This window comes from Halodesulfovibrio marinisediminis DSM 17456 (assembly GCF_900129975.1).
Lineage (GTDB): Bacteria > Desulfobacterota > Desulfovibrionia > Desulfovibrionales > Desulfovibrionaceae > Halodesulfovibrio > Halodesulfovibrio marinisediminis.
This window is the reverse complement of record NZ_FSRG01000007.1, coordinates 57,672-173,014: the sequence shown is the minus strand read 5'-3', so window position 1 is coordinate 173,014 and position 115,343 is coordinate 57,672. Positions and strand designations below refer to the sequence as shown.

Genomic DNA, 115,343 nt, shown 5'->3' with positions numbered 1-115,343 from the left:
TCGGAGACTCCGATTCCCTTGTCCGTGTCATGGAACAAATCGATGTTGTGTCACCTACAGACGCAAGCGTGCTTTTACTTGGAGAGTCCGGCACCGGTAAAGAACTGTTGGCAGAAGCCATTCACAGCCGTTCGACCCGTAGTCAAAGTGCTTTTGTACGCGTAAACTGTTCTGCTATCCCACACGAACTTTTTGAAAGCGAATTTTTCGGACATGTTAAAGGCTCTTTTACCGGAGCAATCCGTGACAGGGTAGGACGTTTCCAAATGGCAGACGGTGGCACACTCTTTCTGGACGAAGTTGGGGAAATCCCGCTGGAACTTCAAGGCAAACTTCTTCGAGTCCTGCAAGAAGGTACCTTTGAACAAGTCGGTGACGACCGGTCCCGAAAAGTAAACGTGCGCATCGTTGCCGCGACAAACAAAGACCTCACGAAAGAGGTAGCTGCTGGTCGTTTCAGACAAGACCTATATTTCCGTCTTTCTGTATTTCCGATCAATGTACCACCACTCAGGGAACGCCGTAACGACATTCCACTTTTAACACGTCACTTTATCAGCCTTGCTGCAAAGCGGATGAACGTCACCCCACCGCGCTTAAAGCCACACCATGTAGAAAAACTACAAGCATACGACTGGCCGGGTAACGTCAGGGAACTACAAAACGTTGTCGAGCGTGCCGTCATTATGTCGCACAGCGGAGGCATGGAGTTTTACATTCAAGATAACAGCCACGCCACACCGCCGAAAGAGATGAATGTGCACGCCTACTCATCTACGCAACCGACGGCAACGCCACCAGCTTCCGCACCTCGTCCTCAGGATATTATTACAGAAGCTGAATGGACCGCTATGCAACGGGAAAACATTCTTCAGGCGCTAGATGCCACCAACTGGCGAGTACAAGGCAATGGTGGCGCTGCGGAAATTTTGGGGATTAAGCCAACCACATTACGATCTCGGATGCAAAAACTTGGGATAAAAAAACTATCACCTTAAGACGTCCCAGCCTTACCCAAGGAAAAGAAAAAGCGACTCATCGCCTATACGATGGGTCGCTCTTACATACAAATTATGAGTAACTCTTCTTCAAGCACTACGAAGCAAAATACCTTTGCAGCGCTTCGTCGACAGTTCCGTCATATCCGATCCCCGAAAAAACACCGCCTTCACTCAGATAAAAACGGGTCTTAGCGCCCACATCACCACACAGCACAGCAGTCACGCCTTCTTTTATAAGCCACTGAGCAACCTTGCGTCCTGCAGCTTCAGGGTCGTCCCTATACGGATTAACCTGGATAACGCGTTGATCACCTTCCTGCTCAACCAGCACAAACATATCTGCACGTCCAAACACAGGCTCGACTATGTAGTCGTCATTTCTTTTCCTCGCTGCCACAGCAATCTTCATACACCCCTCACAAAAACACTAGATAGTTCCAACAACTACCACGCCTTCTACACAAAGGCTGCTTTGCGCAGTTCTTGAGCTGCATCTTTAGGAGACAAGGCACCACAAATCGCAGACACAACAGCAATCCCGTCTGCTCCTGCCGCAATAACATCTGCAGCATTTGCAGTAGTAATACCTTCAAATCCAACTATTGGGAGAGTAGTCATACTGCGTGCTTTTCTCACTCCAGAAATCTGCCACGGTTTTACATTACGTGGGATTGATGGTGTGGAAAACACAGGTGAAATACCAATGTAGTCAACATCAAGAACATTCGCCTCTTCAATCTGCTCTGGTGTTTCAACTGTTATACCGACAATGGCCTCGCCACCAATTAGTGCACGGACATCCTGTACACGCATATCAGTCTGCCCTACGTGCACACCATCTGCACGTACGGCAAGAGCAATATCAACACGGTCATTAATAATTAGCGGAATCTCCAAGGGAGCAAGCAAAGCACGCAACTGACGAGCTCTCTCAACAAACTCTCTTGTTTCCAACGTCTTTTCACGTAACTGAACCATAGTCACACCACCACGTACAGCAGCGGCCACGGTTTCTTCAAGCGGCATCATAGTACAACGGCTGCTATCTGTTACCAGATAAAGTGAAAAGTCTGCACTTTCTCTCATTACACAACCCTCACTTCGACAAGTCTGCTTATGTCGTTTTCAGTCACGTTATGAAGCGCATCAACAAACTGTACAGAGAATGTCCCAGGACCGTTTGATGCTACTTCCGCAAGTCCACCAGCTGCCGCCATACATCCCATTCCTGATACCGCAGCCGCAAAACTATCTTCGCTGATTGCCAGATGTGCACCGCAGATTGCAGTAGCAATACATCCCATTCCGGTAACAAGAGGCATGTAGTCACTTCCACCAGTTATGTTATAAACCGTCTCGCCATCCGTCACTACATCAACGCAACCGGAGACAGCGACTATACAACGATATTTTTTTGCTAGCGCTTTCGCACTAATCTCTGCTTCACTTGAGTCTTTACAGGAATCAACACCTCGTGTGGCAACATCTGCGCCTGCAAGTGCCATAATTTCTGAAGCATTACCCCGCACCAGCGACACGGCACCCTCTTCAAGAAGAGTTAGTGAGGTTTCCGTACGCAAAGTGGATGCACCGGCACCTACAGGATCAAGCACAACCGGTTTATAGTTTGCTGCTGCGATAGATGCTGCAAGCCGCATACTTTCAATCCAATCGGCACTCAACGTCCCAATATTTATAACAAGAGAGCCGGATATTTTTATCAATTCTTCCAGTTCTTCTTTTGCATGAGCCATTATTGGCGAGGCACCCGCACTGAGAAGAGCATTCGCGGTAGAATTCATGACAACATAGTTCGTAATGCTATGGACGATTGGGCCACTGCCACGTACTTTATCTATATTGTCCCAAATAGTATTAACTGAATACATAGTGCACCTTCCTATAATGACGTTATGAGTCTCAACTATTAGAATATGGTATAGTTTACTCGTAAGCTACTATATTGCAAATAAAAAACGGAACAACCAATACACTTCACAAACATGATACAGTATATTGGCTATTCCGTCATGGAACCGGAAGAGTATACTTTGTTTAAATCAAACTCTTCTTAAATTCATCATCAACACCTACGATGGCAATATTATGGTCATTAGCAAGTGCTAGCGCGGCTTCTTTGTCGAAAAAAAGTGTCTTATTAGCATAATAGGCGAGACAACTGTAGCCGCCATCAACTAAATTCTGAATAGTGTTTAAACCAAGCGCAGGAAGATCGATACGTTCATCTTGATTCGGCTTCAGCAACTTAATGGCAACACAGCCCTTGCCGCCAAGCTCTGCACCACGCTTAATCGTTGCATCAGTACCTTCAAGACATTCTACAGCAATAACCATGTGTTCACGAACAACAATGCACTGCCCAATATCCATGCTACCGATTTGTTCACCAATCGGAATACCGTACGCCAGCGTCTCACGCTGTTTATCAGTGAGTTTTTTCTTTGTAAGAACACCGGAAGGGCCGCGTAGATTCGGTACAAGTTCAGCAGCCTGAACAATTTTCAGCCCTTCAGACTCTAATTCATCAAGAACACCGCGCAGAAGCACATCATCGCCCTTAGAACGAACCTTAAAAAGCACTTTTGCCGCACGTAAATCCGGACGCACATCCAGTGCCTTAGGTTTATTAATGGCACCGGCAAAACATACGCGGGTTACGCCGTTCTTCTTAAAAAACTGTATAAGCTTAGAAAGAGCACCAAGATGCAACATCTCAAAGACATCTGCATGATTCTCAATTTCCGGATCTGTATGGCCAACAAAACCACACATTACTACGCAAAGCCCCTCTTCACGGGCACCTTGCGCTACAAGCTCAGGAAACTGCCCAGCACCTGCAATAATTCCTATTCGCTCCTGTAATGCTGCCATTTTTTTCTGCTCCATAAACTAAAAAGGAAGGAAGGCACTACACCTTCCTTCCTTGCATTTCGATTCACCAGTGCAGTTTAATCGGTATGTGCGGGCAAAATACCACGCTCACTCTTGCGCACAAACTCAACAAACTCGAGAACCTCTGGGAAGTTTCCAAATTCATATTCCAGCTGTTCAAGAGCCTCTTTACGAGGTGTTGAAGAATGCCAGATAAGTTTAAATGCATTTTTAAGAGCACGAATAACTTCACGGGAAGCTTTCAAGCGGCGCAGTCCCACTAAGTTAGGACCATTTACGCCTGCGCGGTTACCAGTAGCAAGCATGTATGGAGGTAAGTCCTGACCAATACCTGACATACCGCCAACAAATGCATGCTTACCGATACGTACAAACTGGTGCACAGCAGACAGTCCCGCAATAATCGCATTATCGCCAACCTCTACATGGCCAGCAAGGGTTGCATTGTTTGACATGATAATGCTGTCACCGAGGAAGCAATCATGCGCAACGTGTGTGTACGCCATCATGAGGTTATTGCTGCCAATAACAGTTTCAAAACCGCCATCTTCAGTACCGCGGTGCAGAGTCGCAAATTCACGGATGCTGTTGTTATCGCCGATTTTTAACCAGCTCACTTCACCGTGGAACTTGAGATCCTGCGGAACACCACCAACCGCCGCATAGGAATGGACGTGGTTGTTCTTACCCATATGGGTATGCTGCTTAACAGATGCAAAAGCGTCGATCTTTGTTCCGTCACCGATGATGACATCATCTTCAATAACGGCACAAGGTCCAACGACAACCCCTTCTCCCAGTTCCGCTTTTGGCGAAACAAAGGCAGAAGGATGAATTTCAGTAGCCACGCTACATATCCTCCTTATTCATGATAGCGGCTGTCATTTCTGCTTCTGCAGCAAGCACACCATCAACATATGCTTTGCCTTCCATTTTCCACAATTTCAACTTGTGACGAATAAGACGACACTTAAGCTCAAGCTTATCACCAGGGTACACAGGCTTACGGAAACGAACTTTTTCCATACCTGTAAAGAGGAATAACTTGTCTTCGAGCGGCATATCTGTGCTTTTCAACACGAGAAGTCCGCCTGCCTGAGCAAGAGCTTCCATAATAAGCACACCTGGCATTACAGGAATACCAGGGAAGTGTCCCTGAAAGAACGGCTCGTTCATTGTAACGTTTTTGTACGCTTCAATAGACTCGAGCGGAGTGTAGTCTACAACACGGTCTACAAGTAAAAATGGGTATCTATGTGGAAGCAGATCAAGAATCTGACGAATATCCAGAATGTTTTGTTCGGTGGCAGTCATCGTTGTGTACCTCTATTTTTTCAACGCTTCGATTTCTTTTTCGAGCTGTTTTACTCGTTTAAACAGGTCAGGAATTTTAGGAGAAAGAGTTGTATGACGCATGAATATCCCCTTTTCCATCGCCGGCATACCAGCCATTGTTACTCCAGCCGGTATATCTTTTCCTACTCCGGTTTTTGGTCCGACAGTTGCGCCGTCGCCAATGTTCAGGTGGCCTGCAATGCCTGCCTGCCCTGCCATTACAACACCGTTACCAATTTTTGTGGAACCGGAAATACCTACCTGTGACACAATCAGGCAGTTACTGCCCATTTCTACATTATGCCCGAGCATAACAAGATTATCAATTTTTGTTGCGTCACCCACACTTGTGGAACCAAGTACAGCGCGGTCAATGGTAGTGTTTGCACCAATTTCGACATCGTTACCGATAGTTACGGTACCGATCTGTGGAATTTTCTGTACTCCATGTTCAGTAGGAGCAAATCCAAATCCATCACCACCAAGCACGACACCTGCATGAATAATGCAGTCATCGCCCACAGTTGTTTCTGCCATAAGCACAGCATTTGGATACAAAATGCAGTCAGCCCCGATAGTGGAATCTTCTCCGATATAACATCCCGGGAAAATAACAGTACCGGAACCGATTGTAGCACGTGGACCGATAAAAGCATGTGGGTACACGGTTACATCATCAGCAATTGTAGCAGTAGGATCAATAAAGGCCAGTTCTGAAATGCCCTTCATTTCACCTTGCGGCTTGGCAAAGATTGCAACGCAACGAGCAAAGTCAAAATACGGGTTTTCACTAATAAGCGCGCGCTGAACATTCTCTGCCTGATCGGCAGTACAAACAACTGCACCAGCTTTAGTTTCTGCAAGTTTTGAAGCATACTTAGGATTAGCCAGAAAACTAAGTTCTGTTTCCAGAGCAGCTTCAAGGGTGTTTACACCTGTTATTTCAAGATCTTCACCAGCAAACTCAAGACCAAGATGTTGTGCGATTGTAGAAAGCAGCATGCTTAACCGTATTCCTTATTTTTTATCTTTTTTCTGTGAAGCTTTAATTTTTTCAAGCTTAGCACGGTACAAACGGTTAACTACAACCATTACCTGCTTTGTTACGTCAACAGGGTTCTTAATGTACAAAACAGCACCCTGTGCTTTAGCGATAATCATTTCGTAACCGTTTTTCTTACCAAATTCGCGGGTAGCTTCAAGCATGAGGGCAGACATGTCACGGAGAGCAGCCTGTTCTGCAGCACGAGCACGCTGTACGAACTGCTGCTGACGCTGAGCAAGCCCCATCTCTTCTTTACGGAGTTCTTCGATTTTTGCTTTTTTAGCATCGTCTGAAAGAGCCTGGCTCTGAACACGGAACTCTTTTACTTTTGCCTCAAAAGCAACTTTATCTTCTTTAAGTTTCTTGTCTTCAGCACCAAAAGTCTGCTTCATTGCCTTAGCAATTGCCAGTGCTGGTTCAGAATCTTTAGCGATGACTCCAAAATCAACTTCACCGTATTTTGCAGCTACCGCAGATGAAGCGAAAAGAAAAGTACAAGCCACTACCGCTAAAAGAATATTACGCATCGAATGCTCCTAAAAAAAATTTCGTTACTTAATAACAAGTTAATCGTTTAACCATCGATAGAAACTATCAAGTAGATTGAGTGGATAGCGTTATCAAATTCCACAGTCAAGGAGTTGAGACTTCTGCCCCCCCAATCTGCAACTACAGGCCTAGTACGAGGTTTCCACTACATTCTCAAGTGACTGATTGTATGAAATAATATAATTTTATAACATAGCAGTATGTTAACGAAAATCAGTAGTACACATAAAACCTATATGCTGTCAGTGAGAAATCGACCATCCCCCGCATTATTTAACGGCAGCTACATCGCTGCATAGTTCTTCAAGTTAGTTCTGTACGTACTTAATGCGTCAGCAATACCATCTGCCAGCAAATTCAAATAAGAATTATTACGAAGACGTTTTGCTTCTGTCGGGTTTGAACAATACCCGAGTTCTACCAGAATGGACGGCATTTTTGCCCCCATCAAAACGTAGAATGGTGCACTTCGTACTCCATTACTCTTAGACTTCCAGCCTTTGGCACGTACTTTTTTTACCATACTTTTCTGTACCAGTTCTGCGAGAGCCTTAGATTCCTGCATCTTGGAATTGAGCATCAAGTCTGTCAAAATAAATTGCAAATCACTGATGCGCTTTTCTGAGATAGCGTTCTCACGCGCTGCGATACGGCGTGCACTTTTTGAACGTGCTAAGTTCAAGTAATATGTCTCAATGCCATTTACTCTCGACTTCCTGCTTGCGTTAATATGCAATGAAACAAACAAATCAACCTTTTGCACGTTCGCTTTTGCAGTACGTTCTTCCAGAGGGATAAAGACATCTGACGAACGTGTATACAACACGTTGAACCCTTTTGCCTTAAGTTTTTTACCCAGCATTTTCGCAACATTAAGAACATAATCTTTTTCGCGAATTCTGTTTTTAGCTGCACCTGGATCTTTACCACCATGACCAGCATCAATCATAACTGTTTTTACAGTCAACCCGAGCTGTTCAATAAGATCAGGAATCTTACGTGAAGGTGGAACTGTACGGGATGGCTTCTTAGGCTTCTGCACAGATGGCTTTCTGGACAAATCAACAGGCGGATGGCTCATGTTCCCATCCTTCGGCGCAGAGACGTCCACAACTACCCTATACGGATTTTCCAACGCAAAAACGGTATATTTTTGTACTGATTCAAAATCAAGCACAACCCTGCTGGTTCCCGGAACCGGCTTACCAACACGGATCATCTGTAAGATGCCGTCATAAATTTTCAGTTCATCCTTTACCGCCTGAGAAGGCACAGTCCCATCCAAATCAATATAAAGTCTGAACGGCAACTTTCGAACAGGATCAGCATTTAAAAACTTATACTGATGCTTTGCTTCTCCACTTAAATCAATAACGACCCGAGTATAGTCATTACTGCTTGTAAAGCGAATCCCTTTGAGAGCAACTTTATTAGAAGCCTTACGTGGCTTACTTACTGTGGTGGTAGTATGTGATGTTGGCTGATGCTTTTGAGGCGATTTTGAAGCCGTAGTGCCCCCTCTAACTTCCGAAAGAATCTTACGATGGAGAGCCAATGCCTCCTTATACTTATCCCCCGCCTGGTACTTGCTGAGAATAGTATTTAACGTCTTTCTGGCCTCAGCTGACTGATTCAAGTTGTAATACTGTACCCGTGCCATCCTGTAGAGAGCATCGTCCGTCCATGAGTGTCTGGTAAAACGCTTGGAACATCGGTTGTAATAATCAACCGCAGCCTGATAGTCAGAACGGAGGTAGGAACGCCTTGCCAGCTCCTCATTCACACGTCCCATGTAATACAACACCTTAGGGGCATAGGAACCGTCAGGATTAGCTTGATAGATAGCGATAAATTTATCTTCCAACCGTTTCCAGTTGGAACGATAGCGTGCTTGTTTTGAGTTTTTAACAAGCGATCTAAATTGATTCAACGCGGTTTGATAATCCCGACTAATGTTGGCGTAGGAATCCGTAACTGAGAGAAGAAGAAAAAGAAGAAGCAAAGGCAAGCAACGCATACCTTTTTTTCTGGTAATTAGCATAGTTTTCCTAGTTATTCCGCGCAATGAGTTGGAGTTTAGAACAATGCCGCCAATAGATAATCATTATAAGGATACTTAAACCCGTCAAAGGGTGCAACCCTGACAAATGTTTTACCATAAAAAAGCGCGGCCATAAGGCCGCGCTTTTACTTTACTGCTTTTTAGAATGCCTGACCCATTGCAAACTCGAAGCGAGGAGACTGTTTTTCCCCATTCACATCTGCAAGTGGAATACCGTATGCGAATCGCAAATCACCCATCGGTGAACGCCAACGCAATTCAAGTCCGGTACTATAAAGCCACTCTTTATTGGACTTAAGTCCATTATCTTTTTCATCGTAGTTGATACCAACATCGAAGAAAGGAACTAATGTCATACCAAGATCATTCTCAAAGTACCACTGGTATTCAAAGTTAGCGAATGCCATACGGGTACCACCAATCTTGTCACCATCATTCTGACGGACAGCAAAGTCATTTAGGTCATAGCCACGCACGCTATTGATACCACCAAGCCAGAAACGTTCTACAATAGGAATTTTGTCGTAAGAGCTACCGTTTGGAAGCAAAGCTCCGGCTTTTGCTCGAGCCATCAGCACATGATCATTATTCAAGGCATAGAACTGGCGGGCTTCGCCAATAACTTTGATAAAGTCATCAGTACCCTGAAGGATACCGCCACCATAGTTAACAGTGAAAGTTACAACGTTCCCAGCAGTTGGACGCTGGAAATTGTCTATGGTGTTACGGGTGAATGAAGCATGAACAACACTTGCATAACGAGTACCGTCTTCAGACTGCTCTTTAATTAGATTACTTGCATTCTTTTTAACGTCAGTAATCTGGTACTGGTCAAAACGGTAACCGGCATAAACACGAGACCATTTACCCACAGGATAACCAAAGCTGACTTTACCACCAGTTTTATTGTAGTCGTAATCATCATATTCAGTATTTGTAATGTAGGTACGGGCACTGAAAGACAGATCACTATCGTACACACTAGGGTTCAAGAAGCTTAAGTCATAGGAAGTCTTTTTAGAGGAGAAGCTACTGGTAAAAGCAAGCTTGTAACCTTTACCCCACAGGTTATCTTCCTTGATGGAACCGGAAAAACCAACGCCATCATAAGATGACCAACCTACACCAGCCATTACAGAACCGGTGTTCTTCTCTTTAACTTTAACCTTAAGATCAACTTCTTCAGGAGACTGGGTAGGAACAATGTTCACACTTGCTTCTGAGAAGTAGCCAAGATTGTTCAATTTACGGTTACTGTCGCGAAGCTTTTCACCGTTAAAAAGTTCTCCGTCAGTCAAGTCAACAGCGCGGCGCACTACGTTATCACGAGTACGGGTGTTACCTTCCATAACTACACGGCGAACATATACTTTATTCTTTTTATCAACTTTGTAGTTGACGTTTGCAATGTTGCCTTCTTCACGTTTAATACCGAAATCAACATCCGCGTACGCGTACCCATAATTGGCATACCAATCTGAGATCTTAGTACTATCATCACGAAGAACAGTATAGTTAAGATACTCTTCCTCTTCCTTCCACTCGTCCAGTCCAATAATGGACAGGAGCTTTTCGTCAGGTTCGATAAGGTCACCGGAGAAGGTGATAGTACCAAGTTTGTAACGTTCTCCCTCTGAAACAGGGAAGGTAATTACAATACCGTCTTCTTCATAATCAACACGAGCACTACCTACGCGGACATCAAGGAAGCCACGGTTCAGGTAGTACGCTGCAATCGCAGCTACGTCACGCTCAAGGTAGTCTTCACGCAGCACGCCGGAACCGGTCAACCATGAGAGCAAACCACGCTCAGACAGCGCAAGCTCACCCTTAATGTCATCTGCATCAAGCTGTTCGATACCTTCAAGCTTAATATCTTTGATGTAAAGTTTTTCACCTTCATTTACAGTAAATGTAAGTGTTGCACCTGTAGTACCGCGTTCAATTTTGTAATCAACTTCGGCAAGGTAGTAGCCTTCCTTTCTGTACAAATCACGAACACGCGCAATATCGTCAGCCAGGAATTTTTCGTTAAGAACAGCGCCCTGCTTTGAGTTGATTGCAGCAAGAATATCGTCACTATCTACAGCATCGGAACCGGAGATAACGATATTATTGATCTTCGGCTTTTCCACAACAGTGAATACAAGCTCGTTTCCGTCACGCTTTTTCTCAACAGAAACCTGTACATCACTGAAGTAACCAAGCTTATAAATACGCTTAATTTCTTCGTTAATTTTTTTGCTGTCGATAGGATCACCCTTCTGAATTCGCATACGCAGAAGAACTACGTCTGGATCCAGAACCTTAGTACCCTTAACAACAATATTTGAAATGGACTGTTTACGCAGCATTTCGTTTGTAGCCTGAGCTACAAGTTCATCTACAGCGGGAAGCACATTAATAAGTCCGGACTTATTAATATAGATAGGCTTAGCAGGCTGAAGTCCATAAGCTTCAACCAAACGAGCATCAATAGAAAGCTGCTCTCCGACCTGTGTAAAGCTACCGTATACAGCATAGTCTGCGTTAGACAGCAAAGACAGATCTCGAACAGTTGAAATATTTAATTCGGTAACAGCATTTTCTGCTAAAAGTTTTTCCACTTCTTCATTGGGAACAATAAAAAAGTTTTTTGCAGCCAAACGCTCCCCGATTAATTCAGGTAACCCATCTTCCAAGTAACTCAGGTCTTCTCCAGAGTTAACAGCAAATGGCAACACAAGTACCCGAATTCCATTCCGTGGCGCAGCAAATGCGCTTACAGCCATTAACAGCGTAAGCAACATGAAGACCATGGCAACACATGGTCTAGCCTGTTTGGACATAAAGTTCTCCAGCTCGCAGTTCAAGACGCCGACGCATAATATCTGACAACTCAGGATTATGCGTAACTACAACCAATGTCATACCCAGCTCATCATTTAGTCGAAGAAGTAGTTCCCCAACTGACTCGCCAGTGCGTTCATCAAGATTACCAGTGGGTTCATCTGCAAGCAGGACAGAAGGACGCATAAGAATAGCACGGGCTATAGCTGCCCGCTGCCTTTCTCCCCCCGACAGTGTTGTAACTTTATGATCAAGACGTCTTCCAAGCCCAACAAGTTGCAACATCTCGTCGGCACGTTCAAACGCCTCTTTTTTAGCCACACCACCAATAATCGCTTGCATCGCTACGTTTTCAATCGTCGAGAACTCAGGCAACAGATGATGAAACTGAAAAACAAAACCGATCTCCCGATTTCGTACTGCAGCCTTCGCGTCATCGGACAATTCCGCCAGATTTCGACCATTGAAAAGCAGCTCACCCCTCGAAGGAATATCAAGGGTTCCCAATAGATGCAAGAGAGTACTTTTACCTGACCCCGATGCACCGGTGATGGCAAGAGCCTCACCCTGCTCAATAACAAGGTCCAAATTATTTATAACCGTAAGCAGCTCAGCAGGACCTTCGTAGTCCTTCCCTACTCCCTTCAGTTCATATAACGGTCCAGCACACATTTATTCGTACCTCAATGCATCTGCCGGTTCCAGTTTTGCGGCCTGCTTTGCAGGGTAAAGGGTTGCAATAAAGCACAACACCATTGCGGCCCCACCGATAACCACCAAATCTGTCCAATCATACAGAACCGGTATCTTATCTAATGAATACACACCCTTTGGAAGTTGTACGAATTGATATCGTTTTAACAATTCACCAACAACCAATCCCAGAACAAAGCCTAGGGAAGTCCCCACAACACCGATTATGGTTCCTTGCAGCATAAAGATTCTACGAATCTGTTGCTTGGTTGCCCCCATGGACATAAGCACCGCAATATCGCGAGTTTTTTCCATAACGAGCATGACCAAAGTGGTAATAATGGAAAAAGATCCAACAAGCACAATCAGCGTAAGAATAACGCCCATTGCAGTCTTTTCCAATTTCAATGCGGCAAACAAATTGGCATTCATATCCATCCAGCTACGAGCATAGAAAGGATATCCACCAAGTTTTTCTGTTACTTTATTGGCTACGACATCCGCGTTGTTTACATTGCTGACTGAAAGTTCCAACCCTGTAACGGCATTATTACTCCACCCGAGCAACTCTCGTGCTGAGTCGAGTGTTACAAAAGCAAGGGAAGAATCATACTCCCACATGCCTGTTTTATAGATGCCCACAACCCTGAAGTTGCGCACTCGCGGTACAAAGCCCTGTGATGTTTTTTTACCGGATGGTGAAAGAAGATTGATGCGCCGCCCGACACCTACGCCAAGGCGCTTGGCAAGCTCCTTACCGATGATGATACCCGGAAGTCCTTTCCGGTTAAGCTCGGGGAAGCCGCCGTCTTGCATGTACTTGCGAATGGTGAGCACCTTATCAGCAGACTCCGGCTGCACACCACGCAGAATAATACCTTTCACACCCTGAGATGAGGAAGCCATAAGTTCTGAGTAAATAAAAGGGGTGACCCCGGTTACACCGGAGACACCCTCAATTTCATTCATCAACTCAGTATAGCCGGTCATATTACCAGCTGCACTCATGGTAATTACGTGAGCATTCACGCCCAGAATTTTATCCCTCAAGTCCTTTGTGAAACCATTCATCACACCCAGAACTACGATGAGCGAAGCAACACCGAGAGCAACTCCGAGAACAGAAATAATCGAAATAACAGATATAAACGACTGTTTCCGGCGCGCAAAAAGGTATCGCAACGCAATGAAGGACTCAAATTTCATAAGCTATGGCTAACTCTCCGGTTTAAGGAGTGGGAAGAGAATTACCTCACGAATTGATGGGGAATCAGTAAGAAGCATTACGAGACGGTCAATACCGATACCCTGACCAGCAGCCGGAGGCATGCCGTATTCAAGAGCACGAAGGTAATCTTCGTCCATGTAGTGTGCTTCATCATCACCCGCTTCTTTTTCTGCAACCTGATCAAGGAAGCGCAGACGCTGATCAACAGGATCGTTAAGTTCAGAGAATGCGTTACCAAGCTCACGGCCGGTCATGAACAGTTCATAACGGTCAGTAAAACGAGGATCATCTTCGTTTTTACGAGAAAGCGGAGAGATTTCTGTCGGGTAATTGTAAATAAAGGTTGGCTGAATCAGTTCTGGCTCAACATCGAGGTCAAACAGTTTAGCCTGAAGCTTAGCAAGCTTTTCGCCTTCAATAACTTTTTCCCCACGGCTCTTCAGGTGAGCAGCAAGCTTGTCGTAATCTTCGTACAGTTCTTTGGTATGACCACCAATAACTTCGAGAGACTCGAGGAAGCCGATGCGACGCCAAGTGCCAGGAGTCAGGTCAATTTCCTGTCCCTGGTATGTGACAACGGTAGTACCGCACACTTTCTTAGCAATATGTCCGAAAAGCTCTTCTGTCAGATCCATAAGATCTTCAAAAGTTGCGTACGCCCAGTAGAACTCACACATGGTAAATTCAGGGTTATGCTGAGTAGAAACACCTTCGTTACGGAAGTTACGGTTAATTTCAAAAACTTTTTCGAAACCACCAACGAGCAGACGTTTCAAGTAAAGTTCCGGCGCAATACGCATGTACATGTCATGTTCCTGCGCATTGTGGTAGGTGACAAATGGACGAGCAGTCGCGCCACCAGGAATTGGGTGCATCATAGGAGTTTCAACTTCCATAAAGCCCTTATCTTCCATAAATCTACGGAACTCACGTACAATTGCAGTACGCTTGCGGAAAATTTCGCGAGTCTTAGGCGTTACGATAAGGTCAACGTAGCGCTGACGGTATCGAATCTCAACGTCTTTAAGACCGTGGTACTTTTCTGGGAGCGGACGGATGGATTTAGTAATAAGCTGAACGCTCTTACAATCCAAAGTCAGTTCACCTGTTTTTGTGCGGAACAATGTACCCACAACACCAACGATATCGCCGATGTCAAATTTCTTAAACTTCTGGTATGATTCAGTACCAAGAGAATCGCGGGCAGCGTAACACTGCATCTTGCCGCTGTTATCAAGAACGTGGAAGAAGGTAACCTTACCGAAAGAACGAAGACCGACAATACGGCCTGCGCAGAAGAATTCCTTATCAAGGGATTCTAACTCTTCGGCACTCAACCCTTCATATTCTGCACGAATTTGAGAAAAATTGTCTTCCTTTCTAAACCCATTTGGGTACAAGGAAACGCCTGCGTCCATTAAGTCGCAGGACTTTGCCACTCTATTCTTCACCACCTCGTTAAGCTCATCGCGCTCAACGAAGCTTTCCAGCATAGGCATGAAGTACTCTACATGACTGGATTTGGTGGGAAGTTTTATTTTTTTACGTTTTGACTGTTCCTGTTCGCTCACGGGATCACTCCGTATAATGAATTCGATCACTGCTGAATTGGGAAGGGTTATGCCAATTACCAGCAATCGTCAAGGAACCCTCTCATCTCTGAGCAGAAAAATATCATTAAAAAATTTTTTTTAAAGAAATATAAAAAAGGCTTGACGGTCCCACAGGTTTTCTCTAAACACTTTTTCGCGCTAAGGGAAACCGAAGCACACATATTCCTCGATGGCTCAATAGGCAGAGCGGGTGACTGTTAATCACTAGGTTGTAGGTTCAAGTCCTACTCGAGGAGCCAGATTTCAAAAGCCTCTTTCGAAAGAAAGAGGCTTTTTTTTGCTTACACCTTAGCAGTCTATTCAAGCCACATCTTATCGCCACTTCCCCCACATAACAGTTGAATGATTTTGAAAACACCTCAAACAAGTTCATCCTCCTCTACTTTCTCCCTCATTAAAAACAACATATTACGCTTCCCACTAAGTAAAGTTTTAACTCCCTCCTTGTTTGAGAATTAGATAAAAACAGCAACGACACTAGTACAGAAAAAATAAGGCACGCCACGCACTCAACCGATTCAGCAAAATCCCCCCTCCTACCAGCTATTTTTTTGACCGAGGCAATACACTCTATCTAACACCACCCCAGCCTCTTAGCCATCCCCCGTCCTTACAACTTGAACCATAGCTACATGCTCCTCCATCACACCCCTTACTCTTTATCAGCATCCACCTTGAATCAATACACATACATGTCAAATCACACTCCTCATAGACATTTAACCTCATAAGCAGCTCTTGATGATAAAAAGTTTTTTTCATTTTTTCTTATTTTTTTATTGACGAGCACGAAGCAAATCCGTAAACACTTTTCCGCACTGAGGGAAACACCTCAAGCAACATATTCCTCGATGGCTCAATAGGCAGAGCGGGTGACTGTTAATCACTAGGTTGTAGGTTCAAGTCCTACTCGAGGAGCCAGAACTCAAAAGCCTCTTTCGAAAGAAAGAGGCTTTTTTTTGCTTACACCTTAGCAGTCTATTCAAGCCACATCTTATCGCCACTTCCCCCACATAACAGTTGAATGATTTTGAAAACACCTCAAACAAGTTCATCCTCCTCTACTTTCTCCCTCATTAAAAACAACATATTACGCTTCCCACTAAGTAAAGTTTTAACTCCCTCCTTGTTTGAGAATTAGATAAAAACAGCAACGACACTAGTACAGAAAAAATAAGGCACGCCACGCACTCAACCGATTCAGCAAAATCCCCCCTCCTACCAGCTATTTTTTTGACCGAGGCAATACACTCTATCTAACACCACCCCAGCCTCTTAGCCATCCCCCGTCCTTACAACTTGAACCATAGCTACATGCTCCTCCATCACACCCCTTACTCTTTATCAGCATCCACCTTGAATCAATACACATACATGTCAAATCACACTCCTCATAGACATTTAACCTCATAAGCAGCTCTTGATGATAAAAAGTTTTTTTCATTTTTTCTTATTTTTTTATTGACGAGCACGAAGCAAATCCGTAAACACTTTTCCGCACTGAGGGAAACACCTCAAGCAACATATTCCTCGATGGCTCAATAGGCAGAGCGGGTGACTGTTAATCACTAGGTTGTAGGTTCAAGTCCTACTCGAGGAGCCAGATTTCAAAAGCCTCTTTCGAAAGAAAGAGGCTTTTTTTTATTCTCCCTCCACAAATAACTGTTCCTTGCAGCATCAATTTTTACTAAAAAAAGACCGGCTAACATTGCATCTGTATAGTTTTTATACACAGTAGACGCAGACCTCATTACTGAGTATTCTACGCACGTTTAATTTGCAGGAATTCAATTTTTATTTTTTTCTGCAGACAGTTAAACCATAACACAGGTGTACTACCTACGCTTTCGTACTACACCCTGTGCCCGTGCATAAACCTGCACAGTGCTGCCAGCAGCCTGCTGCACAAGGAGATATTATGAAAAAAATTCTATTCGCCCTTGCTCTCGTCTGTATTTTTGCAACCGCTGCATCTGCCGACTCTAAGTTCGGAAAAATGGACACTAACGGTGACGAAAGCGTTAGCTGGGAAGAATTTTCCAAGACCTATCCTTCCATGAAAGAACTCGCATTCCAAACTATCGACAAAGATAGCTCTGGCGGCATTTCTCACGATGAATGGCATGCCTTTATGTCCGGCCACGATGCTGGCGGTAAAAAAGGTGGCGGTATGATGGGAGGCATGATGGGTGGCAAACAAGGAAAAATGGGATCTGGCGCTCCAGAGCTCATTGCTCCACCAACCAAATAGCCATTCATCAGATATTACATAAAAAAAAGTCGACCTTTGAGTCGACTTTTTTTATGTCTTCCATTCGCTGCTAACCCAATACGCAGCTTCCATATTTTTTGTTTTGCGGTACAATGTCGAATATTTCTCTGTTTTGTTCCCGAATTATAGTTTTATAGGACTATCTCCAACAATGAGCCTTGCTATCTTATACTTCTTCCTCAAGGGTCTTTTAATTGGACTCACCATTGCTGCCCCTGTCGGGCCTGTTGGTGTACTGTGCATTCACAGAACACTCAAATACGGCAAACCGGTAGGCTTCATCTCTGGCCTCGGAGCTGCTTCTGCTGACCTTTTCTATGGCGCGGTAGCGGCATTCGGGCTTGTTGCCATTACTAACCTCATTACAGATTCGAGCACAGTCATTAAGCTCGTCGGCGGACTTCTCTTTATCGCCATCGGCATCCATATGATGCGTCAACGTCCTGCATTTGTATCCGATGCTGAAAGTGTGCAGGTAGAACAAAATAAACCGAGCCTTCTTACCGCATGGCTGAGCACCTTTGTTCTTACCGCCATGAACCCAGGGACAATCATCGCCTTTACGGTTATTTTTGCAACCTTTGGAATTGATGGCGATGCAGGTGCCCCTGGTGCAGCATCACTGGTCTTCGGTGTATTTCTAGGCTCCGCTGTCTGGTGGTGCGGTCTATCCTTCTTTGCCAGTGCGATGCGTAACTACGTAAAACAGCACAGCAGACTCATCAGCAAAATTTCCGGAACCATCATCATCGTATTCGGTCTTGCCTCGTTGGTAAGCCTGCTTTTCGAACTCTAGCACTTCAGCTTCATAATTTTGGACAAAGGATTAATTAGTCTGCACAGGCATTGTCTATTGCCAGACCACCATGCAATCCTTATATTCCGCCCATGACAAATACATGGAATCAAAAATCTGAACGTCTGATTCTCGGACGTACCCCGCTTGAACAGCCTGCCTTTCTTCCTATGTCCAAAAAGGAAATGGATGAATTAGGTTGGGACGAGCTTGATATACTCTTCGTTACTGGCGACTCCTACGTTGATCACCCAAGCTTTGCAACCGCTCTGTTGGGGCGCTGGCTTGTTGCCCACGGGTATCGTGTAGGTATTGTTGCTCAACCACGCTGGGACAAGCCAGATGACATTCTTGCAATGGGGCGTCCGCGTCTATTCGCTTCCGTAAGCGCAGGTGCTATTGATTCCATGCTGGCGCACTACACTGCCTTCAGAAAAAAACGTCATGACGACGCATACACTCCTGGCGGCAAAGCAGGCGCGCGCCCTAACCGCGCCACGATTGTCTATTCCAACCTCGTCCGCAGTGCGTTCCCGAACATCCCTGTTGTCATCGGTGGTATTGAAGCATCATTGCGCCGCATCACGCACTACGACTTCTGGACAGACAAACTGCGCCGCTCCATCTTACTCGACAGTAAAGCAGACTGCGTTGTTTATGGCATGGGTGAATATGCCATGTTGCATATAGCCCATGTTCTCGACCAATACGGCGAAACTTCTGGAACACCATTTTCCTATATTGCACAGGATGTCCGTGGAATAGCCTACATGGGTGTTGCCGAGGATATCCCGACACAGGCAAAAGTTACTGCGCTTCCATCACATGAAGAAATTGAAGCTGACGCCAAAAAATTAATGACAGCAACACTTGCTCTTGAACGGCATGTTCAGGAAGCTGACGGCTGGGCAATTCAACCTGTCGGCAAACGCGCTGTGATTCTTGCACCGCCAGCTTTTCCTTTGTCTGAAGAAGAAATGGATGAGCTATACGGCTTACCATACGCAAAAACACAACATCCTTCCTACACAGAGAAAATTCCTTGCGTAGAAATGATGACAACCAGCATCACAACTCACCGCGGCTGTGGCGGTGGTTGCTCTTTCTGTTCTCTGGCATTGCATCAAGGCAGAAGAATTGCCTCACGCAGTAAAGAGTCTATTATGCAGGAAGTAGAAGTTCTTACCCGCAACAAACGCTTTAGAGGCTCTATCAGCGATGTTGGTGGCCCGTCGGCAAACATGTGGCAGGCATACTGTAAAGCCTGCCCAGAGAAATGTAAGCGTCAAAGCTGCATGCACCCGAAAGTTTGCCCGCAATTTACAGTAAATCAGGCTGAAGGCATTGCTCTGCTGCGTGACATCCAAAAAATTAAGGGCATTAAAAACGTCCGCGTTGCGAGTGGAGTCCGCTATGATCTAGCGCAGAAAGAGGAAACAGCCCTTCGCGCATATACCATGGAATTCACCGGCGGCCAGCTTAAGGTTGCACCGGAGCATATTTGCGATGGTGTTCTAAACAGTATGCGTAAACCGGGACTCGCCTCTTTTGAAAGCTTCCTCAATGCGTTCAAAAAATACTCCGAGCAAGCAGGGAAAGAACAATACGTTATTCCATATCTCATGAGTGCATTCCCCGGTTGTACCGACAACCACATGCACGAACTCGGCAACTGGCTACGTGCCAGAGGCTGGCAACCGCAGCAGGTACAGTGCTTTATCCCGACACCAGGCACAGTAGCGACAGCATCCTACTATGCCGGTATTGATGAGAAAGGAAACGAGATTTATGTTGCTCGTACCGATGCGGAACGTCTTCGCCAGCATCACATCCTGATGCCAACAGTCGGGCGTAAAAACAACAAAACTCCACGAGGAAACCGTGGTGCATATAGTGCAAAAAAATCGAACCAGAAAGCGGAATCCAGACGCGATTCAGGCAAACACGGCGCTAGCAAACAGTCCAGACGCAACAACAAGCCTAAGCACGAAAAGCAGTCCGGTCAGGGAAAAACATCTCCTTTCGCAATAAACAAGCGCTAACCAGCTTTTGCAGCATGCACATCAAATAAAGTACTCTGCACTACATATAACAACAAAGGCCGACAGGCAGTAATTCTGCCCGTCGGCCTTAATTTTTATCTAGATGCACACAAATGAATACTGCTACATCAAGCAATGAAGAGGATTACTCTTCGCTCTCTCCAGCGGAATACTTCTCCAGCAACCACTCTACTGCTCCGGAAACTGCCCACTGCTCCTGATCCGGCATACTGAGCGTTTCCTTTTCGCTTCGATTTGAAAGCTGTGCGATAAGGTAATTTTCAAGAAGAGTAACAAATTCTGATTCTATGCGCTTGCCATGAATAAGCTGTTTCACAATCTGCTGTTGCTCTTCGTGCGTAAAAGCAGCAAGTAAACGTGCAGCATATTCCCTGTCTGTTTCCAGAACCAGTAAAACCACGGCAGTATGAATAGATACCGGCTCAGTACGAAGCACCGTTACAACATCTTCCACAGGCACCGACAAAATCAAAGCAAACGGCATGTGCACCCTGTCGTTGCGACATAGAGCGACAACTTTCGCCATATCCTTTGCTGCAACCGCACGAATCATCAAGCGCCTAACTAAAGCACTGTCTACGACTAATGCTCCAGTACTTACAATGGAACTATTACGGCTTTTCAAAAGCGCATTAACCTGTTCAGGATACAACGATGGGAGCTTACCAGCCTCTCGCAAAAAACCGGCTGCAGCTTCAGGAGAAAAACTGCTGAGCACCTGTGCAGCATGACTTTCACCTAAGGCCAAAACCGATGCAACAAATTGCTGCGGTTCTGACAAAACCTGTTCTATGCCAGCCCGATGCCCTACCCGACGCTCAATCCCTTCCCGCTTATCTTTGCTCATCTTTTCGATAAGCGTCATTCTTCTATCTTCAGAAAGCTGCGAGAGAATAACGGCTGCGGATAATGGATGCTGACTCTCCAGCTCTGCCCGCAACACATCATTATCTAAGTGCAAAAGACGCTCTAATGCTGAAGTACCAAACTCTGTTAATTCTGGAACAAGAACAGACTGTTCTCCAGTCAGGATCGGGAGAATCTCTTCCAGCATCTTTTCAGGGAACATTATCATCATTGTTCCACTGCTACTTTCAGCCCCACTCCCTTCAACAGAATTCATATCAATACTGATACTCAACTCGCAGGCAATGCACGGTTCATCAAGCCAGAAGTGTTTGCTATACAGGGCAGGCTCATCAGCCTTCCCGTGTATGGATTCCACTTCATAAAACGGCGCAAGTGCCCATTCCAGATCAAGCAAAAGCAGATGCAGCACATGACGCACAACACTGCCTGCCATAGGAAACATTGGTAAATTTTTTTTATTCTTTTTCAGAACCGCCAGCCTGCGAAGTAACTGCGATAACGACTCCTGCTCTCCCGCTGAAAAAATAGCGTTTGCAAGCCCAACAGCAACTTCGCGCTCCATCCCGAAAACGCCTACACCTTCAAGCGGAAACATTGAAAATGAAGTAGCCAACGGATGATCCATCCGCAGCCAGACATCAAACGGAGCACGAGCTGAACGTATCGCCTTTATCTGACAAGACTGCCCGCTAATTTTATGAAGTCGTTTAGAGGCAACAGCAGCAAATTTATTCAGCACCTTATCAAGCACTGGGAACTGTATTGACTTGCGATAACGATACTCTAACAAATGGGTCAGGGTGCCTGTTTTTTGTGCATCTGCAAGCTGTTTAGGTGGAAGCCCAAACATAAACGGAGAATCTTTGTCAGTAGACTCACAGTCTGAAACATCATCGGGACTTTTCAAAAGCCACTGCATTTCTTCAATGGTAACTTCATTATTGGGTGTTGTCCTCTTATCATCACCAAACAGTTCGGCAACCAGATCACTTTCAACTCCGGTTAGCGAAGCCTGCCATGCTTCATCAGACCATGGGTCCAAATCAACCGTAACCTCAAGTTCAACCCTGTTGGTTTCACTTGCTTGTTCCGGTCTGGTGTTACATTCAACAGAAGCTTCCTGTGCATCAACCGAAAACTCTTTGCCCTTAATATCCAAAGAGTTATCCATTGCGGCAGGTTCCTCCTGCTGTGTATGAAATGGGAGAACTTTCCCCTTCACCCGTTTTTTACTCATTCTTTATATCCTGAATATACTGTTCGAGGAACAACTAGCAGTCTTCGATATATACGAATACAACTACTACGCCCAAGTATATCTATACTATAGTTAGGATTTTTTGCACTACCCTAACGATTATATATACTCGTATCTGCAGGAGATTCACTTCAAAAATGCATACTAGCTCTTGCCCCTTTTCCAACATGCAGATACCTTGCTACTTATTATACTTAATATAATCATGCTCGTTTATTTCTTTATCTTAAACGACCACATATACGTCAAGTTATAATAGTGCCACTCTCCATACGGCAAAGTTGAATATTGACGTATAAAGATAATACCTAAGATTTTTATTCCGATGTGACGTTGGAGCTAACGTCATAGACTGTTGTGAGGAGAATACACGGTGACCACGATTGATACATCCGACTGGAGAAGGAGCATTTATAACATCCTTGATGGGTTAAGCGATGGACTTTCCCACTTCGCAGGACCCAGTCGTGTAGCATTAATTGTATGCCTCGAAGCAGACGGTCCGTTCTATATTATTGACCCCCAAAACCTCCTTGATGGTCACCAACCACGCCTCAAAGATCTTTTCGGAACCTTTCAGGATGAAGTATCCTCTAACCTGATACAGGAATTTATTCCATGTAACGACCCGCAGCTCACAGGTCTTTTAGCGTACGGCGGATCCTGCAAAGCGCTTCCATTCCAAATGTGGTTCACGGAGCAACATCCGGACCTTTGCTCCAAAGGACCGACACTGAGATGGTTAGAATATGCAGCAACACAACTTTGCGCAGACTTTAGCCAAGAATCTCTAAGAAACGATACCTCCAGCTACGTTCTTCAAGGATATGCTCAGCATGCCATCCGTGACTACATTATAGATAAACGAAGTGAAGCATTAGGAATGGATACATATTTACGTATCTATCCAACTCTTAATGCTATTTTAGGAATTTCCAATACTCGAGAAGAGGGTGCATGGCCGCGGGGAAAAATTGCATTTGTAGAGCCACGTCTCTTGCAGCATGTCCATTTTCAGGCATCGTTCCCACGTATGGAGCAACCCCTGCTTGTAAACCTTCGTCACTGTCGCAAAACGCTTCAGGCTGTTGAAAATACAAATCGTTTCCTCGTCTCAGACGGCGCCACCCTTGCCGGAATTGCATCGGGCGAACTTCCGCCTGGGTCTATACTGGCAACCTTCGAAGGTAACCACGGAATGGTTAAGTTAGATGATGAACTTATTTGCAGCTTTGCATCAGGCAACTTCCTCGCCACCAACCGCAAGCCCAACCTTGTACAACTTGAAGAAGCACTGCTCGAATCTACATTAACGCCGAAGCAGCAACACAGCATTTTTCAACACACAACAAAAATCGTTATACAAGCACGAGAACGCAAGCATGGTTGCACCATTGTGCTGGACCTGAACACCATTCCACGAAATATCGCGGGACAGACACTACAAACCCCGCTGGATTTAAGCATGCCTGAAAATATCGATATTGCATGCTCACTCGCAAAGGTTGATGGAGCCTTGCATATTAGTAAATCTTCAACTCTTCTCGGCTTTGCCTGCCTTCTGGATGGACGAACAGTACCGGGAGAAAACAGAGCACGTGGTGCGCGCTTTAACTCTGCAGTACGCTTTACAGCCATGCATAAAAACATCATCACAATTGTCGTCTCTGCAGACAGACCAGTCTCCGTAATACAACACGGCATTGAACTTACCGCTCAATGCCGTTGGAAACCTATTAGTTACGTATCTTCTCCGCCGCTACTTACAGACTGGATTGAAGAATAGTTATTCGATAGGGACAGCCTGCGTCAGGAAAGCAAACCCATATGACGAGCCCGTACCAACCATAATACTTTCAACAATTGGTACATCTACAGCCTTGTCTGCTTCCCATTTAAGAATAAAGTTTGCACCGGAACCGCCGGAAGCATCATCAAGCTTTACAATATACCGTATGGATTGAAGAGGCTTCATCACAATTGGCTCATCCAGATAACTACGTAACAATTCCCCGTCAGTGTTGTGATAATCAACACTCAAGATACGAATACTATCTTTTCGACTTGTATTACGCACACTCAATGTTGTTGTGAGATTCAGCTTTGCTTCTTTATTTCCGTGATAAATGTAAGCATACGCAGGTACATACAAAACCTGTCTGTTCTGCTTTGTTCTAGCTAAGCCCAGCGATGGAGAACAAGTTATTACAACAAGAAGCATTACTCCTAACAGTAATGTCACACGACGAGTTACCATATATCCCTCCGATGACGATTTTTGTTGTTATTATTGCAAGTTACCCTAGCAAACTTCATTCATTCATGAAAGCCAATTCACATCTGCCATGAAATGTAACATTAAAATATCCTCCGCCATCCTCACTGCCTCACCATGCTCTAAGATCCCTCATCGAATATAACAGCACTTCTAAACGGCATGCAGGAACCTTTAACCTTAGTTCTCCGCAAAAGAATTTTGTTACTGCATTGTCCAAACTGTGCTACCCTCTCCTCACTATCAGAACTTCTTTCAGAACACGCTTCAGCTTGTATTCAAAAAAATACTGCGATAATCTAATGAAATAGAAACAGATTGGTCTCTCTGCTGTTATCAGCCTTCATAATAGAAACGGAGCTTACTATGGCTAACTACTGGCTCGTAAAATCAGAGCCTGGCTGCTACTCCATTGATACTCTGGAAAATGAACCAAATCAGACAACCTCATGGGATGGTGTACGAAACTATCAGGCACGCAACTTCATGCGTGATGACATGAAGCGCGGTGACAAAGTACTGTTTTACCACAGCGTTACCAAGCCATCTGTTGTTGGCGTGTGTGAAGTAGTGCGGGAAAGCTACCCAGACCATACTGCGTGGAATCCGGAAGATGATCACTTCGATCCAAAATCAACCGAAGCCAACCCGCGTTGGTTTATGGTAGATGTAAAGCTAGTCAAAAAATTTCCAAGAGCCCTTTCGCTGAAAGAGTTACGCCAGACTCCAGGTCTGGAAAACATGGAACTGTTACGCAAAGGCTCACGTCTTTCTGTAATGCCAGTGAATAAAAAAGAATTCGATATCATCTGCAACCTTGCAAAGGAGCAGGCATGAAAGAAACTAAAGAACGTATCGCTCAGTTAGAAGAACAAGTATACTTTCAAGACAAAATCATTTCTGAACTCAACGAAGCGCTGACAAACCAACAATTCCAACTTGATGAAATGGAAAAGAAAATGGAAGCGCTTATCGTACGTGTCCGCCAACTAAGCCCTGTCCTCGATGATGGCGGTGTCGATGACGGACCACCACCTCACTACGGTAACAACCTCTAGTACCCTGTGATGTTAGGTTTACCATCGGGACTCTTCCTGCATAATAAACTTTATTGCGTAAAAAATACCCGTTGCCTATGTCGCTTACGCGACTCAGACATAAGCACATAAAGAAACAAAAAAAGGCTGCCCCGGTTATTACCAGGACAGCCTTTTTTATTTCTACGAAAGACGGTGATACGTATACCGCAAGGCTACGCTAACACCTACGAATCTCGCTAATACAAGCTGTTAGAGAATCCTGAAAGGACAATGCCCTACATCCCTTTACCACCAAGGTAGGCGGACTGAATCTCAGGATTGGAAAGCAAAGCATCAGCTTTGTCTGCAAGAACAATATTGCCTACTTCCATAACGTAGCCACGATCTGCAAGTTTAAGCGCTGCTCGTGCGTTCTGTTCTACCAGAATCACGGTGAGGCCATGCTTGTTAATCTTGCGGATAGTTTCGAAAATAGATTTTACCAGAATCGGGGCAAGGCCGAGAGATGGTTCATCCAAAAGCAGTAAACGCGGGTTGGACATAAGCGCACGACCGATCGCAAGCATCTGCTGTTCGCCGCCAGAAAGTGTACCAGCCAGCTGAGTACGACGCTCAAGGAGACGAGGAAACAAATCGTAAATCCACTCTCGGTTACGCTCGATTGCACTCTTGTCCTTCAATGTAAAAGCACCCAAGTCCATGTTTTCTTCAACTGTTAGTGTAGAAAATACACGACGTCCTTCCGGAGACTGGGAGATACCCATCTTAACAATATTATGCGCAGGAACAGAATGAATAGGTTCACCGTCGAGGAGAATCTCACCTTTTGTCGCTTTTACAAGCCCACAGATAGAATTCAGCGTGGTAGATTTACCTGCCCCGTTTGCACCAAGAATGGTAACAATCTCACCTTCTTTTACTGTGAGGTTGATGCCGTGCAGTGCTTCTACGTTGCCGTATTTTACGTGCAGATCACGAAGTTCTAGTAGCATATGGCAGGTCTCCCTTACAGCAGATCATCGTCAGCACCGAGGTACGCTTCGATAACCCGGGGATCATTTTTAATAGTTTCCGGATCGCCTTCGGCAATAACAGCACCGTATTCAAGCACAACAAGGTGCTCACAAATTTTCATCACAAGGCTCATGTCATGCTCAATAAGCAGCACAGTAATGCCACGGTCACGAATTGCCCTGATGATGTCGATAAGTTCCTGTGTCTCCTGATCGTTCATACCACCAGCTGGTTCATCGAGGATAATGAACTTAGGCTCAGTTGCAAGCGCACGGGCAATTTCAAGCAAGCGCTGCTTACCGTATGAGAGGCTGTCTGCCTGAACATCCCACTGATCCTTAAGACCAACAAACTCAAGCTCAGCCATTGCCTTCTCAAGCACATGCTTTTCTTCAGCACGCTGCGAACGAGTCCGGAACATGGATGCAAAAATGCCGGACTTCATGCGGCAGTGACAACCTGAAAGTACATTTTCCAACGCATTCAGGCTCTTAAAAAGACGAATAGTCTGGAATGTACGTGCAATACCAAGATTCACAATACGATGGGTCGGCATGCCGACCACGTTTTTACCGTTGAAAACCGCCTCACCGGTATCTGGAATGTAGTTACCAGTAATAAGGTTAAACACAGTAGTTTTGCCAGCACCGTTAGGGCCAATAAGACCTACGATAGAACCTTCTTCAACATTGAAGGAAACGTCATTAACTGCAAGCAACCCACCAAAGGTTTTGGTAAGGTTTTTAAGCTCTACTAAACTCATGACTGCTCTCCTTCAGCTTTGCTGAAAAAGCGGGAAACATCATATCTTCGCGGTAACGGAGGCAACAGCCCCTGAGTACGGAAGATCATCATCGCGATCATAGCGGCACCAAAAATAAGCATTCGGGCGGATGCGAAATCACGGAACAGTTCCGGCAAACCAATAATCAGGAATGAACCGAGAAGAACCCCGCGAATTGATCCCATACCACCGAGAATAACAATGGTGAACAACAGTACAGACTCCCAGAATGAGAAGGATTCCGGAGAAATAATCTTCATTTTTCCAGCAAAGATGGTTCCAACCATGCCAGCCCAGAATGCACCGATAACAAATGCAATCAACTTATAACGGGAGATATCAATACCAGAGCCATCTGCTGCCACATCATCATCTTTAATATAGTTAAGCGCCCTGCCGAAGCGTGAATTTTCCAGTCTGTGGAAGAGGAAAATAGTCACAGCACAGAAGCCCCAGATCAAATAGAAGAACTGGTGAGGGCGTTTAATTTTAAAACCGAACAGAATTGGACGATCAATACCGAAGATGCCGTTAGCACCACCAGTTAATCCTCCAACATCGTTGATAAGTGCAATGCGGACAATTTCAACAATACCGATTGTAACGATCAACAGATAGTCGCCACGAAGGTGAATAATAGGACGTGCTACAATCAGGCCAAAGATACCGGCAAGAATGCCGGCAAGCGGCATTGTCCAAAGCAGCGGAATATCGAGCATCGTATTCAAAATTGCAGAGGTGTAAGCACCAATTGCAAAAAATGCTGCGTGTCCCATGTGGAACAAACCACACTGACCAAGAATAACATTCAAGCTAAGCGCAAGAATCGCGTACAGGCCGATGTTGTTCAGTACGTCAGTCCAGTATGCATCCAATACCAACGGAGAGCAGGCAAAGACTGCAGCTCCGGCGAGGCACAGTATGTCTTGTTTCTTAATGATCATACCTTGTCAGCCACCCTTTCGCCCAATAATCCGGTAGGACGGACGATCAAAATGAGAATGAGAACAAGGAAGGAGATTGCATCTTTCCATGCGATGGAAATATATGCAGCTCCAAGAGATTCTACAACACCAAGCAGCAAACCGCCGAGCATAGCACCCGGAATGTTACCGATGCCGCCAAGAATCGCAGCAGTAAATGCTTTAAGACCGTAGAGCCAGCCCATGGTGAAGTTGATCTGACCATAGTAGAGACCAACCATAACACCGGCTGCACCGCCAAGTGCAGGACCTATCATAAACACGAGGCTGATAACACGGTTAACATCAATACCCATAAGCTTTGCTGCACCCTGATCGATTGCAGCTGCGCGGATAGCAGTACCAATGCGTGTTTTATGTGTCAGGTAGTACAGACCACACATGAGCAAGACAGAAATAGCAAACATGATGATGCGGATAAGCGGAAGCTCAACGCCCAAAACATTCACGGTCATGCTTGGCAATAATCCGTGTGGGAATACGAGCGGACGAGCACCCCAGATCAGCATAACAGCGTTCTGGAAAAAGATGGATGCACCAAGTGCGCTAACCACTGCAGAAAGACGCGGTGATGTTCTAAGCGGACGGTAGGCGATTCGTTCGAGCAGGACCCCTACTACGCCAACAAGAATAACAACCATCACTGCCAGAACTAGCAACCCTGCAACAGGCCCGATAGAATCTGTAAGACCTAATGAAGTGAGCAGCGTAAGTCCTAAAAAGGCACCAATGGTGAAGAGGTCACCGTGTGCAAAGTTAATCAATTTTAACACACCATAAACCATGGTGTAACCAAGCGCGATGAGGGCATAAATGCCACCGACCGCCAAACCATTTGTTAGCTGCTGAAAAAATTCTTCCATGTGGAAATCCCGTTGAGAAAAAAACGGTAAAATCCAGAGCACAGCACCCTTGCCGTGCTGCGCTCTGGAAAAGAGAAGCCGAATTTACGGTAACATTACGAATTCGCCGTTAGCATTAACTTCGCTAACGCGGTAGAACTTGCCAGCACGGTCACCTTTTTCATCAAAAGCGATTGTACCGGTAAGGCCTGGGTACTCTTCCATTTTGTTACGTAAGAAATCGGAAAGAACTTCAGGATCAGTAGAGTCTGTCTGACGGATAGCTTCCACGATTGCGAGGAAAGCATCACCCGCAAACACAGACCAAATAGAAGCTGGCAGTGCGGAGTACTCAGCTTTGTATTTATCCAGAACTTCTTTTGCAAACGGAGAAGTAAGATCGTTAACGCCCGGAGGGCTCACGAAAAAGAAACCTTTAGCAGCGTCGTTACCTGCAATCTTAACTAGGTCAAGGTTGTTGGTAGCATCGCCACCCATCATTGGAACATCCCACTTCATTTCTTTTTTCTGGCGGAGCAGTAAGCCTGCTTCGTTAAAGTAACCAGTGAAGAAAATTACGTCAGGATTGAAACCCTTAATTTTGGTAAGGATAGTATTGTAGTCCTGTTCACCCGGATTGAGTGCATCAAAGAACACAACATTTTTTGCGTCGAGCAGCTTACGAGTTTCATCAGCCAGACCTTTTGCATAGGAAGAGTTATCATGCAGAATAGCAATACGCTTGAATCCGCGATCTTTCAAAACCTGTGCAGCGGCTGCGCCCTGAGAATCGTCACGAGGACAGGTACGGAAGAAGTTTGCAAGACCTTTTTCAGTCAAACGCACCATGGTTGAACCAGTTGCGATCTGAATAACATCTTCTTCATCGTAAATGTCCTGTGCTGCTTCAGTAATAGAAGAGCCATAGGTACCAACAACTGCTACTACGCCGGAAGTAACAAGACGCTGTGCGGCAAGAGCTGCTGTCTTAGGATCAAATGCATCGTCTTCAGCGATAATTTCAATCTGCTTACCGTTCACACCACCATCGGCATTCACTTTAGCAGCAAGAATCTCAACAAGATTCTTCATATCTAGGCCTTCAGATGCATATTTGCCTGTAAGCGGTGCCTGCAATCCGATTTTAATGGTATCTGCAAATGCAGCAGATGACATTAACATTGAGGCAACCAACCCGAAGGCCAAAACGCGCATAAATTTTTTCATTCGAAATCCTCCTATGGATGACTTTCTATAAAATCCTACAAATAATTCCCTCTCCTTTATCGAAAACCGACCTCAAAACCCAAGATCACAGGGCTTTGGGTATATTGTTATCACATAACAACCCACAATAAATTTGTCAAAAAATATGCATAGTAAGGTGAAAGAATTACTTTTTTCACCTTGCAGATTTTTCTCCAACAACAGGAAGTCCACGCAGCGTCTACGCTGCATAGCATTGTGAAATATATAACTAATAAAACTTCATACAATATTGAATGAATCTTCAACCAATATTATATTCAGAAAAAAGTTTCCGACAAAAAAAGAAAAAGTATCTGTACGTATTTGAAAAAATATTTACTGCATCAAGCAGGAAAAAAGAACTATCGACACTGCTCCATCGCAGTACAACAAAATAAGAAATGTTTATTTGGCACCGAACATAAACACGAGGCCGACACAACAAAAAAGAAGTGTACACCTGCATTTTAATACAGCCACACACCCAACAGAAAAACATTTCTCATGAAAAAACAGCGCCGCTACAGCCTATTGCTGTGTCATACACATTCTTCAGCAAAAGCTACTGTAAAAATAGCACTACCTATCCTCAATGCAGGAACCCTCTCTTATACACATTTCAAAATAAATATAAAGGGGTAAATAGAAAATTCTATTCGAGGCACTCATATTGCATACAAAACAATTTTCTTCCATGCCTCATGTTGCATACAGGCGGGCATAAACTTGCAAACCCTAAACTGCAACGATCTAGAATAATGACACTTTACTCAATTAAAAATTGCATACCACATAAAAAAATCGGCTAATCTGTTTTAAAAACAAAACAGATTAGCCGATATTCCCTTGTTTACCAAGCTGTTCGAAAGACAACTAAGCTCCACGCCCTCCATGAATGCAAAAATGATAAAAAGACATTATTACAACCCGTTACATTTCAAACTACAACTTACTAGCACCATCCACAGAACTCTGATTTTTTCTGTCATCGGTAATTATTCCATAAATAGTTTCTAAACGTTTTTTTAAAACTGGTGACAGCTCTTCCAAACTCTTTTCAGCTTGATCAGGTTCGGGCGAATCGTATAGTCCCACATGTTTTGCAAGCATTTCCAACGCCTTTAATTTTGAATGCTGCTTCACACGTACCGTACCACCCCGTGAGGTTACAGTCTCTGTAATCTCTGCAATAGAAGCCGCCTGCTCATGAGTTAACCCACTGGAATTTATCAATGTCATGCGTCCATCATCCCATGTACACACATCTGTTAAGTTAGCAAAACCAACGGCAGCTAATTCACGAACAACCGCCTCCTGCGTAACTTGCCTATGCTCTGCCCTTTCGTGTTTACGCGCTTGAATACCTTCAATAATCTCTGGAGTGGCAAGAAGACGCGCAGCTGTTGCTGAGGCTGATCGTTTTGCATACCCAGCCCTGCACGCAGCAAGACGCCCATTTGAGTCGATCAAATACTCATTAACAAACTGCTGCTGTCGAGCCGAAAGCTTTCGCCCCTTTTGAGGCTCTATTTCTTCTTTCGGAACAACTTCTTTCTTTTCATCAAAAGGTTCATCATTGCTCATCTCACTCAGTTTTTCTGTCGTCACTTCCGCACTCCCCGCAAGTCCGCCTTGATCTCCGACAACACTTCCTGCATAGCTGCAACCCGTTCATCAATACGTGCTACTTTTACAACGACTTGTTGTTGCGCTGCGTATTCTTTCGATAACAAACCGGTAACTTGCTCAACATGATCAAGGCGGGCACTGAAGCTACTAAAAATTCCGGCAATAGACGCCACGGCAGTTATCATGGCAAAAGCAACATTTAACGTAACCCTACGATCCATACGCCAGCGTGCCTCGTTATTAACGCCCACTACTTTCTCCATTCACTACTTTATCTTTCCGGTATGACCCTAATGAAGACCCAAGATAGTAGTTTACTACAGCGCCAAAGGCAGTACCGAGAGAACCTAGAAGAAGTAATGCAGGCTCACTGACATCAGGAGTAGAAACCACAATATTCAACATCCAGAAAAAGCCGCAGATAACAACAAGAGCAATACCTCCTGTCACCCATGCTCCGCCATAACCAGCCTTTGCCAGAGCTACTTCACGAGCTCGTGCATCCTGAACATTTAGAAGTTCAGCATCCAGCTGAGCTCGTTGCCATGCCAATAATTGAGACTGTTGTTCTACTTCAAGCTGCTTAAGCTTTAACAGTATGTTAGGGTCTTGCAATGCTTTGGCTACGACCTGTGGTTCAGGCTCTACCCCAAGAAAACTACTAATAAGAGTGCCTGCGGCCCCTGCAATGGCACCAACCGGCCCACCTAATGCTGCCCCAAGTACAGGGGCCACCTTCGCTACGCTTACCCCCAGCTCGTTCCAATCCATATAATCTCCTTGCTTTTCCATCATCATACCCTGAGGAAAAAATAAAAACGGCGGTAGACTATTGAAACAAGGATGATACGACACTCCGATGCAGACGCCACGCTGATGGACGTCATTCTCTAAGCAACATATTTATAAAAAAAGCGCCCTCATACCGAGGGCGCTCAAAGCGACTATTGAAAATTCATTCAACAACTCTGATTTTTGTTGAAGACACCAATACGCTACCAGCTAAACTTAATTTAATTAATGCACACACCACTTGATAAGGCATCATCATAAGGTGCACTGAACCCGAGATCTGCACCTTCAGCCAAAGCCTCACAACCTTCATCAACTTTAAGCTGCGCAATAAGAAGCTCACCTAAGAAGTTCCAGGCAGTTCCGTTGGCTGAATCCATCTCCAGTGCAGTATCATAGTTCTTTTTAGCGCCCAGATAGTTGCCAAGTCCAAACTCAGCATATCCTCTATAAGCGTATGAAATACTTTTCGGATAATACCGAACTGCCTTATCAAGATCCTGCACAGCTGCCTCATATTCAGCAAATTGAATTAGCAAACGTCCGCGGCGTAACCATGCCTCACCGTACTCAGGTTCAAGCCGTAGAGCTTCACGTAATAATCCTGCAGCCTTGGCTGGATTCTCACAAACACCATTGCGCCACAGCACATGTGCCTTCGCGAACGCGAGCTCTGCTTCCGGATTTAATTTTCCAGAAACCCCCGTTGGGTTGGATGATACTTTAGGCTTAACAACCGTTCCGGAACATCCAGAAAGGAAAAATGCTGCTGTCAGTAACAATAAGAAAAATCGCTTCGTCATATAGTATGCCCAGCGGCAACCGCCGCAACTAGTAGGAAAGTTAGGAAAAGAATTGACTCATTTTACAGCACGTTTTATCGGAACACCTATAACAATTCACCTATACAGGAGTCACCATGTTTTCGTCTGCAGCGACACGCACAAAAATACACTCTCTCTTGCAGCAACTTCGTTCCTATCCCTTTTTGCGTCAAAAAGAAAATACTGAAAAATGTGCCATCTTATTAGAAACAATAGATGAACAGCATTTGATATATTCCCAGCTCTGCCACTCAGAGCAATATTTCATTCAACATTTTCAAGAAATTTTGAATAAACAAACAATAGAAGAAGACGATATTTTTCCCTTATTGGAAGACCTACTTATTCTGGTTAGAGAAAAAACCCTGCGTACAGGAGCAACGCAAGCTAATGAAGCAGAAATTGCTGCTCTACGACATGTTCATACCGGTAAAAACTGGAAAAAAGACGATGGAACACTGTTTGCTGAAACTTTTTTCTACAAAATACCACTGTCACTTATTCGCGCAATTTCTGATGATCTGCATGGAAAGACAGCGGGGCTACCCTATCCAACCCAATAGTTTTTCTACTAAATTATATATAATCAGGCTAACCCCTATTCCCCGCACAAAAATAATCTGCTACTCTCCCGATATAGATAGGAAAAAAATCCAACATAATCGGTGGGGGAATACACGATTATGGGCAAGCTCTCGCCGTCTGCTTTTATAGGGAAAAGTAGACCGGCTCTCTTTTTCATTATCGCAACCTGTTTTGCGATTGGGTATCATTTTGCCGTTAACCAGTGGTTTACGGAAAGTTCTGTTGCGCATTTTTTCCTACCATTAATTGCTGGATGCATTATTTTCGCATTCAGCCACTGCCTTATTTATCAAAAAAATAAAGTTGAAGATATTGCCACAACTCAGGCTGAACAACTTACTGCTTCACAGACTGAAATCTCGCAACTTCGTATGCGCCTGGTAGATGTAGAACGCAACTCATTAGCTACACAACGAGAACTGCATCAACTGCGGCTGGAGCGTCGGCAAAACCATCCCGAAGAAAATAGTAAATTCGAAACAACATTTCATGCCACACCTGACCCTATGCTTCTGGCTGATCTGGAATCGGGACTTGTCACAGACGTTAATGAGAGTTTTCTCCAGCTCTTAGATTTTGCATGGCAGGATGTTTACAACAATGCGGTCAGTGCCATTTTTACATGGGCAAATTCAGACGACGCAAAACGGTTCGCCAATGCCCTTATTACAGGAAAAACAGAAAACAACCTGCAAGCTGTTTCTGAACAAAAAAGCGGGGGAATATTCTTCGCACTTGTTTCGATGCGCACAGTTTCCATTTCAGGAAAACGTACAATCATCATAGCAGTACGCGACTATTCCGACCTGCATGCTGCCCAGCATGAAATTCGCCTGTTTTCCAAAGCGCTTGAACAAAGCCCAGCCGGTACAGCTATCCTTTCCATTAACGGATGCGTTGAATATGTAAACACACGATTCACACAGATCACCGGCTACACAGCAAACGAACTACACAGAAATAAGGTTCCGTTTCTAGAAAATCTTCCCGAAAATACAAATTTCTCATGGTCAATGCTTGCAACCACTCCGGAATGGCGTGATGACATTTTCACCATTCGCAAGGACAATACAAAGTGCTGGCTCTCACTTTCCATATCTCCTGTTGTAGAACACGATGAGCTTTCCCGTTACGTCCTTATCTTAGAGGACATCACAGATAAAAAAGAACAAGAGCGCCGCATTCAGCATATGGCGATGCATGACGGACTTACAGGAGTAGCGAACCGCCGCCAGTTTAAAATGCAACTTGCACGTTCCATTGAATTACAACACCGCAGTCAGGTACCGTTCTCTCTGGCCTTCATTGACCTGAATAATTTCAAAGAAATCAATGACTCACGCGGGCATGATTTTGGTGATGAAGTCCTAAAAAGAGTCGCCAAGCGGCTAAAGAACATTTTACGGGAGGTGGACCTTATTGCACGTCCGGGGGGAGATGAGTTTTTACTTCTACTCAGCGGAATTCAAAAATTAGAAGACTTGGAAGCTACGTTACTTCGCATTACGTATCATATTGCCCGACAAATGGAGTTCCACGACGCAACAACAATCATGAATGCAGCAATCGGGGTAGCTATGTGTCCGGAGCATGGCACCAACGCAGACGAACTTCTTTCAAAAGCAGACCATGCTATGTATGCATGCAAGCGCACTCCTAACACTCCATTTATTATATGGAATCCGACTATCGACATGGAAAATAAACAGGCTTCATAGTTGGGAGACATATTCTCTTTCCTACAAAGCCTGCTACTTTTGCCATTAATAATCGATCGTCACATCATTTCGCTGCCACTGGATTTTCCCGCGGCTCTTTTTATACTTCCGCAACAACACATACAGTGCCCCTGCGCCGCCATCCTTGTTCTGTGCAGTACAGAAAGCAAGTACAACGCGTTTAAACGGGTCACGGGTGAGCCATTCCTGTATGCGTTCACGCAGTACAGCGTAGCCTTCAGGCGAGTTTCTCCCACGTCCCGGAATAAGCAGAACAGTACGTTTGCCCTTGTTGTAAGAAGCACGGAGAAACTGCACCAATGCTTCATGAGCTTCCTGTGCAACCATACCGTGCATATCAAGATGCCCTTCCGGACTATAATGTCCTGCGCGGAGCTTTCCTAAAATCATAGGGTCGAGACCTTGCACATGGCCTTGAATATACTCATTCGTATATTCGAGCATGAACTCTACTTCACCTTCAAGCAAATCCTGTAACGCTTTTACCGGATCATCCACAGCAGTGCCTTTTTTGGCATCCACTTTCACATCCGGAGCGACTTCTCTGCCTTTAGTATTCAGTTGACTCACGCCCATCATTGCCGCGGCAAATGCATCTTCCTCAGGAATCTCAACCTTTGGTTTTACGGATGCAACAGCTTTTCGAGAACGCTCTTTTGCAGTCTGTTTCTTATCTTTTTTTTTCGACACCGTATCAAAACCTTTCACTTCATCCATACGCATGACGGAATCACTTGAATGGGTACGTTTTTTTACTTTCCCCTGTCCGCCATCAAGAGATGACACGTTTGACATAGCTTGAGAGAACAAGTCGTCATCATCAGAAGGAACAGAAAATAATTCTTCATCCTGAACAGATTTCTTCTTCTGTGCATCTTGCTTCTTCTTAGGAGCACTTGCGTCAGGAAAATTCTTTTTATTCAAATTCTTAAAAGGATTATTATCCATCGTAATCCCCCTTTACTGCGCGTTATCAAAACAAGTCACGTTTACAGAACACCCTTTACAACCCCGCATCTGTCCTCTTATAACCATCAGGCAAAAATAAGGAGCTACCCATGTATTCTTTTGTTCCAACCGGTGTCTGCGCGAAACAGATCCTGTTCGATGTGACTGATGGTATCATCCATGATGTAAAGTTTGTCAAAGGCTGCCCAGGTTCTCTTGCTGCAATCAGCAAGCTGCTTGAAGGTAAACCTGTTGAAGACATTATTCCTGTTCTCAAAGGAACCACTTGCGGCACCAAAAATACTTCCTGCCCGGACAGACTTGCTGAAGCTCTTGAAGAGATTCAGAATGGAAACGCCGCTCAGTACGAAGTAAAACCTGCAACAAGCGGTTTTAACCCATTCGCATAACTCACACGCCTACGTGTAACGTACGGATGAAGTGATACAGAATGCGCATCAGACAACATTGTTTGTGCGAAAAAATACCCTGACACAGCTTGTGCCAGGGTATTTTTACATCTACGGCAAAAATTCCCAATCTTTTATCTTCAAGTCTACACTGGCACTGCCGTTATAACGATCAATTCGCGGAGAGTAAGCAAGCTTGAGCTTTCTGCCTTCCATAGAAGGTGGTATGTCATCAACCATCCTCCACGCCTTAGCATGTAAAGTAATACCTGAATCAAGATCAAGCAACTCAAGCTTAAGATGCTTTCTAGCGAACACACGGCGAGATTTTAATAACAAGACTGGAGACTTGAAAACAGGTTCACTGTTGCCCATACCGAACGGCTGCAGCATTTCCAGTTCTTTCAACAAGGTAAAATCCGCTGCGAGATTAAAGCCCATTGGGGAATCAAACTTCAATGTAGCTGTCAGCGGCTTATCGCCCACTGCGTCAATAACAATGTCATTAAATCGGGTAGCCAACTCTTGCAGTTTCTCTTTTTCCAACGACATACCTGCCGCTAATTTGTGACCGCCAAACCCAAGCAACAAATCCTTACAACGGCACAAACCTTCGTGCAGATGAAATTCGCTGATGGAACGGCCGGAGCCTTTAATCTTCTCACCGTCGCTGCACAAGATCAACGTCGGCTTATAAAATTTTTCAACTACACGTGAAGCCACAATACCAATTACACCGGAGTGCCAGTCTTCACCGTACAGAACAAGTCCCATCTTATCAGACTGAGCTTCTGCCTGTTTCATGGCCTCATCAAGAATACGCTCTTCTTCATTCTTGCGCTCTTCGTTCATCACATCCAGTTCACGGGCGAGCTGGCGGGAACGTTCATAATCTTTCGTAAGCAACATTTCGAGCGCAATATCTGCCTTGCCCATACGCCCCGCAGCGTTAATACGCGGTGCAAGACCAAAAGCCACCTGACCAGCCTCTACAGTACCACCTGCGGCATAGCCGGAAACTTCTTTAAGTGCAGCAAGACCAGGGCGTCGAGCTTCTTTAATCTTAAGCAACCCGTTTTTAACAAGAACCCTGTTCTGACCGGAAAGGCTAACCACATCAGCAATGGTCCCCAGCGCAACCAAATCAAGCAACTCTTTTACGTCTGCTTTTTTACCAGTAGCTTCAGCCAACTTTACATTCAGCGCACACATAAGGAAAAACGCCACCCCCACACCTGCAAGGTGCGGACACGGGCATTCTCCAACCTTTGGGTTACAAACAGCATGTGCATCCGGCAAAGTATCAGCAGGCAAGTGATGGTCAGACACAACAACAGTCATGCCAAATTCACGCGCTTTGGCAATAGGAGCAAAATCTGTAATGCCACAGTCTACAGTAAGCAACAGCTCAACACCTTGCTCTGCTAGACGTTCAATCCAAGCCTCATTGAGGCCATAGCCTTCTTCCATACGGTTTGGAATATGCTGGATAATATCGTAACCGTGTTCTTCCACAAGCTGTGTCACAACAGCGGAAGAGGTTACGCCATCAACGTCATAGTCTCCCCACACAGCCATTTTCTTGCCCGCAAGCAAGGCTTCGGCAAGTACAGCTGCACTTTCTTCCAACCCCGGCCATTTATGGAACGGCTCAAGATACTTAAGCCCCGGAGAAAGATATTGCTGCATAGCTTCTGGTGAATTCAAACCACGCAGCCAGAGGATATCGATAAGTGTTTGTGAAATTTCAAGCTTCTCAGCCCATTCAGCTAACTCGGAAGGTGCACTTTCGCCTTCTCGCTGTACCCAGTTTTTAGCCAAAACAACTCCAGTACGATAACAAAAAATATCTGTTTAAAAACAGTAAAAGCAGGGAATTACACACATGTAATCCCCTGCCAGATATTACTAACAACTACTTGTAAAACTAATGAAGGCTATGACTGTAAGAACAAGTCATCATCATCGTCATCATCAAAAACACTTTCAACAGCAGGGATGCTTTCTTCTGTGCTGCTCGGCTCAAGCTGAATACCATCTCCCATCGCGGTAGAAACTTCCTGCTTTCTGCTAGCTGCAATTTCTGCAGTTCGAACAACAGTGCGCACTTCACTAATACGATCCTGAGGCACAAGTTCCTTCTCGAGCAGCCAATTAAAGAACTTCAGCACAACATCAAAATCAGGATTACTGTTGATAGCTTTCAGAAGATAATCTACACAACGAGCATAGTCTTTCTTTTCAAAATGAGCACGGGCAATATTGTAAAAAAGGTGATCATCACCACCAGACAATTCAAGTGCTCGATCATAATACTCAAGCGCCTGTTTTGTCATTTTGTTCTTTCGAAGGCTTATGCCGAACTCGTTGAACAAGTGTTTGTGTTTTCTTTCAAACGCGGCATCCAGTTTAACAAGACGTTCGAAGATATTATTAGCTTTGCCGGTTTCACCACGATCAAGGTAGGTAAGCCCAAGACCAAAGTTTGCACGAACATTCTCTTCATCAACCTGCAAGGCATTGCCGTATTCAAATTCCGCAGTAAAATTCTCGCCATTATTTCTGTGCGAATCTGCACGATCAACAGTATCGGCAAGCTCCTGCATTTTCGGAAACACTGTGGTTACATAGAACTCAGGCTCCGGCTGAAAGCGAGCAATAATATCTTCAAGGCTGATAAAGCGTTTTTTTCCGGAAGGAATATAATTCGCGTTAAGAGGTTGAACTTCTATTTTTCCATCCAGTTCTTCTACAAACCAGAAGGTCTTCTGCACAGATTTACGGACACCGGTACCGGTCTCTACCTGTTTCATTTCCTGTGTGGAAAAGATACCTTTAATAGGCTCTCTACCTTCCTGTGAAGTCACTTCCTGCACTCCCACTTCAACCTCCTCAAATCCAGCAGCAACTAGCAGTTATATCTTCATGGCCTCCAAAATCTCCTGTGCAGCATGCAGTGGAGAATCGGCGCCAGTTACGGGACGTCCTACAACCAGATAATCAGATCCGGCTTTTACAGCTTCCGCCGGAGTCATCGTCCGTCTCTGGTCATCACCAAGGGAAACCGGACGGATCCCCGGGGTCAAACAAAGGAAATCGTTCCCGCATGACTTTTTGATTGTTTCAACCTCAAAGCCGGAACAAACAACACCGTGAATACCCCATTCTTTGCCGGAAATGGCAAAAGAACGTACAGTCTCTTCGAGTGATGTTGTCATTCCTTTAGGTAAATCTTCCTGAGACATAGAAGTAAGCACGGTAACACCAAGAAGTATCGGGGAGACACCGGAATCTACGGAACCTTCAGCAAGTCCTGCAACAGCAGCACGAGCCATGCGCTCACCGCCCATCAGATGAATATTCACCATGTCCACACCGTGACGCACGCTGGAGCGTACTGCACCTTGGACTGTATTTGGAATATCAAAGAACTTCATATCAAGAAAGACTTTGAATCCCATTTGTTTCAATTCATCAATAATCTCGGGACCAGCAGCTGTAAATAGTTCCAGACCTACTTTCACCCAGACATCAGCACCCTTAAGCATTTTGGCCATTGCCAATGCTCCAGCCTTATCCGGATAATCGAGTGCAATAACAAGGTTCGCCATGTTATCTCCAATCTTCCATAATAGAATCTACAAGATCCGGTGAACTCTGCGGAGACAGAGTTGCAGCGATGTACGCACTACGCAGCTGATCGTAAGCTTTATCCAGATCATCATTAACAATCCACGCATTGAACCAGTGAGCCTGTTCCAACTCTTTCTGAGCATTGGCGATACGGCGCAGAATAGTCTGCTCGTCGTCAGTTCCGCGACCACGCAGACGTCTTTCCAGCTCCGCACGGGAAGGTGGCAGAATAAACACATAGCAGCCTTGCTTTAAATTGCCGTAAAGCTGGCTTGCACCCTGAACATCAATATCAAAAATAATATCGTATCCCTGCTGAAGCTTATCCAAGGTTGCCTGCTTAGGCGTACCGTAGAACTTACCATGAACTTCAGCCCACTCCGCAAAGAATCCGACGTCGCGCTTTTCGCAAAACTCTTCTTCAGTAACGAAGTAATAGTCTTTGCCATGTACTTCGCCTTCTCGCGGCTGGCGGGTTGTGTATGAAATAGAAAACGCAAATCGAGGAAATTCTTTCAGTAAGCGCTTGGTCAAAGTAGTTTTGCCGGTGCCGGAAGGTGCGCATAACACCAAAACAATTCCTCGTCGGCCAGTAACGTCAGAATCAGTAGTGACCTTACCGGAAGTATCAACAGTCATTAGTCGTTATCCTCCTGTAGGAAACGTTGACTAATAGTTTCAGCCTGAATGGCAGATAAAATTACATGATTAGAATCTGTGATAATTATGGATCGAGTCTTTCGCCCCTGTGTTGCATCCACTAGGCGTCCTTCGTTGCGAGCATCTTCCCGCACACGTCGCATAGGTGAAGACGTGGGCGTCACGATACTTACAACACGGTGATGCACAACATAATTACCAAAGCCGATGTTAAGCAGCTTGCTGCTTTTCATACGCTACTCCAGATTCTGTACCTGTTCCCGGCATTTTTCGAGTTCGTTTTTGAAATCAACAATAATACGTGAAATATGCTGATCCTGAATTTTGTTGCCACAGGTATTCACTTCGCGGAAGCACTCCTGCAGTGTAAAATCAAGACGTTTGCCTGCTTCGCCGCCACCTTTAATAAGCTCATCAAGGCGCTCAATATGTGCATTAAGGCGGGTGATTTCTTCACTCACATCAAGCTTATCGGAAAGCACGGTGATTTCCTGTAAGAAACGCTGTTCTTCCAGTTCAGATTCAACACGGGCAAGCACTTCAGTAAGACGGTCACGCAGAGTTTCAAAGCGTTCTTCTTTAATCTGCGGTGCACGTTCCGTAATAGTTGTAATCCAGCCACGCATACGCTCAGTACGCTCAAGCATATCTGCTGAGAGTGCAGTTGCTTCTTTTGCGCGTGCTTCATTCCAATCTGCAAGAGCAAGCTCAAGGCCTTCCACCAACGCATTAGCAAATTCTTTTTCAGGCTCTTTATTACTGTCTTCCCACAGGAAAGACATGCCAAGCATACGGGTGTAGTCCGGTGCAAAGCTATCACCGCGTTCACTTGCAAATTTTGCAAGTTCATCAAGCATTGCGGAAGCCTGTGCAGTGTTAAACGCAACAGCCTGCAGCTCTGCACGCTGAATCTGCAAATTAAGTGTAAGTTCTACACGGCCGCGCTGACCAAATTTACGTACAGTCTTTTCAAAACGGTTTTCCAACGAACGGGCCAGCATTGGAAGACGCCATTTAAGATCAAGATGACGGCTATTAACGCTACGGATTTCCCATGTCATGGTGAAGCCGTCACCCTCATGGGTAGAACGACCATATCCTGTCATGCTTTTAAGCATACGTTCCTCTCTATATGTCAAAGCCCTGCGTTAACATTGCAGGGCATCAGGTATTTTTTTACATGCAGAAGCGCTCTCCTGCATATGGGAATGGCCGCAACAAGTTGCTTGCTACGGCGCTGCACGCTACCTACTCTACATCCACTCTTTATTCAAGCCATGTTATAACATAGAGTTGTCACTTTTCAGCAAATAACCGCATGAGTGCGTGGAAAAATAATAATATAGAAAAAAGCAGTCGGGGATAATCCCGACTGCTTTTTTATTTTTCGCCTGCGACAACCCGCAATCCGCCCTTTTCAAACTCAGTGGCAGTACCGGTGCAAATATCTCGCAAGCCGACGCCGAACGGAAGGGTATCGAAATAACATTCTGTATAAAATTGAGAAACGCCCTTTTTCTCTTCTGCAGATTGCAGCACAACATGCTGAGGCAATTTCTCATCAACAAGCTTTTGTAAAAATGCCTGTTTCTTTTCAGCAATCAAATCACGCACAGCTTTAGCACGTTCTTTTTTCACCTGTTTCTCTAATTGGCCAGACATAGTCGCAGCAACAGTTCCCGGACGAATCGAATACGGGAATACATGAGCGTATGTAAGCGGCATAGCTTTAATGTATGCCATCGTTTCGTGAAACTCTTCTTCAGTCTCACCCGGGAAGCCCATCAAAATATCTGCGCCAAGTCCGTAGACAGGCCACACACTATGCAGCTTATCCAGAAAATCCAGAAGCGGTGCAGTCTTGTAGTGTCCACGTCCCATGCGTTTCAACACTGAATCGCTACCGGACTGCAAAGAAATATGTAACTGGGGGGCAACCATGGTGCTACGACCGAGCACTTCAAGCGCTTTCTCGCCGAGCTGACCCGGTTCAAGAGAAGAAATCCTGAAACGTGCTTTGCCGCCCCACTTCTTACCAAGCGCACGTTCCAGTTCGTCAACCAGATCCCAGAAGTCAGGAGTACCATCAAGGTCACGTCCAAACTGACGCAAATTCACACCGGAAAGAATGAGTTCTTTAAAGCCGGATTCCAGAAGCGTACGTGCTTCGGTAACAATATCCGCCACACTACGAGAACGGGAACGACCACGAGTCAACGGTACGATACAGTACGTGCAACGATGTGAACAACCGTCCTGTACTTTTACAACAGCACGTGCACGATTGTAGTTAGTTACTGCAAAATCAGGAAACGCATTTTCAGGTTCAGCCATGCCCTCTTTTAATTCAGGCCATGTCTTCAGCGAAGTTTTTGCATCCTGCGGAACAATACGGGTTACCCCCGGAAGTTCCTTTAACTCGTCACCCATAACCTGCGCAGCACAGCCTGTAACAACAATCTGCGCAGCCTCGTTCGCCCTATGCAACTGACGCACTGTAGAACGCACATCGCTCACAGCTTTGGCTGTAACAGCGCATGAGTTCACGAGAACGAAGTCAGCTTCAGCCGCCGAGTCAAGTTCCTTGAACCCGCGGGCAACCCAAACTTCGCGTAATGCTTGTGTTTCGTACTGATTAATTTTGCAGCCCAAAGTTGCTGCATAAAACGTATATGATTCACTCATTCAAATTCTGCTCCGGCGTAATGTCGCCTTCTGCAGACTAGCCGGAAAATCCGCTGTGTCAACTGCTAAGACGCATGACTTTCGCCTTCGGCGGGGGCCCCCCTACAATGAGGCACTCCTCACAACTGCGAAGATGAGAATTTTCGTTACAACTAATGCTTATTATGCATCGTTTATAACGTATAATTTTTATACGTCACATGTAGAAATTACCCTCTTTCAATGTAAATATCTTCACACTCATTGGTTGCATCTTTTATCCCCCAAAAAGGTAGAAAAAAATCCCCCAAGATAACATCCTGTTGTTTTTAAGTATTCCTTAAGAAGCGACCATTCTCTCTGGATTTATATTCAAATGGTGTTCCTTTTGCTGTTACTATAGCAGGCATTATGCAGTCCACACGGCTGTTACTTACAATATTACGGTTACTTCGAAACCCCCTCTCGAGGTGGGCAGATGAACTCACAGGCGATAACTGAAACAGCTTGTTACTACAGCAAAGGATACCAAATGCATTCACCCCATTGGAGCGTTTTACGAGAATTCATACGTGACCCGCTTTCAACTGGTACTATTTGTTCCAGCAGCCCGAGTCTTTGTAAAACGATAGCCAGCAGCGATAAGTTAGCTAACGCTGATGTGGTAGTAGAACTTGGTGCGGGTACCGGATGCATAACAAAACAGATTTTGCGATCATTGAAGAACGAAGCCACTTTTATTTCCATCGAAAAAAACCCGCATTTCTATAAAATGCTTGTAACTGAATACCCACAATCGCATTTTGAGTTGGATTGTGCGGAAAACCTTCCTAATATCTTACATAAAAATTCAGTGGAAAAAGCAGACATAATTATCTCTTCATTACCTTGGGCATACTTTTCTTCTGAACAGCAGAACCAGCTTACACAAGCCATTCGTACAAGCCTGAAGCCCAATGGCATTTTTATTACATACGCTTATCTTTGGGGCGTGATCCTCCCAACATTTGGAGCATTCCGAAAACTACTAACTCAATCTTTTTGCAATGTGGATACCTCTAGGATTGTTTGGAACAACTTCCCTCCCGCCTTTCTCTACCAATGTAGGCAACCTGTTCCAGTTTTAACCGAAACAGCAGAAAGACAATCATCGCACCGATCAAAGTATAACTGCTAACAAAAAAGCCCCTGAGTTCAATCTCTCAGGGGCTTTTGCAGTTATTTAATTTCCCACGTTCCAGGTTTTACCTGAAGCTTCAGAATCCTGCTATAGAAGTAGTCCTTCTTCACATCCTTCCGCTCCTCACCCGGTCGCAACGTAGTAATAGCTATGCGCCCAATAATCGCTCTGCTTTCCCTGTCCGCGTTGTAAGTGCGTACGCCCCAAAGGTCATGCAACATAAGCGGCATCTTCGTCACAGGTTCATATCCCAAATATAACCCGATATGCCCACGCATACCGATGAGTGAAAAAAACGGAATACCCTGTTTAACAATCACATCCTGTTTTTCACTGGCAGTCAGCCCCTTCAACTCAATGATCTCTTTCCCCTTAGCAGCCTGCTGACTTGAATTACGCGGCAACCAGACACCAAATGCCATAAAAAGATCACGCACTGTTGAAGAGCAATCTCTATCCAGATACAACCCGCCCCAGCCGTACCGCTGACCAATAACATGCTTTGCTACTTCAGCCATGGCCCCCGGGGTAAGTGTTGCTGGAATCTCAACCACCTGCTCAGACCAAACAGGAACATTATAGAACTCTGCCTGCCCAAGAGAATTACGGGCAGGAACCGTAATGTACACAGGGGGCTTAAGCTTTTTAATACGAGGAGGAGCAGCAGCTGTCGCCTTGTATCCCACGCCATCATTTTTGCTTCCCGTCATTGCTTTTAGCAGATTCTTTTTTGCAGCGGCCTGTCGTGCACCGGCATCCGCTACTGCCATAGCCTGTAAAGGTGGGGGGGCAGGAACTTCCACACTAGGCGCTTTCGGAAAAATCGCTCCCACATATCCCGTGGAAATGTATTCTCCTTCTAAGGTCTTAAGCGGCACATCATCACGTATTATCGCTTGCAATGCCCCAGACATGAATTCTTCCTCCTGTTCCGGAGTTACATACGCAACATCAGAAGCGAGAACCCAGCCACTTGCAAAGGCAGTCTCTGCGAAGAGCCATTTTCCAGACTTTGAAACATGAGAAATGAAAAGCGGTGTTCCGGCATGAACACTGGAATTTTGAAAATAATCAAAAGGAAACCCTTCCCCCGGCAAGGCTGGGTTTAAGAAATACGGCTTCACTGTCGGCATCACACGTAACGAAGCACTACGCACAGTAATCGCATGTTTTGCCATGCTGGGATAGGTTTCCATAGACTGTTCAGCTACCAGTCTGGACATAGCAGTATGAGTCCATGGAAGAAGGTTTTCAGCATATCCTCTCGTGTACGGGTATGCAGTTACTCCCCAAAAAGCATCCTTTTTTGATAAAGACGCCTTTGTCTGTCGCCATGGCCCAAAATGATACACTTTGAGCGCAGCAAACTGCACTGTCTGCTCTTCAGGAGTCATAACAGCCGTGTGAGCCCTATGTGTTAAGTAATCCGTGGGGTCTTGTGACAGTGTATTTACATCAGCAACAACATGCTGCTGATTATATTCCCACACCGGATATCTTCCGGCAGTACTGCACGCGGCAACACTCATGCACACAGTCATGAGTACAACCAGAGAGCCCGCCGTTTTTACAGCCCCATACCATCGTTGCGAATTCCGCACTAATTCGACCACGAATCACACCTTTTTTAAAATCATTATTAATTTGTCAGATTACAACGGCTCAGTATTGCTTGAATATCGGTAACGGTAAGCCCCATTTCCACATCATAATCTTCATTTCGCGCGAGAGCTGTAAACCTTCGAATAAGAAGCAGCTTCGCAATGGCTATCTGCACACCGAAGAAGAATATCCAAACCAAACTGTGAGTCCATAGTGCCGCCAGAAAAGCAATTGTGACAAATATAAACATAATAAGCATAGTATTACGCTCGTCTGTAGAACGTACAACAGTCCAGATCCTAAAACCATCCATAGCCCGAGTTATCCAATTTTCATGTTTTGATGCAGGAGGCGCAAAAAATATTACAGCGGCTTCCACAAAAAACAGAAAAATAATCCACCACACGGAGTGTGACCAGAACGCAATAAGAATAAGTAAGGTTAGAATAATGCGCGGCCAAAATGTAAGCGGGTTACGCATCTTTTGCCAAAATAAATCTGACATACTGTCTGCCTTGCGGTAATTCATAGTCCCCTCCTGATGCTATCCATCCAATCGGCAAGCCAATACTACACAATTCCCTCACTAGACTGATAATTCAATTCTGATACTACCACATGAAAAGAAAAAAGAAAGATTCTATAATTTTTATATCCCTGTAACCCCCTGAAACGTTTATCCACCAATCAACATATTTACGTACATAACTACCTAACCGCTTATATTAATATACCGCTCAAGACTGATAAAAAAGACAAAAAAAGCGTCTTCAGGAAGTCCCGAAAACGCTTCAAGCTACTAAGTGAACTAATATGAACAAAGAAACAACGCACTGTGCACATTATGTGCACAAAGAGTCATTTTATAAATCCTTTCCTGCCCAGATAACACGCCCGATCACTTCCCAGCTTCGAGATTCATCACGCGGGTCAATTTCTATATCCTGATACGCAAGCTCACGGTTATCACCACGGAACAGATACTTCCCCGGAATACGTGAGAAACGCTTCACATAAATCTCATCGTCAAGACGCACAACGTACACCCTGTCTTCAACGAGATTCTTATCTGACTGATTTACAAGGCAAAGGTCACCGTTATGCAACGTGCTTTCCATAGAACGCCCCATAACTTCCATTATTCTCAGACTGTTGGCGTCCTGCGTTTTGTGCAAAACCCAATCTAGGCGGAATGCATACCGACCGGCAGAAGAATCGCTTGTAGCAAGAGAACCACCACCAGCGCTAGGACGTGCCTCTGCTTTATCGACAAAGATAAATTCTTCTTGATGCCCGTCAGGCTCCCGTGAAGGGGCAAGAAAAGTTGCAGCAGAGTCATCCACCTGTGCAACAGAGCTTCGGCTAGCATGTTCAGCCACACCACGTTTTTCTGCCCCGACAGTCAAAGGAAAATATAATTCAGTAGACGACTCAGTCTGTTCAGCAATTTTTTCAAGATAGCGCGTAAGCCTCTTCAAATTATGCCTATTTGGATGTCGTTCCCCTTTCTTCCATGCATACACAGTACGCGGACTTACCCCTGCAATTTCTGCAAGCTTAGGTACCCCGCCCACAAGGTTGATGGATTCAGCTATGAATTCCTGAAGTTGCCATTCTTCTTCGGTATAGTCTTTGTTCATGCGTATGAAATAGCACAATGTTCGAAAAAATAAAATAGTTTTTTGCACAAAATGTACAAACAGACTTGACGTCTTTGTTCATTTTGTGAACAATATGATCACTTCGCCACTTCATGGTCATTTTTTGCAATTAGAAAGTATCGATAGATGCTTTCTGACGCATACTCGGAGGAAAACGTATATGTCCGGTTACTCTTTTCACGTCCCAGAACGCACCCGCTGCACAGTGTGTGGTCGAAACTTTTCCCGACCGTGGAGAATGGCGTGCGTTGGAATATCTATCTGCCCGGAATGCAACCTGCCACGTACAGGGAGCGGATATCAACCCATGGTGCAGATTGAAGTAGGAGAGCACCAGCGTTTGCTACAGCTGTACTACGCTGAGTTCAACCATCATGCATCACCAACTAATGACTCTGACCACGCAGTCTTGCGGGCAATCGAACGATGCAACACGTTCTATAATGGAGGACGGTCATGCCAGTAGTACCTTGCAATCAGTGCGGAACAGAATTCTATGTCCGTCCGGCACGTTACAATGCCGGCAAAGGAAAATATTGCTCACGCAAATGCGCGGCTGAAGCTAAACGCATTAAACAAACCGTGAGTTGCCCGTGGTGCGGCAGGCACTTTGTAAAACGTGCAGGGCAAATCTATTGCTCACGCTCTTGCGCTGCCTCTGCAAACCATGCAGCACATGATAGACACGGGACAGATGAAAAGCACTGCATCGTATGTGAGAAAAAATTCACCAATGGTGTCAGCAGTAAAATCTGCAGCAACGCCTGCCTTGCAAAGCATAGAAACGGTACCAATGCCGGTGGATACTCTCTTTTTGATGACCCGTGGGCTACCGGAGAAATCCCACCGGATAGATATGCACGAGACCTGTTCCGCATGCCGGATATTGGACTTGGCTTTTAACTGTTACCCAAGACCTCACTTGAAGGATGTGCATGAACATGTATGGATACACAGATGAGTGCGACCACTACAGAACAGAATCGACGGCGGAATATTCTCCCACCCTGCCGCACGCTGCTGCACTACACGGCAGAGCGCGCACGTATGCGTCAAACGGCCAAATTGTTCTGGTAGGACTCACCGCCATATGCAGAGCAGTAGGTGCAGGGCCTAACACCATTAAAAAATGGATTAAAGAAGAAAAATTTCCGGTTCGGAAATGTTCCGATGGAATCTACAGAGCCTCTCCGGAATCCATTAGAGAATGGTTCTCACACACCTCATCCAAGGGCTAACAGACTCCGGCACCATTCTCTCACAACAGGCGATAATTCTATAAAGAAATCCTTCTACTCAAGACGATAGATACAAAAAAACGGGGATGACTAAAAAAGTCATCCCCGTTTTTTTACTAAAAATAACCTTACACACGACAGCGCAGTACTTTCACACCGTCTTCGAAGAGTACTTCCATTTTGTTAGGCTTAGTAACAGCCTGTACTTCACCCATACCAAAAGTAGGATGCTGTACTACATCACCTTTGGTGAAAGTTTCGTTCATGTTGTAAGTGCGCGCTCCATCGGAGCCTTTTGCTACCATTGCAGTTTTCCACGCGATCATAACAGCTTCTGCTTCCTGCTTAGCACGCTGAGCAGCGCGTGTCTGAGCAGCTTTTTTTGCAGCAGCTGAACGGGCAGCGGAAATTGCTTCTTTACGAGAATCGCCATTGCGAACTTTCTTTACAGTGGAAACCTGTGCTTTGCTTTTGGGAGCACGAGTCTCGCGGTATTTGTGCACACTACCGCAAGCCTGACATTCCACTTTGATAATTTCGCTACCAACCATTGCCACAATTACATGCCCTGTAATGTCACTACAGCGCGTGCATTTAGTATCAATACGATCACCTGCAGAGAGGCCGCCTGTTTTGCTCATATCCAATCTCTATTTATTGCAACGTTATATCTAATCTTATAATTCAGGAAGAAAAACGCCACAGGGCTAGCCTGCGGCGTATTTTCTGCCAATAGGAAGGTGCGCACCATACAGTTTTGACCCTCTGATGGCAAGGACTCAAACTGAACTTAAACAAGTTTTATCCTTCCAGCGACCGTGCCCTCCTGCTTCTCCCGTTGCCAGTCACACACAACAAAACGCACACACTTTTATTGAACATATTCTATAATAACAAGATGTTATTCAAATAACTTTCACAAAAACATCATAACCACCTAACCGGATGATCAGGCAAAATTATTAATAATAAGAAAGAGCCTGCAATTCATACTTGCAGGGAAGCGTTTGTCAGGGTAGGCAAGAGCCCACAAACTACTTTGTTATAACGGAGCATCCATGAAAATCACTGTTGAGATTGGAAACAGCAAACAACGTAAGGAAATCACTGATGAACTTGGAATCATCGGTGAAGCGGCACGTCATGCCACTATGGCTTTTCGTATTCAGGAAATCATTGTTCCTGAAAACTTTGATGCAAAAGTAAACGAGCTTCAGGGCACTAAAGACTTTAAGTCTATCCCAGGAGCAGAGCCTGTTGCACGAAGCATCTTCCACGAAAAAGGCTACTATTTACTGTTCCATCCCAACCTGTTCACCAAGCACTACGACAACCAGGTACGCTTCGCCATTTACTGGCACGAGTTTACTCTTATCGTAAACAAAGGGCGATTCCCTGTACTTACACGTCATAAATTAGATCGTTTTGCGAACTACTTTATGAACCTGTACCAGTTGTTCGACCAATACGATGCAGCACGTAAATCTTTTGAATTCCGCGATGCACTCGTTAAAAATGCCCTCGACACAGAGCTTTCTGAAACTGCACGTGCTGACCTTGAACACTCACTCATGGGTAACCTTGCCCTTATCAACAACAAACCTGAATATTACGACTGGATCAAATTCCAACAGCAGGAATTCCAGAAACACAAAAACGTTTCGCAGTTCCTCTCCCAGATTCAGGGTAAAATTTCGCAGCTCTCATTCTCCATCATTTTTGCGTACGCAACTATGGATCACTATGAATACCTACGTGAGAAAGAGCAGCTTATCAGCGAAGCTCCAATGCTGGATAACAATACCCGAGTATTCCTTGAGTACTTCCGTCTGAAATATCAAGAAGGCAGTTCGGACCTTTCCGACGGCATCGACATCATGGAAGCTTTCTGGGCAAACTTCGGCATTCGCTTTGTAGACGGCGAAAAATCCCTGCAATGCGAACTTGTGCCACTAAAGTAGTCCACGTACTGTTTACCTGAAAAATAAAAAAATCCCTCTGCTCCTAACCAGAACAGAGGGATTTTTTTCGCATAATATTTTAACTCCGGGCTAATATCTGGTCACTGATCTCTTTGTAGATATCATTGATCATAATGACACCGATAACTTGTCCGCCTTCCATCACTACCGCATAGCTGCGACCTTTTTTTACAAAGTCTTCCAACACGAGCAAAAGCGGTTCATCTGGACGAATTATCGTCATATCCTTATCCATAACGTCCTTAACGCTGATGGACCCAGACACCTTACAGGCATTGCTAAACATCTGCTCATAACGGTTTTCATCAAGACATTTCATCCCCTCACCATGCAGCAGAGTCTCTTCCATAAAACGCATTGTATCCCAAATTGACACCGCCCCTTTAATGCGACCATTCCGGTCTTCCACTAAAGCACACAGGCATCCTTCAGAAGAGCATGCGTTAAGTTTCCGAATAGCCTCAGCAAGAGGATCATCTATTTTCACAACTGGATAATCATCACGTAAAATATCCCACGCACGTCTTCGTAATAGCATAATCGAAACTCCTAAAAAATCTCAGAGTACGGTTAGTCTGTCACACTGCCGGCACATATACGCCAGTGAGGTAAAGTTCATATTTCGTTCAACGATCTACAATCAATATTGTATGACTGTTTTGCATTATAGTAACGGTAAACATTTGTGAGAGAGACGTAAAGATGATTCGAAAAGTTTTTGTGAAAAAAATAACAAATGAATAGTTTTACTTTAAAAGACAGACAACTGAACAACCATATACGCAATGAAAAAGCCCGCAATGCGGGCTTTACAATTAACAACAGAATCATGCGCTCAACGAAGCAGCAGTCTGCACCGACTGTTCAACGATAATAACGAGCTTACGAGGATGGTGATGATGACGATGGTGCCTGCATCCAAGTGATGTGAACAAAACACCAGCCATTAAGGCGAGTAGTAAAATATATTTCATAGCTGAGCATTACAATAAGTTGATGACTAAAGCAGGTGTCTCAATGATGGCTTTGAATTTTATCGTATGGCTCTCATCGTATTCCGGCACATATTTTTCAACATACGTTTCAACATGCTTTTCAACGTATTTAACTTTATGTTTTTCTTTATGCTTAACCTTGTGCTTTACTTTGTGCACACACTTTTCTTTGTATTTACCTCTATGCTCTACAACACATGGAGAATATTTTTTTGCTTTTCTGAGATTCCGTGAAAATATGTAACCATACTGCCCACGGCTTGGAATCCGCACTTTGTATATAACGGCATCACATCCTTGAAGCAGCACAGACCCCACCCTGACAACACGGGTTCCTTTACTAATCTCAACAACGTGGTTTTTACGCATAAATTTGTTAATCTTATGAGGACGATGCGCCGCCACATCAACATATCGCTCAAGCGTCCTTAAATCTGGATATACTTTGCTCACTCGCTTCGTAACAAACGCTTTATGATAAGGTGATGCATAAGCATCAAAATGCATCACAAAGGTTACAAACGCGCAGGCCATTACCAGCACAAGAAATACTTTTTTCAGCGTGTTCATTTCTCATCCTTTTTTTGCTGTGCATGTGGAACATGCGTATAGAATCCATTCCTTATTAGCTAGCAGCGCCAGCTCCCCCAAAGAGCGTCACTTTTGCAGCGACCGCAGCAACTTTATACGTTGGATCCGTTTTCGGATGCGTTCCGTAATCTTGGCAAAACGCTCCTGCTGTTCAGGCGTAAGAAGTGTATTAATTTCCTGCTCGGTAGTAGTAAAAATCTGAAGAATCTGATCTGACGCCTCATTGCGAACTTGTCTAATCTCTTTGCGATTCTTTGCAACGATACGACGAATTTCTTTCATCGTTACAGCATCCGGTTGAACCTGCGATTCTATCTTACGCAAAAAACGTTTTCCGCCACCAAATCCGGAGCCTTTCAATTCTTTGAATTTGACAATGCGCTGTTTAACAAAAACACCGCTCCCTAATACACCGCACGTAACTCCAAAACAAAATACCAGGACAAAGGCTGTCCAAACCTTCCAGTTATTCATTGCCAGCTCCTAAAGTAATAAAAACAACTCGGCAGAGTCGCGTCCGGCGTCAAGCAGTTGTGCGTCAAGCAATGATAACGCATTACTTACGGTAAAAAAGCATGGAATACTCACGGCCAACAGCATAACTGCTGCCGCCATAGCAACTTGCGGGGCAAAAAGTTCAAATGGAGAAGCCTTCGGGATACGTGCTGCAGCATATACGTCCTGCATCACCCCTTGCCCCCAAGCTGCAGGTAAATATACTTCTGTCTGCATAGCATGTGTCTTTTTCCACACTTGCACCAAATTGCTCAGTTTACCCTTTTCCATATCATGCCCCTTCTATCCCGAACTTTTTCAAAAGCTTTTTAAGAGTACACTTTACCCTGAACGTGCGGACTTTCACATTAGCAGAGCTAATGCCCAACAGCTCTGCTGTTTCCTTACTGGAGTATTCTTCAAGCTGGGTCATTATCAAAATCATTCTGTCCAACGGTGCCAGAGAATCAAGTACACGATGCAACACATCTCTAGCCTCATGAGCCTGACTCAATCGTTCAAATTCACTTTTTGATTCAGCTAAGCAAACTGCTTCAAACCACTTCGCAGAATCATCCGAAAAATCACAAACCGGTGATTCCTTTTTTCGATAATGGGAACGCCAAAAGTCCGTGCAGGCCCTTAGAGCTATAGTTGTCAGCCAATGTTTGAACGGTTTTTTGGGTACATACAAAGCAAGTGAGCCATAGGCACGGACAAAGGTATCATGAGCTACTTCTGGCACACACTGCTGCGGTACGTGAGCCCCCACAATAGTCGAGACATGACTCTGGTATCGATCAATGATCAATGCATACGCTGCAGTTTCACCCTTCAGCACGGTGCAGACTGTTTTCCAGTCCTCATTGATCGCGTCCATCTGTACTCCGGCCACAATTTATTACTTCGGATACGAAAAAAACTTTTCGTAAAACTCAATCATTATCTAAATCAAATTGGGCGTTACCATCTGCTCATTTTGAAAAAGAAAATATCTAACACAAGACCAGTTCATCCGCTTCTTAACTCGCAACATGAATTTCTAACTGAACCAATCAAAGAAGAAGATGAACATCTTGACGCCCTCCTATCACTATGTAGCAGGCATCAGTAGTTAAAGGTTGTATCCATGGAGGAAGCATAAACCAGCACCTCTCTATAACCTACATCGTTTCAAACTGGTTCACGGTTACACATTTTTTATATTTTTCTTTAACCATCTAAAATAAAAAACCTCCCCTTATTATAAGGGGAGGTTTACAAGCAAAAATTCTTGCTAATCAAAATCCGACATTAAAGCACCAACGTGAATATTCCCTATAGATTTTTTACGATATTTATCCCGCAGGCGCCACATAGCCAAGTTCAACTCATTAATTGAAATGCCATTCCGTACCGCAGTGTATGCTTCAATATATGCGGCGAGTTCATCGCACACCTTCAACATTTCGCCATCTTTGGGATTATAGCTGTTATCATTATATATGGACTGAATCTCTTCAAATGTAACCAGCTCTACTTTCCCATTACGCTCGATGCAATCATGGAATTCGGAGCCTGTTGAAGTGCCTAGGAAATAGCCGAGTCTGTCTACAATGTACGTATATCCGGCATCGCGCAGCGGCTGGAACACCCGCCGTTCAAGTTCTTCGTCCTCATAAGCTTTAATGAGTACATCCAACTCCTTCACAGACTTTTTAACCGGTGAAATAATATCACGCGTCAACATCTCCGGCAGGTCATGAAACAGTCCGCAGAAAAAATTGTTCTGTCGGCGGGCTGGACAAGCATCCTGCACAACCGAGAAAAAATAACTATAACAGGCAACCAGAAACATATGTCCCATAACGGATGTTTCCGGAATACGCGGCATCTGTGACCAGCGTTTCTGAAAACGTAATTGACCGCACAAATTGGCAAATTTACCCAGTGCATGATGCTTATGGTCCATCAGCACCCGAAACCCTTTCAAACTCTGAAACGATTCCCGCTGGGCATCAAATGATGCGCGAATTTCGTCCAATTCGTCATCAAACGAATTCAGTCCTTCAATCAATTTAAATTCCCAGCTACTTGCATAAAAATGCGCAGCGGCAAGAATTTCATCCGCAAGCTCATGCTTTCTCTCCGGATCAAAGTATGCGATAAACCGCATCCAGAAATCAGCACCGAGAGTATCCAACACCGGCTCAAGCTCACCTTGCACCCATTTCACCAACTGATGGTAGTGCTCAGGGTTTTCTTTAATCCGGTAGTACACAGGCGGTTTGATATCTGTAATGACAAGTCGGAAGAGGTAATCGAAGATACCCCACTCCACAATTCTATCACCGAGCACACGACGTTCTTCCAACTCCATACCACGGGTATTTTCCTGTAGCAGCAGCCATGCGATTATCATCTTATGTGCTTGTTTATCGACCTCATACAGCTCAGCAGGACGCAATTTATCATTCCAGCGTTTCATGTATGCGCCAGAAAAAACGGTCTGCAGCAATCCCTTACGAATACTTGACATGATAAAAAATCCTCATATTTTCACAAAAATCACTTGGCAACGAATCGGTCATGGTATAAGAACGATGTTTCCGCACGAAGCCGGAGGTCTTTTTCCAGGATTTGTAACAGAATCTGGATCCCCCCGTTTACAACCGCCGGCTTTGGGCTGACCGATCTTATTGTTTTATTGACATGGAAACAAGAACTCCATAAGAGCCAACGTGTTTCGACACTAGGAGTAATATAGATGAAAACTTTCAGCCCTAAGCCTGAAGATATCACTCGCGAGTGGTTCGTAGTTGACGCAGAGGACCAGATCCTCGGTCGTCTCGCTACCCAGATCGCACACCGCCTTCGTGGCAAACATAAGCCAGAATTCGCACCTCACGTTGACAACGGTGATTTTATCGTAGTCGTGAATTGTGAAAAAATCAAAGTTACCGGTAAAAAGATGGAAGACAAAATGTACTACCGTCACACCGGTTTCCCAGGTGGCCTCAAAGAAGCTAACCTTGAGACCATGCTTGAGAAAAAACCTGAAGATGTTATCCGTAAAGCTGTTCAGGGTATGCTTCCAAAGAACCGTCTTGGTCGCGCTCTCATGAAAAAGCTTAAAGTTTACGTTGGTACCGAGCACCCACATGCTGCTCAGAACCCTCAGGCTCTTGAGCTTAAGTACTAGATTAGAGGTAGGAGATTACTATGTCCAACGAATTTGATTACGGCACAGGCAGAAGAAAGAACGCTACTGCTCGTACCCGCCTCTACGCTGGTAGCGGTCAGATCACTGTTAACGGTCGTCCTTACGATGAGTACTTCCCACGCAAGACTCTTCAGATGATCATCCGTCAGCCTCTCGAGCTCGTTAAGATGCTCGAAAAGTTTGACATCAAAGTTAACGTAGCTGGTGGCGGTATGTCCGGCCAGGCTCTTGCAGTACGTCACGGTATTTCCCGTGCACTGCTCGAAGTTGACGCTGACATGCGTCCAGCACTCAAAAAAGCAGGCTTCCTGACCCGTGACGCTCGTAAGAAAGAGCGTAAAAAATACGGTCAGCGTGGCGCTCGTGCTCGCTTCCAGTACTCCAAGCGTTAATTCGCTGCGAGTTTACTGCTCGACCTTCAAGGCAGGTTCTTACGAACCTGCCTTTTTTTGTATCCATGCACCTGAGACAACGCCCAGCAGCATTGACACAGCCAGCCTCTACAGGCAGAACAAAAGGCGATAACCAGATTAGCAAGGAAACATTCATGGCAGATTACCCAAACGAAACAGATTGTATTACCCTTATAGGCATGGCAAGTGCAGGAAAATCAACCTTAGGGAAGATTCTTGCTCACGAGCTGGGCTGGGTATTTATTGACACCGACCATCTTATTGAAGGCCAGTATGGAACCAACTTGCAGGCTGTTACCGACTCTATGACGAAAGAAGAATTTCTTGATGTCGAATGTACCGTAGTAAGCGCGCTTCGTGCAAAACGCTGCGTAATCGCCACCGGTGGTAGTGTTGTGTACAGAGAAAAAGCAATGGAGCACCTGAGATCTCTTGGGCCGGTATGCCATCTGGATGTCAGCCTCCCGAAAATTCTTGAGCGCATCAGCAAAAAACCTGACCGCGGCCTTGCTATTGCTCCGGGACAGACCATCGAAGATCTCTACAACGAACGTGCGGAGTTGTATAAGAAGTACGCAACCGTAACTATCCAGTGCGATGACAAGACACCAGGCGAGTGCGTAACAACTCTTCTGAAAAAGTTGGGAGTACAGTCATGAAAAAGAAAAATAAACGCACAGCAACAGTAGGTACCTTCGGTAAGCTGGCCAAACTCTACAAGAACATGGCAGATGCCTATGCTAAAACTGCTGCTGAAGCAGGTCTATCCTGTGCAGGCTGCCAAGATAACTGCTGCTATAGCTACTTCCAGCATCACACATACATCGAGTGGGCGTACTTATGGAAGGGCTTGAATTCGCTTTCAGAAGAAAAGCGAAACTACTTTATCCAGCGTGCAAAAGATGTAGTAGCACAGTATGATGAAGCTCTCACCAAAAACGAACGCCCCCACGTTATGTGTCCACTAAACGAAGATGGACTGTGCGGGCTGTATGACTACCGCCTTATGATCTGCCGCATGCACGGCACAAAAAACTTAATGATACTGCCGAACGGAGAGCAGCGCTACTTCCAAGGCTGCTACCGCTTCCGTGAACAAGTAGAAGGCATGGAGGAATTTTTAATTCCTATGCTGAACCGCACCCCGTTCTACCAAGAACTGGCTCAACTGGAAATGAAGTACGCAGGGCCCGCTCTTAAAACAGCCCCGAGAGTCAACCTCACTCTGGCTGAGATGATCGTTCAGGGCCCTCCGAAGCTTTCATAAACAAAACAAAAAAAACGCCTCAAATGAGGCGTTTTTTCGTGTATTAAATCCCCTAATGTTTACAGATAAGATCTGTATCATATCTGCACAATCTGTATTATGCGATTGAAAAAGCAAGCATCGCAAAAGTACTACTTCTGTATCCTCGAAATACAAAGCAGATTGTTACTCTTCGTTCTTGCGTCTTCTTTCCCACAATTTCATATTGTTCATTTTCTTACGTCGTTCGCGCTGTAATGCCTTACAAACCAACGGCGTATTCTTTTTCAGCCCCCATTTTTCACGATAAGAAATTGCATCAAGATCGTGTAACGCAAGATGACGCTTTGTTAAGATCTTAAAAGTCTTTCCACACTCAAGACATGTAACAGTCTTTTCTTTGATAGACTTTTTTGGATCTACTGCAGCTTCTTGTGTTTCTTCAGCAAGAGCATCATCTTCACTGATAACCTTAATGCCAGACGCAAGTGTTTTCACCATAGAGGTAATTTCTTCCTCTGTCATAGTCCGCACACTAGCTTGCGCCTTAACAATCTCCAACGCTTCTTTTAAGTAGTCTTCCATTTAATGCACCTCATGAAATACTATTGCTCAACGACTAGGCACAACTCTTTTACATTACACAAATGTTATTCATGCCTAAATACATTTTCTTCTACCCCTCGTCAAACAAAGCACTTTTTATTCATGATACTTTTTTTATGACAGTATTTTACTATGCCAGTAAAGAGACAAAAGAACATTCTTGTTCAATTAATATTCACTTTATATAAAAATGAATAACATCATGTTTCTTTCGTATATTTTTTTTTATTTTTTACTCACAATGTTGTTTGTTAATACTAACTAAATTTTTAGGTACAATATAGAACCGTTCAACTTACCTGATCCTTGTCTAGCCAACATCTTCAAGCAAACAAAAAAAAGGACGCCTGTTATGGCGTCCTTTTTTTTACTTTTATGTATCTTACTGCAATTTCTTCTGTAGTAATTGGTTAACAAGAGCAGGATTTGCTTTTCCTCGCGTCTTACGCATAACCTGACCAACAAAAAAGCTTTGTAATTTATGTTTACCACCTCGGTAAGCTTCTGCTTCGGATGGATTTTCTGCTATTACTTCGTCCACAACGGCTTCAAGCTCAGAGGAATCTGAAATCTGAACCATACCTTTAGCTTTTACAAAGGCCTCTGCAGAACCATCCTGTTCCATAAGTTCAGGCAAAACATCATTACCAATCTTAGTAGATATCATGCCCTCTTCAACGATTCGAACAAGTTCTGCAAAGTTTTCAGGCTGAAGTGCAACGTCTGCAACTGTAATATTACGCTCATTCAATTCACGCATGAATTGACCCATCATAAAGTTACTTAACTTTTTAGGATTATTAAACGCTTTTACGGCAGCTTCAAAGTACTCAGCGATACCTCTATCTTGTGTAAGCAAGTTAGCATCATACTCCGGCAAGCCAAACTCTTCCTCAAAACGAGCACGCTTTTCAAGCGGGAGTTCCGGCAACTCGCCCTTCCATGAAGCAACCTGTTCTTCTGTCAACTTAACTGGAATCAGGTCAGGATCCGGGAAGTAACGGTAGTCATGTGCTTCTTCCTTACCACGCATGGAAGCAGTGATATTCTTCTCTGCGTTGTAGAGACGAGTTTCCTGAATAACTTCTTCACCATCAAGAATAAGATCTTCCTGACGAGTAATTTCGTATTCAATACCACGCTGCACGTTACGGAAGGAGTTCATGTTTTTCAATTCAACACGAGTACCGAATTCTTTCTGGCCACGCGGACGCAAAGACACGTTTGCGTCACAACGGAAGCTGCCTTCCTCCATGTTACCATCACAGATGTCAAGATAGAGCAAAATAGAATGCAATGTCTTGAGGTAGGATACTGCTTCTTCAGCGCTACGCATATCCGGCTCAGAAACAATCTCGATGAGCGGAACACCTGTACGGTTAAAGTCGACGTATGAAAGATTTTCTGCCTGAGAGTGAATAGACTTACCAGCATCGTTCTCAAGCTGGATACGTGTAATGCCCACACGCTTCAAGGAATCACCAACCGGAATTTCGATATGACCATGTTGGCAGATTGCATTATCAAGCTGAGAAATCTGATAGCCGTTAGGAGAATCAGGATAGAAGTAGTTTTTACGCTCAAAAATAGAGTCAAGGCTTACAGTACAGTTCATTGCAAGACCCATTTTAGCAGCAAATTCAACAGCTCTGGCATTCAAGACAGGCAATGCTCCTGGCATACCGGAGCATACTTCACACACATTTTCATTCGGATCAGACCCGAAACGGGTCGAACAGGAACAGAATAATTTTGATTCCGTCTTGAGCTGAGCATGAACCTCAAGCCCGATGACTACTTCAAAATCAGCCATAACACTCTCCTTACATCTATCTTCCGGAACATACCGAAGAACAGCTACCCCGTGCGATAAGCACAGGGTAGCCAGTTAATTTATTGTTAGTACTCTACGTTACATAGAGGTAATACCGGCATCGTAGTATTTACCGACGCCATATTCTGCTCTACGGAAAAATTTCTCTGAACTTGGCCCGATGATCTGTAATTCCGGATTCTTCTTCTGTACATCCAATGCAATACGCATTTCCTTTGTACAACCGGTAGAAAACGTAGAATCCTTACCCGACCAAACGGACGGAACCTTACGATCAAGCAAAGCAAAGCTCGTTTCTATATCTTCAACTGTCTGAAAACGCCAGACGTCCAACAACCCGCTTCGCTGAACCTGTTCCCACATGAACATCAAGTCATCACCATCCATACCTTCTTCGAAGTGTTCGGCAGGGTTAATGATGAATGTTCTATCAAGTCGGGTACGCAAATGGGAAACAAACGTATTTACAAGTTTGATAGCAGTGTCGGTTTCACCAGGAATAGAACCGATAACAGCGCTATAAAACATAACAGTTCGCCCTTTCTGCTTTTCCTTGCGCATCTGTTCGATAATTCGGCTTGCCATCTCATTAATGGCTTCTTCACTAAATTTTCGCACACAGCTGGCCCGTGTTTTTGCTTCAAGGACGAAAGTGCCGTCATCTTTTCTGTAAAATCCGAGCACGTCGCGGGTAAAGCTGTGCCCGCAATTCAACAGGTTGTCAAAGTTGTCTGCTCCTTTAGCAAAAACAATGTCACATTCTTTCCAAGCACGAGAAAAAGTCACATTAGTTTTGTAAAGGTTCAACTTCTCACGCATTCCATCAGAAACAATCAGGAACCGATGCGAACGCAGCAATGCCAGCAAGAGGTTCTTAGAAATGGTGTCGTTTGGCACCATCTTAGCAGTCTTGCACAATTCGACCAGTACGGGGTCCTGCATAGCATCCCAGAACGTCGGAGAATCAAAAATAAAACCTTCTTTCAATGCCAGAATAACTTTATGCCCAAGCCTGAGTAACGCCCGAATAAAGTAGAGGTCAAACACAATTCCTCCACTGCTATCCGGCAAAAATAGGATTGTTTTCCGATCATCTTTTTCCGTACCAAGAAGTACTTCCAACGCATGGGATGTCGGACACGGCTTGTTTATCTCTTTTTCAATATCAAGATATGAAGGCGTACCGTTACTCCACAACTCAGGCATCGTGGAAAAATACATCAGGCGTACCAGTTCTATTATGTCCAATTCCGATCTGAGATTACGCAAGTCAGGGTTATACATGCACTCAGACGGCGTTGAATAGAGCATTCTGTCAGTGGCAGAATTCGTAAAAAACTCAAACGCACTGCGGTTGGCAGCCAGTTTCTTTGTACTATATGGATCAACCAAAGAACACTGCGTAAGCACAATACTATTCATGCGTTTCAGCAGGCGGGATGGAATCATAATCCGCGATAATAAATGCGTCTTAAACCGCAGGCGACAAAATCCTATCACCTTGCGCTCATGATATTTGTTGAACGCATGCTTACGAATAAGCCGGACGGTATGCAACCATATCCGTCCATACTCACGCATAAGTTCATCAGACGGTTCTTCTTCCATCAAACACATAAGTGTTTCATCTGAACAAGGAATAAAAACTTGTTGTTCATCAAGGGCAACCATGAACTTCAATTGCTCATCAGAAGCAACGCGTTCAGGATTCATGAGGTGTTCAATGTTGTTTTCTGTCTTAAAGTGGTGCAACCAGGCGTCCATGGCTGCATCCTGTCCCCAGCGCACATCTCTGGCAGACTCAATAGCAGGCAGTACTTTCCCCATCTCTCTTCTCCCTCATGTCTAATAGCTGTCCAAGACTAGCAGTTTTCGCGAATAAATCCTCTTGTGATGAGCTTTTTGTAATACGAATTATCGTCAAATTCAGCGTACAGCAGACCGCCTTTGGCTTTCGAAATGGAAACAATATCATCAGGGTGCAGCAAAACCCCTTCCTGTCCGTCCTGTGTCAGGAACAAATCTGCATCATGCGTACGCACGGTGGCAGTGAACACATGTTCCCCAGGTAACACCATAGGATAAAAGCTACGTAAAAATGCACAGACAGGTGTGACTGAATACGCATCCATATCTGGATGTACAAGCGGACCACCTGCGGAAATAGCATACCCTGTAGAACCGGATGGGGAGGCAACAATGATACCGTCTGCACGGATTTCACCCATTGAGGTACCGTTTATTGCAAGATCAAGTGTAGTAATACGGGCAAGCGCCCCTCTGTTAATAACAAAGTCGTTTGCCGCAACACCGCTAAAAACAGTCTCATCACCACGGGTCACAGTGCAAGAAAGAGCAAGCCTTCTGCGAAACTCCACTTCGCCGTCAAGAATTGCCTGCAAACGCTCTTCCCATGCATCACTCGGTATATCAGCAAGAAAGCCGACCTTCCCCATGTTGATTCCCACAAGCGGAATCTCTCGCCCTACAAGCTGCCGTGCAACGCTAAGTAGCGTTCCATCTCCACCCAGCACAATCACGAGATCACACTTTACATCGTCGCGGGTGTGTACCCATTCCGGTGTACCATTTTCGCAAATAATTACCTCTACATCGCGTGCAGCAAACCACCCGAGCAACTTTTGCCCGAGTGCCGCGGCATCTGCATGTGAGGCTTTTGTAACAATACAAATAGTAGAAATATTATGGTGCATCGCAGTTCTCTAGTAAAAACCAGCTATGACTTCAAGAAATGTATGATAAAATGAATCGCATAAATCCAATTGTACCACCAGCTTTTTTAAGGCAACAGTAAATCAAGTCGGTTAATTGTATTTTCTTACAACCAAGTCAGCAAGATCAAGATAAATTTCTTATAGCCTACCGAAATTTATGACTGTTTCATATCCAGTTTCCGTCATTGTCACACCCGCCTATATAGTGTACTTCCTTTCCGTCAGGTGATACTGACCTGTAGACAATATCGTATCCACCTTAGTGCGTTTGGAGAATTGATGACTCAACAAGCAATAGACACTATTTTAGAACATGCACGCGAAGGCGCACGCCTGCGTGAAGAATATTTTTCTAAGCACGCAGAAGAAATTGATGCTGTTGCGCGCAAGTTTGCTGTTTGCCTTGCAAAAGGCGGTAAAATTTTATTCTGCGGTAACGGCGGCAGTGCAGCAGATGCACAACACCTTGCAGCAGAATTCGTAAACCGCTTTTTGATCGAACGCCCTCCACTTCCGTCCATTGCCCTGACCACAGACACTTCTATTCTCACAGCCATCGGTAATGACTACGGCTATGACTTTGTCTTTTCAAAACAGGTTCAGGCTCTGGGAAATAAAAACGACATCCTCGTTGGTATTTCCACTTCCGGCAACTCTACCAACATCATCAACGCATTTAATGCAGCCCGAGAACGTGGTCTTCTTACTGTAGGGTTTACCGGAAACGGTGGCGGCAAAATGGCCGAACTCTGCGACATCCTGTTGGATGTTCCACACTCCCACACACCGCTTATTCAGGAAGTACAGCTCACTATCGGGCACCTCCTCTGCCAGCTTACGGACTACTATCTGTTTGAAGACGCAGCTGCGCTTCAGCCGGACTTAGAAGCCGCCGAATAAAAATTTTCTGTTGTATATATTGACCTTTTTCAATTTCGCACTATCTATTCGCCAAAATAGATAGTTAAGGAGCAACGGCTATGCCTTTGTACGAATACAAATGCGAAGACTGCGGTAAAGAGTTTGAAGAACTTGTTTTTGGTGATGAAACTCCAGAATGCCCAGAATGCAAATCTTCCAATACTTACAAATTACTCTCTGCTACCAAGTTTAAAATGTCCGGAGGCAGCATCTCCGCCCCTACCGGTTCTTCCGGCGGCTCCAGCTGTTCCGGCTGCTCCGGCGGCAATTGTTCTACCTGCGGCTAACACGTAGATACCACTCGAACTACCAAGCACTTTCGGACATGACATGAAGAAAATCGTTATTGCTACCCGAGGTTCCAAGCTTGCACTCTGGCAGGCGAACCACATTAAAGACTGTATCGAAAAAGAACACGAAGGCACCACTGTCGAGCTTTTAATCCTTAAAACAAAAGGCGACATCATCCTTGATGTGCCACTCGCCAAAGTTGGCGGCAAAGGTCTTTTTGTTAAGGAAATTGAAGAAGCACTGCTCGATGGACGCGCTGACATTGCTGTACATTCCATGAAAGACGTTCCTATGGAACTTCCTGAAGGTCTGATTCTCGGCTGTATCCCTGAGCGTGAAAACCCGTCTGACACCTTCCTTTCTGTACAGTACGATTCTCTTGATGACCTTCCTGAAGGCGCAACAGTGGGCACAAGCTCTCTGCGTCGTCAGTCCCAGTTACTGGCTCTTCGCCCTGACCTCAACATCGTTTCCCTGCGCGGCAACGTAGACACACGTCTACGTAAGCTCATGGACGGTGAGTTTGATGCTATCGTCATGGCAACTTCCGGTCTTAAACGCCTTGGTCTTTCTGCACCAAAGAATGAAATTCTCGGCGCACCACGCTTCCTGCCAGCAGTCGGTCAGGGTGCACTTGGCATCGAATTCCATAAAGATCGTGAAGACCTGCACGAAATGCTTGCATTCCTCGAACACCGTCCTACCCGTATCTGCGTAGAAGCTGAGCGCGGTTTCCTCTACGGTTTGCAGGGTGGTTGTCAGGTACCTATCGCTGGCTTCGCTACCATGACAGATGAAGACAACTTCGAAATGGTAGGCTTTGTTGCAGACCTCAAAGGTGTTCGCAAAATCCATGAGACTGCGACAGGTAATGAAGAAAATGCACGTCAGATTGGTCTTGACCTTGCTGAAGTAGTAAAAGAGCAAGGCGCAGACGCCATCCTTGAAGAAGTGTACGCTTCTGAAAACGCAGTTAAAAACTAACGCGTTGCTACACGAATAATAACATCAGAAAATAGCGGATGAACTATAGTTCATCCGCTATTTTTTATGCAGCAAGCAGCGGGCATTTGGGACTTGACGCACGCTCTGCTATACTGCACACACAACATCAACAAAATTACGCATCGGTTTCTTTTATGTGACCGGAGGAGACAACACTCTTGCAGACGGACGATATGCAGAAAGACTCGATTCTCAGCACACTTGGCTGGTCTGAACACTTCAGCCAACAGCTTTCCGAAGACGAGACCACGGAACACGTTGGTCGCGTTTCCAGCATACATGCAGTGCTTATGAATGTATGGGGCAAATTCGGAAAAGTGCAGATGCCACTTCCGGGTAACTGGCTTGGCGGTAAAGCAGAAGCTAAACCGACAGTCGGTGACTGGCTTGTACTCGACAAAAACAAGCAATATCCTGTGCGCATGCTGGAACGAAAAACCGTCTTTGTGCGTCGTTCTCCACAAAACGAAAAAACTGTCCAGCTGGTTGCAGCAAACTTGGACACAGTTTTTATTGTCTCCTCACTGAACCACGACTTCAGCTTATCCCGCCTCGAACGTTATCTGGCACTGGCAATCCAAAGCGGAGCCCAGCCGGTTATCATTCTCACCAAGGCAGATGAAGCAAACCAGTCCTTTGTAGGCAGCTGCGTTGCCGACGCAAAAACACTCTACCAAAATGTTCCTGTCCTTGCTGTAGACGGACGCGAAGAGCGCACAGCAACTCTCCTTAAAGACTGGTGCGGCCATGGCCACTCCATCGCCCTTGTAGGTTCTTCCGGTGTAGGTAAATCTACCCTCATCAACACAATGATGAAAGAAGAAGTCACCCTGACAGGTGCTATTCGCGATGCAGACAGTAAAGGTCGGCATACTACTTCCAGCCGCACCCTATACCTGATGCCATGTGGCGGTACCATCATGGATGTTCCAGGCTTCCGCGAACTACAACTCCCACCATGCGAAGAAGTAGTAAAAGAAGTTTTCCACGATATTCAGGAACTCATTGAAAGCTGTGCATTTGTCGACTGCCAACACGATCAGGAGCCAGACTGCGCTGTACAACAGGCTATAGCAGCAGGAAAGCTTACTCAACGCAGACTCGACAACTATCACAAACTGTTAGAAGAACAGGCTCGTACAGGCACAGAGCGAACCTACACCAAACGACAAGAACGCCAGATGGCTCCACGTCCGAAAACCGGCGGCCGACCACGACGCCGCTCCGGTGGTGGCAAAAAAGGCGGAAAAAAGAAGAAGAAAAAATAGTCTGAATCAGAGCGTTACCTCCAACTCAGACTAGTATCGCAGACTTTGCCTCCCCCTCAACCTGCTTCACCCCCATGCTTTAACCAGCAAATATTTTTTCAAACAACTTACTACTCATTGAAATCTAAAAGGCTGTCCTACCGATATAGGACAGCCCTTTTTTATTTCATGAACGCAGTGAGATAACACCCGAAAAAATTAAACAAGACACAGGGCTTCCTCCAACCACCTGAAGCAAAAAAAGCTCTTTTTTCCCGTTGCAGACAAAAAGTGTTTCTGTCACTGTCTGTGCTCACTTACCACTTGTAACCATGCACGAACGACACGCTCATGATTACAAATTTTGCGCTTAAAAAAACAAATCTGAAGCACGTGCCAGAATCGGCGCTGTAACAACTATTCCCTTTGTTGGATTGGGTGTAGAATTGGCTGCTTCTGACTAGCTAATACGATAGATTTTTTTGATTCGATATGTAGGAGTGTCACATGCTACCGGATAATTTTGGCGAATTCTTAATCGCAATCACCATTCTTGCAATGATCCCGGGTGCAGATACCATGATGGTTATCCGCAACAGCATTCGAGGTGGACTTACAGATGGCGCAATAACCAGCGCAGGAATCTGTACGGGGCTCTTTTTCCACGCCACCATTTCCGGCTGCGGGCTTGCACTTATTCTCTACAACTCTGCTCAACTGTACCACTTTATTAAAATCATCGGTGCATTCTACATCGTCTGGCTTGGTTGCCAAAACTTATGGGATGCAAAAAAGCGGTACGCAAGCGCCAAGGGGGCTGAAGAACTTGCTGCCCGTGCAGAAAAAGTCTGTGTTTCAAGATCATTCAGAGAAGGAATTCTCTCTAACGTTTTGAACCCGAAAACTGCAGTATTTTACATTACCTTCATGCCGCAATTTATGAATTCAAGCGGACATCCTGTAGCCCAAATTTTCTTTTTAACGAGCATCCACTTCGGAATCTCGTTTATCTGGCAATGCCTGCTCGCCAGCATTGTGGGAAAAGCAAAACAGGTTATTTCTGCTCCTAAAAGCCGATCATACATTGAAGCAACAGCAGGCTCTATCCTTGTTGGACTTGGACTAAGACTAGCTGCGTCCGACTAGCATACGAATATTTCAGCTGCCAACGTATGAACCGCACTCAAGCCTTTCGGATGACGTAATTTAACAGCACAAAAAAGTCCCTGCCACCTTCAGAGCGGCAGGGACTTTTTTTATTCCCTATCAAGAGTTCGACAGTTTATCGCTTCAGCTATGTGCGCTACAGCGATATCCTTTGCACCTTCCAAGTCTGCTATTGTTCTGGCAATACGTAGTACACGAGTATAAGCTCGTGCGGAAAGCCCAAGAGCATCAACCGCGTTACGCAAAAACGTATTTTCCGCATCTGTAATCGGAGTGAACTTCTCAAGCCATCGACCTGAAAGATCAGCATTCGTCTTCAACGGTGTTCCTTTATACCGCTCCTCCTGAATCTTTCTAGCTGCTTCAATACGCAAACGCATCTCGACAGAACTAATACCAGTAGTCGACTGCAAGTCATCGTACTTAACCGCAGGCACCTCAACATGCAGATCAATTCTGTCCAGCAGCGGTCCCGACAATTTAGAACGATAATTTGCTACTTGCCTGCTATTACAAATACACGGATGCCGGTCATCTGTAAGATACCCGCAAGGACACGGGTTCATTGCGGCAACTAGCATAAAGTCTGATGGAAATGACAAAGAAATGCTGGAACGGCAGATAGTAACATTACCATCTTCTAGAGGCTGACGCATTACTTCCAGCACAGATTTTTTGAACTCCGGCAACTCATCAAGGAAAAGTACGCCGCGATGTGCAAGGGAAACTTCCCCCGGTTTCGGGTATGTTCCGCCACCAACCAAACCGACATCAGAAATAGTGTGATGCGGAGAACGATATGGACGGTCTGTTATGAGAGAGCGTTTTTTACTAAGGAGGCCGGAGACAGAATAAATCTTTGTTACTTCGAGGGTCTCTTCAAAGGTAAGACGAGGCAAAACGGTAGGAATTCGTTTTGCAAGCATGGTCTTCCCGCTTCCTGGAGGGCCGACAAATAATAAATTATGATTACCGGCTGCAGCAATTTCAATTGCACGTTTAGCATGCTCCTGCCCTTTCACCTCTGCAAAATCGAGCATCCACTCTAATGCAGCACTCTTTTCCGACACAGGTGGAGTTGCTGCTTCAAACACTGTTGTTCCAGTTACATGTTCTATGACCTCTCCAAGAGTTGTCATGGAATACACAGGCAGCCCTTCCACAACAGCTGCTTCTTCTGCGTTATCCGGTGCAACAATAAGTCCTTTTGCTCCCATCTCACGGGCATGAATAGCTATTGGTAACACACCTGACACCGGCTTCAACTCACCCGTCAAAGAAAGCTCACCGACAAAAAAATACCCTTGCAACGCTTTAGATGAAATAATTCCAGCCGCCCCCAGCAAGCCAAGGGCTAAGGCTAAATCATACCCGCTTCCCGCCTTGCGTTTATCTGCCGGAGCTAAGTTCACGGTAATACGTGACGGCGGCAACTTATGCCCCGTGTTCTTCAAGGCAGCCATCACACGCTCTTTCGCTTCACGAACAGCACCTTCCGCAAGGCCGACCATAGTAAATGCAGGCAGACCGGCACGGGTTAAATCTACTTCCATTTCAACTGTAAAGGCATCAATTCCAGCTAGAGCAGCACAGGAGACAACAGTAATCACAACTTCCTCGCAATAATCATAAGAAATCAGAACACCTGAAACGTAGCAAAAGAAAAACGTTATAGATTTTTAAAGATTAGCGCAATCACGCCGATATTGAATTTTAGGATTGTCACAGCAATGCGACCACTTTTTCACATCAATCCAGTATAATTATCTTTTCAGGGGGGAGAGAGTCTTTTTATTTTCACCACCGCGATCTCTAAAATATTTAGGTGAATTTGACTTACTCTCGCAAAGGAAGTTCACATGACTCTACAAAACAGACTTACAGCATCTGTTGCTTTTCTTTTCGGCACTGTCGTCTTGATGTTTCTCACCGACTTCTCACTTTCCGGTGCAGAAAATGAATTCATGCGGCATACAATTCAGTGTACCCTCATGCTTACGGCTTTTCTTGTAATGGTTCTCACCATCATCAATGTACGCACCCAGCTCATTTCTCCGCTCAACAATATTCATAAGTTCGCCCAAAAAATCCATAAGGGTAATTTTGATGCCCAGCTTGAAGGATCTTTTAACTTTGAGTTCAAAGAGGTTAAAGACTCACTGCTTGGAATAATTGCCAACTTTAAAGAACAGATATCCCAAGCTCAAAAAAGCAACGAACTCATTAAAATTACCGAAGAACAATCCCAACGCGCACTTAATGCGGCAAAAGAACAAGATGAGAAGGTGCAAAACATGCTTGCTTCAATGCAAGATGTAGCAAGTCGCGCCCATACCCTTTCCACTAAAGCATTCGGCGCAGTACACGAACTTTCTTCCCAAATCGAACAGGTTAACGCAGGAGTTGATGTTCAGCACATGCGAATGACTGAAACTGCCACTGCAATGGAAGAAATGAACTGCACCGTTATTGAAGTTGCGCAGAACGCTTCCAGTGCAGCAACTTCAGCTTCCGATTCTAAAGAAAATGCTGAAACCGGTGCTGACGGAGTTCGCCGTGCTGTTGAATCCATCATGCAGATGGAGAAACGTATTTTTAATTTGAAAGAGACGATGGGACAGCTCGGTATGCAGGCCGATGCAATCAGCCAGATTATGGTAACCATCTCTGACATTGCAGATCAAACTAACTTACTGGCACTAAACGCGGCTATTGAAGCAGCCCGTGCAGGTGAAGCAGGCCGTGGCTTTGCTGTTGTTGCAGACGAAGTTCGTAAACTTGCAGAGAAAACAATGCAGGCAACACAGGAAGTAGGCGGCGCTATTGAACTAATCCAGTCTCATGCCCAACAGAACGTACAGGCAGTTGAGCTTGCAGCAAATGACATTGCCCTTTCCACCGAAGCAGCGACTGAATCCGGAAAATTCATGGAAGAGATTGTGACCATCGTTGATGAGACAGCTATTCAGGTCTCCTCTATCGCAACTGCATCTGAAGAACAGTCCGCAGCATCTGAAGAAATTAACCGTGCCATTTCTGACGTAACCCGTGTTGCTTCTGAAACTGCAACAGGCATGAACAGTGCTGCCAATGCAGTTGTAGAGCTTTCCGGCCTTGTAGAAGAACTGGACTCCATGATTTCCAGTCTTGCAAAAGGTAATATTGAAAATGCTGCAGCCATCGATGGACCTCTCCTTATTTGGAATAACGACCTTTCAGTTGGAATCAATTCCATTGATGACCAGCACAAGGTTCTTGTTTCCTTGATAAACGAACTGCATGCCGCTATGAAAGCACGCCGCAGCCATAATGAGCTGTTAGATGTCATCGACAACCTGAAAAACTACACGGTCACTCACTTCGGCTATGAAGAAGACCTGTTTGCAAAACACGGTTACCCAGACACCAAAGAACACGTCGAACAACACCGCAAGTTTGTTTCAGAGGTTGTCGACTTTGAAAACGGTGTACGTTCCGGCAAGTTGACAGTCACCATGGATGTTATGAAGTTCCTAAAAAATTGGCTTACTCACCACATCAAAGGAACTGATAAACAGTACAGCGGATTCCTTTCATCAAAAGGTGTTAACTAATTAAACATAACTCGCCTTATTATTTTACGAAGCAGTAAAAGTAAGGCGAGTTTTTATTTCTTTTTTTTAACAATCTAACCCCACTCGCCCATACCAAGCCTTTACGGGCACTTACAGGAATATCCATTATGTCACTTTCAATCAGACAAAAGCTCATTCTGCTCATTGCATCCGGTCTCGTTGCTATTACCATTATTGGCGGAATTGGTGGAAAAACAGCATTTCAAATTTTTTCATCAGTTGAGTCTGTAAACACTCACCAGGACATCACAAAAGGTCTTTCTGACCTTAAGTCAATTACGAACGAAGCTACGCGACTCGCTTTAGATTGTATTGTTGATAAAAATGAGGGTGACATCTCTCAGGAACGGCTAGAAAGGATCAAACAACTTACAGCAGAAAACAAGGCAGCCTGTAATTTTCTAGCTCCTTTTGTTAAAAATGAAAAATGGCTTCCAGAAGTAAGGCAGTCCATTTCAAATCTTTTACAAGCCACTGAAATAGATTTGCGTAATCTCATTATAGACCTGACCAGCACAAAGGCTGATCTGACTACAAAGATTAAAAATACTGAAAAAAGTATAAGCAAACAAAGCGATCTTCTACTCTCTATGACCGACAATCTAGCACGGTACTATGCATCCCGTAATGCTCTTCGAAGCGTACGTTCGGAAATTGCAGATCTCAAATTTGCTTCAAACAGTTTCTCTCTTATCACTTTAAAAATACTGATGGATAAAGATAGTGGTATCTCGAGTAAAAATGCATCCATGCTAAAATCACAGCTCGATACTATATCATCTAACATTGACTCCCTGAGCATGCTTGCGCAAACATCAGAGGAACTGGAACTTTGTTCTCAAATGGAAGCCGCAGCAAAAAAACTGGAAGAAGAAGGTTGCCGCATACTGCCTTCCCTAATTTCTGAATGGACAACCACGCTCCATAACCTTGAAGTCAAATTTTCAAAAATAGATGATGTACTTGATGCCAACAGCAGCACCGTTCTACAGATAATCCAGAACAGAATTAATGATACTACACAACAAGCCACCGAGCTTACCAATGAGTCCAACAACATATTTGAAAAAGGGATATGGACTTCAGTTATTATCTATTTGTTAACGGCTCTCGTATTATCGGGACTAGGATTCACCATTATAAAAGGAATCACAACTCCGCTTGAACGCACCGTTAACTATGCAAATTCTATTGCAAACGGCAACCTCGATGCATTCATCGATTATCAGCATAAGGATGAAATTGGCGAATTGATTTCCTCTCTGCAGCATATGGTTTCCATGCTTAAGGAACTCATCACAGAAGCCGATGAAATGAAGCAACAAGCGGTAGAAAAGACATCGCTTGCAGAGAAAGCACTTGAACAGGCCAGACTGGCAAACGAACAGGCAGAAAAGGCCAAGCAGGAAGGTATTACAGAAGCAGCGTCACGCCTTGCCGCGGTTGTGAACCATGTGACTTCATCTGCTAATGAATTACAGCAAATTGTTGATGACACCTCTGAACAGCTTAGTACACAAAACTCACGTCTTACTGAAACCGCTGTTTCAATGGAGCAAATGCATGCCACGGTATTCGATGTTTCACAAAATGCCTCCAGCACCTCACAGCACACCCAAGCTGCAAAGGAAATGGCTACGCATGGTGCAGCTGCTGTACATAAAGTGACGGATGGAGTTTCCACAGTACAAATCAACTTTAACATGATGCAACAAGGCTTAGACGAGCTAAATACTCATGCAAATGGTATTGGTGAAATCATGGGCGTAATCACTGATATTGCAGACCAGACTAACTTGCTTGCTCTCAACGCCGCCATCGAAGCTGCACGTGCTGGAGAAGCTGGACGAGGGTTTGCTGTCGTAGCAGATGAAGTACGTAAACTTGCAGAAAAAACTATGCAAGCAACGCACGAGGTCGGCAATGCAGTCACAGCAATCCAATCCGGAACCCACAACACTGTTGAGGGGATGCATAGTACAACAACAGCCGTTTCAGAAGTTACAAGCCTTGCAAAGGAGGCTGGAGATAACTTAGCTGAAATTGTCTCAGTTGTTCAAACTTCAAGTGAACAAGTTGCCTCCATAGCCGCGGCTGCTGAAGAACAATCAACAGCTAGTGAAGAAATCAACAAAGCTGTTTCTGATGTTTCCAGAGTTTCACAAGACGTTTTTGAAGCTATGAAATTTGCACGAAACACACTCGGAACATTGGCACTTCAAGCCAATGAGTTACAAGCCATCATTACAGACCTGCAAAATGGATAATGTTGCTCTGACCGACAAGCCAACTACCCATTCCATTCAAGTCTAATAAATCCTCAGCCGAACGAACTTATGACATAAAAAAAGCCCCTGACAGATATCTGTCAGGGGCTTACTTTTTTATGTCATCTTACTGTTGAACTATCATGCCTAATCTATCCCAGCGGATAGAACGCATCCCGTCCATAGACCAGTAAATGATCAATGCATTACCGACAATCGCGTCACGGTCTACAAAGCCCCAGAAACGGGAATCATAAGACTCGTCGCGGTTATCACCAAGCATAAGATATTTGCCTTCCGGCACGATTACCGGACCGTAGTTGTCTCCAGGGCCAGGCATTACTTTCGTATGCTGAACGTATGGCTCATCAACCTTACGGCCGTTTCGGTACAATACCTTATTTCGAATTTCAATTGTGTCACCAGGGATACCGATAACACGCTTGATGTAATGAACAGAAGGGTTTCTCGGGTATTCAAATACCACGATATCTTCACGTTCCGGATCGCCTACGGAGATCATTTCGCTACCCTGTACTACAGAGTAACGTGCCCACATAGACGGTGCGTCCGGATTTGTTTCTTTAATTGAAAACGGGAACCGAACACCATAGGCAAACTTGTTAACCAGCAGATAGTCACCGATCTGCAAAGTCTGAAGCATGGAGCCTGACGGAATGGTAAAGGCCTGAACTACAAAGGAGCGGATAATTAACGCTAGAATCAGTGCCACCCCAAGGGCTTCCAAATATTCTCTCAATCCACTTTTACCTGCTGTATTACCCATTCTTCCTATTCCTGATTAGTTAGCCCGCAAAACGGGCAGTCAAACCTACTCGTCGCCGATTTTAAGAGCAGCAAGGAACGCTTCCTGTGGCAACTCAATGTTACCCATGCGTTTCATGCGTTTTTTACCCTCTTTCTGCTTCTCAAGGAGCTTACGCTTACGGGAAATATCACCACCGTAACACTTCGCAGTAACGTTCTTACGCAGCGGCGCGTTACGTTCACGTGCAATAATTTTTTGACCAATGGCAGCCTGTATAACTACTTCGTACAACTGACGCGGAATACTGCGTTTCAGTTTAAGAGCTACAGCACGGCCGTGGTAGTAGGCTTTATCTTTATGAACAATAGTTGCTAAAGCATCTACCGGATCGCCGTTAATCAACATATCAAGCTTAACAAGGTTGGCTTCACGGTAATCGATGATCTCGTAATCCATAGAAGCATAACCTTTGGTGTATGATTTCAACTTATCAAAGAAATCATACACAATTTCAGCAAACGGCAGTTCGTAGGTGATGATAACACGGTTAGTAGTCAGATATTTCATATCCTTCTGAATACCGCGTTTTTCTTCACACAGCTTCAGCACGTTACCAACATACTCGTCTGGAACGTGAATTTCGCAACGAACAAATGGCTCATACAATGCTTCTGTTCTACTTGGATCAGGCAGCTTTGCAGGGTTGTCCACTTCGTGAACAACGCCGTCTGCTGTTTCTACCTTATAAATTACAGAAGGCGCAGTTGCGATAAGATCAATATTAAACTCACGTTCAATACGTTCCTGAATAATTTCCATGTGCAAAAGGCCAAGGAAACCACAGCGGAAACCAAAACCAAGAGCCTGAGAGGTTTCTGCTTCATACTGGAACGCAGCATCGTTTAACTGCAATTTTTCAAGCGCGTACTTGAGACTTTCATAATCCTGGGAATCTGAAGGATAGAGACCACAGTACACCATAGGCTGAACTTCTTTAAATCCAGGGATGGCTTTGTCTGCAGGATTATTGGCCAGAGTGATAGTATCACCAACCTTAGCATCGCCCAGTTCTTTAATAGTCGCACAAAGGAACCCTACCTCACCGGCAGACAGTTCCTTCATCTCGACCATTTCAGGACTAAACACACCAAGACGAGTAATGTCATATTCCTTCTCGGTAGCCATAAGACGTATTTTATCGCCTTTTTTCACGGTACCATCAATTATACGGAACATAACAATTACACCCTGATATGAGTCATACCAAGAGTCGAAAATAAGCGCTTTAAGAGGCGCATCCTTATCTCCTTTAGGAGCAGGAAGACGCTCTACAATAGCTTCAAGTACCTGATCTACGTTCAAACCTGTTTTAGCGCTTACGCCAACAGCTTCTGTCGCATCAAGACCGATGCTTTCTTCAATTTCAGCAGAAACACGGTCTACATCAGCACTTGGAAGATCAATTTTGTTCAGCACAGGCACGATTTCATGATCGTGATCCAATGCGAGGTATACGTTAGCCAGAGTCTGCGCTTCAACACCCTGTGTGGAGTCCACAACAAGCAAAGCGCCTTCACAGGCTGCAAGGGAGCGGGATACTTCGTAACCAAAGTCAACGTGGCCCGGTGTATCAATCAGGTTCAAAACGTATTCTTCGCCGTTTTTAGCCTTGTACGGAATACGTACCGCCTGTGCCTTAATGGTAATACCGCGTTCGCGTTCAAGCTCCATGCGGTCGAGATACTGCTCACGCTGGTCTCTCTCACTTACCAGACCGGTAATTTCAAGAATACGGTCCGCAAGAGTAGATTTACCATGGTCAATGTGCGCAATAATGCTGAAATTTCGAATGTTATCCAGTTTCGCCATATAGTCTCGGACGGCCGTTTCCGGCACTCCTCCTGTAAAAATCTAGTGCATGTAAGAAGCTGTACCAATACAAATGGTTACAGCCCCATTATTTTTGTAACTTGTTGAACGTGCTTACATACGCCATTCTGTCTGTAAAGTCTAACTCTGACAAGCATGAAATACCGGCGCGACTTCTGCTTTCAGTTACTTTTTTGAGTTCCGGTATTTAATAGCGCAACAGTAGCGGGATGAGTCGATAATACTGTTAATACAAGCCGCAAATACGCTTTACTTTCTCTAGGGTCTAAGATTTGAAACACACAACCATGAGGAGTTTCTACCATGAAAATGGTAAAGATTTGCTTGCTAATATTCTGCGCGACAGTGCTTTTTGCACCACAAGCAGCCCAGTCAGAAGAAATGCAGCAGACCGCGAATGCTGCACCTAAAACGTACACATCTCCTAGTGGCATCACCAAACACTACACTCCTGAAGTGCAAATGATGGAGCGTCAAAGAAAGATGATGAAACAAGGCTCCCCATATGGTCAGCACATGCAAAAATTACCTAACCGCTGTCCTATGTGCACCAAAATTCGAGCAGCCAATCTGACACCTGAGCAACGTGCAAGCCTCATGAAGACACTTACAGAATTTTCAATCCAGAACAAACCACTATATGACGAACTGCTCACACTCAAACATCAGCACATGATGCTACAACGCTCCGCTATGAAATCTCCAGCTCAAGAAGCTACCATCGAAATGAAACGGGAAAGAGCACGTAAGGCTCTTATGAACAGCCTAAAAAAACAACAAAAAGTTCTCAAAGCCAACTTCGATCTTGATATCACAGGACGTGAAATGCTGCTTCATAGACTCCATGAAATGGAGACAGAACAACCGACTATGGTAAATGGCCAACCTGTATACCCAATTTCACCACAAATGCAGCATCGCATGCAGCACACAAACGTACCGAAAGGTTATCGTCCACCGCAACAACGAAACCCGAATTACAATCAAGACTACCTGCGGAACGCTCCAATGCGTGAAGGCTACAAAGGTCAGACCTACGAATAGCCAACCGACTTGAAACATATCCCCCCTCAATAGCGCTTTGCTTTCGCGGGGGGATATGTTTTGCTGCATTTTTAGTTAAATCCATATTTGGCTGAAATAGCTTACTAATAAAATCCTATCAATCTGCTTTTAGCACTACAACTGTGATATCATCCAATTGCGGCTCACCATTTTGGAACCCCCTCACAGCCTCAGCAACGGCATGTAAAATCTCTGCCGACGTCTTATCATAATTCTTCCGAATAACCTCTTTCAGCCGATCCTTTCCGTACATTTGACCATTCGCATCCATTGCTTCCCAAATACCATCTGTGCCGATTAGCATCACTTCACCGGAACATAACGCATCACAACACACCTCTTCATACTCGGTCTCCGGCATTACGCCCAACGGCAGCCCGCGTGCTTTAAGATCCCTGAACTCAGACGTTTCCCCATTAAAAATAATAGCGGGATCATGCCCTGCACTTGCCCATTTTATCAAATTATCACCACCTGAAATATGTAAACAGAACAGTGTTACAAAGCGTCCTGTACCGTAACTATCATAAGCAAGCAGTCTGTTTGTATTCGAAAGAAGAACTCCCGGAGAGTATTGATACTCTGCCTGCATCCGCAAATATGCCCGAGTTGATGCCATTAACAACGCAGCGCCAATGCCATGACCAGTCACATCACCGAGCACAACGACCATTTCATTTTTCTCAGGACCAAGATTTTCTAAAAAATCAAAAAAGTCTCCGCCTGTTTCATCGCTGAATAAAGAAGTTGCTGCGATATCCACTCCAGCAAAGTCTGTACGCTTTTTAGGAAAGAGCGCCTGTTGCATTTCGCTTGCAACTTTAAGCCCTTCCATCATGCGAATTCGATCACGCAAGCCTGTAATCATCGAATTAGTATGCCCTGCAATTATGCCGAATTCATCAGAACTCATCACCGGTACAAAGTCATCCATATCCCCTTTGCTCACACGCTCCAGTATTCCTGTCTGACTTTCAAAAAGCATTCGTAGATTAAGTGAATACGAATAAAGCAAGTTAAGAGTAAACCCGATGAGCACCATCATAATGAAAATTATGTCTATAAGAATCGACTTACGCGCCAACACAATGTGTGCCCTACTGACGTGCCCCTCCATCTCACTCAGCAAATATAAATCACGGGTGACAACAGCGACAACCAGTGAGGCAAACAGCAAAACAGTTATCGTGCCGAACAAGAAAAATTTTGTGGTTATGGGGTAGTAATACTGGGGAAGTGCATACGTCCATTCCATACGCCGAGCCATCTGCATAACCTTCCGGCTATGTTCAAGCGCAAGGTCTATAGAAACAAAAAAGCCAATAGCTAATGTCCCCATCAAAACTTTACTTCCGCTTTCAATCAATGGGAAACCATGCACAATGCTATAAAAGCCAACCATACTTAAACCGGCAGCAAAGAATAGTGCAAAATCCATCCAGCCGACCATCTTGGCCTGCACATCAAGCCTCTGTTTAAAAACTACTGTTATATAACATAGAGTCCTGACTAAATAAGCCCCCCCAAGAACAACAAGTACCAGAAGCCCAATCTGCCACGATGGAAGGTTTGAAACAAAAGGACATATCCTTCCATTATAGATATAGATAAGGATAAGGGCGGTAAGATAAAGTAAAAATGCACGCATACACTCTCCACTAATGGAACATAACTGCTTCCGTTACCTCTACTTCAAATGAATATCTTACTGTAGAAAAGTTATGGTATCAGGTACATTACAGAAGAAGAATACTAACAGTACTACTTACACAGCTATCGTTATCGCCCAATATAACAGCTATAACCCACCCAGTATTATGAGTATTACCCAAATAACAACGCTCACAGAACTTCAACACCACTCTCTCGCAATAAATATGCTTGACCGCACTTCAAAAGTAGTTCAAGCATATGAATAGCCCTCTAAAATTCATACTGATGACTTTTCATTCTTTTTAGAATTTAGAAGGCACATTTTAGATTCACGGTACCCGCCCTGCGGGAAGATGCTACGGAGCTTTCAAAGGACGTTGAAACACTTACAACTCTCCTCTCCAATACGCATCGTTGTGCAACTATAACTAAGGAAAAATGCATGGACCCCCAATCGGAGATATCTGGTAGTCCCACCGCATGGAACGGCATTACGCTGACCATGCCTGACAACTGGATTCCTGCTGCTATTGAGCAGCGTTATCTTCTTTTTTCTCGCAATTCACATCCTGCACTGGAAATCAAATGGCATAGAGTTTCCGACTCTAATTCGCTGCCTAAGAAAGAAGGCGATATTATTCGTCAACTGAAGCGGATGAAAGGGTTCAGTACTGAAAAAAGTGCTGTTACCGACCAGTGGCGTTCTATTACAGACGTCCTGCAACCCCTTTTAGAAGTTCAGCCTTTCTCTCATGCAAAAGGCAGTGGTGCTATCTGCATCCATTCTCCTTCGAAAACGATTCTGGTACTTCAGGTTCACGCACCGATTGACCAGTATACAGACGTTATCCGGCAAGTTCTTGCGTCATTAACTGTGACCAACACAGACGAACCAGTAACATTCAGCATGTTCGGTTTGCGTTGCGCTCTTCCTGCCGGTTCCACCCTTGTGCGCCATTCCTTCAAGCCGGGTGAATTTGTTCTCGAACTGCAATCAGGAGCATCAACTATCTGCATCACGCGGCTAGGCCCTGCCAACGTAGTTCTGGAAGGCAAACCATTCCGTAGATGGCTGCACTCTACGTACGACTTACCATTAGAAAACTTCCATAAAGACAAATCCATACTCCCCACCGGAGCAAAAAAACGTTATCATTGGGAGCATGTAGAGGAACCTTCCTTTATGAAACGCCTCTTCCGATCTTCTATGCTGGGCAAACAGCAGCATATTCGGGGAGCAGCGTGGATTGTGGAAAGTCAAAACAAGCTCATCACCGTACAAATACGGTCGAATGCCCCAATATCCAGTCCGTTTTTGGAATCGATTTGCAATCATGTGGAAGTTGACTAGCAAAAAGAAACAACAGGAAACACAGCCATTGTCTTTGCAAAAGGCAATGGCTTGTGTCCCTGTCCGAAATCTTTTGGTTGAAGAAACCAACCGCACCGCAAAAACAGTCACACTATCCTTCCCACTCCGTATGCGCCCGTGGTTTAGCAAATTCACCACAGCCTTCGGCCATGAGCCGCCTGCACAAAAAAAACACCTCGAACTCGACGAGCTCGGTACATTCTGCTGGTCGCTTATCAACGACAAGCGCTCAGTACAGGCCATAGCAATAGAGCTTTCCAAAACTTATAAACTGCATCCGGAAGAATCCCGTGTTGCAGTCAGTCAATTCATCCGGCAACTGGGTAAACGAGGCGTAATAGGTTTGAAAGAAGGAGCAAGCTAATGCAAGCTGCAGCCAGTATTTCTGAGGATAATTCCCCATCCAGCACGCCGAACACCGGTAAACTTTTGTGCACAACGGAACAGGCAAGAACGCTTAACCATGTTCTTACCGAAAAAGACATTGTCATCGGTGCCTACTTCACCCAAAAAGTTCACCCGCAGCACGGGGTAACTGTTCAGCAAGCATCTTTTGATTATATTGCAGACTGGTTCCACAGTGCTATCCGCCTTGGACTGAACATGGTCATCATGCATGACGGATTACCTGAAAAGTTTATGGATAAATGCCGTCTTGTCTTTTCCTTAAATACACCTCCACACCACACCGGTAGCCTTCATTTCGTCCCCTATTCACCAGGAAGATTCACCATTGCTGACGAACGTTTTTTTGCTGCACGAGACCTGCTTGAAGCACTACCAGACTGTCGTACGGCTTTCATAGTGGATATCTCCGACGCATGGTTCAACAAGAACCCTGCCAACCTCATACTCCGCCGCAACATTCTGGATTACTTTGACTCCTCCCGTCTCGTTGACGCGCTCGGAAACTTTTCCCAGCTGCGCAACCTCCTAACCGAACAACGTAACACATGGCAAAACCGCTATTCTTACACCCTGTTCATAGGCGGGGAAGTAAACTCCATTGGGCAAAATCCATGGATGATAAAACAATTTGAAACAATCTATGAGCGACAATTTCCAGAATTTGCCGCAAAGCCAATCCGAAATTGCGGTATCATTGGTGGACGAAAAGCTGTCGTTCTTTCCCTTCTCAGCACAGCCTGTGCTGAGATGGAACGCTTAAATATTACTGACGAGCTCAACGACATGGCCGTATTTAACTATATCCTGCATAGAAACGATGCGTACAACGTATACTCCAATGGCACACTCAACAGTCCGTGGAAGACATGGCGCAAACGCGGTTGTCACGCTATCTTTCATAAATAACAAAAAAGCAGGAGGTATTCCCCCTGCTTTCGATCGAACGATTATCCTTTTCGAAGCTTAAAGCTTCATTAGATATGCCAGCGCATAAAACGGTGGTCGGTTTTCATGCGCTTTCGCCCCACCAACCTCGCTAACATTTCTTTCTGCTGTTGTGGTTCTGTTCGAGGTCATTAAATCATTAAACGTATACTCACCTTGTGCATTATATGCTCGAAATGAATGGGTATGCGCCGGCAGCTGAGCTACAGTCAGCGCAACAGTATCGGCACCGCCAGTATCCCCCTGCACATAACTACGACCTGCACCTGCAATAAACTTATCACGCAAATCCGGTGTCATCACCTTTACTCCATCCGGTGCCACATACGTTCGTCCATCGCACAGAGCATATTTCACATCTTCCTTGCCTGTCATTCGGTTAACCGGATGCCCACTGGCATTCACTGTTCCTTTAAACGGCAGCACCATCCCGCTCAAAAGCTCATCTACAGCTTTACCAGATCCGTTCGTAGCCTGCTCAATCAACGCCTGAGCACTCTTAATCAAATTCTGTGCATTAGAAACCAAGGTTGCAGCATCAGATACCACAGTCTGAGCCTTACCGACTTCAGCAGCAGCCAAAGCAACCTGATTTTTACTATCGTTCTTCAACTGCAAGGTCTGATTTTTTATAACGAGTAACTCTGCCTTTGCTCCTGCAGCAGCCGCAGCAGAAGATGTCAATTCCTGCATTAACTGCTTCGGTGTCTTGGAAGAAGTGATAGGCACTTGAACGCAGCGATCTAAATCTTCCCTTTGTTGCTGCAACGCAAGCGTCAGCTTATCAGACATCCGCTCAATCACTTCTGCACTCAACTTACCCGCATTGCGCAGATCAGTTCGCTGCGTCAACGGCACATCAAGATACAACGTAATCTTTTCATCTTTAGCCAAAGCTGCCACACAGCGTCCTCCACCTCCCTCCAGAAATTCAACGCGGTACTGTGTCCCATACATCAAAGGAGCATCAACCCCGTCCACTGAAGTCTTAACTGCCTTCACATGTTCTGGTTCAAAAAACGTAAACAGAATGGGCCAGGTATCCTGTATACCGTCACCCACATATTTATGAACTGTTCTCTGGCTTAATATGGTCATTATTCCTCCGTACCCAAAAGTTACTTAGAGTTTTCTCATGACCATACACACTCAGCCCCCCGACCCGAGGGGTACAACGCAGAGTTAGGTACATTTTGTCTTTTTTTGCCTCCGGCGGCTGGAGGAAACCCTTTTGAAAAAGGGGTCTCCCCCAGACCCCCTTCCTAAAACTTTTATTATCAGAATATACGTTCCCAAATATCTTCTCATGCGCCCCCAGCACGCTAACTTGAACAACAAAAAAGGCTGCCTTTATAATAAAAAGACAGCCCTTATTTTATTACTTGAAAGATAATGAAGCATAAGCCGCGGGACTATATCAAAACATACAGACCTCGCGAAAAGAGGCAGAAAAGTTACCGAACTTACAACACCTATATATATTACAGACCAAGAACCTCATAAATCTTTTTCATATCGAGTGCGTCACGAACGGTGTCTGCCAATCTGTCCAATGCGGGATCTATTGAAAACGATGCCTGCACACCCTGCAAAGGAGCAAGTCCTTTACGAACACGGAGGTCGTTAATAAACGCCCTGCGGAATTTGTCGTCGTCAAAAACACCATGCAGATAGGTGCCCCATACAGCCTGAAAATCATGACTGTCAGCTAAACCGTACCCGATAATTACTCCATCTTCACGAATAATTGCGGAATCTAGTTTTTGTGCACCGGTAGACTCTGTTATGCCATGATGAATTTCGTAGCCTGTCACGCTATTCCCTGTTGGCGCATGGATTGCTGTAACTCTGGTAAGCACTTTTTCTTCACCCATTACAGTTCGTAACGGCAGCAAACCGAGACCTTGCTGTGTTGCATGAAGATGAACATCAATTTCCGAAGATTGTTGCGCCACGTATTCAATAGAGACGGGGTCAGAGACGGTTTCACCAAGCATCTGGAATCCACCACAGATACCGGTAACAACACCGCCTGCTTTTGCAAAATTTATTATAGCTACGGCTAATCCACTTTCGTGTAACCAGTGAAGATCGCCCGGAGTGTTCTTGGAACCAGGTATGATTATACAGTCCGGCTTTCCAAGCTTATCTAATGAATTAACTACACGGAGTGACACATCCGGCTCAATGGTGAGGGCATCTACATCTGTAAAATTCGCTATATGCGGAAGATCAAGCAGAACAATATCAAGCGCGTCATCACGCAATGGAAGCTGACGCCCTATTGATTCCTTGAACGTTACAGAGTCCTCTTCTGGAAGCCCCAACTGAGTAAGGAAGGGTACAACCCCAAAAAACGACTTTTCTGTACGGTTAGTTGTGAAGTCCAGCGCTGAATCAAGCAGAGTCACATCCCCTCGGAAACGGTTCAAAACAAATCCAGCTACAAGGTCTTTTTCCCACGCATCCAACAACTCCATTGTTCCGACAAGTGACGCGAACACCCCGCCCCTGTCGATATCACCAACAAGCAAAACCTTCGCCTTTGCATATCGCGCCATCTGCATGTTCACTATATCGTGCGCCTTCAGGTTAATCTCTGCCGGACTTCCGGCACCTTCAAGCACCATAACGTCATGTTCAGCTGCAATAGAATCATAAGCAGATTGTACGTGCGCAAAAGCTGTAGGCTTATATTTCACGTATTCTTTCACTCGCATGTTTGCCACAGGCTTGCCCATAACAATAACCTGCGATCCAGTATCTGAAGAAGGCTTCAACAACACAGGGTTCATACGCACATCGGGCTCGAGCCTGCACGCTGCAGCCTGTACAGCCTGAGCGCGACCTATCTCCTCGCCGTTTGGTGTTACAAAAGAATTAAGCGCCATATTCTGAGCCTTAAAAGGAGCAACAGAAAGCCCGTCCTGCAAGAGGATGCGGCAAAGGGCAGCAGTGAGTACACTTTTCCCAGCATTGGAACTGGTACCCTGCAACATAAGCGACGGAGTAGTAGATGTGGTAACTGTATTATTCATGAAGAAATGTTTACCCATTTTTCGCCCCACCTACCAGCACGAAAAACTTCATTATAGTCAAATGGTTGTATAAATTTGACACGTATGTACAATACATATCATATACTAGGCATACAAAGTTTGTAGAAAAGTTTACGTAATCAGTCTGTAAATATTAATAAAATTGAACTCCGCTATCTTCTCCTACAACAAGAGAGCTCCATTATGAATCCGATAGCTAAAATTATCCTGGCGGTACTAGGTACCCTCGTAACCTTATTGGTTATTGCAGCAGTTTCCCTCACAACCCTTGTTGATCCTAATGACTACAAACAGGAAATAAGCGCCGCGGTATACGATGCCACAGGCAGAGAACTTACATTTAAAGGGGATATGTCCCTTACCTTCTTCCCGTGGTTCGGCGTAAGCCTCGGTGAAGTTTCCATGAACAACCCGAAAGGGTTTACGGAAGAAACGTTTGCTTCTGTGAAACAGGCAAAGGCTAGCGTAAAAGTTATGCCACTCTTTTTCCGTCAGATTGAGTTCTCCGACGTAGTACTGAAAGGAGTAACTCTTAATCTTATCGAAAATAAAAAAGGAAAAAATAACTGGACCTTCGTGCCGCCCAAAAAGACATCCGGCAAATCAAAGCGCCACGGTTCAGTCATCGAATCAAAGCCCAAAGCAGCTCAGCCAGACTCCATGGCCCTTGCCGCTTTGCTTGTTGAATCTTTGTCTGTCACAGACACCAACGTCGCTTACGAAAGTCAGCGTGAAGGAAAGAAATACTCCATCAAAGACCTTTCCCTTATCACCTCTGCATTTCGTGCTGGAGAGCCGTTCACTCTAGAACTCAACGGCGTTGCAACAGCGCAAAAGCCAGCCGTTGAATCTCCATTCAAAATGACGATTGAGGCCACGCCTTCCGGCGACTTCAAATCAGTTGATGTGACAACAATTGACTTAACACTAGAGGCAAAAGGTGAAGATATACCGGGCAAACAAGCGAGTATTCATCTCCAGTCCGCCCTCACTGCTCTGCTTAAAGATCAAAAAGTAACTGTGCATAAGTGCAAGCTTTCCGCATACAACACTACGCTCAATCTCAGTGGTGAAGTTGCCTATGCAAAAGAACTGGATGTAACCGGCAATATGAACCTTCAGGCAGACTACAGAAAAATTGCCAAAGCTATTGGTATTTCAGCTCCCGAGCCTACAAATAATAACTCAGAACTTATCCTGTCCATGCAGCTCAAAATGGTTCCGGACAATCTTGCCCTTAATGACATTCAAGGCAGCCTTGAAGGCTACCCTCTAAACGGAGATTTCCAGTACTACTACGGCACCAAACCACAACTGAGCCTACGCCTGAATGCTGAGCAATTGAATCTTGATCCATACATTGCGCTTGCCAAACTACTCAACGAAAGCGCTGGAAATAGCGACAATGGAACTAAAGCGAAAAAGAAAACACAGGAACGCCCGTCCTCCTCAGCAGTCAAAGCACACAGCAACAAAGTAGAGCATAACGCAGAAAAGAACGTTGCCAAAGCCGTTGCTCCTGAAACTCTTGCTAAACTGAATGCGAACGTTGATATCAGCATCAAAAAAATGATGGTGAACGACCTGACCATTTCAAACATTGTCGCCAAAGGCGAAGGAAAGCACGGTGTCATCACCGTCAATCCGTTGCGCTTCCGTATCTTCGAAGGTGATGTAGACAGTATATTAAAAACCGATTTACGCGGTACACTGCCTGTTTCATCTATTAAGTTAACTACAGATAAAATGAATCTGGCGAATATCACAAAAACACTTACCGGAACCGAATACGCAAGCGGTAAGCTCTTTTTGAATGCATCGCTTTCTGCCTATGGCATGACCGAAGATACCGTTAAACGAACGCTGAACGGCAAAGCCACATTCAACGCTACAGACGGCACCCTGACAGGACTGGATATTCTCCCAAAAGGCACGTTGGAACTTTTCGAAGGCCCCTTGCGCAAAAAAGTAAAGAGCTCCCTTACAGCGCAGCCATACAAAGTTATTCGCGGCACGTTGTTCGCAAAAAACGGACGTATCACAAACAACGACTTTGTAATGAATGCAGCAGAATTGGATGCAAAAGGCAGCGGCTTCGCCAATCTTGCATCTGACTCTATCAATTATAGGGCAGACCTTAAGTTCGATAACGTTCCAGTTATCCCTGTTGTTCTCAGTGGCAAACTCTCAAAGCCAACCTATGGCGTTGATATGAAACGCTTCCTCGGTTCTTCCGTAGAAGACATCACAAAGCAGCTACTTGATGAAGAAAATAAAGATAAAAACCCGCTCAAACAGCTTGAGAAGGGATTGAAAAATCTCTTTCAGTAACAATTAGCAACAGTCTCTATCAGCGATAGAACTCTACTGAACTCAGAGATAGGCTGCCCGCATCAGTGCGGCAGCCTTTTTTTAATCTATAAGATAGAGAGTGAACTCTTGATAGCGCCTCCCCTCATATTCTCTGTAATCTGGCTTCTCGCCTGTTACACGCTAAAAATATTAGGTATTCAAAAAAACAACGATTACTTCAATATCTTCAATATATTACAACACAGCACAAGAACGAATTATCCCTCTACATCTTGACAGGTAGGTACCTCGTTGTTACCCGTCTGTTCACGATGTGTTAGGATATGTGGGCGGTTGCGCAATATAAAATCATATCAGAACAGCACACGCATTGTCCGAAACCTGAACACGGTATGTTCAGGAAAAATATATTTGCACTAAAATTTCGTCACTGCTTTTACTGATAAGTAAAGCAGCATAAGGATGTAAGGAGCTAACAGAATGGGTGAAGATACTGTGAAACCAGAAGAAGCAGTTGAAAATACTGAACAGGAACAGACCACCGAGATTGTAATCTCTGACGAGCAGCTGAACCAGCTTGCAAAAGACCGCGTTTGTCCTGGCTGTGACACCATGCAGGACGCTGAAGAAGTTCGCCTCCGCTGCCTTGCAGAAATGGAAAACTTCAAAAAACGCCTCCAGCGTGAACGTGAAGAACAGTTCAAGTATGCAACTGAATCTGTGCTGGGCGATCTGCTCCCTACTCTGGACAACCTCCAGCTTGCTATCGACTACGGTCGCAATCTTGAAGGCTGCGAAAACATGCTCGTCGGTGTTGAAATGACTCAGAAGCTTTTCCTTGAAGCAATCGAACGACATGGTCTTACCCCTCTCGGAGAGAAAAACGACGAGTTCAACCCTGAAATACATGAAGCCGTAGGTCAGGAAAACTGTGATGACGTACCGGAAGGTCACGTTAAGCACGTAATGCAGCGTGGTTATAAACTTAAAGATCGTATGCTGCGTCCTGCAAAAGTTATTGTTTCCGGCGGTAAATAATCCGCTAAGGAAATTCAGCTGTACCCTGCAGGTTATATATGACGTTATGGCTGCCGATTTTTGTCGGCAGCCATTTTTTTTATGCCCAAAACATGATAAAAACTCTCGGTCACAAGACTGCTCGACTATGTTTTCTCAACTTTTTAAGTTTTTTTTTGCACAAGCAGGCAAACGCAGAACATGTTGATACCAAAGAGATTTTTCCACATGTTCGGTATATAAAAACAACATTTACACCACATTTGGATAAAAAAAATAACAAGTGCCCCTTGCCCGCGAAAAAAACGTGCTTAAATTCTGGAACATCAAAGACTAAAAGCCAGATAACTCTGGTTCTTTATAATTTAAGATTACATTCGTGAGAGTTTTCTCATGAGGAGGTTTAAACATGGGTAAGATTATTGGTATCGACCTCGGCACAACTAACTCTTGTGTCTACATTATGGAAGGTAAAGATCCTAAGTGCGTAACCAACCCTGAGGGTGGTCGTACTACTCCTTCTATCGTAGGTTTCACCGATAAAGAACGTCTCGTTGGCGATATTGCTAAACGTCAGGCTGTAACAAACCCTGAGCGTACTATCTTTGCAGTTAAACGCCTTGTTGGTCGTCAGTTTAACTCCCCAGAAGTACAGCGTTGGGCTGATCACTCTCCATACAAAATTGTAGAAGGTAAAAACGGCGAAGCTTACGTTGAAATTGAAGGCCGTAGTTACTCTCCTGCTGAAGTATCTGCTATGGTACTTGGCAAACTCAAATCTGACGCGGAAGCCTACCTTGGTGAAGAAGTAACTGAAGCGGTTATTACTGTTCCAGCATACTTTAACGACTCCCAGCGTCAGGCTACTAAAGACGCAGGCAAAATTGCCGGTCTTGAAGTAAAACGTATCATCAACGAACCGACTGCAGCTTCCCTTGCATACGGTCTCGATAAAAAAGCAAACGAAAAAATCGCTGTATTCGACCTTGGCGGCGGTACTTTCGATATTTCTATTCTCGAAGTTGGCGACAACGTAGTTGAAGTACTTGCAACTAACGGTGACACCTTCCTCGGCGGTGAAGACTTTGACCTCGCTATCATCAACTACCTTGTTGAAGAGTTCAAAAACGAAAACGCAGGTCTTGACCTTTCTGCTGACCGCATGGCTCTGCAGCGTCTTAAAGAAGCAGCAGAAAAAGCGAAGAAAGACCTTTCCACTTCCATGGAAACTGAAATCAACCTGCCGTTTATCACTGCTGACCAGACTGGTCCTAAACACCTCATGCTTAAGCTTTCCCGTGCAAAACTTGAAACCCTCGTTGCTGACCTTGTAAAACGCACCGAAGGCCCTTGCCAGAAAGCTCTTACAGATGCTGGCCTCAAACCAGGTGAAATCGACGAAGTAATCCTCGTTGGTGGTATGACCCGTATGCCTCTCGTACAGAAAGTTGTTTCTGACTTCTTCGGTAAAGAGCCTAACCGCTCTGTTAACCCGGACGAAGTGGTATCCATGGGTGCAGCAATTCAGGGTGGTATTCTTGCTGGTGATGTTAAGGACGTTCTTCTCCTCGACGTTTCCCCGCTTTCCCTCGGTATTGAAACCCTTGGCGGCGTAGCTACTAAGCTCATCGAGCGTAACACTACTATCCCAACCAAGAAGTCTCAGACCTTTACCACCGCTGCTGACAACCAGCCTTCAGTATCTATTCACGTACTGCAGGGTGAGCGTCCAATGGCTTCTGACAACATGACTCTCGGTCGCTTCGAACTGACCGGTATTCCACCAGCACCACGTGGTGTTCCTCAGATCGAAGTTACTTTCGACATCGATGCTAACGGTATCGTAAGCGTATCCGCTAAAGACCTTGGCACCGGTAAAGAACAGTCTATCCGCATCACCGCTTCTTCCGGCCTCTCTGACGAAGAAATTGAAAACCTCGTTAAAGAAGCAGAAGCACATGCTGACGAAGATAAGAAAAAGCAGGAAGCAATCGAAGTTCGCAACCAGGCTGACTCTCTTATCTACACCACCGAAAAATCTATCAATGAGCTCGGTGATAAACTTGACGCTACCTTGAAAGGTGAAATCGAAGGTAAAGCAGAAGCTCTCAAGAAGCTTCTCGAAGCTGAAGAAATCGACGTAGACGCAGTAAAAGCAGCTACAGAAGAGCTCTCTCAGGCATCCCACAAACTTGCTGAACAGCTTTACGCTCAGCAGGCTCAGGGTGCAGAAGGCGGATGTGCTGGCGGCCCTTGTGGCGGCGCAGACGCTGGTGCTCAGCAGAAAAAAGATGACGAAGACGTTGTTGACGCTGACTACACTGAAGTAAAATAATTATGAAAATACCGGCATGGGGTAATAACACCGCTTACCCGCATCATGCTCTTGCAATTGCCGGTTGATATGATTACCTTGGCCTGATTCGCACTTATGCGGATCAGGCCATTTTTTATACGGTATAATGCTATGAAATATACATCTTCTCTCTCTTTACGCGGTGTAACTATTACACTCATGGTTATGGCACTTACTGTGGCTTCTCTTACTGGTTGTGGGAAAAAAGTCATCGTAACTCCGCAAGCGGTTCCTTCCAGGGGCGCAGAGCACCAGCTCCACCAGCAGGCTCTTGCCGCCTACAACAGCGGAGACTACGCAACAGCCAGTGCGCTTTACGACAGAATTTTGCAACGGCAGAATTTGTCCGAGACAGAAAAGCGCAGTGCATGGCGCTACTTTGCGCTCAGCACCATTAAAAGTGGGCGAGCTCTCCTTGGGTTACAGGCTCTGGACAAATGGGAATCTAGCCAACCCGGTGCAATCGAAAGCACCGAGTGGCAAGATGCGTGGGTTCTGGCAATCAAACAGCTCCCGCAGGATAAATCCCTTGCCATTCTCGAATCCACCTATAACAATACATCCAAACCGTGGGGCATGCGTGCAAACGCAGCGTTGCTTCTTGCCGGTCTGGAATGGAAAAAAGGCAATACTGGTGCAGCGCTCACTTCTTTAGAAGACCTGTATGCAAAAGCACCAAACACCAACTACAAAGCAGCTCTTGAACGCCGACTTTTTTCTGAGTTAAACGGTGTAGATGCGCAGCAGCTTGCGGCACTTGCCGGTCACCTTACCCCAGAAAACGAAATCACATACCCATACTCTCTCATTCTGCTTGAAAAAGCACGCCGTGCAGCAGGTGACGAGCAGAATTGGCCATCTGCATGGGCAGCAATCGAACGTCTTCGCACGTTAGGAAAGCTGGCAGACCCAACCATCATCGACTCCGTTCTTGCACCACTGCAAAAAGAGTTCGGCGAACCGACACAAGGTGTTGCTCTTGCCTTACCGCTTACAGGACCATATGGTTCCATCGGCTGGAAAATTCTCCGTGGTGCCGGTATTGCACACTGGCAACTCACCAACAATGGATACAACTTTGCACTCAAAGTTATTAATACCGAATCCCCGACATGGGAGCAGGAACTTGCTGCCCTGCCAGAAGGGTTCACCATTGTCGGCGGTCCACTGAGAAAAAATATTTTCCAAAAAATCTATGAACGCGATCTTACAAAAAAGCATGCGTTCTTTAGTTTCCTCTCTTCTCTTCCAGCAGGAACAGAAGGGGAAGATGCATGGAGATTCTTCTCCAGCCCTAAAGACCAACTCCAATCCCTGCTCAACTTTACACAGTTTGATCTGGGCATTAACAACTATGCCGCGCTCTACCCTAATGATAATTACGGCAAGCATATGACAGAGTTGTTTATGCAGCTAGCACAACAACAAACAGGCGCCCCTGTTCTGACCGCTAGCTACGACTCAAAGAATCCGCAGGGTTGGTCTAACGATGTTAAAAACCTTCTCATTAAAAGCGAGCAAGAAAAGAAAGAACTGCAACTTGTTAGTGAGAATGTAGAAAATCCGTTGTATGTAAAGATGAACTCAGGCCAGTACAAAGATATGCCGTACCAACCGGCATTTCAGGCCGTATTCCTTCCGGATAGCTGGAAGAATATGGAATCTATCATTCCGCATTTCTTCTTCCATCAGGAAGACCGTGCTGTATTCCTTGGCCCGACATTATGGGAACAAGGACTTTCCGCAGGCAAAAAACTGGAATCCCGCTACTACAAGTTAGCTGTATTCCCTGGCATCTGGAATCCATTTACTCCAACCAATGCTTCCAAGCAGTTGGTACAGGCAATGGATGATGCAGGTCTCGGTAAGCCGGACGCATGGGTTGGTCTTGGATACGACTTTATCCGCCTCGCAGCGGGCATGGGTTCCATGCCTACTGACTGGAATGACGACACAGTTAACACAGGCCTCGCCTCTGCGCAGCACATGGACTGGAGTATTGCTCCAATCACATGGGATGCAGAAGGAAATGCCTCTGAAAACCTGTTCCTGTTCCGTCCTTCCCGAAACGGTTTTGTACCAATCAATCCAGAAGCATTCGGAAACCGTGTTAACACCGTGCGTGTTCGCCACGATGAGCGTATTCAAATGATGATGGATGAGGCAGACACAAAAAAAGCTGAAGAACTCGGCGTTTCACTGGATGAGTACCGCAAACAGCAGAATATTGCTGCAAGCAACGTAATCTCCATGAACACAGCCGAAAATGAATAATCCGGCCTGTTCTCTTTTGAAACTACGCCAGCCACTTCTCAATAATCGGAGACAACCTCTATGAGTATTACTCCTGAACGGGTAGCGCAAATTGCCAAGCTGGCCCGACTTGAACTCGACGAAGAAAAACAGCGCCTGTTCGCAGGCCAGTTTGAAGATATTCTTTCTTACATGGACACCCTTAACGGTCTCGACACCGCCGGTACAGAGCCGTTGTACAGTCCAGTTGAACAGCCAACACCTTTGCGTGAAGACAAAGCCGAAAAACGCTTTGCACGCGAAGACATTGTTTCCAATGCACCGGAAACAGACGGCCAGTTCTTTATTGTTCCAAAGATTGTTTAACGGCGGAGTTTTTACCACATGTCATTTTTGTTCGAAAAATCCCTGAGTGAAATCCGCTCCCAGCTGCTTGCAAAAGAGCTCACCGTTACTGAAGTTGTAGAAGCGTGTCTTAAACGCATTGAAGAAACAGAGCCTTCCATTCAGGCACTTATTTCTGTTCAGGCTGAAGAAGCTCTTGAGCAGGCTCGTGCTATGGATGAAGCCGGTCCAGACGAAAGCAAACCATTATGGGGTATTCCGCTTACCGTTAAAGACCTTCTCTGCACAAAAGGCACTAAAACTACCTGCGGTTCAAAAATTCTTGAAAACTTTGAGCCATTCTTTGACGCCTTCGCCGTTGCAAAGCTGAAAGATGCAGGAGCAATTCTTATTGGTAAAGCTAACATGGACGAATTTGCCATGGGCTCTTCCACTGAGAACTCTGCATACAAAGCAACCAAAAACCCTTGGGATCTTAACAAAGTTCCTGGTGGCTCCTCTGGCGGCTCCGCCGCTTCCGTAACCGCATGTCAGGCATTTGGCACCCTTGGTACCGACACTGGCGGTTCCATCCGTCAGCCTGCAAGCCTCTGTGGTTGTGTTGGCATTAAGCCAACCTACGGTCGTGTTTCCCGTCGTGGTATGGTTGCCTACGGTTCTTCTCTTGACCAGATCGGTCCAATGACCCGCTCTGTAGAAGACAACGCACGCATCTTACAGGTTATCGCAGGTCATGACGACAGAGACTCTACCAGCGTGGACGTTCCTGTAGATGATTACCTTGCAGCGTTGAACCGTGAAGACCTTAAAGGTCTCAAAATCGGTCTTCCTAAAGAATTCTGGGCAGAAGGTCTCGACCGCGAAGTTGAATCAGCTTGTCGTGCTGCTGTTGCTAAACTTGAAGAGCTCGGTGCTGAACTTGTTGAAGTTGAGCTCCCGCATTCATCCTACGCAATCGCAACCTACTACATTATCGCTATGGCTGAAGCCAGTTCCAACCTCGCCCGTTTTGATGGCGTACGTTACGGATACCGAAGCGAAAATGCTGAAAACCTGCTCGATATCTATGTTAAATCCCGCTCCGAAGCTTTCGGGGATGAGGTACAGCGCCGTATCATGCTCGGCACCTACGTTCTGTCCTCCGGCTACTATGATGCATACTATAAAAAAGCTGCACAGGTTCGTCGCCTTATCCGCGAAGACTACCTAAAAGCACTTGAAAAGTGTGATGTACTCGTTGGCCCTGCTTCACCGGTTACCGCTTGGAACGTTGGCGAACTGACAAGCGATCCGCTTAAAATGTACCTCATGGACATCTACACCATCTCTCTCAACCTCGCTGGTCTTCCGGGCTTGTCCCTCCCAGTAGGTTTGGGGGCAGATAGCAAAATGCCAGTAGGTATCCAGCTCCTCGGTAAAGAATTCGACGAAGCAACTCTCTACAGCGTTGCTTCCCTTCTTGAAAAAAATACCGAACAGCTCGGCACACCAGCAGGATTATAACAGACCAAGCTGACTCGTAATTGTGATACTTTGAAGGGAAGTCTGATTACAGGCTTCCCTTCGTTTATTAATAAGACAGAATGTAGTGATATGCCTCCGGCAGCTAGCTCTCCGAAGGCATCAAAAAACACTTCAGGAATAGCTATGACCATTGCAGTTGCAGTAAGCGGCGGAACAGATTCTTTGTACGCCCTGCTCACATTAAAAGAACAGGGACACGATATTTTTGCGCTCCATGCCCACTTTCTTGCTCCAAGCAAAGAAAGGGAAGAAGCCATCGGTGCCATGTGCGCATCATTGGATGTTCCATTTCATGCAGTCGACTTACACGAAGAATTTGAACAATGTGTTGTTACTCCATTTATGGATGAATACATTCACGGGCGCACACCAAACCCTTGCGCGCTATGTAATGCCAGCATGAAGTTCGGCGCACTGCTACGCGAAGCAGAAAAGCTTGGGGCAAATCAAATTGCAACGGGACACTATGCGGTATTGGAAGATAATCCGTTATACGGACGCACTCTTTCCCGAGGGCATGATCCTAAAAAAGATCAAAGCTACTTTTTATCGCTTGTGCCGAAAAAACAATTGGAAAAGGCGCTGTTCCCTCTTGGAAAAAAGAAAAAAGAAGATATTAAAGCAGAACTGGCAGAACGCGGAATTGCCCCTGCGTATCCAAGCGAAAGTCAAGAAATCTGCTTTGTTCCGAATGATGATTACCGTGCATTCTTAATTGATAGAGGTGCCAACCTCGGTACTGGCGGCAACATGGAACTCGCCGACGGTACCGTTGTGGGGAAACACAATGGGTTATGGCAGTACACAGAAGGTCAACGCAAAGGACTTGGGGTTGCGTGGAAAGAACCACTCTATGTAATCCGCAAAGACATGGAAAAGAATGTACTGATCGTTGGGCCAAAAACAGAATTGCTTTCCACTGGTTGCGTTGTAAGCAATATGAACTTCCTTGTAGCAAAAGAGCACTGGGGTGAAAAACTTCTCGTTCGCACCCGCTACCGCCAACTGCCTATCCCCGTAACTATCAGCGAGCAAGATGACCTGCTGATTGTCACATACGATGAGCCACAGTCTCCGCCAGCCAGCGGACAAGTCTGCTGTGTATACGATGAAAATCTCACTGTTCTTGGCGGCGGTATCATTGAGCATTCGCTATAATACTCAAAAAGCTCCTGACATTATCAGGAGCTTTTTGTATTCAGACCAATAGAAAGAGACCTGTATTCCTACAGGTCTCTTAAAGATTGACAGAGACTGAAAACCTCAGCCTACTTCATTAGTAACTGCTCGCTATGCGATTTCAGCGAGGCTTACAGTGTCACTCGGCTCTGCCATAAGTTTCGGATCTACAATTGCAAATCCCATCTCTTGAGCAATGTACTCTAATGGTTCAATGTTTCCAGTCTTTTTCATGATGTCCATCAATGTTTCAACCCCCAACTTCGCCCCAGCATCATACGGGTTCACTTCGCGGAGCAAGGTAGAATACGGCTTGCCGATTTCTTTCGCGAGTGCTTTAGCTGGAATTGGGCTGTTCAACACAAGTTCGTGGACAATCTTAGTTAACTCTGAACGCATCATAACTCTCCCTACACATTGCTACGAGGAGTCACACCCGGTTCTAACACACCTCAATACGCCATCTGAGGTTCCATTAGAAAAGAACGTGTAAAACCAATGTGTTTTATATCGCCACACTACGCCTAATATGACGATATCCCCCTCCTGTTTACGTTAAAGCAACACCCTATACAAACTCCCAAATATATTTATACCCTTTTAGATAAACCAACAATATGTTTCCGTCTATCTACTCTGGCAATTTTCTGAAAGAATAGTGCATTATTTCACATTGTAAGCAACTGCTAACATAGCGCCATTTTAGACTACACTCAACCTCTTTTCTAACCATTTCCTTAATTATATTATCGAAACACTATTTATTACCCTATTTATCAAGGTATCAAAAATGGTTAAATTTCTTGTAGCCCTTTTTTGTATATTATTGCAACAAATTAAAAGATTTTCATAAGATAGAGTATGGAAGGCTATTATTTATAATAGTGAGACCTCAACCAGTCGAACAATAGGAATAATTCAATATCATTAAAGTCAGGATCATCTGAATACTGAAAGACCTTCGTAAATAGCTTCAGCCTTCTTCTTTCCTACCCCATCAATTCGCATCAAATCTGCTACAGATGCTTGCGCCATCTCTTTTACTGAAGAATAATGAGCCCACAATTTTTTCGCCATGGATGGTCCAATTCCCGGAATTCGCTGAAGTTCACCCGTCAACGCTCTTCCTGCACGAGCCTTCCTATGCCGCCCAATTGAGTAGTCATGACAAAGGTCACGCATGTGCTGCAGCAACAACAATTCTGGAGCCCCTGCTTTCAACTGCAGTGGATTGGAACGCCCTGGCAGAAAAATTCGATCTTCAATATTTCCTTTTCGTCTGTCTGCCCTACCGGATTCATCCTTACGGGCCTTTGCAATGGAAATTACGGTACATAGGTCACTTTTCCCATGGGCCTCAAGCACACTGACAACTGCATTCAGCTGACCACGCCCCCCATCTATCAGCAAGAGATCTGGCCAAGGCGGTCCAGAGTTCAAGCGCCTTTCCATCCATAACGCTAGCACCTTATAGTCATCACCTCCACCTTCTTCATCAGTAAAGGCATAGGTTCTATATTCATTTTTAGCAGGTGCTTCGCCTTCAAAAACAACCATTCCCACACGGGTGTCTTTACCGGAAGTATGGGAGACGTCGACAATCTCTGTTCGATACGGTTCTTCAGCCATACCAAGACGCTTCTGTAGTATAGCTAGAGGACTGACAGCGCGTTTATGTTTAGCGTCATCAATGGCATTGGCTGTTGCCATTGTTACAAGCTTGCTTTCAGTGTCATTACGCGGCGAAGCAACACGTACCAGCATACCGCGTAATTCAGTTAAAGCTTCGGCATGTGCAACAAGTGGTTCCGGATTCGTATCATCCCCGAGTACATCATTTCCCCATGGAACAACTACGCGCGACGGAACAAAACTGTTCACTCCGTAGTACTGCGCGATAAATGACTGAAGCAATTCTGGTGCTTCTTCCAGACCTAACCCAGCCCAGAAGAAATACTTTTTGTCGATAAGAATGCCGCTACGGATAAACAAAATTCCAAGAGCCAGTCCATTATCCGTTTCGCCTAGGCCGATTACATCCATGTCGTGCGCAGTAGGAATAACAGCAGCCTGTTTCTCAACAGTTACTTCAACGGCCTTAATCTGATCACGGAGCTGCGCGGCGGTTTCATATTCCATAGATTCAGAGGCGGCGTACATTTTCTCAGTAAGTACTTCCACAAGCTCATTGGACTTCCCGGAAAGCAGCAACTCAACACGCTGCACCTGCTCTAAATAGTCTTCGTGAGAAATATCCAAACAACATGGTGCAAAACACTGCCCTATGTGGTGGTACAGACACGGGCGCACCCTGTTTGCAAACGCTCTGTCAGAGCACCTGCGCAACTTGAAGACCTTATGTATCGCCTTAAGGGTTTGCCATGCGGAATGGGATGATGTGAACGGGCCGAAATATTTAGAACCATCTTTAAGAACCTTGCGCGTCAAGGTAAGGCGAGGCCAGTGATGTTTTTTATTCAACTTGAACAACACATACTGCTTATCATCCCGCAACAAAATATTATAGCGCGGACGATGCTTCTTAATCAGGCTTGCCTCAAGTAATAACGCCTCTTTTTCTGTTGTGGTTATCAGCGTTGTAATTGACTGCGCCTGCCGGAGCATCGCCCGTGTTTTAGGTGTCTGTGTTTCCGGCGGACGAAAGTACGACGCAACCCGTTTACGCAGATGTTTTGCCTTCCCCACATACACGACGCGTCCGTTCGCATCCTTATACAAATATACTCCCGGAGAAACGGGAATTGTCTTTAAATCGATAGGTTCCATATATTCTCGTGTATCATCTTTCGCATTCGTAGCCTATTGTTGCTCTTAGGCTTGTATAATTACAACAATTAGCAAATATCATTTCCATATAGAGCAGTGATACCTAGTTTAATGATAGACTTTAATCTCAACATGTTATGCCATGGAAAAACACATTCTCCCTTCTATCATTATAGTTGGTATCATTATCAACCTGCTTGCTGGCATGTTTTCCTCATGCCGCGCGGTAGAAATACGCCCTTCTGGAACATTACAAGTGTTTACCCAGTGGTCAACAGGTTCCACACTGGGCTTCACTTCCCCATATGCAGAAAAAGAAATCAATTACGACTTTCGGGGAGCACAATATTCCCGTTTTCAATTCGACATAAACCCAGATGAAGTAGTCTCCGCAACAGCACTGTTTGAAGTCGACACCTACTGGGGAAGAAATGATGATAACGGGTATGGTGAATTTGCAGGCGGTCAAATTGGTACAGATGGTGTTAATGTACAAACTACGTTTGCTTTTCTTCGTGTCCGACCTGAACGCATCCCTGTACAAGCCAAAGCCGGCCTTACTTCCGTGCATCTTCCTAATCAAATAGGTGGTTCAATACTCCTTGATGACAACATCGCTGCAGTTGCACTTGAATATGAATTTACAGAAGGAATCAACAGTTCCCTTATCTGGGGCAGACCGTATGATAATGCCGACAGATCCTTTTCTAATCAGACCATGGATATTTTTGCAGCTACCTTCACCTATGCGCAGCGTGACAATATTATTACCCCATACATAGCCTATACTCAGTTTGGGAAAGATGTTGCGGGTGATCCGCTTGGTTCTGCTTGGGTGGATGGTGGCAACATTGGACTATGGAATGGATTCTCTGACTTCTCCGGTAATCCATGGGCGTTTTGGACCGGCTTTTCCGGTCGTTATCACGGTCCATATAACCTTGTTGCAAAAACAGACCTTATATGGGGAACCCTGCATGGCGGCAGCGATGCCGCAAGCAGACAGGGCGCTGTGCTACTGGGAGAACTGGACTGGGTGCTGGATTTTATGACCATCGGTATTCTGGGATGGTGGGCAACTGGCGATGACGATAATGCGTATAATGACGGCGCAGGTAGGATGCCTTTTATCACCAACCAATGGGGACTCACAGATTTCGGCTACTACGAATGTGCAATAACAACAGAATCGTCCTTGCTCATACAGGATGCTACAGGCCGCTGGACATTAGGGTTGGTCATTGATGATCTTGTATTTACTGATGACTTATCCACTTCATGCACATTCCTGTATATGCGCGGCACCAACAGCACGGATGCAGTAAAAAACAATAGATTTTCTCAAGAATTACTTGAAGGCGGCTATAGAAACAACTGGGGAACTTACCTGACGAACAAAGACTGGCTTATCGAAATCGATTCAGAAACCACATTAAAAATTTACGAAAATTTAAATCTCATTTTACGACTCGGATACATCCATATCGATGTTGATCCGCAAGTATGGGGAACGTCTGACACCCGTGATGCGTACCGTGCTGTACTTCTTTGGGATTATCAATTTTAAAAAACTATGGTGTGTCATTTTGTATCATCGTAATGCTACTCGACTTTTCCGACACCCTCTTATAAGGATGGGGCGTCGGATTTAGTTTTATGAACCTTATTTGATTAGGAGCCAGTATGCCCTGTCGTATGATCAGCTACCAATCCAAAGAGGATTGGAAGGGAATCAGGGAACTTCTCGCTGGACGGGATAACCCTGACAATTCTGTTGAACCTGTGGTGCGTGAGATTCTGCATCATGTACATACAGAAGGGGATAAGGCTCTTGTTCATTACACGCAAAAGTTTGACTGCCCTTCGTTTACGAAAGATATGGTGCGAGTGTCTGAAGAAACCTTAGCAAAGGCTGCTCAAGACATTCCTGCAGAAGACTTTGAAATCATCAAAGAGGCTGCACACAATATCCGCACGTTCCACGAAAACCAGAAAGAGAAATCCTGGTTTACCACAAGCGAAGACGGAACCATTTTGGGACAGGTTGTTCGCCCTGTTGACCGCGCCGGACTCTATGTGCCGGGTGGCAAAGGTGGCGACACCCCGCTTATCTCCAGTATGCTTATGAACGTTATTCCCGCACAGGTTGCAGGCGTAGAAGAAATCTGCGTTGTGTCTCCTCCAAGGGAAGATGGCGTTCCCAACCAGTATATCCTTGCCGCTGCACATCATCTCGGTATTAAAAATGTGTTTGCCTGTGGCAGTGCATGGGCGATTGCAGCCCTTGCATACGGCACAGAAACCATTCCGGCTGTAGATGTTATCGCAGGCCCTGGAAATATCTTTGTGACCACCGCTAAACGTCTGTTTATCGGTACGGTAGGCATCGACATGGTTGCTGGTCCTAGCGAGATTCTTATTCTTGCAGACAAAACAGGTAACCCTGTGCAGATTGCCGCAGATATGCTCTCTCAAGCAGAGCACGATCCGCTTGCCTCTGCCATCCTTGTTACAGACGACGAGCAGCTTGCAGCCGCTGTCCGTGACGAGCTTGGCACACAAACTGGTTCGCTTCCACGCAATGAAATTGCCGCAACAGCCCTTAAAGACTGGAGTGCAATCGTAGTTACTCCAGACATGGCTACTGCAGTGGAGCTTTCCAACACCGTTGCACCTGAGCATCTGGAAATTATTGTTGAAGACCCTTGGGCGTTGTTACCAACTATCCGTAATGCCGGCGCTATCTTTATGGGCGCTAACTCACCGGAACCTGTCGGCGACTACTTTGCAGGCCCGAACCACGTACTGCCGACTAACGGCACAGCACGTTTTTCATCGGCACTGTCCGTTGAAACCTTCACAAAAAAATCCAGCATAATTGCTGCGTCAGCTTCCTTCACGCAAAAAAATGCGCCAAAAATTGCGCGCCTTGCACGTCTTGAAGGTTTGGAAGCACACGCCCGTTCCGCAGAAACCCGCTTAAATAAATAGCCCCTTGCAGGAGTTCTCAAATGAAAGTCGTTACGAAGACCACTATTACCGAATACCCACTTCTTTCCCGCGGTAAAGTTCGCGATATCTACGAAATTGATGAATCCAGTCTGCTTATTGTTACTACCGACCGCATGTCAGCATTCGACGTGATCATGGCAGAACCTATCCCTTACAAAGGTGTTATCCTTAACCAGATCACCTTGTTCTGGATGAAAAAGTTCGAGCACATCATTGCCAACCATCTCATCGCTTCTGACGTAAAAGATTTCCCTGAACCTCTGCAAAAATATGCAGACGAACTGGAAGGCCGCTCCGTGCTTGTTAAGAAAGCAAAGCCACTTCCAATTGAATGTATTGTTCGTGGTCACATTTCCGGTTCCGGCTGGAAAGACTACACCAAAACCGGTTCTGTTTGCGGTTACAAACTGCCGGAAGGCATGCTTGAGTCTGAAAAGTTCCCGACTCCGCTCTTCACCCCTTCCACTAAAGCAGAACTTGGCGACCACGACGAAAACATTTCTGTTGAACGTGCAGCAGAAATGGTCGGCAAAGAACTTGCCGACAAAGTAGCAGAAGTTAGTTTGCGAATTTTCTCCGAAGGCCGTGACTACGCAGAAGAAAAAGGCATCATCATTGCTGACACCAAATTCGAATTCGGCATGGTTGATGGTGAACTGATCCTTATCGACGAAGTTCTCACTCCGGATTCTTCCCGATTCTGGCCTAAGTCCAGCTACACCCCAGGTCAGGGACAGCCTAGCTTCGACAAACAGTACCTCCGCAACTGGCTCAGCGCTCAGGACTGGGATAAGACTCCACCAGCACCTGCTCTGCCAGAAGAAGTTATTGCAGAAACAGGCAAAAAGTACGCTGAGGCTTACACTATACTTACTGGGCAAACACTGCTACTCTAACGAGTGCAACCACAATAATTACCGAAGAAGTCTGCTTAACGCAGACAAACTGAAATGGAGTTCATATGCTTCTTGAAGGGAAACGAGCCCTCATCCTGGGTGTTGCCAACAACAAAAGCATTGCATACGGCATCGCCAAAGAATTCAATGAAAACGGTGCGAAACTTGCTTTCAACTATCTTGGTGATGCTCTTAAAAAACGCGTTGAGCCTATTTGTGAAGAACTCAACGGCGACTTTACCTTCCAGTGTGACGTAAGCAGCGACGAAGAAATTGCTGCTGCCGTTAAGCTTGTAGAAGAAAAATGGGGTGGCGTGGATATTATTGTTCACTCCATCGGCTTCGCTGATCGTAACGATCTTCAGGGACGTTTTATCAACACATCCCGCGACGGCTTTAAACTTGCCATGGATATTTCCGCGTACTCTCTTACTGCGGTCTGTGGCGCATTTGAGCATCTGCTTTCCGACAATGCATCCATTATCACCCTCTCCTACTATGGAGCGGAAAAGGTTATTACTAACTACAACGTAATGGGTGTGGCAAAAGCTGCTCTGGAAGCTAGTGTACGTTACCTTGCTGTAGACCTTGGTACTAAAAACGTACGTATCAACGCCATCAGCGCAGGTCCTATTAAGACTCTTGCAGCTTCCGGTATCGGCGGCTTCCGCAAAATTCTTAACTACATTGAAGAAAATGCTCCGCAGCAGCGCAACGTTACCACTGAAGACGTGGGACGCTCTGCTCTGTACCTTGCATCTGACCTCTCTTCCGGTGTTACCGGTGAGGTTCTGCATGTTGACGCCGGCTACCATGTAGTTGGAATCGGCATCAAGTAACGCGGAGAATCCGAAAGGAGGCTTGCATGCTTGAATACATCATCCCTATCGTGGGATTAGTAATTATAGCTATCGTCTGCATCAAAGTTGTTCCCAAAGGCCATAAACCATCCGGTTGAGGCATCAGCTTTGACGGACGGGGAGGCTCCTCGTCAGGATGCTCATGCAGTTCTACAAAGAAAAAAAAGTATAACTGCAAATAGCGTAATAAAAGGGCGGCATTTTTGCCGCCCTTTTTGTTTGATTTCCAATTAGCCCTGTTCTACTCTTTACTGAACGCACAATGTCTTGAGCTACAAACAGCACAGCTCAACTATTTCAGTAAATCTAGCATGAACATTTGTTGTAACATGTAATAAGGTGGCAACGGTATGTCGTGTTCATTTCTTGGTGGCTTTGGAGGTTTTCCAATGGGTCATATTTTTTCTATTATTGCACTTGGTGTTGCAGTATATTTTCTGGCGAAAATTCTTCGCAATGGCGGAGGCTGATGTCCCGGATTTCACCGGGGAGGTTCCTCGGAAGATGAAAACAACAAGCACAATCACTAAGAAACAACTCAGGGCGGCATATTTGCCGCCCTTTTTTTATTTTTTTTGCTTTTTCACTTGCCAAGCACTGACCTGTTTGCTAGTTATCCACCTCGACGCGGAGAGGTGTCCGAGCCCGGCCGAAGGAGCACGATTGGAAATCGTGTGTACTAGCAAAACTGGTACCGAGAGTTCGAATCTCTCCCTCTCCGCCAGTCAACATTACCCTAATTGAGTAGGGAGTCGGACGGCATGTGCGCTGTCAACCCGGTCAGGTTCGAGAGAAAGCAGCCGTAGCAGTTGTATGTGGGTGTCCGACTCCCAGAAGGCACAAGCAGACATGTTTGTTCTTTCTTTATCTCGTCGCGGAGAGGTGTCCGAGCCCGGCCGAAGGAGCACGATTGGAAATCGTGTGTACTAGCAAAACTGGTACCGAGAGTTCGAATCTCTCCCTCTCCGCCAGATGAATTCAAAAAAGACGTATACTGCAAAGTGTACGTCTTTTTTTATACCCATTGCCCGCCCCTCTATCACAAACGACACCTCCCCCAACCAGCTAACGAGTAGCAACACACCCAAAGCTCTCGCTCACACCATCACGCAAGGACAAGATCTGAACCACTGCTCCATCAATCGACACTTTTTATATTTTTTTCTTGCAAGCCATGCCTAGCTTTGATAGCTACACATTCGCAACGCGGAGAGGTGTCCGAGCCCGGCCGAAGGAGCACGATTGGAAATCGTGTGTACTAGCAAAACTGGTACCGAGAGTTCGAATCTCTCCCTCTCCGCCAGCAATAAAATTATACTCCGAAGCTTAACGCTTCGGAGTTTTTTTTGTACCCTGTAATCACCCCGCAGGACATGCATGACAAGCCGTTTCCCTTTCTCCCCGCGCCCCTCATCGCAGCCTCCTTCATCTAATTCTTTTTACTGAAGAATTAACCTTTTGCTTGTTTTCCCAATGCCTCTTGAGTCAATGCAATTGTCGGGCTATGTGTTTGGCACTAAGGAGCAAGATATGGAAAAAACGCTACGCACTACCCCTCAACAAGAGCGTGCGATCGCGACTATTAATAGCATTCTTGAAGCTTCTAAACGCGTATTGCTTTCAGAAGGATATGAAAAATTTACCACCAATCGCGTTGCTGCTGCATCAGGCTTCAATATCGGAACGATCTATCGCTACTTTCCGGACAAAGACAAAATCATCATTCAGCTTTACAAAAGGCGACTAAACGAAGCGTATTTATTCCTCAACACACAGATAGCAAGTGACACAACATGGAGTGGCATCGATGAATTTTTTGGACACTTGCTTAAGGAGTACATTGCAGGACACTCCGAGGAAGACCACGCTATAGCAGTTGAACTAACCAAAGCTACGGTGATGAACCAGCATATCCAAGAGCTGGACAAAACACATGATGAAAAAGTTCTTGAAGATCTTTATGAAGCTATAGACGAACGCTTTAAAACAACTCTTGAACATCGTCTGATTCAATTCTTTCTTGAACTCGGGATACACCTTGCACTCATGGTTAGCATGAAGCCTAAACCTCAACGAAACTTCATGACAGAACAAGCAGTTGCAACAGTCATTGCCGCTGTCCGCGCACACGTGAATCAACGCCCACCCACCATTTAATAAAAAACCCGCTAATTACTTAGCGGGTTTTTAACTTCATATTCGGATTATAAAAAATCTCTCCAATCTTCCTCATGCTTTTTTGCCATCGTAGCTAGCAGCTGCTTAATTGGAGAATAAAGCATCGTGCAGCCCAACCCTGTGGCAAGTCCACTAAAAGTAATTGAAGGATCAGGATCAATACCGAGCAGGTTGAATGCAGTCCCTCCGAGACAAGCGATACCGATAATCAAAGCAACATACCACGCTGCCTGCAAGCCCTGTTCGGCTCCGTTTGCTAAATTAAGCAAAAACAAGCAATACAGCCCAACAGCTAGCAAGTAAGCACCAGCATGCACTATATTAGCATACGGCCCTGCATACAGAAAAACGCACAACATTGCTGTAAGGACAGAACCAAGCCACATGCCGGTCTGAATATTCATGCCAGTTTCATTATCAAGACGCTTAAGCAAAAAACTTAACAGCAGGCCAGAACTAAGCAGACAGCCTGCAACGATAGTCCATTTAACCGGTACAAAAAATCCTGCACTCGCCATAATTGCGGCTAACACTGCAATCCCAGCACTTACCGCATCGAACGCCCCATCACGGACAAAGGCTCCCATTTCTCCAAGCAACATTGCTCCGATACACCCTAAGATGCCCCCAAAAGCAATAGCAGCAAAAACGCTACCTGCAGCATAGAATGCGCTAACAAGCAGCAGCAGGCATATGCTCCACATCATCCAAAACGAACGGCATTGGGCAGCAAAAACACCATACAACTCGCCCCATTTTTTTCGCATCGACTGTTTCATTCTCTAACCTCTTTTCCTTTCCCTTATGGGATGGGGCACTACCATATATAGCCAATGCCTGCCACCACCCTTTTCAACCACCCAAGTGACACAACATAAAAAATCACAGCAACACCTCAAAACGTTATCGATCTTTACAAGAGTGTAAAAAATGCAATATAAAACCAAAACACACAGTGTTTTTTGACTATTTTTTCAACTTCTCTCGTTTTTTTCTTCTTTTGCTTTAAACGATTTTTCATAACACACTATTTTACATAGAGTTGAGTGAGCGAACAGACTACTTTTCTATGTTTACAATTTTGTTAAAACTGACTTTTTATTTGCATTCCAAAGCTTTTTTCTGATAGCAGCGAAGACGAGACTTGAATATTTTTTGCGTTTTTACTTTGGAGTACTCTGTGATTCGTTTCGAACAAGTGAATAAGTGGTACGGCAGTGACCACCATGTGCTTAAAGACATTAACCTTGAGATAAAACAGGGCGAAGTAGTTGTAATCTGTGGACCTTCTGGTTCGGGAAAATCAACACTCATTCGTTGCATAAACAGACTTGAGCCCATCCAGCAGGGCAAAATTATTGTCGACGACATGGATCTCCATAACCCACGTCTTGACCTGACCACTCTACGTGCCGAGATCGGTTTTGTATTCCAGCAGTTCAATCTGTATCCGCATATGACAGTTTTGGAAAACATCACCCTCGCACCTACGATGGTACGCAACATGCCACGTGCAGAAGCCGACAGACTCGGCATGGAACTACTTGAAAAAGTTAATATACCAGACAAAGCTGGAGCATATCCTACTCAACTTTCCGGCGGCCAGCAGCAGCGCGTTGCTATTGCACGTGGTCTTGCTATGAAGCCCAAAATCATGCTCTTTGACGAGCCGACATCTGCTCTTGACCCTGAAATGATTAATGAAGTTCTTGATGTAATGAAAGCGCTCGCACGCGAAGGCATGACTATGGCGTGTGTAACACACGAAATGGGATTTGCCCGTGAGGTTGCTGACCGAGTTATCTTTATGGATCACGGTGTATTAGTTGAAGAAAACACTCCTGAAGAGTTCTTCAACAACCCGCAACATGAGCGCAGTAAAGAGTTTTTAAGCAAAATTCTGTCTCATTAATTGAGGCGCTGCTCGTAATTTTGCTTTTTTGTCATTCTGGAGGCTTACCGCGCCTGCGGTAAAAATTAATACAATGAAACTGGGAGTTGCACATGCGTTTTAGTAGAGTTCTTGCGTTAACTTTGGCTCTTGTAATGATGGCGTCCGTTGCTTTTGCAGGCCCTTCTTACGACCGTATTATGAAGGATAAAAAGATCCGTATCGGCGTTATGACCGACTCCATCCCGGGAGCATTCTTTAATGACAAAGGTGAATGGGTTGGTTTTGATTACGACGTCGCTACCGAAATCGCTAAGCGTCTTGGTGTTGATATCGAACGCGTAAAAGTGAACAACAAAACCCGTATCGCATTCATTCAGCAGGGTCGTATTGATGCATCTGTTGCAAACATGACCCACACCCGTGAACGCGAAAAATCTATCGACTTCTCCATCACCTACTTCTTTGATGGTCAGAAAATTCTCTCTAAGTCCGGCAAGTACAAGTCTCTTGCTGACATGAAAGACAAAAAAATTGCTACAATGCAGGGTACTACTTCTGAAATCAACGTAAAGCGCGCTCTTAAAGCACTTGGCGTTGCTAACCCTGATGCACACGTCATTTCCTTCCAGAAAGAATCTGAATGCTTCCAGGCTCTTCAGATGGGTCGCGTTGCAGGCTGGTCCACTGACGCAACCATTCTTCTTGGTTACGCTTCCAAAACTCCTGGTAAATTTGAGCTTGTTGGCGAATTTCTTTCCGACGAGCCATACGGTATCGGTCTCCCACAGAACGATTCCGCTCTGCGCAATGCTGTAAACGCTGCACTTCAGGACATGTGGCGTGACGGTACCTACATGGTTATTTACAACAAATGGTACGGTCCAGACACTCCTTTCGCTATGCCTATGTCCGGCTCTCTTGAACTCTGGCCATAAGCACCTGATCTATTGATCATTTTTCGTACGTCCGGTTTACGCCGGACGTACGTTTTATCGCTGCCGTACACACAACGTAAGGCACATTGACGCTGCATCATTTGCTAAAAGGTTTGTTATTTCATGCTACGCTATTGGTTGGAAAAAGTTTGGGTTCAGAACACAGTTCTTGCTGTGCTCGGCATTGTCAGCCTCTATTACTGGGGCTGGGTCTTTGATTTTGGCTACGATTTTCAATGGCCAATTCTCTACACCGTTAACGAAACCTATCAGGTAAACTTCGGTATCGAGATTCTGAAAGGTCTCTGGCTTACCGTCAAAATTACTCTTATAAGTTCCCTTATCGGTATTTCACTCGGCACAGCCCTCGGCCTTGCCCGTCTTTCAGACTTTAAGCCCCTGAACTGGACAGCCACCTGCATAGTGGAATTTTTCCGAAACACTCCACTGCTAGTTATCCTGTTCTTCTTCTACTTTGCGTTTCCACAAGCATTGCCGGAAGCAGGCAGGGAACTTCTCTTTGAAACACAGTTTGAGTTCTGGACGGCAACCTTTGCTGTAGGCATCTATACAAGCGCCTTCATGGCAGAAGTAATTCGTGCTGGTCTTCAGTCCATCCCGAAAGGATTGCTGGAAGCTGCATACTCTTCTGGTCTCACCTACATGCAGGTGCTGCGTAAAATCATTCTTCCATTGGCGTTCCGTGAAATCATTCCGCCACTGGGCAGTGAATTTCTCAACAACATGAAAAACACCTCGCTTGCCATGATCGTCGGCGTTGCAGATCTTACCTGGCAGGCGCAACAAGTAGAAGCACTTACATTTAAAGGCTTTGAAGCAACTACAGCAGCTTCTGTACTGTACCTTTCCTTTTCACTCGTGATTGCATTTGTGATCAACGGCGTAAACGGACGAATCAGATCAGCTACCAATGGTGAAAAAAGCCTGCCGGTAATGTTTATCGACTTGCTGCTTATTCCAGTCACTTGCCTTAACAAACTGCTCTTCAACCCTGCAGGGCGATTCCTGCGGCAACGTCGTAGAAAAAAAATGCAGGCAGGCGTTCAAGTACATACCAGCCAGTTAATTCTCAAAAAACTGTATGCAGTACTTGTGCTCATCAGCAAGGGGGCATTCCTCGCTATTCTTGCCGGTCTGCTCTTCTCTCTTGCAAAAGGCTTGTACAACTTTGACTGGGGCGTAATTTTCAAAGAACTCCCAACCATGTTGGTATGGCAGTTCCCCAATGCAACTGGCGACGATCTGTTTATGGGACTGGGCGGCTTCTCGCTCTCCTTCATCATTGCCATTGTTGCCATCGTCGCAAGCTTCTTTATCGGACTTATTGTCGGACTTGGTCGAAGCTCCGAAAACCGTATTTTCCGTATTCCAAGCTTGCTCTACATTGAACTCATTCGAGGAAACCCGCTGATTATTGTAATCTACTGGGTCTACTTCCTCATTCCGGTATTGTTTGACAGCTTCATTAACACTGTCTGGTCTGCCTCTATCGCTCTGACGCTCTTTACCGCAGCATACCTTGCGGAAATCGTACGAGGCGGCATCCAGAACATTCCTCCCGGTCAGGTTGAAGCTGCATACTCCTCCGGCCTTTCCTACTGGCAGACAATGCGTAAGGTCATTCTGCCACAGGCACTGAAACAGATGATTCCACCTATTGTTGGACTGTTTATTGCAATCTTCAAAGATACATCACTAGTCACAGTTCTTGGCGTAATGGAACTTACCTCTGTCACCAAGGCACTCGATAACCGCTTAATGATCGCATCAATGGAACTATGGACAACCGCAGCAGTTCTGTACTTTGTACCATGTCTACTCATGTCCAAGTACGCAAAGCATCTTGAAATGAAGCTCTCACCTGAGCAGATCAATTTGAAGATGTAATACACATCCATTTTATACATACGCTGTACAAAAAGCGGCTCTCAACACTGCGTTGAGAGCCGCTTTTTCTATCTATAACCCAAAGGCTAGATTGGTCATTTTCATACGATACAATGCTCCACCAACACGAGTCTTATTCAACGTTAGTCTTATTCTTTCATTGATTACTTTATGAATTATGAACGCTTTTACCTTCTTTCTATTTGCCCTCACGTGTACACGTGGCACAATACGCATTCAAACTAGCAGTAATGCACAGGCAGGTGAATCATGCGATTTCGTTCTCTTTGGGCAACCATAACCAAAAACACCAACTATACTACAACACTGGATAAAACCGTCGAGATGGACACATCGGATTCGGTTCTATCCCCCTGCCCAATCTCTCCAAACTGCGTGTGCAGCAAAATGCCACAAGACGACAGCCATTACATAGAGCCGCTTGTCCCAACAGCAAGCACTCTTTCTATATTCCCACAACTTGTCGAGTATGTTCAGCAACTGCCAAATGCTGAGCTGGAAGAAAAAGCAAGTCATTATGTCCATGTAAGTATCCGCTCCATGTTCTTTGGGCTTACAGATGATCTGGAGCTATTCTTTGCGGGAGATAAGATTCATGTACGCTCCGCATCCCGTTTCGGATGGTACGACTTTGGCGTAAACAGGCGGCGCGTTGAAGCAATCCGGCGTTACATGGAAAACGAACTTGATGGCTAATTGTCGTTTCACCACCTTTCTCACAGGACGGCAGTATGGGTACACATGCCTACGATATCATTTCACATTATATGCCCAATTTCCCCCGAAGGCGTGCTGGTAGAATAGTTACGGACACTACAGAGTTTATGTCGATTGATTATGGTGACGTAATTCAAATTGGTGGCAAACATTACCTTGTGACAAAAAATCTTTCGGAACGACGCTTCGGGCTTGAAGATCCCAAATACTGGGTAAAGCGTTGCAAGGAACTGGAAACAGGGAAACATCAAATCATCAAGCTTGAATTTTACGAAAATTTTGACATTACCATCGGGAATATCCGCTCCAGTTGCCACCGGAGCCCTCGCAAGGAATCACGAATCTTGGACCTGATTCATGGAGACATGCGGTTCATGCAGGGACGAACCGTTCTTGATGAAAAAGAAAACCATGTAAGAATATTGGATATCATCTACGGGACTGAACTGGATATAGCGCTTGATCATATCCAAGGCTCACACGAGGAATACTTCCACACGTTATTCCCTGACTACTTTGCTAAATACATCGGCGCAGTAAAAGCCATTGAATACCTACATCGAAACCATGAACAACATGGCGACATCCGGCGTGATCACCTGCTTATTGAATCAGGAACCGAGAACTGGCGATGGATTGATTTTGACTACGCATTCGGACTGAGAAGCAACCCATACGCACTTGATTTATTCGGGCTAGGTAGCATCCTGCTGCTTCTCGTCGGTCAGCGAGAAATTACGCAGCAACAGTTTGCAGAACAAAAAAATGCCGAATCAATCACACCTGATGATATGGCACTGGCAATGCCGTTCCGTCTTGCAAACATTCAAAAACGTTACCCATATATTCCAGACAGTCTAAACAACATCTGCATGCATTTTTCTGCCCAAAATACTGTGTTTTATTCGTCTGTTAGGGAGTTTGTAAGCGCACTACTTACATGTTTTAACGAACTCCCCGTATTTACGTCAGCCCGAGGGAGGTATCCTGAAGTATGAACATCTACAATATCCTAGTTGCATTTGATTCTTCCCAGCCTTCTTTTGAGGCCGTGGAATACACAGCCAAAATGATTCGATCAATTCCGGACGTACTTGTAACGCTGCTCTTTGTTGAACGGCTACCGGACAAAGATCTCTTTGAATCTGAGGCTCTTTGGCGTGCTGAATGTGCAGAACTGGTTGCTGACTACAAACGAAAACTGGCAAAAGCACGCAGCCTGCTTGCCAACAATGGCATTCATGAAAACGCAATTAACGAAGAATATCTCATTAGCTGCAGCTCACCTTTTGAAGACGCAAAAGTGTGCACAACAGGCGACTCAATAGCTGAGGATATTCTTGCAATACAGAAAGAGGGGAACCACGGCACTATTGTTATCGGACGTCGTGGCATTAGCAAAGAGGAAGAATTCCTCTTTGGAAGTGTTTCCAGCGAACTGCTCCGCCGGTTCACAGAATGTGCTCTGTGGGTCATCAATTCCAAATGTGATTAACATCCCACAGCTTTTTCCATCCCTGTACGTTTGTACCATACAAACGTACAGGGTGTGTCCCCCGAATCAACATGCGACTCGAAAAACACACCCTGAATATTACTCTACTTAAAACGTCACAGTAACGGCTGAAGATGCACGCTTTGCTTTTGCTTTCGCCTTTTCAATATCTTCATCAAGAGCGAGAGCTACACCCAAACGACGACGTCCCTGCACTTCTGCTTTACCGAAAAGGAGAAGCTGGGTTTCCGGCTCACTCAACGCTTTATCCAGACCAGAGAAAGTTGCGCCTGTTCCGTGTCCTTCAACAAGAACAACGCTGGATGCAGCAGCACCACGCTGAACAATTTCCGGAATAGGAAGACCGAGAATCGCACGAGCGTGCAATGCAAACTCACTGAGGTTCTGGGAAATCACAGTCACAAGACCTGTATCATGCGGACGTGGTGAAACTTCGCTGAAGATAACATCATCGCCCTTAATGAAAAGTTCCACCCCAAAAATACCAAATCCGCCTAAAGCATCTGTCACAGTGCGGGCAATTTCGCGTGCACGTTCCAGCGCAATGGCGGACATAGGCTGAGGCTGCCATGACATCCGGTAGTCTCCGTCTTCCTGATAATGACCAATCGGGTCGCAGAAGCTTGTTCCACCGGCATGGCGAACGGTCAGCAATGTAATCTCGTAGTCAAACTTAACGAAGCCTTCGATAATGATTCTTCCGCCGCCAGTACGACCGCCTTCCTGCGAGTATTTCCATGCTGTGTCAACATCTGCTTCTGCTTTGACGGTGCTCTGTCCTTTACCGGAAGAACTCATAACCGGCTTAACAACGCACGGCATACCCACTTCTGCAACAGCAGCGCGGTACTCTTCTTCGGTATCAGCAAAACGGTAAGGTGAAGTCGGCACACCAAGGTCTTCAGCGGCTAAACGGCGAATACCTTCACGGTTCATGGTAAGCCATGTTGCCTTAGCAGTTGGAACAACAGTTACACCTTCTTTTTCAAGCTCAAGAAGAGTGTCAGTTGCAATTGCTTCGATTTCAGGAACAATTAAATCAGGCTGTTCCTTTTCCACTACGTCCCGCAACGCTTTGCCATCAAGCATATTGATAGCGTAAGAGCGATGAGCAACCTGCATGGCGGGAGCATTCTCGTAACGGTCAACCGCAACTACTTCCGCACCAAGGCGCATTGCCTCAATGGCCACTTCCTTACCAAGCTCGCCCGAGCCGAGTAACAGAATTTTTGTTGCAGAATGAGTTAAGGGGGTTCCAATTGATGCCATGTCGCTGCTCCTGTCAAATTTGGGAATCACTATGACTATAATTCTGGTGCACAGTACACCTTTTCTGCGGGGGATTTGTCATACTTTTTCGCCTGTTGCAAGGGAGTGTCTAAAGTTGTCTCATTACATTCCCAGCACTGCATCCCACTGAAAAGAATAAAAAAAAGAGAATGATGCCAAGCTACTCTCGACAATCATTCTCTTTATATCACATTAGCAACACAAGCTTATATTGCGATGTCGTCATCCTGCTCTGAATAGATAGATATTGTATTCTTACCTTCATTCTTAGAGTCGTACATGGCAACATCAG

Annotated in this window: 106 protein-coding genes, 6 tRNA genes and 1 other RNA gene (2 of these 113 cut by a window edge); 55 read left to right on the top strand and 58 right to left on the bottom strand. The window is 45.2% G+C overall.

Going from position 1 to position 115,343, the window contains the following annotated elements:
• Nucleotides 1–998 carry the 3' portion of a sigma-54 interaction domain-containing protein gene (locus tag BUR09_RS14900; protein ID WP_139296869.1) on the top strand. Its footprint begins 865 nt before the window's first position, so only the last 998 of its 1,863 coding nucleotides appear in the window; its start codon lies beyond the left edge, outside the window; its stop codon occupies nucleotides 996–998.
• A gap of 97 nt (nucleotides 999–1,095) precedes the next feature.
• Here BUR09_RS14900 and BUR09_RS14895 read toward each other — a convergent pair whose 3' ends face one another.
• The 13 genes from BUR09_RS14895 to lysS form a co-directional block, all read right to left on the bottom strand.
• A complete protein-coding gene (locus tag BUR09_RS14895; RefSeq protein WP_074217742.1) occupies nucleotides 1,096–1,410 on the bottom strand; it encodes a NifB/NifX family molybdenum-iron cluster-binding protein in 315 nt (104 codons plus the stop codon).
• Between the two features lie 47 nt (nucleotides 1,411–1,457).
• Nucleotides 1,458–2,087, bottom strand: coding sequence for a thiamine phosphate synthase (thiE, locus tag BUR09_RS14890; protein ID WP_074217741.1), 630 nt, complete (start codon nucleotides 2,085–2,087; stop codon nucleotides 1,458–1,460).
• Nucleotides 2,087–2,890, bottom strand: a complete 804-nt coding sequence (gene thiM / locus BUR09_RS14885; RefSeq protein ID WP_074217740.1) for a hydroxyethylthiazole kinase — start codon at nucleotides 2,888–2,890, stop codon at nucleotides 2,087–2,089. Before thiM ends, thiE begins: the two co-directional genes overlap by 1 nt.
• A 166-nt stretch (nucleotides 2,891–3,056) precedes the next feature.
• Nucleotides 3,057–3,893 carry an LpxI family protein gene (locus BUR09_RS14880; RefSeq protein WP_074217793.1) on the bottom strand — a complete coding sequence of 279 codons (837 nt, stop codon included), beginning with the start codon at nucleotides 3,891–3,893 and terminating at the stop codon, nucleotides 3,057–3,059.
• Nucleotides 3,894–3,970: 77 nt separating this feature from the next.
• Entirely contained in the window at nucleotides 3,971–4,762 is a 792-nt protein-coding gene (gene lpxA, locus BUR09_RS14875) for an acyl-ACP--UDP-N-acetylglucosamine O-acyltransferase (RefSeq protein ID WP_074217739.1), read from the bottom strand.
• A 1-nt stretch (nucleotide 4,763) separates the two neighbouring features.
• Nucleotides 4,764–5,228 (bottom strand): 3-hydroxyacyl-ACP dehydratase FabZ, encoded by a 465-nt coding sequence (fabZ, locus tag BUR09_RS14870; protein ID WP_074217738.1) that lies wholly within the window; start codon nucleotides 5,226–5,228, stop codon nucleotides 4,764–4,766.
• 12 nt (nucleotides 5,229–5,240) lie between these two features.
• Complete coding sequence (lpxD, locus tag BUR09_RS14865; RefSeq protein ID WP_074217737.1) at nucleotides 5,241–6,251, bottom strand: UDP-3-O-(3-hydroxymyristoyl)glucosamine N-acyltransferase; 1,011 nt, start codon at nucleotides 6,249–6,251, stop codon at nucleotides 5,241–5,243.
• Nucleotides 6,252–6,266: 15 nt separating this feature from the next.
• Nucleotides 6,267–6,821 (bottom strand): OmpH family outer membrane protein, encoded by a 555-nt coding sequence (locus tag BUR09_RS14860; protein ID WP_074217736.1) that lies wholly within the window; start codon nucleotides 6,819–6,821, stop codon nucleotides 6,267–6,269.
• A gap of 305 nt (nucleotides 6,822–7,126) precedes the next feature.
• On the bottom strand, nucleotides 7,127–8,884 hold the full coding sequence (locus BUR09_RS14855; protein WP_074217735.1) for an N-acetylmuramoyl-L-alanine amidase: 1,758 nt from the start codon (nucleotides 8,882–8,884) through the stop codon (nucleotides 7,127–7,129).
• Nucleotides 8,885–9,045: 161 nt separating this feature from the next.
• Nucleotides 9,046–11,733, bottom strand: a complete 2,688-nt coding sequence (gene bamA / locus BUR09_RS14850) for an outer membrane protein assembly factor BamA (RefSeq protein ID WP_074217734.1) — start codon at nucleotides 11,731–11,733, stop codon at nucleotides 9,046–9,048.
• Nucleotides 11,717–12,406, bottom strand: a complete 690-nt coding sequence (locus BUR09_RS14845; RefSeq protein ID WP_074217733.1) for an ABC transporter ATP-binding protein — start codon at nucleotides 12,404–12,406, stop codon at nucleotides 11,717–11,719. The genes bamA and BUR09_RS14845 overlap by 17 nt, the downstream gene beginning before the upstream one ends.
• Complete coding sequence (locus tag BUR09_RS14840) at nucleotides 12,407–13,633, bottom strand: lipoprotein-releasing ABC transporter permease subunit (RefSeq protein WP_074217732.1); 1,227 nt, start codon at nucleotides 13,631–13,633, stop codon at nucleotides 12,407–12,409.
• A 9-nt stretch (nucleotides 13,634–13,642) separates the two neighbouring features.
• Complete coding sequence (gene lysS / locus BUR09_RS14835) at nucleotides 13,643–15,148, bottom strand: lysine--tRNA ligase (protein ID WP_074217792.1); 1,506 nt, start codon at nucleotides 15,146–15,148, stop codon at nucleotides 13,643–13,645.
• A 283-nt stretch (nucleotides 15,149–15,431) separates the two neighbouring features.
• Between lysS and BUR09_RS14830 the strand changes: the two genes are divergently transcribed.
• The 6 genes from BUR09_RS14830 to BUR09_RS14805 all read left to right on the top strand — a co-directional run bounded on the left by BUR09_RS14830 (nucleotide 15,432) and on the right by BUR09_RS14805 (nucleotide 20,378).
• Nucleotides 15,432–15,507 (top strand) — tRNA-Asn (locus BUR09_RS14830).
• 606 nt (nucleotides 15,508–16,113) lie between these two features.
• A tRNA-Asn gene (locus BUR09_RS14825) sits at nucleotides 16,114–16,189 on the top strand.
• 606 nt (nucleotides 16,190–16,795) lie between these two features.
• Nucleotides 16,796–16,871 (top strand) — tRNA-Asn (locus tag BUR09_RS14820).
• A gap of 315 nt (nucleotides 16,872–17,186) precedes the next feature.
• Complete coding sequence (locus tag BUR09_RS14815; protein ID WP_074217731.1) at nucleotides 17,187–17,519, top strand: EF-hand domain-containing protein; 333 nt, start codon at nucleotides 17,187–17,189, stop codon at nucleotides 17,517–17,519.
• 172 nt (nucleotides 17,520–17,691) lie between these two features.
• Nucleotides 17,692–18,336, top strand: a complete 645-nt coding sequence (locus tag BUR09_RS14810) for a LysE family translocator (RefSeq protein WP_084539514.1) — start codon at nucleotides 17,692–17,694, stop codon at nucleotides 18,334–18,336.
• Nucleotides 18,337–18,428: 92 nt separating this feature from the next.
• On the top strand, nucleotides 18,429–20,378 hold the full coding sequence (locus BUR09_RS14805; protein WP_074217730.1) for a YgiQ family radical SAM protein: 1,950 nt from the start codon (nucleotides 18,429–18,431) through the stop codon (nucleotides 20,376–20,378).
• A 145-nt stretch (nucleotides 20,379–20,523) separates the two neighbouring features.
• Here BUR09_RS14805 and BUR09_RS14800 read toward each other — a convergent pair whose 3' ends face one another.
• Entirely contained in the window at nucleotides 20,524–22,506 is a 1,983-nt protein-coding gene (locus tag BUR09_RS14800) for a hypothetical protein (protein ID WP_074217729.1), read from the bottom strand.
• Nucleotides 22,507–22,900: 394 nt separating this feature from the next.
• Here BUR09_RS14800 and BUR09_RS14795 point away from each other — a divergent pair, with 394 nt between their 5' ends.
• Entirely contained in the window at nucleotides 22,901–24,313 is a 1,413-nt protein-coding gene (locus BUR09_RS14795; RefSeq protein ID WP_074217728.1) for a DNA integrity scanning protein DisA nucleotide-binding domain protein, read from the top strand.
• Here BUR09_RS14795 and BUR09_RS14790 read toward each other — a convergent pair whose 3' ends face one another.
• Nucleotides 24,314–24,784 (bottom strand): DUF3124 domain-containing protein, encoded by a 471-nt coding sequence (locus BUR09_RS14790; RefSeq protein WP_074217727.1) that lies wholly within the window; start codon nucleotides 24,782–24,784, stop codon nucleotides 24,314–24,316.
• A gap of 384 nt (nucleotides 24,785–25,168) precedes the next feature.
• Between BUR09_RS14790 and BUR09_RS14785 the strand changes: the two genes are divergently transcribed.
• Together BUR09_RS14785 and BUR09_RS14780 are read left to right on the top strand one after the other, a co-directional pair.
• The gene (locus BUR09_RS14785) at nucleotides 25,169–25,639 is read left to right on the top strand and encodes an EVE domain-containing protein (protein WP_074217726.1); all 471 of its coding nucleotides are present in this window, start codon (nucleotides 25,169–25,171) and stop codon (nucleotides 25,637–25,639) included.
• A complete protein-coding gene (locus BUR09_RS14780) occupies nucleotides 25,636–25,860 on the top strand; it encodes a SlyX family protein (protein ID WP_074217725.1) in 225 nt (74 codons plus the stop codon). Before BUR09_RS14785 ends, BUR09_RS14780 begins: the two co-directional genes overlap by 4 nt.
• 257 nt (nucleotides 25,861–26,117) lie before the next feature.
• Here BUR09_RS14780 and BUR09_RS14775 read toward each other — a convergent pair whose 3' ends face one another.
• The 9 genes from BUR09_RS14775 to BUR09_RS14735 all read right to left on the bottom strand — a co-directional run bounded on the left by BUR09_RS14775 (nucleotide 26,118) and on the right by BUR09_RS14735 (nucleotide 33,937).
• On the bottom strand, nucleotides 26,118–26,834 hold the full coding sequence (locus tag BUR09_RS14775; RefSeq protein ID WP_074217724.1) for an ABC transporter ATP-binding protein: 717 nt from the start codon (nucleotides 26,832–26,834) through the stop codon (nucleotides 26,118–26,120).
• A 14-nt stretch (nucleotides 26,835–26,848) separates the two neighbouring features.
• Nucleotides 26,849–27,619, bottom strand: coding sequence for an ABC transporter ATP-binding protein (locus BUR09_RS14770; RefSeq protein ID WP_074217723.1), 771 nt, complete (start codon nucleotides 27,617–27,619; stop codon nucleotides 26,849–26,851).
• A complete protein-coding gene (locus BUR09_RS14765) occupies nucleotides 27,616–28,584 on the bottom strand; it encodes a branched-chain amino acid ABC transporter permease (protein WP_074217722.1) in 969 nt (322 codons plus the stop codon). The genes BUR09_RS14770 and BUR09_RS14765 overlap by 4 nt, the downstream gene beginning before the upstream one ends.
• Nucleotides 28,581–29,486 (bottom strand): branched-chain amino acid ABC transporter permease, encoded by a 906-nt coding sequence (locus BUR09_RS14760; protein ID WP_074217721.1) that lies wholly within the window; start codon nucleotides 29,484–29,486, stop codon nucleotides 28,581–28,583. The genes BUR09_RS14765 and BUR09_RS14760 overlap by 4 nt, the downstream gene beginning before the upstream one ends.
• Nucleotides 29,487–29,570: 84 nt before the next feature.
• Nucleotides 29,571–30,692, bottom strand: a complete 1,122-nt coding sequence (locus BUR09_RS14755; protein WP_074217720.1) for a branched-chain amino acid ABC transporter substrate-binding protein — start codon at nucleotides 30,690–30,692, stop codon at nucleotides 29,571–29,573.
• 963 nt (nucleotides 30,693–31,655) lie between these two features.
• Nucleotides 31,656–32,321 (bottom strand): terminase small subunit, encoded by a 666-nt coding sequence (locus BUR09_RS14750; RefSeq protein WP_074217719.1) that lies wholly within the window; start codon nucleotides 32,319–32,321, stop codon nucleotides 31,656–31,658.
• The gene (locus BUR09_RS14745; protein WP_074217718.1) at nucleotides 32,318–32,593 is read right to left on the bottom strand and encodes a hypothetical protein; all 276 of its coding nucleotides are present in this window, start codon (nucleotides 32,591–32,593) and stop codon (nucleotides 32,318–32,320) included. The genes BUR09_RS14750 and BUR09_RS14745 overlap by 4 nt, the downstream gene beginning before the upstream one ends.
• Nucleotides 32,583–33,113 carry a hypothetical protein gene (locus tag BUR09_RS14740; RefSeq protein ID WP_074217717.1) on the bottom strand — a complete coding sequence of 177 codons (531 nt, stop codon included), beginning with the start codon at nucleotides 33,111–33,113 and terminating at the stop codon, nucleotides 32,583–32,585. Before BUR09_RS14740 ends, BUR09_RS14745 begins: the two co-directional genes overlap by 11 nt.
• A 242-nt stretch (nucleotides 33,114–33,355) precedes the next feature.
• On the bottom strand, nucleotides 33,356–33,937 hold the full coding sequence (locus tag BUR09_RS14735) for a tetratricopeptide repeat protein (protein ID WP_074217716.1): 582 nt from the start codon (nucleotides 33,935–33,937) through the stop codon (nucleotides 33,356–33,358).
• Between the two features lie 116 nt (nucleotides 33,938–34,053).
• On the opposite strand from BUR09_RS14735, the gene BUR09_RS14730 reads away from it, so the two are divergent.
• Nucleotides 34,054–34,521 (top strand): hypothetical protein, encoded by a 468-nt coding sequence (locus BUR09_RS14730; protein WP_074217715.1) that lies wholly within the window; start codon nucleotides 34,054–34,056, stop codon nucleotides 34,519–34,521.
• 120 nt (nucleotides 34,522–34,641) lie between these two features.
• Nucleotides 34,642–36,261 carry a diguanylate cyclase domain-containing protein gene (locus BUR09_RS14725; RefSeq protein ID WP_074217714.1) on the top strand — a complete coding sequence of 540 codons (1,620 nt, stop codon included), beginning with the start codon at nucleotides 34,642–34,644 and terminating at the stop codon, nucleotides 36,259–36,261.
• A 45-nt stretch (nucleotides 36,262–36,306) separates the two neighbouring features.
• Here the strand turns inward: BUR09_RS14725 and BUR09_RS14720 are convergent, their stop codons facing one another.
• Nucleotides 36,307–37,230 carry a Smr/MutS family protein gene (locus BUR09_RS14720; protein ID WP_074217713.1) on the bottom strand — a complete coding sequence of 308 codons (924 nt, stop codon included), beginning with the start codon at nucleotides 37,228–37,230 and terminating at the stop codon, nucleotides 36,307–36,309.
• 110 nt (nucleotides 37,231–37,340) lie between these two features.
• On the opposite strand from BUR09_RS14720, the gene BUR09_RS14715 reads away from it, so the two are divergent.
• Nucleotides 37,341–37,640: a TIGR03905 family TSCPD domain-containing protein gene (locus tag BUR09_RS14715; protein ID WP_074217712.1), complete on the top strand. Its 300-nt coding sequence runs from the start codon at nucleotides 37,341–37,343 to the stop codon at nucleotides 37,638–37,640.
• A 111-nt stretch (nucleotides 37,641–37,751) separates the two neighbouring features.
• Here the strand turns inward: BUR09_RS14715 and recJ are convergent, their stop codons facing one another.
• The 7 genes from recJ to mtaB all read right to left on the bottom strand — a co-directional run bounded on the left by recJ (nucleotide 37,752) and on the right by mtaB (nucleotide 44,618).
• Nucleotides 37,752–39,461, bottom strand: coding sequence for a single-stranded-DNA-specific exonuclease RecJ (gene recJ / locus BUR09_RS14710; protein WP_074217711.1), 1,710 nt, complete (start codon nucleotides 39,459–39,461; stop codon nucleotides 37,752–37,754).
• 116 nt (nucleotides 39,462–39,577) lie between these two features.
• Nucleotides 39,578–40,453 (bottom strand): tetratricopeptide repeat protein, encoded by an 876-nt coding sequence (locus tag BUR09_RS14705; protein WP_084539520.1) that lies wholly within the window; start codon nucleotides 40,451–40,453, stop codon nucleotides 39,578–39,580.
• Between the two features lie 102 nt (nucleotides 40,454–40,555).
• Nucleotides 40,556–41,251: an orotidine-5'-phosphate decarboxylase gene (pyrF, locus tag BUR09_RS14700; protein WP_074217709.1), complete on the bottom strand. Its 696-nt coding sequence runs from the start codon at nucleotides 41,249–41,251 to the stop codon at nucleotides 40,556–40,558.
• Nucleotide 41,252: 1 nt separating this feature from the next.
• The gene (gene gmk / locus BUR09_RS14695) at nucleotides 41,253–41,912 is read right to left on the bottom strand and encodes a guanylate kinase (protein WP_074217708.1); all 660 of its coding nucleotides are present in this window, start codon (nucleotides 41,910–41,912) and stop codon (nucleotides 41,253–41,255) included.
• Nucleotides 41,912–42,166, bottom strand: a complete 255-nt coding sequence (locus BUR09_RS14690; protein WP_019999788.1) for a DUF370 domain-containing protein — start codon at nucleotides 42,164–42,166, stop codon at nucleotides 41,912–41,914. The genes gmk and BUR09_RS14690 overlap by 1 nt, the downstream gene beginning before the upstream one ends.
• Nucleotides 42,167–42,169: 3 nt before the next feature.
• Nucleotides 42,170–43,051, bottom strand: a complete 882-nt coding sequence (locus BUR09_RS14685) for a YicC/YloC family endoribonuclease (RefSeq protein WP_074217707.1) — start codon at nucleotides 43,049–43,051, stop codon at nucleotides 42,170–42,172.
• 262 nt (nucleotides 43,052–43,313) lie between these two features.
• Nucleotides 43,314–44,618, bottom strand: a complete 1,305-nt coding sequence (mtaB, locus tag BUR09_RS14680) for a tRNA (N(6)-L-threonylcarbamoyladenosine(37)-C(2))-methylthiotransferase MtaB (protein ID WP_074217706.1) — start codon at nucleotides 44,616–44,618, stop codon at nucleotides 43,314–43,316.
• 457 nt (nucleotides 44,619–45,075) lie between these two features.
• Between mtaB and BUR09_RS14675 the strand changes: the two genes are divergently transcribed.
• Nucleotides 45,076–45,774, top strand: a complete 699-nt coding sequence (locus BUR09_RS14675) for a class I SAM-dependent methyltransferase (RefSeq protein WP_084539513.1) — start codon at nucleotides 45,076–45,078, stop codon at nucleotides 45,772–45,774.
• A 41-nt stretch (nucleotides 45,775–45,815) separates the two neighbouring features.
• On the opposite strand, the gene BUR09_RS14670 is transcribed toward BUR09_RS14675, so the two are convergent.
• From BUR09_RS14670 to BUR09_RS14660, 3 genes are all read right to left on the bottom strand, one after another.
• Nucleotides 45,816–47,390 (bottom strand): SH3 domain-containing C40 family peptidase, encoded by a 1,575-nt coding sequence (locus BUR09_RS14670; protein WP_139296868.1) that lies wholly within the window; start codon nucleotides 47,388–47,390, stop codon nucleotides 45,816–45,818.
• 26 nt (nucleotides 47,391–47,416) lie between these two features.
• Nucleotides 47,417–47,908 (bottom strand): hypothetical protein, encoded by a 492-nt coding sequence (locus BUR09_RS14665; RefSeq protein ID WP_074217703.1) that lies wholly within the window; start codon nucleotides 47,906–47,908, stop codon nucleotides 47,417–47,419.
• 334 nt (nucleotides 47,909–48,242) lie between these two features.
• Entirely contained in the window at nucleotides 48,243–49,019 is a 777-nt protein-coding gene (locus BUR09_RS14660) for a LexA family transcriptional regulator (RefSeq protein WP_074217702.1), read from the bottom strand.
• Nucleotides 49,020–49,200: 181 nt separating this feature from the next.
• On the opposite strand from BUR09_RS14660, the gene BUR09_RS16755 reads away from it, so the two are divergent.
• The 3 genes from BUR09_RS16755 to BUR09_RS14650 are packed head-to-tail and all read left to right on the top strand — an operon-like array spanning nucleotide 49,201 to nucleotide 50,278.
• Entirely contained in the window at nucleotides 49,201–49,506 is a 306-nt protein-coding gene (locus BUR09_RS16755) for a hypothetical protein (RefSeq protein WP_139296866.1), read from the top strand.
• Nucleotides 49,497–49,943, top strand: a complete 447-nt coding sequence (locus BUR09_RS14655) for a hypothetical protein (RefSeq protein WP_074217701.1) — start codon at nucleotides 49,497–49,499, stop codon at nucleotides 49,941–49,943. Before BUR09_RS16755 ends, BUR09_RS14655 begins: the two co-directional genes overlap by 10 nt.
• A gap of 38 nt (nucleotides 49,944–49,981) precedes the next feature.
• Nucleotides 49,982–50,278 carry a hypothetical protein gene (locus BUR09_RS14650; protein ID WP_139296865.1) on the top strand — a complete coding sequence of 99 codons (297 nt, stop codon included), beginning with the start codon at nucleotides 49,982–49,984 and terminating at the stop codon, nucleotides 50,276–50,278.
• Between the two features lie 128 nt (nucleotides 50,279–50,406).
• Here BUR09_RS14650 and BUR09_RS14645 read toward each other — a convergent pair whose 3' ends face one another.
• Nucleotides 50,407–50,919 (bottom strand): hypothetical protein, encoded by a 513-nt coding sequence (locus tag BUR09_RS14645; RefSeq protein ID WP_074217699.1) that lies wholly within the window; start codon nucleotides 50,917–50,919, stop codon nucleotides 50,407–50,409.
• Between the two features lie 417 nt (nucleotides 50,920–51,336).
• On the opposite strand from BUR09_RS14645, the gene BUR09_RS14640 reads away from it, so the two are divergent.
• A complete protein-coding gene (locus BUR09_RS14640) occupies nucleotides 51,337–52,239 on the top strand; it encodes a hypothetical protein (protein WP_074217698.1) in 903 nt (300 codons plus the stop codon).
• Nucleotides 52,240–52,318: 79 nt separating this feature from the next.
• Here BUR09_RS14640 and BUR09_RS14635 read toward each other — a convergent pair whose 3' ends face one another.
• From BUR09_RS14635 to BUR09_RS14610, 7 genes are all read right to left on the bottom strand, one after another.
• Nucleotides 52,319–52,798, bottom strand: coding sequence for a CBS domain-containing protein (locus BUR09_RS14635; RefSeq protein WP_074217697.1), 480 nt, complete (start codon nucleotides 52,796–52,798; stop codon nucleotides 52,319–52,321).
• Nucleotides 52,799–53,087: 289 nt separating this feature from the next.
• The gene (locus BUR09_RS16915) at nucleotides 53,088–53,234 is read right to left on the bottom strand and encodes a hypothetical protein (RefSeq protein ID WP_175566045.1); all 147 of its coding nucleotides are present in this window, start codon (nucleotides 53,232–53,234) and stop codon (nucleotides 53,088–53,090) included.
• Between the two features lie 9 nt (nucleotides 53,235–53,243).
• On the bottom strand, nucleotides 53,244–53,825 hold the full coding sequence (locus BUR09_RS14630) for a hypothetical protein (RefSeq protein ID WP_074217696.1): 582 nt from the start codon (nucleotides 53,823–53,825) through the stop codon (nucleotides 53,244–53,246).
• Nucleotides 53,826–53,912: 87 nt separating this feature from the next.
• Complete coding sequence (locus tag BUR09_RS14625) at nucleotides 53,913–54,320, bottom strand: hypothetical protein (protein ID WP_074217695.1); 408 nt, start codon at nucleotides 54,318–54,320, stop codon at nucleotides 53,913–53,915.
• A gap of 9 nt (nucleotides 54,321–54,329) precedes the next feature.
• A complete protein-coding gene (locus BUR09_RS14620; RefSeq protein ID WP_074217694.1) occupies nucleotides 54,330–54,632 on the bottom strand; it encodes a hypothetical protein in 303 nt (100 codons plus the stop codon).
• A gap of 1 nt (nucleotide 54,633) precedes the next feature.
• Nucleotides 54,634–55,221, bottom strand: coding sequence for an RNA polymerase sigma factor (locus tag BUR09_RS14615; RefSeq protein WP_074217693.1), 588 nt, complete (start codon nucleotides 55,219–55,221; stop codon nucleotides 54,634–54,636).
• Between the two features lie 396 nt (nucleotides 55,222–55,617).
• Nucleotides 55,618–56,859: an HD domain-containing protein gene (locus BUR09_RS14610; protein WP_074217692.1), complete on the bottom strand. Its 1,242-nt coding sequence runs from the start codon at nucleotides 56,857–56,859 to the stop codon at nucleotides 55,618–55,620.
• 228 nt (nucleotides 56,860–57,087) lie between these two features.
• Between BUR09_RS14610 and rplM the strand changes: the two genes are divergently transcribed.
• From rplM to BUR09_RS14590, 4 genes are all read left to right on the top strand, one after another.
• Complete coding sequence (gene rplM, locus BUR09_RS14605; protein ID WP_074217691.1) at nucleotides 57,088–57,522, top strand: 50S ribosomal protein L13; 435 nt, start codon at nucleotides 57,088–57,090, stop codon at nucleotides 57,520–57,522.
• A 20-nt stretch (nucleotides 57,523–57,542) separates the two neighbouring features.
• Nucleotides 57,543–57,935 (top strand): 30S ribosomal protein S9, encoded by a 393-nt coding sequence (gene rpsI / locus BUR09_RS14600; RefSeq protein WP_074217690.1) that lies wholly within the window; start codon nucleotides 57,543–57,545, stop codon nucleotides 57,933–57,935.
• A gap of 155 nt (nucleotides 57,936–58,090) precedes the next feature.
• Nucleotides 58,091–58,615, top strand: a complete 525-nt coding sequence (thrB, locus tag BUR09_RS14595; protein WP_074217689.1) for a homoserine kinase — start codon at nucleotides 58,091–58,093, stop codon at nucleotides 58,613–58,615.
• Nucleotides 58,612–59,223 carry a hypothetical protein gene (locus BUR09_RS14590; protein ID WP_074217688.1) on the top strand — a complete coding sequence of 204 codons (612 nt, stop codon included), beginning with the start codon at nucleotides 58,612–58,614 and terminating at the stop codon, nucleotides 59,221–59,223. Before thrB ends, BUR09_RS14590 begins: the two co-directional genes overlap by 4 nt.
• Before the next feature lie 165 nt (nucleotides 59,224–59,388).
• Here the strand turns inward: BUR09_RS14590 and BUR09_RS14585 are convergent, their stop codons facing one another.
• From BUR09_RS14585 to BUR09_RS14570, 4 genes are all read right to left on the bottom strand, one after another.
• Nucleotides 59,389–59,787, bottom strand: a complete 399-nt coding sequence (locus tag BUR09_RS14585) for a MucR family transcriptional regulator (RefSeq protein ID WP_074217687.1) — start codon at nucleotides 59,785–59,787, stop codon at nucleotides 59,389–59,391.
• 403 nt (nucleotides 59,788–60,190) lie between these two features.
• A complete protein-coding gene (gatB, locus tag BUR09_RS14580) occupies nucleotides 60,191–61,621 on the bottom strand; it encodes an Asp-tRNA(Asn)/Glu-tRNA(Gln) amidotransferase subunit GatB (protein ID WP_074217686.1) in 1,431 nt (476 codons plus the stop codon).
• Between the two features lie 99 nt (nucleotides 61,622–61,720).
• Nucleotides 61,721–63,469, bottom strand: coding sequence for an ARMT1-like domain-containing protein (locus tag BUR09_RS14575; RefSeq protein WP_074217685.1), 1,749 nt, complete (start codon nucleotides 63,467–63,469; stop codon nucleotides 61,721–61,723).
• 35 nt (nucleotides 63,470–63,504) lie between these two features.
• Nucleotides 63,505–64,356 (bottom strand): NAD(+)/NADH kinase, encoded by an 852-nt coding sequence (locus BUR09_RS14570; protein WP_074217684.1) that lies wholly within the window; start codon nucleotides 64,354–64,356, stop codon nucleotides 63,505–63,507.
• Between the two features lie 300 nt (nucleotides 64,357–64,656).
• Here BUR09_RS14570 and BUR09_RS14565 point away from each other — a divergent pair, with 300 nt between their 5' ends.
• The 5 genes from BUR09_RS14565 (at nucleotide 64,657) to BUR09_RS14545 (ending at nucleotide 68,987) form a co-directional block, all read left to right on the top strand.
• Complete coding sequence (locus tag BUR09_RS14565; protein WP_074217683.1) at nucleotides 64,657–65,277, top strand: D-sedoheptulose 7-phosphate isomerase; 621 nt, start codon at nucleotides 64,657–64,659, stop codon at nucleotides 65,275–65,277.
• An 80-nt stretch (nucleotides 65,278–65,357) separates the two neighbouring features.
• Nucleotides 65,358–65,585 (top strand): FmdB family zinc ribbon protein, encoded by a 228-nt coding sequence (locus tag BUR09_RS14560; RefSeq protein ID WP_074217682.1) that lies wholly within the window; start codon nucleotides 65,358–65,360, stop codon nucleotides 65,583–65,585.
• Nucleotides 65,586–65,628: 43 nt separating this feature from the next.
• Entirely contained in the window at nucleotides 65,629–66,573 is a 945-nt protein-coding gene (gene hemC / locus BUR09_RS14555) for a hydroxymethylbilane synthase (RefSeq protein WP_074217681.1), read from the top strand.
• Between the two features lie 179 nt (nucleotides 66,574–66,752).
• Entirely contained in the window at nucleotides 66,753–67,862 is a 1,110-nt protein-coding gene (gene rsgA / locus BUR09_RS14550) for a ribosome small subunit-dependent GTPase A (protein ID WP_139296864.1), read from the top strand.
• Between the two features lie 486 nt (nucleotides 67,863–68,348).
• Complete coding sequence (locus BUR09_RS14545) at nucleotides 68,349–68,987, top strand: LysE family translocator (protein WP_074217679.1); 639 nt, start codon at nucleotides 68,349–68,351, stop codon at nucleotides 68,985–68,987.
• A 110-nt stretch (nucleotides 68,988–69,097) separates the two neighbouring features.
• On the opposite strand, the gene BUR09_RS14540 is transcribed toward BUR09_RS14545, so the two are convergent.
• Entirely contained in the window at nucleotides 69,098–70,618 is a 1,521-nt protein-coding gene (locus tag BUR09_RS14540; protein ID WP_074217678.1) for a YifB family Mg chelatase-like AAA ATPase, read from the bottom strand.
• Nucleotides 70,619–70,867: 249 nt separating this feature from the next.
• Here BUR09_RS14540 and BUR09_RS14535 point away from each other — a divergent pair, with 249 nt between their 5' ends.
• Both BUR09_RS14535 and BUR09_RS14530 read left to right on the top strand, forming a co-directional pair.
• On the top strand, nucleotides 70,868–72,601 hold the full coding sequence (locus BUR09_RS14535; protein ID WP_074217677.1) for a bacteriohemerythrin: 1,734 nt from the start codon (nucleotides 70,868–70,870) through the stop codon (nucleotides 72,599–72,601).
• Between the two features lie 128 nt (nucleotides 72,602–72,729).
• Nucleotides 72,730–74,889, top strand: a complete 2,160-nt coding sequence (locus BUR09_RS14530; RefSeq protein ID WP_074217676.1) for a methyl-accepting chemotaxis protein — start codon at nucleotides 72,730–72,732, stop codon at nucleotides 74,887–74,889.
• Between the two features lie 127 nt (nucleotides 74,890–75,016).
• Here the strand turns inward: BUR09_RS14530 and lepB are convergent, their stop codons facing one another.
• Both lepB and lepA read right to left on the bottom strand, forming a co-directional pair.
• Nucleotides 75,017–75,676, bottom strand: coding sequence for a signal peptidase I (gene lepB, locus BUR09_RS14525; protein ID WP_074217675.1), 660 nt, complete (start codon nucleotides 75,674–75,676; stop codon nucleotides 75,017–75,019).
• A gap of 45 nt (nucleotides 75,677–75,721) precedes the next feature.
• Nucleotides 75,722–77,527, bottom strand: a complete 1,806-nt coding sequence (gene lepA / locus BUR09_RS14520; RefSeq protein ID WP_074217674.1) for a translation elongation factor 4 — start codon at nucleotides 77,525–77,527, stop codon at nucleotides 75,722–75,724.
• Nucleotides 77,528–77,851: 324 nt separating this feature from the next.
• On the opposite strand from lepA, the gene BUR09_RS14515 reads away from it, so the two are divergent.
• A complete protein-coding gene (locus tag BUR09_RS14515; RefSeq protein WP_074217673.1) occupies nucleotides 77,852–78,592 on the top strand; it encodes a hypothetical protein in 741 nt (246 codons plus the stop codon).
• A gap of 118 nt (nucleotides 78,593–78,710) precedes the next feature.
• Here BUR09_RS14515 and BUR09_RS14510 read toward each other — a convergent pair whose 3' ends face one another.
• The gene (locus BUR09_RS14510; protein ID WP_074217672.1) at nucleotides 78,711–80,261 is read right to left on the bottom strand and encodes a PP2C family protein-serine/threonine phosphatase; all 1,551 of its coding nucleotides are present in this window, start codon (nucleotides 80,259–80,261) and stop codon (nucleotides 78,711–78,713) included.
• 447 nt (nucleotides 80,262–80,708) lie between these two features.
• Between BUR09_RS14510 and BUR09_RS14505 the strand changes: the two genes are divergently transcribed.
• The 3 genes from BUR09_RS14505 to BUR09_RS14495 are packed head-to-tail and all read left to right on the top strand — an operon-like array spanning nucleotide 80,709 to nucleotide 82,952.
• Nucleotides 80,709–81,617 carry a hypothetical protein gene (locus BUR09_RS14505; protein WP_074217671.1) on the top strand — a complete coding sequence of 303 codons (909 nt, stop codon included), beginning with the start codon at nucleotides 80,709–80,711 and terminating at the stop codon, nucleotides 81,615–81,617.
• 28 nt (nucleotides 81,618–81,645) lie between these two features.
• A complete protein-coding gene (locus tag BUR09_RS14500) occupies nucleotides 81,646–82,002 on the top strand; it encodes a PqqD family protein (RefSeq protein ID WP_175566044.1) in 357 nt (118 codons plus the stop codon).
• A complete protein-coding gene (locus tag BUR09_RS14495) occupies nucleotides 82,002–82,952 on the top strand; it encodes a hypothetical protein (protein WP_074217669.1) in 951 nt (316 codons plus the stop codon). The genes BUR09_RS14500 and BUR09_RS14495 overlap by 1 nt, the downstream gene beginning before the upstream one ends.
• A gap of 57 nt (nucleotides 82,953–83,009) precedes the next feature.
• Here BUR09_RS14495 and BUR09_RS14490 read toward each other — a convergent pair whose 3' ends face one another.
• Nucleotides 83,010–84,089, bottom strand: coding sequence for a hypothetical protein (locus BUR09_RS14490; RefSeq protein ID WP_074217668.1), 1,080 nt, complete (start codon nucleotides 84,087–84,089; stop codon nucleotides 83,010–83,012).
• Between the two features lie 383 nt (nucleotides 84,090–84,472).
• Nucleotides 84,473–86,047, bottom strand: coding sequence for a cobyric acid synthase (locus BUR09_RS14485; RefSeq protein ID WP_245796750.1), 1,575 nt, complete (start codon nucleotides 86,045–86,047; stop codon nucleotides 84,473–84,475).
• A gap of 186 nt (nucleotides 86,048–86,233) precedes the next feature.
• On the opposite strand from BUR09_RS14485, the gene BUR09_RS14480 reads away from it, so the two are divergent.
• The 7 genes from BUR09_RS14480 (at nucleotide 86,234) to mnmA (ending at nucleotide 97,016) form a co-directional block, all read left to right on the top strand.
• Nucleotides 86,234–88,381, top strand: a complete 2,148-nt coding sequence (locus tag BUR09_RS14480; RefSeq protein ID WP_074217667.1) for an AsmA family protein — start codon at nucleotides 86,234–86,236, stop codon at nucleotides 88,379–88,381.
• Between the two features lie 462 nt (nucleotides 88,382–88,843).
• Nucleotides 88,844–89,401 (top strand): nucleotide exchange factor GrpE, encoded by a 558-nt coding sequence (locus tag BUR09_RS14475; RefSeq protein ID WP_074217666.1) that lies wholly within the window; start codon nucleotides 88,844–88,846, stop codon nucleotides 89,399–89,401.
• A gap of 388 nt (nucleotides 89,402–89,789) precedes the next feature.
• Complete coding sequence (gene dnaK / locus BUR09_RS14465) at nucleotides 89,790–91,715, top strand: molecular chaperone DnaK (protein WP_074217664.1); 1,926 nt, start codon at nucleotides 89,790–89,792, stop codon at nucleotides 91,713–91,715.
• 132 nt (nucleotides 91,716–91,847) lie between these two features.
• The gene (locus BUR09_RS14460; RefSeq protein ID WP_074217663.1) at nucleotides 91,848–94,010 is read left to right on the top strand and encodes a penicillin-binding protein activator; all 2,163 of its coding nucleotides are present in this window, start codon (nucleotides 91,848–91,850) and stop codon (nucleotides 94,008–94,010) included.
• Nucleotides 94,011–94,070: 60 nt separating this feature from the next.
• Nucleotides 94,071–94,355, top strand: a complete 285-nt coding sequence (gene gatC, locus BUR09_RS14455) for an Asp-tRNA(Asn)/Glu-tRNA(Gln) amidotransferase subunit GatC (protein WP_074217662.1) — start codon at nucleotides 94,071–94,073, stop codon at nucleotides 94,353–94,355.
• A gap of 18 nt (nucleotides 94,356–94,373) precedes the next feature.
• Complete coding sequence (gatA, locus tag BUR09_RS14450) at nucleotides 94,374–95,837, top strand: Asp-tRNA(Asn)/Glu-tRNA(Gln) amidotransferase subunit GatA (protein ID WP_074217661.1); 1,464 nt, start codon at nucleotides 94,374–94,376, stop codon at nucleotides 95,835–95,837.
• A 144-nt stretch (nucleotides 95,838–95,981) separates the two neighbouring features.
• Nucleotides 95,982–97,016, top strand: coding sequence for a tRNA 2-thiouridine(34) synthase MnmA (mnmA, locus tag BUR09_RS14445; RefSeq protein ID WP_074217660.1), 1,035 nt, complete (start codon nucleotides 95,982–95,984; stop codon nucleotides 97,014–97,016).
• 132 nt (nucleotides 97,017–97,148) lie between these two features.
• On the opposite strand, the gene BUR09_RS14440 is transcribed toward mnmA, so the two are convergent.
• A complete protein-coding gene (locus BUR09_RS14440; protein WP_074217659.1) occupies nucleotides 97,149–97,436 on the bottom strand; it encodes a phage regulatory CII family protein in 288 nt (95 codons plus the stop codon).
• Between the two features lie 540 nt (nucleotides 97,437–97,976).
• Complete coding sequence (gene uvrC, locus BUR09_RS14435) at nucleotides 97,977–99,824, bottom strand: excinuclease ABC subunit UvrC (protein ID WP_074217658.1); 1,848 nt, start codon at nucleotides 99,822–99,824, stop codon at nucleotides 97,977–97,979.
• Nucleotides 99,825–99,966: 142 nt separating this feature from the next.
• Here uvrC and BUR09_RS14430 point away from each other — a divergent pair, with 142 nt between their 5' ends.
• From BUR09_RS14430 to BUR09_RS14390, 9 genes are all read left to right on the top strand, one after another.
• Nucleotides 99,967–101,391 (top strand): outer membrane homotrimeric porin, encoded by a 1,425-nt coding sequence (locus BUR09_RS14430; protein ID WP_074217657.1) that lies wholly within the window; start codon nucleotides 99,967–99,969, stop codon nucleotides 101,389–101,391.
• 116 nt (nucleotides 101,392–101,507) lie between these two features.
• Nucleotides 101,508–102,815, top strand: coding sequence for a histidinol dehydrogenase (hisD, locus tag BUR09_RS14425; RefSeq protein ID WP_074217656.1), 1,308 nt, complete (start codon nucleotides 101,508–101,510; stop codon nucleotides 102,813–102,815).
• Between the two features lie 20 nt (nucleotides 102,816–102,835).
• The gene (locus BUR09_RS14420) at nucleotides 102,836–103,732 is read left to right on the top strand and encodes a phosphoribosylaminoimidazolesuccinocarboxamide synthase (protein ID WP_074217655.1); all 897 of its coding nucleotides are present in this window, start codon (nucleotides 102,836–102,838) and stop codon (nucleotides 103,730–103,732) included.
• A gap of 65 nt (nucleotides 103,733–103,797) precedes the next feature.
• Nucleotides 103,798–104,571: an enoyl-ACP reductase FabI gene (locus BUR09_RS14415; RefSeq protein ID WP_074217654.1), complete on the top strand. Its 774-nt coding sequence runs from the start codon at nucleotides 103,798–103,800 to the stop codon at nucleotides 104,569–104,571.
• Between the two features lie 650 nt (nucleotides 104,572–105,221).
• A tRNA-Ser gene (locus tag BUR09_RS14410) sits at nucleotides 105,222–105,316 on the top strand.
• Nucleotides 105,317–105,335: 19 nt separating this feature from the next.
• An RNA gene (gene ffs, locus BUR09_RS14405) (signal recognition particle sRNA small type) lies at nucleotides 105,336–105,431 on the top strand.
• A gap of 37 nt (nucleotides 105,432–105,468) precedes the next feature.
• A tRNA-Ser gene (locus BUR09_RS14400) sits at nucleotides 105,469–105,563 on the top strand.
• A gap of 237 nt (nucleotides 105,564–105,800) precedes the next feature.
• Nucleotides 105,801–105,895, top strand: a tRNA-Ser gene (locus tag BUR09_RS14395).
• 227 nt (nucleotides 105,896–106,122) lie between these two features.
• Complete coding sequence (locus BUR09_RS14390; RefSeq protein ID WP_074217653.1) at nucleotides 106,123–106,749, top strand: TetR/AcrR family transcriptional regulator; 627 nt, start codon at nucleotides 106,123–106,125, stop codon at nucleotides 106,747–106,749.
• A 47-nt stretch (nucleotides 106,750–106,796) separates the two neighbouring features.
• On the opposite strand, the gene BUR09_RS14385 is transcribed toward BUR09_RS14390, so the two are convergent.
• Nucleotides 106,797–107,549: a hypothetical protein gene (locus tag BUR09_RS14385; protein WP_074217652.1), complete on the bottom strand. Its 753-nt coding sequence runs from the start codon at nucleotides 107,547–107,549 to the stop codon at nucleotides 106,797–106,799.
• 401 nt (nucleotides 107,550–107,950) lie between these two features.
• Between BUR09_RS14385 and BUR09_RS14380 the strand changes: the two genes are divergently transcribed.
• The 6 genes from BUR09_RS14380 (at nucleotide 107,951) to BUR09_RS14355 (ending at nucleotide 113,740) form a co-directional block, all read left to right on the top strand.
• Complete coding sequence (locus BUR09_RS14380) at nucleotides 107,951–108,682, top strand: amino acid ABC transporter ATP-binding protein (protein WP_074217651.1); 732 nt, start codon at nucleotides 107,951–107,953, stop codon at nucleotides 108,680–108,682.
• A 92-nt stretch (nucleotides 108,683–108,774) separates the two neighbouring features.
• Nucleotides 108,775–109,599, top strand: coding sequence for an ABC transporter substrate-binding protein (locus BUR09_RS14375; RefSeq protein ID WP_074217650.1), 825 nt, complete (start codon nucleotides 108,775–108,777; stop codon nucleotides 109,597–109,599).
• 123 nt (nucleotides 109,600–109,722) lie between these two features.
• The gene (locus BUR09_RS14370) at nucleotides 109,723–111,507 is read left to right on the top strand and encodes an amino acid ABC transporter permease (RefSeq protein WP_074217649.1); all 1,785 of its coding nucleotides are present in this window, start codon (nucleotides 109,723–109,725) and stop codon (nucleotides 111,505–111,507) included.
• Nucleotides 111,508–111,777: 270 nt separating this feature from the next.
• Nucleotides 111,778–112,224 carry a DUF1499 domain-containing protein gene (locus BUR09_RS14365; protein WP_084539510.1) on the top strand — a complete coding sequence of 149 codons (447 nt, stop codon included), beginning with the start codon at nucleotides 111,778–111,780 and terminating at the stop codon, nucleotides 112,222–112,224.
• 128 nt (nucleotides 112,225–112,352) lie between these two features.
• Complete coding sequence (locus BUR09_RS14360; protein ID WP_245796749.1) at nucleotides 112,353–113,243, top strand: serine/threonine protein kinase; 891 nt, start codon at nucleotides 112,353–112,355, stop codon at nucleotides 113,241–113,243.
• Nucleotides 113,240–113,740, top strand: coding sequence for a universal stress protein (locus BUR09_RS14355; RefSeq protein WP_074217647.1), 501 nt, complete (start codon nucleotides 113,240–113,242; stop codon nucleotides 113,738–113,740). The genes BUR09_RS14360 and BUR09_RS14355 overlap by 4 nt, the downstream gene beginning before the upstream one ends.
• Nucleotides 113,741–113,848: 108 nt before the next feature.
• Here the strand turns inward: BUR09_RS14355 and purT are convergent, their stop codons facing one another.
• Both purT and BUR09_RS14345 read right to left on the bottom strand, forming a co-directional pair.
• The gene (gene purT / locus BUR09_RS14350) at nucleotides 113,849–115,030 is read right to left on the bottom strand and encodes a formate-dependent phosphoribosylglycinamide formyltransferase (protein ID WP_074217646.1); all 1,182 of its coding nucleotides are present in this window, start codon (nucleotides 115,028–115,030) and stop codon (nucleotides 113,849–113,851) included.
• A gap of 227 nt (nucleotides 115,031–115,257) precedes the next feature.
• A protein-coding gene (locus tag BUR09_RS14345) for a diguanylate cyclase domain-containing protein (protein ID WP_074217645.1) crosses the window boundary here: on the bottom strand, nucleotides 115,258–115,343 show its final stretch. The gene runs 1,537 nt beyond the window's last position; the window shows 86 of its 1,623 coding nt (coding positions 1,538–1,623); the start codon falls outside the window, past its right edge; its stop codon occupies nucleotides 115,258–115,260.

Excerpts from the sequence above, each read along its gene's own strand:
- BUR09_RS14810 (WP_084539514.1), top strand. The coding sequence starts at position 17,692 with ATGAGCCTTGCTATCTTATACTTCTTCCTCAAGGGTCTTTTAATTGGA.
- BUR09_RS14770 (WP_074217723.1), bottom strand. The coding sequence starts at position 27,619 with ATGAGTTTAGTAGAGCTTAAAAACCTTACCAAAACCTTTGGTGGGTTG.
- BUR09_RS14495 (WP_074217669.1), top strand. The coding sequence starts at position 82,002 with ATGCAAGCTGCAGCCAGTATTTCTGAGGATAATTCCCCATCCAGCACG.
- rplM (WP_074217691.1), top strand. The coding sequence starts at position 57,088 with ATGAAAACTTTCAGCCCTAAGCCTGAAGATATCACTCGCGAGTGGTTC.
- BUR09_RS14360 (WP_245796749.1), top strand. The coding sequence starts at position 112,353 with ATGTCGATTGATTATGGTGACGTAATTCAAATTGGTGGCAAACATTAC.
- fabZ (WP_074217738.1), bottom strand. The coding sequence starts at position 5,228 with ATGACTGCCACCGAACAAAACATTCTGGATATTCGTCAGATTCTTGAT.
- hemC (WP_074217681.1), top strand. The coding sequence starts at position 65,629 with ATGAAGAAAATCGTTATTGCTACCCGAGGTTCCAAGCTTGCACTCTGG.
- gatC (WP_074217662.1), top strand. The coding sequence starts at position 94,071 with ATGAGTATTACTCCTGAACGGGTAGCGCAAATTGCCAAGCTGGCCCGA.
- purT (WP_074217646.1), bottom strand. The coding sequence starts at position 115,030 with ATGGCATCAATTGGAACCCCCTTAACTCATTCTGCAACAAAAATTCTG.
- BUR09_RS14560 (WP_074217682.1), top strand. The coding sequence starts at position 65,358 with ATGCCTTTGTACGAATACAAATGCGAAGACTGCGGTAAAGAGTTTGAA.
- thiE (WP_074217741.1), bottom strand. The coding sequence starts at position 2,087 with ATGAGAGAAAGTGCAGACTTTTCACTTTATCTGGTAACAGATAGCAGC.
- gatA (WP_074217661.1), top strand. The coding sequence starts at position 94,374 with ATGTCATTTTTGTTCGAAAAATCCCTGAGTGAAATCCGCTCCCAGCTG.
- lysS (WP_074217792.1), bottom strand. The coding sequence starts at position 15,148 with ATGCTGGAAAGCTTCGTTGAGCGCGATGAGCTTAACGAGGTGGTGAAG.
- BUR09_RS14660 (WP_074217702.1), bottom strand. The coding sequence starts at position 49,019 with ATGAACAAAGACTATACCGAAGAAGAATGGCAACTTCAGGAATTCATA.
- BUR09_RS14590 (WP_074217688.1), top strand. The coding sequence starts at position 58,612 with ATGAAAAAGAAAAATAAACGCACAGCAACAGTAGGTACCTTCGGTAAG.
- BUR09_RS14705 (WP_084539520.1), bottom strand. The coding sequence starts at position 40,453 with ATGAAACAGGTAGAGACCGGTACCGGTGTCCGTAAATCTGTGCAGAAG.
- BUR09_RS14780 (WP_074217725.1), top strand. The coding sequence starts at position 25,636 with ATGAAAGAAACTAAAGAACGTATCGCTCAGTTAGAAGAACAAGTATAC.
- mtaB (WP_074217706.1), bottom strand. The coding sequence starts at position 44,618 with ATGAGTGAATCATATACGTTTTATGCAGCAACTTTGGGCTGCAAAATT.
- BUR09_RS14715 (WP_074217712.1), top strand. The coding sequence starts at position 37,341 with ATGTATTCTTTTGTTCCAACCGGTGTCTGCGCGAAACAGATCCTGTTC.
- BUR09_RS14490 (WP_074217668.1), bottom strand. The coding sequence starts at position 84,089 with ATGACCATATTAAGCCAGAGAACAGTTCATAAATATGTGGGTGACGGT.
- BUR09_RS14765 (WP_074217722.1), bottom strand. The coding sequence starts at position 28,584 with ATGATCATTAAGAAACAAGACATACTGTGCCTCGCCGGAGCTGCAGTC.
- BUR09_RS14505 (WP_074217671.1), top strand. The coding sequence starts at position 80,709 with ATGGACCCCCAATCGGAGATATCTGGTAGTCCCACCGCATGGAACGGC.
- pyrF (WP_074217709.1), bottom strand. The coding sequence starts at position 41,251 with ATGGCGAACCTTGTTATTGCACTCGATTATCCGGATAAGGCTGGAGCA.
- BUR09_RS14775 (WP_074217724.1), bottom strand. The coding sequence starts at position 26,834 with ATGCTACTAGAACTTCGTGATCTGCACGTAAAATACGGCAACGTAGAA.
- dnaK (WP_074217664.1), top strand. The coding sequence starts at position 89,790 with ATGGGTAAGATTATTGGTATCGACCTCGGCACAACTAACTCTTGTGTC.
- BUR09_RS14815 (WP_074217731.1), top strand. The coding sequence starts at position 17,187 with ATGAAAAAAATTCTATTCGCCCTTGCTCTCGTCTGTATTTTTGCAACC.
- BUR09_RS14655 (WP_074217701.1), top strand. The coding sequence starts at position 49,497 with ATGCCAGTAGTACCTTGCAATCAGTGCGGAACAGAATTCTATGTCCGT.
- BUR09_RS14805 (WP_074217730.1), top strand. The coding sequence starts at position 18,429 with ATGACAAATACATGGAATCAAAAATCTGAACGTCTGATTCTCGGACGT.
- bamA (WP_074217734.1), bottom strand. The coding sequence starts at position 11,733 with ATGTCCAAACAGGCTAGACCATGTGTTGCCATGGTCTTCATGTTGCTT.
- gatB (WP_074217686.1), bottom strand. The coding sequence starts at position 61,621 with ATGGCTGATTTTGAAGTAGTCATCGGGCTTGAGGTTCATGCTCAGCTC.
- BUR09_RS14895 (WP_074217742.1), bottom strand. The coding sequence starts at position 1,410 with ATGAAGATTGCTGTGGCAGCGAGGAAAAGAAATGACGACTACATAGTC.
- BUR09_RS14840 (WP_074217732.1), bottom strand. The coding sequence starts at position 13,633 with ATGAAATTTGAGTCCTTCATTGCGTTGCGATACCTTTTTGCGCGCCGG.
- BUR09_RS14860 (WP_074217736.1), bottom strand. The coding sequence starts at position 6,821 with ATGCGTAATATTCTTTTAGCGGTAGTGGCTTGTACTTTTCTTTTCGCT.
- BUR09_RS14785 (WP_074217726.1), top strand. The coding sequence starts at position 25,169 with ATGGCTAACTACTGGCTCGTAAAATCAGAGCCTGGCTGCTACTCCATT.
- rpsI (WP_074217690.1), top strand. The coding sequence starts at position 57,543 with ATGTCCAACGAATTTGATTACGGCACAGGCAGAAGAAAGAACGCTACT.
- hisD (WP_074217656.1), top strand. The coding sequence starts at position 101,508 with ATGCCCTGTCGTATGATCAGCTACCAATCCAAAGAGGATTGGAAGGGA.
- BUR09_RS14545 (WP_074217679.1), top strand. The coding sequence starts at position 68,349 with ATGCTACCGGATAATTTTGGCGAATTCTTAATCGCAATCACCATTCTT.
- BUR09_RS14635 (WP_074217697.1), bottom strand. The coding sequence starts at position 52,798 with ATGCTATTACGAAGACGTGCGTGGGATATTTTACGTGATGATTATCCA.
- BUR09_RS14880 (WP_074217793.1), bottom strand. The coding sequence starts at position 3,893 with ATGGCAGCATTACAGGAGCGAATAGGAATTATTGCAGGTGCTGGGCAG.
- BUR09_RS14800 (WP_074217729.1), bottom strand. The coding sequence starts at position 22,506 with ATGAGTAAAAAACGGGTGAAGGGGAAAGTTCTCCCATTTCATACACAG.
- BUR09_RS14625 (WP_074217695.1), bottom strand. The coding sequence starts at position 54,320 with ATGAATAACTGGAAGGTTTGGACAGCCTTTGTCCTGGTATTTTGTTTT.
- BUR09_RS14640 (WP_074217698.1), top strand. The coding sequence starts at position 51,337 with ATGAAAATCACTGTTGAGATTGGAAACAGCAAACAACGTAAGGAAATC.
- BUR09_RS14570 (WP_074217684.1), bottom strand. The coding sequence starts at position 64,356 with ATGCACCATAATATTTCTACTATTTGTATTGTTACAAAAGCCTCACAT.
- BUR09_RS14630 (WP_074217696.1), bottom strand. The coding sequence starts at position 53,825 with ATGAACACGCTGAAAAAAGTATTTCTTGTGCTGGTAATGGCCTGCGCG.
- BUR09_RS14610 (WP_074217692.1), bottom strand. The coding sequence starts at position 56,859 with ATGTCAAGTATTCGTAAGGGATTGCTGCAGACCGTTTTTTCTGGCGCA.
- BUR09_RS14725 (WP_074217714.1), top strand. The coding sequence starts at position 34,642 with ATGGGCAAGCTCTCGCCGTCTGCTTTTATAGGGAAAAGTAGACCGGCT.
- BUR09_RS14510 (WP_074217672.1), bottom strand. The coding sequence starts at position 80,261 with ATGCGTGCATTTTTACTTTATCTTACCGCCCTTATCCTTATCTATATC.
- BUR09_RS14420 (WP_074217655.1), top strand. The coding sequence starts at position 102,836 with ATGAAAGTCGTTACGAAGACCACTATTACCGAATACCCACTTCTTTCC.
- BUR09_RS14475 (WP_074217666.1), top strand. The coding sequence starts at position 88,844 with ATGGGTGAAGATACTGTGAAACCAGAAGAAGCAGTTGAAAATACTGAA.
- BUR09_RS14685 (WP_074217707.1), bottom strand. The coding sequence starts at position 43,051 with ATGCTTAAAAGCATGACAGGATATGGTCGTTCTACCCATGAGGGTGAC.
- BUR09_RS14845 (WP_074217733.1), bottom strand. The coding sequence starts at position 12,406 with ATGTGTGCTGGACCGTTATATGAACTGAAGGGAGTAGGGAAGGACTAC.
- uvrC (WP_074217658.1), bottom strand. The coding sequence starts at position 99,824 with ATGGAACCTATCGATTTAAAGACAATTCCCGTTTCTCCGGGAGTATAT.
- thiM (WP_074217740.1), bottom strand. The coding sequence starts at position 2,890 with ATGTATTCAGTTAATACTATTTGGGACAATATAGATAAAGTACGTGGC.
- BUR09_RS14675 (WP_084539513.1), top strand. The coding sequence starts at position 45,076 with ATGAACTCACAGGCGATAACTGAAACAGCTTGTTACTACAGCAAAGGA.
- BUR09_RS14440 (WP_074217659.1), bottom strand. The coding sequence starts at position 97,436 with ATGCGTTCAGAGTTAACTAAGATTGTCCACGAACTTGTGTTGAACAGC.
- BUR09_RS16915 (WP_175566045.1), bottom strand. The coding sequence starts at position 53,234 with ATGAAATATATTTTACTACTCGCCTTAATGGCTGGTGTTTTGTTCACA.
- BUR09_RS14690 (WP_019999788.1), bottom strand. The coding sequence starts at position 42,166 with ATGAAAAGCAGCAAGCTGCTTAACATCGGCTTTGGTAATTATGTTGTG.
- BUR09_RS14755 (WP_074217720.1), bottom strand. The coding sequence starts at position 30,692 with ATGAAAAAATTTATGCGCGTTTTGGCCTTCGGGTTGGTTGCCTCAATG.
- BUR09_RS14530 (WP_074217676.1), top strand. The coding sequence starts at position 72,730 with ATGTCACTTTCAATCAGACAAAAGCTCATTCTGCTCATTGCATCCGGT.
- lepA (WP_074217674.1), bottom strand. The coding sequence starts at position 77,527 with ATGGCGAAACTGGATAACATTCGAAATTTCAGCATTATTGCGCACATT.
- BUR09_RS14565 (WP_074217683.1), top strand. The coding sequence starts at position 64,657 with ATGACTCAACAAGCAATAGACACTATTTTAGAACATGCACGCGAAGGC.
- BUR09_RS14760 (WP_074217721.1), bottom strand. The coding sequence starts at position 29,486 with ATGGAAGAATTTTTTCAGCAGCTAACAAATGGTTTGGCGGTCGGTGGC.
- BUR09_RS14515 (WP_074217673.1), top strand. The coding sequence starts at position 77,852 with ATGAAAATGGTAAAGATTTGCTTGCTAATATTCTGCGCGACAGTGCTT.
- BUR09_RS14650 (WP_139296865.1), top strand. The coding sequence starts at position 49,982 with ATGTATGGATACACAGATGAGTGCGACCACTACAGAACAGAATCGACG.
- BUR09_RS14790 (WP_074217727.1), bottom strand. The coding sequence starts at position 24,784 with ATGGTAACTCGTCGTGTGACATTACTGTTAGGAGTAATGCTTCTTGTT.
- BUR09_RS14480 (WP_074217667.1), top strand. The coding sequence starts at position 86,234 with ATGAATCCGATAGCTAAAATTATCCTGGCGGTACTAGGTACCCTCGTA.
- BUR09_RS14615 (WP_074217693.1), bottom strand. The coding sequence starts at position 55,221 with ATGGACGCGATCAATGAGGACTGGAAAACAGTCTGCACCGTGCTGAAG.
- BUR09_RS14665 (WP_074217703.1), bottom strand. The coding sequence starts at position 47,908 with ATGAATTACCGCAAGGCAGACAGTATGTCAGATTTATTTTGGCAAAAG.
- BUR09_RS14365 (WP_084539510.1), top strand. The coding sequence starts at position 111,778 with ATGCGATTTCGTTCTCTTTGGGCAACCATAACCAAAAACACCAACTAT.
- BUR09_RS14855 (WP_074217735.1), bottom strand. The coding sequence starts at position 8,884 with ATGCTAATTACCAGAAAAAAAGGTATGCGTTGCTTGCCTTTGCTTCTT.
- BUR09_RS14735 (WP_074217716.1), bottom strand. The coding sequence starts at position 33,937 with ATGACGAAGCGATTTTTCTTATTGTTACTGACAGCAGCATTTTTCCTT.
- BUR09_RS14375 (WP_074217650.1), top strand. The coding sequence starts at position 108,775 with ATGCGTTTTAGTAGAGTTCTTGCGTTAACTTTGGCTCTTGTAATGATG.
- BUR09_RS14645 (WP_074217699.1), bottom strand. The coding sequence starts at position 50,919 with ATGAGCAAAACAGGCGGCCTCTCTGCAGGTGATCGTATTGATACTAAA.
- BUR09_RS14485 (WP_245796750.1), bottom strand. The coding sequence starts at position 86,047 with ATGGGTAAACATTTCTTCATGAATAATACAGTTACCACATCTACTACT.
- BUR09_RS14730 (WP_074217715.1), top strand. The coding sequence starts at position 34,054 with ATGTTTTCGTCTGCAGCGACACGCACAAAAATACACTCTCTCTTGCAG.
- BUR09_RS14585 (WP_074217687.1), bottom strand. The coding sequence starts at position 59,787 with ATGGAAGACTACTTAAAAGAAGCGTTGGAGATTGTTAAGGCGCAAGCT.
- BUR09_RS14390 (WP_074217653.1), top strand. The coding sequence starts at position 106,123 with ATGGAAAAAACGCTACGCACTACCCCTCAACAAGAGCGTGCGATCGCG.
- BUR09_RS14370 (WP_074217649.1), top strand. The coding sequence starts at position 109,723 with ATGCTACGCTATTGGTTGGAAAAAGTTTGGGTTCAGAACACAGTTCTT.
- BUR09_RS14415 (WP_074217654.1), top strand. The coding sequence starts at position 103,798 with ATGCTTCTTGAAGGGAAACGAGCCCTCATCCTGGGTGTTGCCAACAAC.
- BUR09_RS14430 (WP_074217657.1), top strand. The coding sequence starts at position 99,967 with ATGGAAAAACACATTCTCCCTTCTATCATTATAGTTGGTATCATTATC.
- BUR09_RS14575 (WP_074217685.1), bottom strand. The coding sequence starts at position 63,469 with ATGGGGAAAGTACTGCCTGCTATTGAGTCTGCCAGAGATGTGCGCTGG.
- lepB (WP_074217675.1), bottom strand. The coding sequence starts at position 75,676 with ATGGGTAATACAGCAGGTAAAAGTGGATTGAGAGAATATTTGGAAGCC.
- mnmA (WP_074217660.1), top strand. The coding sequence starts at position 95,982 with ATGACCATTGCAGTTGCAGTAAGCGGCGGAACAGATTCTTTGTACGCC.
- gmk (WP_074217708.1), bottom strand. The coding sequence starts at position 41,912 with ATGACTGTTGATACTTCCGGTAAGGTCACTACTGATTCTGACGTTACT.
- BUR09_RS14620 (WP_074217694.1), bottom strand. The coding sequence starts at position 54,632 with ATGGAAAAGGGTAAACTGAGCAATTTGGTGCAAGTGTGGAAAAAGACA.
- BUR09_RS14460 (WP_074217663.1), top strand. The coding sequence starts at position 91,848 with ATGAAATATACATCTTCTCTCTCTTTACGCGGTGTAACTATTACACTC.
- BUR09_RS14740 (WP_074217717.1), bottom strand. The coding sequence starts at position 33,113 with ATGGATTGGAACGAGCTGGGGGTAAGCGTAGCGAAGGTGGCCCCTGTA.
- BUR09_RS14355 (WP_074217647.1), top strand. The coding sequence starts at position 113,240 with ATGAACATCTACAATATCCTAGTTGCATTTGATTCTTCCCAGCCTTCT.
- BUR09_RS14535 (WP_074217677.1), top strand. The coding sequence starts at position 70,868 with ATGACTCTACAAAACAGACTTACAGCATCTGTTGCTTTTCTTTTCGGC.
- BUR09_RS14385 (WP_074217652.1), bottom strand. The coding sequence starts at position 107,549 with ATGAAACAGTCGATGCGAAAAAAATGGGGCGAGTTGTATGGTGTTTTT.
- thrB (WP_074217689.1), top strand. The coding sequence starts at position 58,091 with ATGGCAGATTACCCAAACGAAACAGATTGTATTACCCTTATAGGCATG.
- lpxD (WP_074217737.1), bottom strand. The coding sequence starts at position 6,251 with ATGCTGCTTTCTACAATCGCACAACATCTTGGTCTTGAGTTTGCTGGT.
- BUR09_RS14720 (WP_074217713.1), bottom strand. The coding sequence starts at position 37,230 with ATGGATAATAATCCTTTTAAGAATTTGAATAAAAAGAATTTTCCTGAC.
- BUR09_RS16755 (WP_139296866.1), top strand. The coding sequence starts at position 49,201 with ATGTCCGGTTACTCTTTTCACGTCCCAGAACGCACCCGCTGCACAGTG.